The organism is Micromonospora radicis (assembly GCF_003583405.1).
Classification (GTDB): Bacteria; Actinomycetota; Actinomycetes; order Mycobacteriales; family Micromonosporaceae; genus Micromonospora; species Micromonospora radicis.
This window is the reverse complement of sequence record NZ_QXEC01000002.1, coordinates 1-114,491: the sequence shown is the minus strand read 5'-3', so window position 1 is coordinate 114,491 and position 114,491 is coordinate 1. Positions and strand designations below refer to the sequence as shown.

Here is a 114,491-nt window from a genome sequence, read left to right as displayed (position 1 = left end):
ATTTCGAGGTGTCTGGAACATGGTGAAGAAGCACCGCGAGAGGAAGCGATCTGATGAGCAGCCCTGAGATGGTCGACTACATCCGGACGATGGTCAGGGGCGACCACGAGGCCAATGACCGGATCGAAGCCCGCCTCGACGAGATCGGCTGGGACGGCTTCCCGACCCTACTCGGCGCGGTCTTCTACTTCGCGGTCAATCGACGCTTCGATGAGCGGACATCACCGGGCGAAATCATGCGGTTCGTGGCCGACATTCGAGCGGCGGCCCCGCCCGGCACTCCGGAAATCGACGCCAACGCAGCCGAGACGCTGATCCGAGCCGCCGTGGATCCCGATGTCGAGACCGCCATAGATCCCCAGATGGCCGGACGGATCCAGGGACTGGTGATCCTGAGCATCCTGGGCGATGGCAGTGTCGGCGACGAAGAACTGGACGAACTTCTCACCGAGGCAGCAGCGCTGGCCAGCCGAGTATGAGCTGAATCAAGGGATTGCGACGACGAGGTACACCCCTCTACCAAGCCTGAGCTGCCCGAATACATCCGCACGGTGGTTCGTGACGATTACGCCGCCACCGACGCGGTCGAGGCCGAGCTTGACGCTGAAAGCTGGGATGGTCTTCCGCGCTACCTCGCGGCAGTGTTCTTCCTCGCCGTCGATCGCCGCTTCGGCGAGACCACCGGTCGCGCAGAGGTCATCGCCTTCGTCGGCGACCTACGCGCCCGGCTCGCTGACGAGAGCCCAGACCCAGAACTGCAGACCGTCCGCAAAGGCCCACCGGCACGACCGCCCACCGAGCCGACCGCACACCGGCACCGCGCCACGTCTCCTGTCCCACCCACACTCTCTGGCCCTCGTACTGCGAGGCCCCCGGCGTGGCCGGGGGCCTCCCATTCCCACTGGGCATCTTGACGGCCCTGCAGCGGCGCGATCCGCGCTGCCGCCGGGAACCCCGGTCACAAGACGACGACGGCGTCCTCAGCGAAGGTGAACAAGCCCGCGTCGAGCGTGATCGACTTGAGTTTGGTGCCCTTCGGCACGTCGAAGAAGTCGGCATCGACGACCAGCGTCGGCTATAAGGGCCATTCTAGGAAACTACTGTCGCGCCAGGTATGCCTCGCCGCTCGGTCAAGACTGTCCGGTCGGCGCTGAGTTGGGACAGTTCGGTGTCGATTAGGTCGGCGAAGAACTGATCGGGTGAGCCGGCCCGGCGTCCAGGCCGCCTGGAGTTTGCGGTCCAGGTAGCCCGCCTTCGGGTACGAGATGAAGCGTTCCTTTGGCACGTCGAGCTTGCCGCGCACCCGCCAGTACGACGGCTTAGCGAAGTCGGCCGAGGTGCACTTCGGTGGCACCTTGATGTCCACGTCCTCGCCCGCGTTCTCCAGCCGCTGCTGCGCCCAGACCCGCTCCCACTGCGCCCGCTTGCGCAGCCCGGATGGCTTGTAGCGATGTGCCGGCAGGTAGGGCACGTGCTCGGCCGGGGCGTAGTAGGCGATGACACTACGCAGCCGCTTCGCCTTGCGGTTGGCGAGAGTCAGCGGACTGTCGACGGTGGATCGTCTGCCGTTCGGCGGCCGGCGCCGCTGCCAACGGTGGCCGTCTCCCGAAAGTCGGCCGGGCCAGTGCTTCAACCCGAGTACGTTGGCCCACACGTGGTACGGCTCGGCATCAGGCAGGTACGACGACAACTCACGTAGCCCGTCCTGCTCGTGCAGGTAGGCACTGGGATTGATCTGCTCCCAGCGCGGCGAATCCTCACGCACTCCGCATCATGCATTCCTGCGCGGTCATGACTGGCGCTCCCCACAAAACCCTGCCCCTGAGTTCCGTGGACGGTACCGTCGCACCTGGACGGGATTAAGATCCGCACCTTCGGTGAGGTTTTATAGCCGCCCGCCCCATCGACATCCTTCACCTGCGAATAGGTGAAATATTTCGGGCCGGGTTCCAATTGTTGGAACCGGTCCGGAATCCGACAGATCCATCGCACCGGCGACAGACCGGTTCGGGCCGTCTGCGGTCAGGTGTGGCTGGCGTCGGGGGCTGGTGGGGCGAGAGTGCGGGCGTACGCGATGGCGGCCGGTGTGTCGGGGAAGACCAGACCGTCACGGCGCAACCGGTCGGCCACGCCGAGGGCGTCGAGCACCTCGTCGTGGCCGGGCACGATGCCGGAGAGCAGCACGGTGATGCCGCGCCCCTGGAGGCGGTGGATGGCGTCGCCGAGGACCTGCGCGCCGGTGGCGTCGATGGTGCTGACCCGGGACATCCGCAGGATGACCACCCGTACGTCGGTGACGTCGGAGAGGCGGAGCAGGAAGGTGTGCGCGGCGGCGAAGAAGAGTGGCCCGTCGAGCCGGTACGCGACGATGTGTTCGGCGAGCAGGGCCTGTTCCTCGGCGGTGTGGTCACCGGTGTCGAGGGGGACCTGTTCCAGTCGGGCGCTGCGGGCGACGGCACGCAGGGCCACCACCACGGCGACGCCGACGCCGACGGCCACTGCGGTGACCAGGTCCCAGACGACGGTGACGGCGAAGGTGAGCACCAGCACCAACGCGTCGCCCCGGGTGGAGCGGGCCAGCGCCCACAGCGATGCCGCCTCGACCATCCGTACCGTGGTGGCCAGCAGGACCCCGGCGAGCGCCGCGAGTGGGATGCGGCCGACCAGCGGCGCGGCCACCAAGACGATGCCGGCCAGGGCCATCGCGTGGGTGAGCGCGGCCAGCTTGGAGACGGCGCCGGCCCGGACGTTCACGGCGGTACGCGCGATCGCCGCGGTCGCCGGGATGCCGCCGAACAGCGGGGCGGCCAGGTTGGCCAGGCCCTGTCCGAAGAGTTCCCGATCGGGATCGTGCCGCTGACCGACGGTCATACCGTCGGCGACGGTGGCCGAGAGCAGGCTCTCCAGCGCGGCCAGCGCCGCCACCGCCAGCGCGGCGGGCAGCAGGACACCCACCGCACCGAGGTCGAGGAAGTCCAGCGAGGGCGCCGGCAGCGTCTGCGGCAGGGCACCGATGCGGCTCAACTCGATCGGCGCCAGTTCGGCGAGCAGGGTGGCGGCGGCCACCGCCAACAGCGAGAACGGCACCCCGGGGCGCCAGCGGGCGCCGAGCAGCAGCACCGCCGCGACACCGAGCGCCACCGCGACGGGTCCGGGTTGCGGGTGTCCGACGAACCGGACGATCGCGTCTGCGGCGATCGCCCAGACCCGTTCGCCCTGCGCGTCGGTGACGCCGAGCGCGGCCGGCACCTGTTGCAGGGCGATCACCACGGCGATGCCGGCGGTGAAGCCCTCGATCACCGGCACCGGCAGGTATCGGACGTAGCGGCCGAGTCGGGCGCCGGCCAGGGCGATGAGGATCACCCCGGCCAGCGCGCCGACCATCAGCACCCCGGCCGCCCCGAACTGGGCCACGATCGGCACCAGCACCACCGTCATCGCACCGGTGGGGCCGGAGACCTGGAGATTCGAGCCACCGAAGACGGCGGCCACGGCCCCGGCGACCACGGCGGTGATCAGTCCGGCCTCCGCGCCCAACCCCGAGGTGGCCCCGAAGGCCAGCGCCAGCGGCAGCGCGACGACGGCGACGGTGAGCCCGGCGACCAGGTCACGACGGGGCGCCCGCCGCACCGCGTGCCAGTCGGCGCGGTTCGGCAGCAGGTCGAGCAGCCGACGGCCGACGTCGGCCAGGGCCGGCCGGGCGTCGGCGGCGGCCCGGCCGCCGCTCACCGGGCCGGTCCGCCGGCCCGCAACTCGTCCAGCAGGGCGTCCCGATCGGTGAGCACCGCGCCGAGGATCCGTCGCCCGGCCGCCAGCAGGTCCGCGACGTCGGAGGTGCTCAGCGCGTACATCACCAGCGGACCGTCGCGGTGCGAGGTGACCAGACCGGCGCGACGCAGCACGGCGAGCTGCTGGGACAGGTTCGACGCCTCGACCTCGACGACGGCGAGCAGGTCCCGTACCGGTTTGGGGCCGTCCTGGAGCAACTCCAGCACCCGGATGCGGACGGGATGCCCGAGGGTGCGGAACAGCTCGGCCTTCGCCTGGTAGAGCGGCACGGACATGCGTCAGCCTCCTCGCGCGACAGCCACGCTGAAGACTTTAGCACTTGCAGGATTGTTCAACTCAACATGTCGCGGCCCTCAGCCGCGCTCGAACATCTGCCCGATCCGGATCCGGTTGCCGAACGGGTCACGGATGCCGAAGTCGATGCCGTACGGCCGTTCCATCGGTTCGTCGGTGACCTCGACGCCCTTGGCGACCAGCTCTTCGTACGTCTTGTGGGCGTCGTCGGTGGTCATGAAGAGCAAGCCCCCTGCGGCGCCCTTGGTGAGCAGTTCGCGGACCTGCTCGGCGGTGGCCGGGTCGAGGTTCGGCGGGCCCGGCTTCTCCAGCAGGATCTCGCGCGTCGGGTCGCCGGGCAGGTGGACCGTCAGCCAGCGCATGAAGCCGAGATCCTGATCCGTGTTCAACTCCAGACCGAGCTTGCCGATGTAGAAGTCGAGCGCCTCGTCCTGGTCGAGGACGTATATCTGGGAGCGGCTGATCGCGTTCATCGTCATGGTCAGAAACGCTAGCGCAGGCCCCTGACCTGCTGCTTATCCAAAACTGCTGGGCCGGTTCCAGGCCTTGGTGAAGCATCCCGGCACCGGCGCGGCGGGCGCCGTGCGCCGCTTGCGGTACTCGGTGGGCGGTTCGCCGACGATCTGCCGGAACGTACGACTGAACGTCCCGAGGCTGCTGAACCCGACCGCGTGGCAGATCTCGGTCACGTCCTGGCCGGTGTGCAGCAGCAGGTACATGGCCCGTTCCACCCGCCGCCGCTGCAGGTAGCGGTGCGGCGTCTCGCCGAAGGTCGCGCGGAACGTCCGGATGAAGTGCGCGGCGGAGACGTGCGCGATCCGCGCCAGCGCCGGTATGTCGAGGGGCTCGGCGTACGACCGGTCCATCGTGTCCCGCGCACGCAGCATCGCCCGGTTCATCTCCTCAACCGCCCTACCCACCCCGCCCCCTCCCACCCCAAACCCCCCACCACCCCCAACCCCACCCCCACCCCCCCACCCCCCGTTGATCATGAGGTTGACGGCAGTTGAAGAGATCAACTTCGCCGCCAACCTCATGATCAACCAGGTTGGGGGTGGGGGGTTGGTGGGTGGGGTTGGGATTCGGGCGAGCGGCTTGTACTTTATGACGCTTCTCCGACGTTGGCCGGGGGCCGCCGGTGGTAGTCGTTCACGCAGCGGAGCGCGGGTCGGGTGGTGAGCGCTTCGGGGTCGAGCGGCGCGGGCGACCGCACCGTGAGGGTGACCGACTCGCCGGGGAGCAGGGTCACCAGGGCGTCGTCTACCTCGGCGGCGGGGTCGAGCCGGTCGGGGAAGAGGGTGAGATCGCGCAGGATGGTGCGGGCGGTCACCCGCAGGAGCTGTCCACCGTCGCCCGGTTCGACCGTGGCGTCGTACTCGGCCGGCGGGTAGTCGATCTCGCGGTCCGGAGCGAAGAACCAGAGCGCCCGGCCGGCGGGGTCACCCGCGTCGGCGACCAGCAGTTCCCCGTGGGCCTCGTCGGGCCGGACCAGCTCCGCCGGCAGCGGCACGGTGACCGTGGCGTACGCGGGGATGTCCAACGCCAGGGTGGACTTCGCCCGGGGATCCCCGGCGACCGTCAGCCGGGTGATCGTGGCCGACGCCCGCCACGGCCGGGCACTGTCGTTCACCGCAACGAGAGCGAGGCCACCGTCGAGAGCCAGGCCGTCGTCGCGGGCCGAGCCACCGTCAGGAGCCAGGCCGCCGTCGTGAGGTTGGCCGCCGTCGCGTCCCGAACCACCGTCAGGAGCGAGGCCACCATCGAGAGGTTGGCCGCCGTCGAGAGGTTGGCCACCGTCGCGGGCCGCGCTGGCCCCGCGGGGTTGGATGGTGAGCAGCCGGTCGGCGTACGCGCGGCGCAGCGCGTACCAGAGGGGTTTACGGCGGCCGTCGCCGTCGATCGCCGCCCAGGAGGTGACCGGCCAGCAGTCGTTCAGCTGCCAGACGATGGTGCCCATGCAGAGCCCCCGGTGGGAGCGGAAGTGTTCCACCCCGAGTTGGATGGCCCGGGCCTGGTTGAGCTGGGTCAGGTAGTGCCAGTCGTCGAAGTCGCGCGGCTCGGGCAGGTGCGCGGCCAGTCCGCGGCGCAGTTTCCGGTCGCCGTCGGCGGCCTTCTGGTGGTGCGCCATGCCGGGCGAGTCGGGCGCCAGGGGCTCGTCGGAGATGGCCCGGCGCAGCGTCGCGTACGCGGGTGGCCCCTGGTAGCCGAACTCGGCGACGAACCGGGGCAGGTACTCGCGGTACTTCAGGTAGTCGTCGGTGTTCCAGACGTCCCAGATGTGGGTGGTGCCGTACGCCGGGTCGTTGGGGTGGATCTCCTCCCGGCCCGACCAGGGGCTGCCCGGCCAGTACGGCCGGGTCGGGTCGAGTTCGGCCACGATCCGGGGCAGCAGCTCCAGGTAGTAGCCGCGCCCCCAACTGCGCCCGGCCAACGACTCCTGCCAGTCCCAGTCGTGCCAGCCCCAGATGTTCTCGTTGTTGCCGGTCCACAGCACCAGCGACGGGTGGGGCGCGAGTCGGGTCACCTGCTCCGCGGCCTCGGCGGCGACCTCGCCGGCGAACGGTTCCTCCTCGGGGTACGCGGCGCAGGCGAAGAGGAAGTCCTGCTGGACCAGCAGGCCACGTTCGTCGGCCAGGTCGTAGAAGTCGTCGGACTCGTACCGGCCGCCGCCCCAGACCCGCAGCAGGTTGATGTTGGCGTCGGCGGCCTGGTCGAAGCGGTGCGCCAGACGGTCCCGGGTGACCCGGGTCGGGAAGGTGTCGTCCGGGATCCAGTTCACCCCGCGGACGAAGATCGGCACCTCGTTGACGTGCAGGGTGAACGGTGCGCCGTGCGCGTCGGGGGTGGTGTCCAGGCGTACCGACCGGAAACCGATCCGGCGCTGCCAGCTGTCGAGGAGTTCGCCGTCGCCGCCGAGCAGGGTCACCGCCAGCGGGTAGCGGGCCGGATCGCCGTGACCGCGCGGCCACCACAGCTCGGGGTCGTCGACGGTCAGGGTGAGTACGCCGGACCGCTCCCCCGCCGCGATCTCCACCTCGGCAGTCACCCCGGCCACCTCGGCTCGTACGGTGAGCGCCACGTCGGCGGCGCCTCCCGCCACGCCCGGGTGGTCCGCGTCGGCGGTCACCGTGGGCGGCCGGTCCGTGGCGCGCTCCACCTCGACCCGCAACTCCACCCGACCGGTACGTCCCGCCACGGTGACCTGTGGGCGGACCGCCGCGAGCCGGGCGCCCGACCAGCCGTGCAGGCCGATCTCCTGCCAGATGCCGGCGGTGACCAGGGTCGGGCCCCAGTCCCAGCCGAAGTTGCAGGCCATCTTGCGGATGAACTGGAACGGCTCCGGGTACGCGTTGGGCCGGTCACCGAGCCGGTCGCGGTGCGCCTGGGCGTACCGGTAGGCGGAGTCGAAGCGTACGGCGAGGGTGTTGCCCTCGGCGCGCAGCAGCGATCCGACGTCGAACCGGTAGCCGCGGTGCATGTTCTCGGTGCGGCCGACCTCGACGCCGTTGAGCGTGACCGTGGCGACGGTGTCCAACCCGGCGCAGACCAGGTCGATCCGCGGGTGCTCGCCGGACGGCCGGTCGAAGGTGGTCTCGTAGACCCAGTCGGTGTGCCCGATCCAGGCCAGCCGGGTCTCGTTGTCGTCGAGGTACGGATCGGGGATCAGCCCCGCCGTCAGCAGGTCGGTGTGCACGCAGCCGGGCACGGCGGCCGGTACCTGCCGGCCGTCGACCTCGGCCGGTACCTGTGGGCCGGAGACCGCCCGCAACGTCCAGCCGTCGTGCAGTGCCTGCCGGAGCGGACCGGTCCCCCGCGCGTCGCTCAAGACTTCACCGCGCCTTCCATGATTCCGCGGACGATCTGCCGACCGCCGACGACCAACATGATCAATAGTGGCACCGTGGCCACGAACGCGCCGGCCAGCACCCGCCGGTAGATGACGTAGTTGCCGCTGGCCAGGTCGGAGATGGCCACCATCGAGGTGGGGTAGTCGGTGCCGTTGAGCGTGATCAGGGGCCACTGGAAGTCGTTCCAGGTGGCCACGAAGGTGAGCAGGCCGAGTACCGCGAGGGCCGGGCGTACCGCCGGCAGGGCGATGCTCCAGTAGATCCGCATCGTGGTGGCGCCGTCGATCCGCGCCGACTCGACCAACTCGTCGGGCACCGTGTTGACGATGAACTGTCGCATGTAGAACACCCCGAACGCGGTGACCATGCCGGGCACGATCACCGCCAGCAGGGTGCCGTTCCAGCCCAGCTTGCCCATCACGATGTAGAGCGCGACGACGCCGAGCTGATTGGGCACGGTCAGGGTGAGGACGACGAAGAGCATCAGCGCCCGGCTGCCCCGGAAACGCAACTTGGCGAAGGCGAAGCCGGCCAGCGAGCAGAAGAACAGCACCGAGGCGGTCACCACGGTGGCGACGATGACGCTGTTCACCAGGGAGGCGGCGAAGTAGACGTCCTGCATCGAGAAGACCTCGTCCAGGTTCGCCAGGAACCGGTCGCCCGGGATCACCACCGGCGGCAGCTGCGCGGTCGCCTCGTCGCTGCTGGTGGCGATGACGAACATCCAGTACAGCGGGAACGCCGCGAACAGCGCGGTGACCGACAGGAGCAGGTACGTCCCGATCCCGGCCGGGGTGTCCTGCGGTGCCCGGCCCAGCAGCACGGCCCGCCGACGCCCACCGGACGGCGTTGCCGGCCCCTGCCCGCCGGCCGGTACGGCGGCGCGGCGCCGCTGCAGAAGGCTCACTTGCGTCCTCCCGAGATGCGGTTGGTCAGCAGGGTGTTCAGCGCGGCGACCACCAGGATGACGAGGAACAGCGCCCAGGACATCGCGGCGGCGTAGCCGAGGTTCAGGTCCTTCCAGCCCACCTTGTAGATCAGCTGGGCGACGGTCTGCCACTCCCCACCGGCACCGCCGGTGGCGGCCTGGGCGTTGAGGTCGAACAGCATCGGCTCGGTGAACAGTTGCAGCCCGCCGATGGTGGAGAGCACCACGGTGAAGATGACCACCGGCCGGATCATCGGCACGGTGATCCGCCAGAGCTGTCGCCACGGACCGGCGCCGTCGAGCGCCGAGGCCTCGTACACGTCCCGCGGGATGGACTGCATGGCGGCCAGGTAGAGCAGCGCGTTGTAGCCGATCCACTTCCAGTTGACCATGGTGGCGATGGCGATCCAGGAGTGCAGTTTGTCGGCCCGCCAGTCGATCGGGTTCTCCGCGCCGATGCCGACCAGGCCGAGCGCCCAGTTCGCCATCCCGTGGTCGCGGGCGAAGAAGACGTTGAACACCAGCGTGGAGGCGGTGATCGGGGTGATGTACGGCAGCAGCGCGCTGACCCGCCACCAGGTCTGCGCCCGCAGCCGACGGTTCAGCATCGACGCGACGACCAGCGCCAGCAGCAACTGCGGGACGGTGGAGAGCAGGAAGATGCCGAAGGTGTTGTAGAGCGCGTTGCCGAAGTCCCCGTCGGTGAACAGCCGGCGGAAGTTCTCGGTACCGGCCCAGCCGGTCAGTTCCGGCTGGTCGAGGCGCCAGTGACGGAGTGCCACCACCCCGTTGAAGACCATCGGGAACAGCCCGAAGACGAAGAAGAGCAGGAAGAACGGCGCGATCAACAGGTACGGCACGTACCGCGCGTCGAAGCGGTGCAGCCGGTCACGCCAGGTCGACTGCCGGCCGGCGGTCGGCCGGGGGCGGGTGGCCGGGTCGGGGGCCGCGCGCGTGGTGGGCATCGGACACTCCAGGTACGGGGGCGACGGGGACCTGCCGGTGCCGGGGCGGGCCGGGACACCCGGCCCGGCACCGGTCGCGTTACTTGCTGGCCTTCTCGGCTTCCTTGATCGCCTCGGCCCAGGCCGCGTCCGGCTTGAGCGTGCCGTTCTGCACCCGGTTGATGACGTTCTCCACCGCCACCCGGGTCGGGCCGTGCTTGCGGCCCTGGTACTGCGGGGTGAGGCCCTCGGCCATCTTCGGGAAGATCTGCCCGACCGGTGCGGAGCCGAAGAACTCGTTCTTGAAGTCCGCGATCGCCGGGTCGGTGTACAGCCCCGGCTGCGACGGCAGGTTGCCGACCTTCTTGAAGACCTCGATCTGCTGTTCCGGCTGGATCAGCCACTCCAGGAACTTGTACGCCTCCTCGACGTTCTTGCCCTGCTTGGGGATGGTCAGGAAGGAGCCGCCCCAGTTGCCGCCGCCACCGGGCACCGCGGCGATGTCCCACTTGCCGCTGGTGCCGGGCGCGGTGTTCTGGATGTGCCCGAGCATCCAGGCCGGGCAGGTCAGCACCGCGAACGACCCGCTGGTGAAACCCTTGTCCCAGTCGGCCTGGAAGCTGGTCAGGTTCGCCGACAGGCCGGCCTCGGCCGCCCGGACCGCGTAGTCGAAGGCGACCTTGGGGCCACCGTCCATGCGCAGTTGCTCGTTCTCGTCGTAGAAGCCGACCTGCTGCTGGCCGAGGATCGGGTTGAACAGGTTGGTCGCGTTGTCGACGAACTTCTTGTTCGTCTTGGCGGTGTACTGCCGGCCGACCTCCAGGAAGCTGTCCCAGGTGGGCCAGAGCGCGGAGACCTGGTCGCGTTCGGTGGGCAGGCCGGCGGCCTCGAACAGGTCGGTGCGGTAGCACATCGCCAGGCCGCCGACGTCGGTGCCGAGACCGATCTGGGTGGTGCCGTCGGCCGACAGCGACTGCTTCCACTTCCACGGCAGGTAGTTGCTCTCGTACTTACCGGCGCCGGAGTCGAGCAGGTTGACGAACTGGTCCGCCTGGCTGCGGAACTGGACGATGAAGCCCTCGTCGATGGCGGCGATGTCGGGCGCGCCGGAGCCGGCGATCAGCTTCTTCTGCAGGTCCTCGTGCTGGGCGTTGTACTCGCCCGAGTTGAGGGCGATCTTGACGTGCTGGTTCTCCGCCTCGTACCGGGCCTTGAGATCCTGCAGACCGAAGTCGCCCCAGAAGTTGATCTTAAGCGTGACCGCACCGTCCCCACCCGAGTCGCCGGTGGTGCTGCGCCCACTGCACGCCACGACCAGCGACCCGACCGTCAGACCTACGACTGCGACCCGCAGCCAGCGAGGCGTAGACCGTTTCATGACCCATCCTCCGACCATCTGGGAACGCTCCCGATATCGAGATGCGTTGACTGAACCGGATAAGTGACGCCACCGTACGGGCGCACCAGCACAGTGTCAACGGCGGGTTAACTTCTCAGCCGTCCGGTAACCCAAAGCCGCCTTAGCTGTCCGAGAAGACCTGTAAAGCCACTCTTTCCGGCATCCACCCGGACCGCCCAGCCATCGACTACCGCCGACGCCAGGCTGCGGCACCATACGTACTTAACCGAGAAAGTTCACCGATCCCGCCGTACGCGTCGCACCGGCCGGCGTCAACCACCGGCCCACGGCGGGTAGCGTGTCCAGCGCCGCCGGTTGCCGTGCGGCCAGCGGACAACACAGCGGCCCAGGAGGACGTACGCCGGTGAAGCGGCCCACGATCGCGGACGTCGCCCGGCGGGCGGGGGTCTCCAAGGGCGCGGTGTCGTACGCGCTCAACGGCCAGCCGGGCGTCTCCGAGGCGACCCGGCAACGCATCCTCGCCATCGCCGCCGAGATCGGCTTCAGCCCCAGCAGCGCGGCCCGCGCGCTCTCCGGCGCGACCGCCCGGGCGATCGGGCTGATCCTGGCCCGACCGGCCCAGACCCTCGGCATCGAACCGTTCTTCATGGAGCTGATCAGCGGCGTCGAGGCGGAACTCTCCGCCCGGTCGTACGCGCTGACCCTGCAGGTGGTCGCCGACACCAGCGCCGAGATCGCCGTCTACCGCCGCTGGTGGGGCGAGCGGCGGGTCGACGGGGTGCTGGTCTGCGACCTGCGGGTGGCCGACCAGCGGGTGCCGGTGCTGGAGGAACTCGGCCTGCCCGCCGTGGTCATCGGCGGACCGGCGGACACCGGACGGCTGGCCAGCGTCTGGTCCAACGACGCGGCGGCGCTCGACGAGACCGTGGAGTACCTGTACGCCCTGGGCCACCGCCGGATCGCCCGGGTCGGCGGCCTGCCCGACCTGCTGCACACCGCGATCCGGACCCGGGCGTTCACCGAGGTCTGCCAGCGGCTCGGTCTCGCCGAGTCGATCGTCACCTCCTCCGACTACACCGGCGAGGAGGGGGCGCGGGCGACCCGTCGGCTGCTCAGCTCCCGGCTGCGCCCCACCGCGGTGATCTACGACAACGACGTGATGGCGATCGCCGGGCTGTCGGTCGCCCAGGAGATGGGTCTCGCCGTCCCCGCCGACCTGTCCATCGTGGCCTGGGACGACTCGCCGCTGTGCCGGCTGGTGCACCCGCCGCTGACCGCCGTCGGCCGGGACATCCCGGCCTACGGCGGGCACGCCGCCCGGCAGCTACTCCAGGCGATCGAGGGTGGTGCTGCGCCGACCGGCCTGCAGGACGAGACGGCGCACCTGACGCCACGCGGCAGTACCGGTCCGCCACCGGCGGGCGAGCAGCGAAGCGGTTGACCGGCTCCGGTGGTCAGCGCGACGCGGACGGAAACTCCTCGAAGTACGCCTCGACCCGTTCCGCGGTCGCCGGCCGGGCCAGCTCGTACCCCTGGCCGTAGCGGCACCCGGCCCGGTACGCGCCGTCGACCTGGTGGGCCGACTCCAACTCCTCGGCCACCACCTCCAGACCGAGCCGGTCGGCGACCGTCACCACCACGTCGAGCAGCGGACCGTTCCGGCCCGCGCCGGCCGCCTCCGGCCCGACCTTGAGCAGGTCGATCGGGAGTCGCCGCAGCTGGGCGAGGGATGCGTGCTCGGCTCGGAAGTCGTCCAGCGCCGTGCGGATGCCCATCGACCGCAGCCCGGCCAGGCGGGCCACCACGGTCGACAGCTCACCGCCCAACCGGGGCTCGGCCACCTCGACCACCAGCTGGTCCGGCCCCACGCCGTACGCGTCGAGCACCGCCGCGGTCCGCGGTACGAAGTCCGCGGAGACCAGCTCGCGGGTGCTGACGTTCACCGCCATCCACAGTCGCCGGCCGCCGACGGACCACTCGGCCACCTGCCGGCAGGCCCGGTCCAGCACCCAGGCGCCCAGCTCGCCGACGATGTCGAGATCCTCGGCCACCGGCAGCAACTCCGCCGGGAACACCGTGCCGAGCACCGGGCTGCGCCAGCGCAGCAACGCCTCGGTGCCCACCGGCGAGCGGTCGGCGAGGGCGAGCACCGGCTGGTACACCAGGTCCAGCTCGCCGCGGGCGACCGCGCCCGGAAGTTCCCGTTCCAGGTCCAGCCGACGGACCAGCTGCTCCTCCAGGTAGGCGTCGTACCACTCGACCCGCTCCCGGCCCAGTTGGGCGGCGCGCCGCCGGGCCAGGTCCGCCTGACGCAACACGTCCTCCGGCCGGCCGTGGGCCAGTTCCGCCAGCCCGACGCTGGCCCGCGAGCGCAGCACCGCCCCGGACACCTCGTACGGCTGGTCCAGGGCCGCCAGCAGGCGGGTGCCCAGCGCGTACGCCAGCAGCGGCCCGGCCGTGGTGACCACCGCCAGGCCCCCTCCGGTGAGGTCGACCACCGCGTCGCCGTCGGCGGTCACCACCCGGGCCCGACGGACCGCCTCGGCCGCGACGTCGTCGCGCACGGCCACCCCGGGCAACTCGGCGAGGTGCAGATCCACCACCAGCAGCGCACCGGTCGCCGGCTCGGGACGGGTGGCCAGCACCCGCAGCAACGCGGCACGACCGGCGGGCACCGCGCCGTCGACGCCGACCGGCACAGCCACCGGCACGGCCGGCGCCGGTTCGCGCCGGACGCCCCCGCCGACGGCCCCACCCGCGCCCGCGTCCCCGCCTGGGCCCGCGTCCCCGCTGCCGTCCGCGTCCCCTCCTGCGCCCGCGCCCCCGCCTGCGCCGAGCAGTTCCCGCGCCACCAGCGGGGGGACCGCGGCGAGGGCCAGCAGGACGGTGGTGCGGTCGGGCAGCAGACCGGCCTGCAGCTGGTGGACGGTGGCCAGCACCACCGCGGCCCCGGGCAGGACCACCCGCGGCCAGACCAGGGTGGCCCGCGGTGGCGGCCCGGTCTCCGCCTGCACCGCCCGGCGCACCCCGGCGGCGGTCAGCAGCACGCCGACCACCAGCGGAGGAACCGCCAACAGCGCCGCCCGGCCGGCGCCGGGACCGGCCGGCAGCGCGGCCAACAGCGTCAGCGCGAGCAGCGACAACCCCGCCCCGGCCCGGCACCGGCTCACGCCGGTGTCCCGGTGCGGCCCGGTCAACACGGCCAACACGGCCACCGCCGACACCCCGACGGCCAACGCGGCCGCCAGTCGGGTCGCGGCCGGCACCCCGGCGTACGGCAGCAGCAGCCAGGCGGCGAGGACCAGACCGACGGCGGCCGCGGCACCGTCGAGGAGCCGGCGCCACAGCGGAGACACCGTCGGCGCCGGCCGGGGCAGGCTGAACAGACCGGCGCCGAAGAGCAGGGCGGTACCGGCGAGCCCGGTCACGGCCGCCGCCGGGCGGTATCCGGGAGACGCCAGCGGCAGCACCGCCGCGGTCAGGCCGGCGGTCACCACGGCCGCGTGCAGCAGGGCGGCGGCCCGCCGCGGCCGGGCCGCCCGACGGCGGGCCAACCGCCCGCCGGCGAGGCCGGTGTTCGCGGTGTCGGGGCCGGCGGCCAGCCGGGAGAGCCGTACGCCGGCCAGCGTCGAGCCGGCCGCACCGGCGAGCGCCACCACGGCCAGGGCCGGCACCGGTCCGGTCGCGCCGACGGCGACCAGCCCGGCGACGACCGTCAGGACGCAGGTCTCCGGCAGGGTGGGGCGGCGGACAGCGGCGCGGAACACGGACGCGACAAGCACGACGTTCGCCTTCGTGAGGGGGCACGGGGGCGGTGCGGCGGTGCGCGGGCGACGGACGGACGGTCCGCCCCCCATCGTCGGGGAAACGATTCATCACGGGATCGGTGACGACCGCAATCAAGTGAGGCAGGTCACTTTCCTGGCTGCCCGAGGTGGTTCCGGTGGCCCCGTTCCGGCCACCGCAGCGCTGGTGGGATCATCGGAGGGTGACCCGCTCCGACACCACCCGATTCCGGCACCACCAGGCCATTCTGGTCGCGGCGATCGTCGGCACCATCGGCGCGCTGCCGCTGGCCAGCGCCCGCGCCTACCTGCTGCCGGTGTTGCTGGTGCCCCTGGCGCTGGCCGCCTGGGCCTGGCGTGCCGGCACCGACGCGGACGCCCGGGGGCTGCGCCTGCGGGCGCTGGCCGGTGCCCGGCGGATCAGCTGGGAGCAGGTCGTGGAGCTGGGTGCCGATCCGCGTGGCCGAGCGGTCGCCCGCCTCGACGACGGCCAGCGGCTGCTGCTGCCGGCGGTCCGCGGCGAGGATCTGCCCCGGTTGGTGGCGGCGGCCGGTCGCGGCAGCGTCGAGCCGGCTCAGTAGCCGTCCGTCACGACGTTCTCCGGCGGTTCACCGGCGGCGAAGCGGCGGATCTGCCGGCCGACCAACCGGTACGCCCGCGGCAGCAGGCCCCGCACCGATCCGGCCACGTGCGGGGTGAGCAGTACGTTCGGCATCGTCCAGAGCGGGTGGTCACCGGGCAGCGGCTCCGGGTCGGTGACGTCCAGGGCGGCGGAGATCCGGCCGGTGGCCAGCTCGGCGGTCAGCGCCTCGGTCCGGACCACCGGCCCGCGGGCGGCGTTCACCAGCAACGCGCCGTCGCGCATCGCGGCCAGGAACGACGCGTCGACCAGGCCGGCGGTCTGCTCGGTCAACGGCACCAGCAGCACCACGACGTCGGCCCGGGGCAGCAAGCGCGGTAGCTGCTCGACCGCGTGCACCCCCTGCTCGGGACGAGCGGTGCGGGCCACCAGTTCGAACTCCACCCCGAAGGGCGCGAGCCGGTCGCGCACCGCGGCACCGATCGAGCCGGCACCGACGATCAGCACCCGCTTGCCGGCCAGCTCGTCGGTCGGCGCCACCTCGTCGTACGCCCAGCGGCGCTGCGCCTGCGCCCGGACCAGCGCCGGGAAGTCGCGCAACCGGGACAGGATCGCGGTGACCACCCACTCGGCGGTGGACGGATCGTGCACCCCCCGGGCGTCGCAGAGCGTCACACCGGCCGGGATCCGGCCGACCCAGGTCTCCGCCCCGGCCGAGAGCAACTGCACCACCGCCAGGTCGGGCAGCTCGCCCAGCAGCGAGGTGGCCGTGGCCGGGGCGAGGAAGGGTGGCACCCAGAAGCGCACCCCGGCGGTCGGCGAGGGCAGCCGTGCCGGGTCGGCCATCGTCTCGACGGTGACCTCCGGCGGCAGCTCACCCAACAGGTCGTGGCCGGCCTCGTGCGGGATCCATACCTTCACGCCCGCTGACGATAGGCGGTGGCGTCGGCTACCGCCGTCGGGGGTGGCGGGCAGCAGCCATCCGCGCCGCCGCCCGCCGCCGGTTACCCTGGGCCGGATGAGCGCCCGTCCCCCGTACCCCCGGTCCCGTCGGCTCCGCACGGCCCTCGCGGCGTCCTGCGCGGCGATACTGCTCGCCGCGACCGGTTGCAGCCTCGGCGAACCGGAGCCGGATCCCGCCGGCGAGCCACCGAACCTACCCACCCCCTCGGCCACCCCCGGCGGCGGTCAGGAGATCGTCGCCACCGTCCTGGCCGAAGGGCTGCGGGTGCCGTGGGGCATCGCCTTCCTGCCCGACGGCGGCGCTCTCGTCACCGAACGTGACAGCGGCCGGATCCTGCAGGTCGGGCCGGAGTCGACCACGGACGGGCTGAAGGTCACCGAGGTGCAGACCGTCGACGGTGTGGTGGCCACGGGCGAAGGCGGCCTGCTCGGGATCGCGGTCTCGCCGGAGTTCGCCCAGAACCGCACGGTCTTCGTCTACTACACCGCCGAACGGGACAACCGGATCGCCCGGATGCGGCTCGGCGAGGAACCCACCCCGATCCTCACCGGCATCCCGAAGGCCGGCGTGCACAACGGCGGCGGGCTGGCGTTCGGCCCGGACGGGCAGCTCTACGCCAGCACCGGCGACGCCGGGGAGACCGCCCAGTCGCAGAACGTCGAGCAACTCGGCGGCAAGATCCTGCGGATCACCCCGGACGGGAAGCCGGCGCCGGGCAACCCGTTCCCGAACTCCCCGGTCTGGTCGCTGGGCCACCGCAACGTGCAGGGCATCGCCTGGGAGGGCGACCGGATGTACGCCGTGGAGTTCGGCCAGAACACCTGGGACGAGATCAACCAGATCCGCAAGGGCGAGAACTACGGCTGGCCCGAGGTGGAAGGGCGCGGCGGGGACGAGAAGTACGTCGACCCGATCGTGCAGTGGTCGACCGACGAGGCCTCCTGCTCCGGGCTGGCCGCGGTGGAACGGATGCTGGCCACCGCGTGCCTGCGCGGCCAGCGCCTCTGGCTGGTCGAGCTGACCGACACCGGGGCGGTGCTCGGGCAGCCCCAGTCGCTGCTGACCGAGCAGTACGGGCGGCTGCGGGCCGTCGCCGCCGCGCCGGACGGCTCGATCTGGGTGAGCACCTCCAACCACGACGGGCGAGGTCGACCGGCACCGGAGGACGACCGGCTGCTACGACTTGTCTTCGCAGGTGGCGGCGCCGGCCGAAGCTGAGGCACCCTCGTAACGGAACACCTCAGGTTTGCCAAGATCCTTCGGCGGGCAGGTCAGAATCTCAGCATGGACGGTCAGGACAACGAGCAGCCGCGCAACGGCCGGGACGGCGACATCCCGGCCGGTCGCGCCTGGCGCCCACCCGCGTTGCGGCGCTCCGGCAGGACGCGCCCCGGCGCACGGCGCGGCGTCCGCCGGGCCGTCGTCGGCCTGGCCGTGCTGGTCGTCACACTGGCCGGGGTGCTGCTCGGCGTACTCGCGGGCGGTCAGGTCGGCACCGACATCGGTCCGTTCCACGCCCGGCTGTCCGTTTCGCCGTCGACCGGCGGCGGCACCACCATCGACATCCCACCACTCGGCGCGCTCAAGCTGGACAGCCACGACGGGCCGACCCACCTGACCGTCGAACTGGGCGCCCTGGACCAGGGCCGGGTCGAGGCGCTGATCGACGATCCGGCGAGTCTCAACCGGGCCACCCAGTCGGCGGTCGAGGAGGTCCAGGACGGCGTGCTGCGGCTCGGGCTGCGCACGATCGGTGCCGCGGTACTGGCCACCCTGGTGCTGGCGCTGCTGGTCTTCCGGGACACCCGCCGGGCCGCCTGGGCCGGCGGGCTGGCCCTGCTGATCACCGCGGGCAGTCTGGGTACCGCCGCGGCGACCATCCGCCCCCAGGCGATCGAAGAACCCACGTACGAGGGGTTGCTGGTCAACGCACCGGCGATCGTCGGCGACGTACGCCAGATCGCCAACGACTACACCCGGTACGCCGAGCAACTCCAGCGGCTCATCGGCAACGTCACGCAGCTCTACACCACGGTGTCGGCGCTGCCGGTGTACGAGCAGGAGCCCGGCACCACCCGCGTTCTGCACATCTCGGACATGCACCTCAACCCGGCCGCCTGGCAGCTGATCCGAACCGTGGTGGAGCAGTTCGGCATCGACGTGGTGATCGACACCGGCGACATCACCGACTGGGGCAGCGAGCCGGAGGCCTCCTACGTCGGCTCGATCAGCCTGCTGCAGAAGCCGTACGTCTACATCCGGGGCAACCACGACTCCCCGCGTACCGCGGCGGCGGTGGCCCGGCAGCCGAACGCGATCGTGCTGGACAACGCGACCACCACCGTCGCCGGGCTGACCATCGCCGGCATCGGCGACCCCCGGTTCACCCCGGACAAGAGCACCTCCCCGGCCGCCGGTGGACTCAACCCGCCCACCGCGGACGAGCTGATCACCACCGGCGAGACCCTCGCCGCGACGGTACGCAGCTCACCCCAGCCGGTGAACATCGCACTGGTGCACGACCCGGCCGCCGCCGGCCCGCTCTCCGGCACCTGCCCGCTGGTGCTCTCCGGCCACACCCACCGGCGCCAGATCGAGAAGCTGCCGGAGGTGCCCGGCCAGCAGCCCACCACGCTCATGGTGCAGGGCTCCACCGGTGGCGCCGGGCTGCGCGGCCTGGAGGGCGAGGAACCGACCCCGCTGACCATGACGGTGCTCTACTTCGACCAGCAGAAGCTGCTCCAGGCGTACGACAACATCACCGTCGGCGGCACCGGCCAGGCCCAGGTCAACCTCGAACGTACCGTGGTGGAACCTCCCGCGACCGGCCTCCCCGCCTCGATCACCCCCACCCCCACCCCCACCCGCTAGCCCCCGCGCCGCGCCCCGCCCTCCGCGCGCTCACGCCCCCGCACTCGCCCCCCGTGATGGGGCCGGCACGGGGCACGCGGGGTGGCGGGCACGGGGGCGCGCGGGGTGGGGGCGGGAGTGTCAGCGGAGGGTCAGGGCGGCCAGGGCGGCGTTGACGATGCTGCCGGGGAGCAGGTCGTGCAGCTCGTACAGCTCGGTGACGGTGCCGGACTGGCCGAACTCGTCCACTCCGAGGGGGACGGCGGGCGCGCCGACGGCCGAGCCGAGCCAGGCCATCGCGTGCGAGGCGGCGTCGTGCACGGAGACCACGGGGACCCGGTCGGTGAAGGCGGCCCGCAGCGCGCCGGGCACGCTGGGCACGGTGGCGGTGCGTACGCCCTGCCGTAGCGTGCGCTGCCAGGAGCGGTACAGGCGGTCGAGGCTGGTCACCTCCACCACGTGCGCGGCGACGCCCTCGTCGGCCAGTTCCGCCGCGGCGGCCAGCACCTCGGGCAGCACCGCGCCGGAGGCGGCCAGCTGCACCGTCGGCGCCTGCGCCAGGTGCGGGTACGCCTGGTGGGCGTCGACCAGCCGGTACGCCCCGGCGAGCACCTGCCGACGCAGCACCGCGTCGCCGAGACGGGTCCGGGCCGCCTCGAACGGCGCCTGGTCCACCGGTCGGGTGCTGAGCCGGAAGTAGTAGGCGCCGTCCTCGGCCGGTGCCGCTGTCGCGGCGGGCTGGGTCGCGCCGGCGATCTGCCCGAACGCGTCGCACAGCAACCAGTCCAGCCCGGTCGCGTACGCCGGCTCGACGAAGGTGACGCCGGGCAGTTCCAGGCCCACGCTCGCGGTGATCGTGGACTGGTGGGCGCCGCCCTCCGGGGCGAGGGTGATGCCCGACGGGGTGCCCGCGACGACGAACCGGGAGCCCGAGTAGGTGCCGTAGAGGAAGGCGTCCAACCCGCGCAGCACGAACGGGTCGTAGACGGTGCCGACCGGCAGCAGCGGTTGCCCGGACAGGTCCCACGCCAGGCCGAGCTGGCCGAGCAGCAGGAACAGGTTCATCTCGGAGATGCCCAGTTCGATGTGCTGCCCGTCGGGGCTCTCCGTCCAGCGCAGCATGCGGTCGGACGACCAGGAGCGCTGCGCGGTCGGGGCGAACACCCCGGTCTTGTTGATGAAGCCGGCCAGGTTGGTCGAGGTGGCCACGTCCGGCGCGGTGGTGACCAGATACCGGCCTACCTGCGGGTCCCGGGCCAGGTCCACCAGCACCCGGCCGAAGGCCTCCTGCGTGGAGATCGGCTTGTTGGCGCGTACGTTGGTGGTCGGTGGGACGGTGACCCCGAGCGCCCGCTGGCGTGGCGCGCGGGACAGCGCCTCCCGACGCTGCCCGGCCCTGATCCCGGCCGGCGAGGCCGGGTCGAGGCGGTCCCACTCGGTATCGCGGGTCAGCCCGTGCGCGGACCGTAGCGCGTCGACCTGCTCGCCGGAGAGCAGCGCCGAGTGGTTGCGCGGATTGCCGGCGATGGGCAGACCCCAACCCTTCACCGTGTACGCGAACACCACGCTCGGCCGGTCGGTCACCGCGTCGCACTGGGCGTACGCGTCGAGCATCGCCGCCAGGTCGTGCCCACCCAGGTCGGTGACGAGCGGCCCCAGTTCCTCGTCGGTGACGTCGGCGATGAACGCGCCGACGCCCTCCGGTGCCCCGTCCAGGAACTGCTCGCGCAGCTCCGGGCCGGTCAGCCCGAACAGCGACTGGTACTGCTCGTTCGGCATCGCGTCGATCCAGTCCCGCAGCGCCGCGCCACCGGGCCGGGCGTACGCCTCGGCCAGCCGGTGCCCGTACTTGACCTCGACCACGTGCCAGCCGGCCGCCTCGAACTGGCCGCGCCACTGGTCGATCCGCACCCCGGGGACGACCCGGTCGAGCGACTGCCGGTTGAAGTCGACCACCCACATGACGTTGCCCAGGCCGGTGGTGGCCGGGTCGGCGACCGCCTCCCAGATGTTGCCCTCGTCCAGTTCGGCGTCGCCGATCAGGGCGACGAAGCGGGAGTCGGGACGCGCGCCGAAGTGCGCGTCGACGTAGCGTCGGGTCACCGCGGCGAACAGCGGCGCGGCGGCACCCAGGCCGACGGAACCGGTGGAGAAGTCCACCTCGTCCGGATCCTTGGTGCGCGACGGGTACGACTGCAGGCCGCCCCGGGCGCGCAGCCGGGTCAGGTAGGACCGGTCCAGGTTGCCCAGCAGGTACTGGATGGCGTGGAACACCGGCGACGCGTGCGGTTTCACCGCCACCCGGTCCTCGGCGCGCAGGTGCGCGAACCACAGCGCGGTCATCGCGGTGACCAGGGATGCGCTGGACGCCTGGTGCCCACCGACCTTCACCCCGTCGCCGGTGGCGCGGTCCCGGTTGGCCGTGTCCACGATCCGGGTGGCGAGCCACAACACCCGCCGCTGGATCTCGTCGAGGACGTCGATGTCGTGCTGGTTCACGGTGCGCTCCAGGGGTCCGGCGCGTCGTCGTTGACGCCCGGTCGGGGACGGGGATGGTGGGTGCGTCGGCCGTTCACCGACGCGCCGCGTCGGTCACGCGGCGCACGGCACGGAGGTCAGGAAGGGCCTCCTCCTCGGACACCAGGCGTCAAGAAGGGGCCCTTCCTCGCACCTCAGGCGCCGAGGCGCGCCAGGATCAGCTCGCGGACGGTCTTGGCGTCGGCCTGGCCGCGGGTGGTCTTCATGACCGCGCCGACCAGGGCACCGGCGGCGGCGACCTTGCCGCTGCGAATCTTGTCGGCGATGCCCGGGTTGGCGGCGATCGCCTCGTCCACGGCGGCGGTCAACGCACCGGTGTCGGAGACGACCTCCAGATTCCGGTTGGTCATGATCTCGGTGGGCGTACCCTCGCCCGCGACCACGCCCTCCAGCACCGTACGGGCCAGCTTGTCGTTGAGCTTGCCCGCGTCGACCAGGCCCTGCAACTCGGCGACCTGGGCCGGGGTGGCCCCCACGTCGGCCAGCTCGACACCCGTCTCGTTGGCCCGCCGGGACAGCTCACCCAGCCACCACTTGCGGGCGGCGGCCGGGGTGGCACCGGCGGCGACGGTCGCCTCGATCAGCTCGACCGCGCCGGCGTTGAGCACCGACTGCATGTCCAGGTCGGAGAGCCCCCACGCCTCCTGGAGCCGACGCCGGTGCAGCCGGGGCAGCTCCGGCAGGGCGGCCTTCAGCTCGGCCACCCAGGCCGGGTCCGGCGCGATCGGCACCAGGTCCGGCTCCGGGAAGTAGCGGTAGTCGGTGGCGGTCTCCTTGGACCGGCCCGGGGTGGTGTCCCCGGTGTCCTCGTGGAAGTGCCGGGTCTCCTGGGTGATCCGGCCCCCCGCGTCCAGCACCGACGCCTGGCGCAGCATCTCCGAACGCACCGCCCGCTCGACCGACCGCAGGGAGTTGACGTTCTTCGTCTCGGTGCGGGTGCCCCACTCCGCCCCCGGCAGGTTCAGCGAGGTGTTGACGTCACACCGCAGCGAACCCTCCTCCATGCGTACGTCGGAGACGCCGAGCGAACGGAGCACGTCCCGCAGCTCGGTGACGTAGGCGCGGGCCACCTCGGGAGCGAGCGCTCCGGTGCCGGGGATCGGCTTGGTGACGATCTCGACCAGCGGGATGCCGGCCCGGTTGTAGTCGACCAGGGACTCCGTCGCGCCGTGGATGCGGCCGGTGGCACCGCCGACGTGCAGCGTCTTGCCGGTGTCCTCCTCCAGGTGCACCCGCTCGATGCCGATGCGCACGGTCTCGCCGTTCACCTCGACGTCCAGGTAGCCCTCGAAGCAGAGCGGCTCGTCGTACTGGCTGATCTGGAAGTTCTTCGGCATGTCCGGATAGAAGTAGTTCTTCCGGGCGAACCGGCACCACTGCGCGATCGAACAGTTCAGCGCCAGCCCGATCCGGATGGTCGCCTCGATGGCGGCCTTGTTCGCCACCGGCAGCGAGCCGGGCAGGCCCAGGCAGACCGGGCAGACGCGGGTGTTCGGCTCACCACCGAAGTCGGTCGGACAGCCGCACCACATCTTGGTGTTCGTGCCCAGCTCGACGTGGGTCTCCAGGCCGATCACCGGCTCGTAGCGCGCGACGACCTCGTCGTACGCGGGCAGCGTCGTGGTCATGAGAACTCCAGCTTTGCAGGCGGTAGCCGGCCCACGGCGGCATCCGGACACAACGCCGCCAAGCCTAACCGTTGCGCCCACCTGACCTCGGTCGGGCGTCACCCCGCGCTGAACCCCTGCCGACGGCGGTACGCCACCACCAGCAGGATGCCGCCGATGCTGAACGCCACGACACCGAGGAGCATCAGCACCAGGGCCGAGTTCTCGCCGGTGACCGGCAACCAGGCCCCGGTGGTCCGGGACGGCGACGGCGCGGCGGTGGTCGGCGTCGGGCTCTCTGACGGCGCGGTCGGGTACGCGGTCGGCTGCGCGGTGGGGGTCGGCGAGACCGACGGGGTGGCCGTCGGGTCCGGGTAGACGACCAGCGACACCTCCGCGGTGTCACTCGTGGCGGTGCCGGTGGCCCGGACGGTGAAGTCGAAGGTGCCGGCGACGGTCGGGGTGCCGCTGAGCACGCCGTCCGGGTCGAGCACGAGCCCGTCCGGCAGCGCCCCGGCGGCCAGCCCGAACCGGATGTCGGAGTCCCCCTCGGCGGTGAACCGGAACGAGTACGCCTGCCCAGCCGTGCCGCGCGGCGGCTCGCCCGAGGTGACGATGGCAGCCGCCGTGGCGATCACCAGCGTGACGTCCTGCTGCCCCTGGAAGCCGTTCGCGTCGGTCACCAGCAACGCGAAGCGGTAACGCCCGGCCTGATTCGGGGAACCCGCGAGGACACCGACCGGGGAGATCGACAGCCCCGGCGGCAATGCACCCGACCCCAGCGCGACGGTGTGCGGCGCGGTGCCGCCGGACACGGTTAACCGGTGCGTCGGATAGACCTGCCCGACGTACCAGGGCGAGACCGGCTCCGGCGACGTCACCGTGACGACCGGCGGCACCACCACCACGGTCACCTGGTGGTCGGCGGACTCCCCGCTCGGCGATCCGGTGGCCCGGACGGTGAAGGCGAAACGGGCGGCCACGGTGGGCGTACCGGTCAGGGTGCCGGACGAGGAGAGCGCCAGACCGGGTGGGATCGCACCCGCGATCAGGGAGAACCGGATCTCGTCGTCGCCGGTGGCGGTGAAGGTGTGTCCCGGGTACGGCTCGTAGGCGGTCACCTCCGACGGCGGCGGGTCGGAGGTGACAGAGATGGTGACGACCGCCGGATCCACGATCACCGGATCCGGGATCACCGGATCGACGGCGGCCGGTTCTGCGGCGACGGGCGCAGCGGTGCCGAGAAGCAGCATCGTGAGCACCGAGACGATCGTGATCGGCCGCAGCGTCTTCATCGCAGTTCCAGTCGGCTAGAAGCCCATGCTTGCGTTTCGCCAGCGGCTCGGACTCTATCCAACCCGCGCACGTGACCATGCGTTACGAGTCCGAACGGTGACCTCGTGTCACCGAAGTCACGCGGTCGCGGCCAGGTCGGGACAGTTCCGACGCTCGATCACGCTCGGCGGTAGTTGAGCCGGACCAGCGCCTCGCGGGTTTCGATCCACCAACGGCGGTAAGCGGGAACGGCACGGAGTCGATCCAGCGAGACAATCTCGCCGAGTTGCGTAAAGTGATCTGTCCGTGACCGGCTGACACGCTGCATAACGTCGCTCAGCACCCGCTTGGGATCGGGCAACCGCTCCACCTGTGCCGGTTGCGCCGGCAGCCCCATCGACGCGTCGCTCCAGTTCGGCACGCCGAGGGCACTGCGCAGGGCGTCACCGTCGGCGAGCAGCCAGGCCTCCGTCTCGCGTACCGGAACCAGCGCCACCAACTGTTCAGCGCGGCTTCCCCACATCTCCCGGATGGGCTGGATCCATTCTGTGGCTACTCGGTCCGCGTTCGTTCCCTGATCGCGATGGAAGAAGATCATAGAAAAACTCGCTCGATGCTGATCGACGAGTCGGATCACGTCCGCGACAGACGATGGGCCGCTTCGGTCCCGTATCGGCTGTACGTCCGCCACATCGACCGCATCCTCGAACTCGGTGTTGCAGAGTTCAGTCAACGCTCGACCGAGCAACCTCGGTAGGAACTGGTCGTCGGAACTTCCCTCCGACACCAGCGCTGAGGTGAGATACCGCATCAGGTACCCAACTCCGCCTGGACTTCGAACTCCGCGATCTCACTCGGGCTGACCATGGTTGCCACATCGAGCGCGTCGTCGAGCGTGAGCTGCTGGGCGCCCGCAATGGCCCGCCACCGACTTACTCGACTCGGCGCATGCCCGCGCTGGACACGGCTTACCACGTCCATGAACACAGCGTCAGGACGCTTCTTCGCCTGGGCCGGATCCAACGCCCGCAGGATCGCTGGCGAATGACTGCTCAGGATCAGCTGGGTAAGCGCTGCACCGTCAGACGGCGTGTTCAACGCGCGATCGACAAGGTTCCGCAGGTACCGAACGAACTGGGCCAAACGCTGCGGAAAGATGCCGTTCTCGGGCTCCTCGAAGCAGATCAGCCCCGCACCTCGTGGGTCGTAGAGCGCGGCGAGTAGCGCGATCGCCCGAAGCGTCCCGTCCGAGGCGACGCGCGCCGAGAACGGTGCCTCGTCCCGGGTCAGGACCATGATCTGTCGCTGCCGGCGAGCCTCGTCCTCGCTCAGTCGAACCCGGATCACCCCAGGTATGACGGCCGCCAGGTCAGCCGAGAGGTCGTTCAGGAATCCCTCGGGCCGATCAGACGTGGCAGTCTCGTCCACCAGGCGGCGAAGGGTGTTGGCGAGGTGCCCGCCGTTGGCCGACAGGCTGTCCGGGTCGTCGTAGGAGTCTGGGGCGCGAAGTGCGCTCGGATCCAGATGCAGGAGCCGCCACGACTGCAACTCCCGCTTGAGCGCGTACAGAAGGGGAAAATCTGTCGCGGTGGTGAGGCTGGAGAGCACGGTTGCGGTGGCCGATGTCGCCGGAAGCCGCCGCTTGCGGCCCTGGTTGCCCTGTTGCCGAATGCTGAAAACCGGACGACCGGCGTCGTCCTCCTCGGTCTCCAACGGGTCAGCCCCGGAACGGTAGGTGGCCAGCCGCTTCCGCTGGTCGGGGGTGCGGGACTGCATCCACGTGTCATCCGCTCGCCGGATTCTGCGAACAGCCTCCTGAACAACGTACGGCCGCTGCGTTCCACCATGACCGGTGGCGCGCAGCTGGATCGTCAGTTCGTAGCGAAGTCGGGAATGGTTGACCTCGGCCGTGTCCCCGAACGCGTCGGTGACCGACCGCCCAAGGAGCACCTCGGCCGCGAAGGACATCTCATCGACCGGAGGCCCCTCGGTGGGACGATGAAAGAGATCGGCCACATCGCCACGCATGTGCTGAGCGGCTTCCAGAACGGGATCGCCGGCCAGACGGCTCAAAAACTGCACCGCGTCGAACAGGTTCGACTTGCCTGCCGCGTTACGACCGATGATGACCAGGAAAGGCGGGATATCCAGCGAGAACCTACGAAACGATTTGAAGCCGTCGATCTCGATTCGCGTCAGCATCCCGCCTACCTCACAGCACCGGGGGGGTAAGCGTGCCGACGGCGCTCTCCAGCGCGGCGGCGACCCGGTACATCCGGTCGTCGGCCATCGTCGGCGCCATCACCTGCAGGCCGACCGGCAGCCCGTCGGCCAGACCGCACGGCACCGAGATGCCCGGCCCGCCGTACAGGTTCGTCGGGATGGTGAACAGGTCGGCCAGGTACATCTGGTACGGGTCGGAGGTCCGCGCCCCCAGCGGGAAGGCCACGAACGGGGTGGTCGGCGAGATCAGCGCGTCGACCCGCTCGAACGCGGCGGTGAAGTCGCGGGTGATCAGCGTACGGACCTTCTGCGCCTGACCGTAGTAGGCGTCGTAGTAGCCCGAGGAGAGCGCGTACGTGCCGATCATGATCCGCCGCTTGACCTCGGGACCGAAGCCGGCCTCCCGGGTCAACGACATGACCTCCTCCAGCGACCGGTTGCCGTCGTCGCCGACCCGCAGGCCGAACCGGACGCCGTCGAACCGGGCCAGGTTGGAGGAGCACTCGCTCGGCGCGATCAGGTAGTACGCCGGCAGCGCGTATCCGAAGTTCGGGCAGGAGATCTCGACGATCTCGGCGCCGAGCTTGGTCAACGTGTCGACGGCCTCGTTGAAGGCGGCCATCACACCCGGCTCGGCGCCCTCGCCACCGAACTCGGTGACGATGCCGAGCCGCACCCCGGTCAGGTCGCCGGTGGCACCGAGCTTCGCCGCGGCCACCACGTCCGGCACCGGCGCCGCGATCGAGGTCGAGTCGCGCGGGTCGTGCCCGCCGATCGCCTCGTGCAGCAGCGCCGCGTCCAGCACGGTACGCGCGCACGGGCCGGGCGTGTCCAGCGAGGAGGAGAAGGCCACCAGGCCGTAGCGGGAGGTGCCGCCGTACGTCGGCTTGGCGCCGACCGTACCAGTGACCGCGCCCGGCTGGCGGATCGAGCCGCCGGTGTCCGAACCGATCGCCAGCGGCGCCTCGTAGGCGGCGAGTGCGGCGGCGCTGCCGCCGCCGGAGCCGCCCGGGATCCGGTCGGTGTCCCACGGGTTGCGGCTCGGGCCGTACGCCGAGTACTCGGTCGAGGAGCCCATCGCGAACTCGTCCATGTTGGTCTTGCCGAGCATCACCGTGCCGGCGGCCCGTAGCCGCTGCACGATCGTCGAGTCGTACGGCGGGCGCCAGCCCTCCAGGATCTTCGACCCGACGGTGGTCGGCACACCCTTGGTGGTCAGTACGTCCTTGACCGCCACCGGCACCCCGGCCAGCGGGCCCAGTTCCGCACCCGCGGCGCGCCGGGTGTCGACCTCCCGGGCGGCGGCCAGCGCGCCCTCCGTGTCGACGTGCAGGAAGGCGTTGACCCGGCCGTCGACGGCGGCGATGCGGTCCAGGTGCGCCTGGGTGACCTCGACGGCCGAGGTCTCGCCCGAGGCGACCAGACCGGCGATCTCGACGGCGGTCAACTTCGTCAGGTCAGTCATGAGGCCACATCCTCGTCCAGGATCCGCGGTACGCGGAACCGCTGCTCCTGCGCGTCGGGTGCACCCGACAGCGCCTCCTGCGGGGTCAGGCACGGCGTCACGACGTCGTCCCGGAACACGTTCGTCAGCGGCACCGAGTGCGAGGTCGGCGGGATGTCCGCGGCGGCGACCTCGCCCACCTGGGCTACCGCCTGGAGGATCACGTCGAGCTGGCCGGCGAAGGTGTCCAACTCCTCCTCCGTCACGGCGAGCCGCGACAGTCGCGCCAGGTGCGCGACCTCCTCGCGGGAGATGGCGGCCATCGGTGCCCCCTTCGTGGCTGTCCTGCGTCTGCCTGCGCCCACCCGGTCGATCCGAGACGACCCGAGGTGACGGCTGCGAGTCTATTGTTCCGTGCCCGGGCGGCCGCTCGCGGCTCCCCGGACAGCGGGTGCGCGGGCCGGATCGGCCCGCCGGGTCACCGGGCGTGCCGGCGCGGCAGGTGGGCCTCGTCGGGACCGCCGAGCGGGCGCAGCGGCCGGTACCGGGCCAGCCAGGCGACGAGTTCCTCGGCCGGCATCGGCCGGGCGTAGAACCAGCCCTGGGCGACGTCGCAGCCGGCCGCGTGCAGCATCCGCCAGGTGCGCTCGTCCTCCACCCCCTCGGCCACCACCCGCAGGCCCAACGCCTTGCCCAGTTCGATGGTCGACCGCACGATCGCCGCGTCGTCGGTGTCCTCGGCCATCCCGAGCACGAAGGAGCGGTCGACCTTCACCTCCGACAGCGGCAACCGGCGCAGGTGTTGCAGGGACGAGTAGCCGGTACCGAAGTCGTCCAGCGCGATACCCACGCCGACCCCGTGCAGCCGGGTGATGGTGGTCAGCACCCGACGCGGGTCGGCCATCAACGCTCCCTCGGTGATCTCCAGTTGCAGCCGTTGTGGCGCCACCCCGTACCGGGGCAGCCGGTCGGCGATCTGCTCGGCGATCTCGCCGGTGTGCAGGTCCCGCACGCTGACGTTGACCGCGGCGCGCAGGTCGAGCCCGGCCGCCGTCCACTTGGCGAGCTGTTCCACCACGTCGTCCACGACCCGGCGGGTGAGCAGCCGCATCACCGCGCTCTGCTCGGCGACCCGGATCAGCTCCTCCGGGTCGACCATCCCCCGGGTGGGGTGTCGCCACCGCAGCAGCGCCTCCACCCCGACCACCTCGCCGGTGGCGATCGCGATCTGCGGTTGGTAGTAGAGCATGATCTCGCCCGCGTCCCCGGCCGTCTCGACGGCCCGCGCCGGATCCGTCGGGTCGGGTCGTACCGGCCGGGCCCAGGTCTCCTCGGTCGGGGCCGGTGGGTCGGGTAGGGCGGCCCGGCGGAGGATCGGGTCGGCGGCGGTGACGATCCGGTTGATCAGTTCGTCGTCTTGGGTCGGTACCGGCGGGCGGCGGCGCCGTCGGCTCCACCGGCGTGGGCCGGTGGGCTCGTCCAGCGGCGGATCCGCCGGCAGCGTCGCACCGTCGCCGCCGCGCACCCTGGGCCGGGGCGGCGGGTCGCCGTCACCGGGCCGGCTCGCCGAACCCGCCTCCAACACCCGACGCAGGTCGGCCAGCAGGCCCAGCCGCTCGGCGGAGTTGTGGTCGGACTCGGCCGTGTAGACGGCGACCGTGTCGTTGCGGTGCTTCGCGTCGTACATCGCCACGTCGGCGTGGCGCATCAGGGTGGCGAAGTCCTCGCCGTGTTGCGGGTACAGGGCGACTCCGATGGAGCCGCCCACGTCCAGCGGCAACCCGTCCAGCGGCACCGGCTCGGCCAGCGCCTGCACCACCCGTTCGGCCAGTGCCCGGGCCTGCGCGACGTCGGCCAGCCCGGTCGCCACGATGGCGAACTCGTCGCCGCCGAGCCGGGCGAGGAGATCCGGTGGCTCGACCACCTCGGTCAGCCGGGCACTCACCTCGACCAGCAGCCGGTCGCCGACGGCGTGACCGAGCGCGTCGTTGACGTGCTTGAACCGGTCCAGGTCGATCAGCAGCAGGGCCAGGTGGGCGGCGGGCTCGCCGCGGGCGGCGCGTTCGGCGTGCCGGTGCACCTGCTCGTTGACCTCGGCCAGCAGCGCCTTGCGGTTCGGTAACCCGGTGAGCGGGTCGAGCGAGGCGAGTTGGTGCTGCTCGACGGTGAGCCGGGCCATCCGGTAGACCGCGAACAGCGGCACCAGCACCAGCGGGACCAGCGCCGCGCTGGCCCGGGCGGCGGTGACGAGGATCGGCGCGAGCAGCAGCAGCGAGCCGGTGGAGAGCAGCTCGAAGGGCAGCCCACGCCAGGCGTTGGGCCACCACCGCTCGCCGAACCGGAGCCGGACGGCGGCGGTGACCAGGCCGTAGTTGACCACGAACCAGGCGACTCCGGCGCCGCCGATCGCCGCGATGTCGGTCCAGCCGAGCGGACCGCCGTCGAAGACGCCGCCGGGGCCGAGCCGGGTGACCGCGTACGCGGCGGCCAGGGAGCAGGCGTACTGGGCGGCGTTGAAGGCCGTCCGCCACGGTGCGTGTCCCATCCGGATCCCCGAGACCAGCACGGCGACCGCCTGCACGGCGACCGCCGGGCCGAGCCCCCAGCCGAGGAGGATCGCGAAGGTGAAGCAGCTCGACGGGTAGACCGCCGAGGACTGTCGTCGGCCGGGCGGGACGAACGGACGTGCGTCGCAGGCCACCGCGAGCACCGCCATCGTCCAGAACGCCACCGGCAGGTCGGGCAGGGTCGAGGCGAGCGACACCAGGGGGCCCGCCGAGACCAGCACCGCCACCGCCAGCACGCCGCCGCCGAAGGCGGCGAACGGCGCCGTCCGCCCGGGCGGGATCTGGTTACGCGGGTCCGACGGCTCCATCACACCTCCCGGTACGTGACCCGGCGGGTGGGTTCACCCGCCGTGCCCCAATGAAACGCCCCCGGAGCCGGATTTCCCGTCGCGACAGTCACGAATCGGTAGTAGTCGTAATTAAGTTGGTATCCGGACGAGTCCCCTCAAGATCGGCAGTCGGGCTCACTCCTCGACGCGGGCCACCGCCCGGGCCGCGTCGGCGCCCTCGTCGAGCAACACCCGGAAGCCCTCCTCGTCGAGCACCGGCACCTTCAGGGCGGCGGCCTTGTCCGCCTTGGACCCTGGGTTGTCACCGACCACCACGAAGCCGGTCTTCTTCGACACCGAGCCGCTGACCTTGCCGCCGCGCGACTGGATCGCCTCGGCGGCCTGGTCCCGGGAGAAGCCGCCCAGCGTGCCGGTCACCACCACGGTCAGGCCCTCCAGCGGGCGCGGCCCCTCCTCGACCTCCGCCTCGGCCATCCGTACGCCCGCCTCGGCCCACTTGCGGATCACCTCGCGGTGCCAGTCGACGGCGAGCCACTCCCGGATGCTCGCCGCGATCGTCGGCCCGACACCGTCGACGGCCGACAGTTCCTCCTCGGACGCGGCGTCGATCGCCTCGATCGACCGGAAGTGCCGGGCGAGCGCCTGCGCGGCGGTTGGCCCGACATGCCGGATGGACAGGGCCACCAGCACCCGCCACAGCTCGCGTTCCTTGGCGACGGCGAGGTTGTCGAGCAGCTTGACCGCGTTGCTGCCGAGGCTGCCGTCCTTGTTGACGAAGAACGGCGAACGGGCCAACTGCTCGGCGTCGAGCGAGAACAGGTCACCCTCGTCGGTGATCACCTGCGCGTCGAGCAACGCGGCGGCGCCCTTGTAGCCGAGCGCCTCGATGTCGAACACCTTGCGCCCGGCCAGGTGGTAGACCCGCTCCCGCAACTGCGCAGGGCAGCTGCGCGAGTTCGGGCAGCGGATGTCGACGTCGCCCTCCTTGGCCGGCGCCAGCGGGGTGCCGCAGGCCGGGCAGGTGGTGGGCATGACGAACGCCCGGGCGTCCGGTGGGCGCAGCTCGACCACCGGGCCGAGCACCTCGGGAATCACGTCACCGGCCTTGCGGATCACCACCGTGTCGCCGATCAGCACCCCCTTGCGCTCCACCTCACGGGCGTTGTGCAGGGTCGCGTAAGCCACCGTGGAGCCGGCCACCTTGACCGGTTCGAGCAGCGCCCGCGGGGTGACCCGCCCAGTCCGCCCGACCTCGACCTCGATGTCGAGCAGCCTGGTGTTGACCTCCTCTGGTGGGTACTTGAAGGCGATCGCCCAACGGGGTGCCCGGCTGGTCGAACCGAGCCGCCCCTGGATGGGCACCGGGTCGACCTTCACCACCACCCCGTCGATCTCGTGCTCGACGTCGTGCCGATGCTCGGCGTAGTGCGCCACGTAGTCGCGCACCCCGGCCAGGTCGGGCACCACCCGCCAGCGGTCGCTGGTGGGCAGCCCCCAGGCCCGCAACGCGGCGTACGACTCGGACTGGGTGGCCGGCTGGAAACCACGCCGGGCGCCGATGCCGTGCACCACCAGGCGCAGCGGGCGGGCGGCGGTGATCCGGGGATCCTTCTGCCGCAGACTGCCCGCGGCGGCGTTGCGCGGGTTGGCGAACGGCGCCTTGCCCTGCTCGACCAGTCCGGCGTTGAGATCGGCGAACGCCTCGACCGGGAAGTAGATCTCCCCACGCACCTCGATGAACTCGGGGGCCGGGCCGAACTCGGCGGACTCGGTCAGCCGGCTCGGCACGTCCCGGATGCTGCGGACGTTGGCGGTGACGTCCTCGCCGGTGCGCCCGTCGCCCCGGGTGGCGGCGCGGACCAGCCGGCCACCCTCGTAGGTCAGGTTGATCGCCAGCCCGTCGACCTTCAGCTCGCAGAGGTAGGACACCGGCCCACCGGCGTCCCGCTCGACCCGCTCGGCCCAGGCGCCCAGTTCCTCGTCGGTGAAGGCGTTGTCCAGCGACATCATCCGGTCCGCGTGGGCGACCGGGGTGAAGTCGGTGGAGAAGGCGCCACCCACCCGCTGGGTCGGCGAGTCGGGCGTACGCAGCGCGGGGAACTCCTGCTCCAGCGCCTCCAACTCGCGTAGCCGCCGATCGAACTCGGCGTCGGAGACGACGGGTGCGTCGAGCACGTAGTAGCGATACTGGTGCTCGGTCAGCTCCTGGCTCAGCGTGGCGTGCCGCTCCCGTGCCTGCGGCGTGGGATCGGCCCCCGCCGCCGCCTCCTGTGCCGCACTGACCTGCTGGCCGATGGCTTCCTCGGACACCCCGCGACCTCCTGTGACTGGGTACCCCGGCACGGTATCGGGCGGGTGGGACAGTCGGCCCGCTCCCCCGCCGCTGCGGCCTGGTTACCGGTCCCCGGCGGCGGCGAGGGCGGCGAGCTGGTCGGCGTACTCGATCCGCCCGGCCCAGCCCGCCGGCCAGGCGGCCATCCCCTGTTCGGCGCCGACGAACGCCCCGGCCAGCGCGGCGATCGAGTCCGAGTCGCCGGCCGTGCGGGCTCCCCGGGCCAGAGCACCGACCGGGTCGTCGGCGTGCCGGATGGCGCAGTAGAGCGCGGTGACCAGGGCCTCCTCGGCGATCCAGCCCTCGCCGGTGAGCCGGCACGGGTCGCCGCCGTCGTCCGGGGCGGCGAGCGCCGCGTCGAGCCCGCGCAGCGCCTGCCCGCACTCGTCCCAGCCGACCGCGATGAACTCCTCGGGCGTCGGAGCGTCCGAGCGTTGCCACAGCTCGCCGAGCCAGTCGGCCCGGTAGACGGTGCGCTGGGTACGGGCCCGCTCGGCGAGCAGGCCGGGCAGTTCGCCCAGCGCGGCGCCGTCGCACAGCAGCCGGACGGCGTACGCGGCCAGCTCGGCGGCGGCCAGCCCGGTGGGGTGACCGTGGGTCAGCCCGGCCTGGAGCTGGGCCAGCCCGGCGAGGGTGTCCAGGTCGACGTCGAGCAGCCCGACCGGAGTGACCCGCATGTTGGCCCCGCAGCCCTTCGAGTCGGCCACCGTGGCCTGCTGCCAGGGCACTCCCCGGGACAGCTCGGCACAGGCCCGCAGGCAGGTCATGCCCGGTGCGCGGTTGTTGTCCGGGCTGACCGCCCAGTCGAGGAAGCGTCGCCGCAGCAGGGGTTCGACCGTCGGGGCGGCGTACTCCGGCGCGTCGTGCAGCGCCCAGGCCACCGCGAGAGCCAGCTGGGTGTCGTCGGTGACCAGCGCCGGGTCGCCGACCAGTTCGCGGGGGCCGGCGGGGCCGTAGCGGCGCTCGATCTCGGCGACGCTGAGGAACTCGGTGGGCTTGCCCAGCGCGTCACCGTAGGCAAGCCCGAACAGCGAACCGGCAGCTCGCCGGCGGGCGGGACTGATCATGAAGGCGATGATGCCCTGCGCCGGCAAGGGCGCCCACCGACCGATCGGCCCACCGGCGCCGGGTACGGCAGGCGGTGCCGCCCGCCGTCGGCGGTGCCGCCCGCCGTCCGGGTGTGCCGCCCCTCGCCGGTAGTCCGAGCAGCGCCGGTCAGTCCCAGCAGAGGCAGAACGGGTGCCCGGCCGGGTCGGCGTAGACCCGGAAACCCGGCCCCTCACCGGGCAGTCGCCGGGCCCCGAGCGCCAGCGCCGCCTGCTCCGCCGCCTCGATGTCGTCGACCGTGACGTCGAGGTGGAACTGCTGGGGCCGCTCCGGATCCGGCCAGTCCGGCGGGCGCAGGTCGGCGGCCCGCTGGAAGGCGAGCCGGGGCTGGTGGCCGGGCGGGCCACCGAGGACCACCCAGTCGCCGTCGTCGTCGGCCACCTGCGGCAGGCCCAGCAACTCGGCGTAGAAGCCGGCCAGCGCGCGCGGATCCGGGCAGTCGATCACGGTTGAGCGCAGTCGTCCGATCATGCCGGCCATCATGCCCGCCGGGTACGACAGGGAAACCTCACGCCTCGGCGAGCCGACGGCCGGCGTCGCGGCAGGCCGCCAGCACCGCCCGGGCGTACGCCGGGCTCGCCCCGGCCAACCCGCAGGCCGGCGTGACCACCACCTGCTCGGCGAGCCGGCCGCGCGGGAACCCGAGGCGGTCCCAGAGCCCGCGTACCCGGTCGGCGACCTGTGCGGAGGTCGGCGCGCGGCCGGTCGACGGACTGGTCGGCGCAGCAGTCGACGGGCCGGTCGACCGGCCGGTCGACGGGCTGGTCGGCGCGGCACCGGCGAACAGCCCGAGCCCGGCGTCGAGCGCCTCGCCCAGCGGGTCCAGCTCGGTGACCAGACTCAGGTCGAGCGCCACGCCGACCGCGCCAGCGGACCGGACCAGTTCCAACGGCACGTCCGGGGCGCAGCAGTGCACCACCGTCGGCACCCCGGCCGCCTCGATCACCCCGCGCAGCAGCGCGCCGGCCACCTCCGACTCGACCGCCCGGTACGTGCCGAGGCCGCTCTCGGTCGGCACCCGACCGGACAACGCCGCCGGCAGCGACGGCTCGTCCAGCTGGAGCAGTACCGAAGCCCGGGGCAGCCGGCGGGACACCGCCTCGACGTGACCACGCAGCCCTTCGCCGAGCGAGCCGGCCAGGTCGCGTACGGCACCCGGGTCGCGCAACAACCGGCCGCCGATCGGCAGTTCCACCGCGGCGGCCAGGGTCAGCGGACCGGCCGCCTGGATCTTGAGCGGTCCGGCGTACTCCTCGGCCTGCTCGGCGAGCTGGTCGAGATCCCGCTCCATCAGATCCCGGGCGCGGCGCACGTCCCTGCCGGGGCGGGGGGCGACCCGCCAACGCGCGGCGTACAACTCCACCGGCAGTTCGACCAGCAGCCCGGCGCCGCGGCCGATCAGGTCGGCCCCCGGCCCCCGGGCCGGCAGTTCCGGCAGGTGCGGCAGCTCGGGCAGCTCGCCGAGCACCACCCGCTGCGCCTCGGCGATGTCGGTACCGGGCAACGACCCGATCCCGGTCGCCGCGCCCGCCGCCCAGGGCCACTTCCGATCACTCACCGGCGCAGCCTACCCGCCGCCGCCCGCCGCCTGAGTTGACCGACAAGTTCTGGTCGGAACCCGACGCCGCCAGCTACTGGATCAACTCGACGAGGGCTGGTCAGTCGGTGATGGTGGCGGAGCCGAGTACGACGTCACCGGCCGGGTCGGGGCGGTAGGCCACGATCGCCTGACCGGCCGCCACCCCACGAACCGGGCGGCGCAGGTCGGCGTGCAGCCGGTCGGCGTCGACGGTGACCGCCGCCGGCACGACGACGCCGTGGGCGCGCAGCTGCACCTCGCACTCGATCGGCCCGTCGGGGCGCGGGCCGCCGATCCAGACCGGGCGGGCGGCGTGCACCGTGGCGACCTCCAGCGCCTCGGCCGGGCCGACGGTCACCGTGTTGGTCTTCGGGGTGATGGAGAGCACGTACCTCGGTCGGCCGTCCGGGGCGGGACGGTCCAGGTGCAGGCCACGCCGCTGGCCGACGGTGTAGGCGTAGGCACCCGAGTGCTGGCCCACCACCGCGCCGGTGGTCGCGTCCACCACGTCGCCGGGCGTCTCGCCGAGCCGCTGGGCGAGGAAACCCCGGGTGTCGCCGTCGGCGATGAAGCAGATGTCGTGCGAGTCCGGCTTGTCGGCCACCGCCAGGCCCCGACGGGCGGCCTCCTGCCGTACCTGTGCCTTGGTCGAGTCACCGAGCGGGAAGATCGACCGGTCCAGCTGCTCGCGGGTCAGCACGGCCAGCACGTACGACTGGTCCTTCGCCTCGTCGACGCTGCGGCGCAGCAGGCCGTCCGGGCCGAGCCGGGCGTGGTGCCCGGTGACCACCGCGTCGAAGCCGAGGGCCACCGCCCGGTCCAGCACCGCGGCGAACTTGATCTTCTCGTTGCAGCGCAGGCACGGATTCGGGGTACGCCCGGCCGCGTACTCGGCGACGAAGTCGTCGACCACGTCGGCGTGGAACCGGTCGGCCATGTCCCAGACGTAGAACGGGATGCCGAGCACGTCGGCCGCGCGTCGGGCGTCCCGTGAGTCCTCCAGGGTGCAGCAGCCGCGCGCCCCGGTGCGGTAGGTCTGCGGGTTACGGGCCAGGGCCAGGTGCACCCCGGTGACATCGTGCCCGGCCTCCACCGCCCGCGCCGCCGCCACGGCCGAGTCCACGCCGCCGGACATCGCCGCCAACACCCTCACCCGGACCACTCTCCCTTCACCAGTCGAGCCTATCCCCGCCCGGACCTCCCCCACCCAAACCCTCCCCGCCACTCCCCCGCACCCCGCCACCCACCCTCGTCGATCTTGCACTTACCGTCGCCATCCCCGTCGATCTTGCACTTACGGTCGACGATTCGCACCGTTCGCAGCCTTTGTCACGACCTAAGGTGCAAGATCTGCCGCGCGGGGCGGGGGGGCGCGAGGGGGTCGGGGGCGCGAGGGGGTGGGGGTGGGTTAGCTGTTAGCGGGGGGTGCGGGGGGTGGCGGCTCGGCGGGCTCGGTCGACGGCGGCGGGCAGGGCGGCGATCAGTGCGTCGACGTCCTGCGCGGTGCTGGTGTGGCCGAGGGAGAAGCGCAGCGAGGAGCGTGCCCGGTCGTCGTCGGCGCCCATCGCCAGCAACACGTGCGAGGGTTGGGCCACCCCCGCCGAGCAGGCCGAACCGGTCGAGCAGTAGATGCCCTGGGCGTCCAGCAGCAACAGCAGGGCATCACCCTCGCAGCCGGGAAAGGAGAAGTGCGCGTTGCCGGGCAGCCGGTCCTCCGGGTCGCCGTTGTAGACCACCTCCGGCACCGCGTGGCGGACCCGGCGGACCAGGTCGTCGCGGAGCGCCGCGACCCGGGTGGCGTACTCCTGCTGGCCCTTGACGGCGGTCTCGACCGCGACCGCGAAGGCGACCACGCCGGCGGTGTCCAGGGTGCCGGAGCGTACGTCCCGCTCCTGCCCGCCGCCGTGCAGCAGCGGTACGGCGGCCACGTCGCGGGCCAGCACCAGCGCGCCGACCCCGACCGGGCCGCCGAGCTTGTGCCCGGTCACGGTGAGGGCGGCCACGCCGCTGGCGGCGAAGTCGACCGGTACCTGCCCGACCGCCTGGATGGCGTCGGTGTGGAACGGTACGCGGTACTCGGCGGCCACGGCCGCCAGCTCCGCGATCCGCTGCACCGTGCCGACCTCGTTGTTCGCCCACATGGCGGTGACCAGCGCAACCCGGTCACCGTGCTCGGCCAGTTCGGCACGCAGCGCGTCGGGGTGCAGTCGACCCACCTCGTCGACCGGCAACAGGCCCACCTCGGCGCCCTCGTGCTGCGCCAGCCAGTCCACCGCGTCGAGTACGGCGTGGTGCTCGACCGCGCTGGAGACCACCCGGATCCGCCGCGCCTCGGCGTCGCGCCGGGCCCAGTAGACGCCCTTGACCGCGAGGTTGTCGCTCTCCGTACCGCCGCCGGTGAAGATCACCTCGGACGGCCGGGCACCCAGCGCGGCGGCCACCCGCTCCCGCGACTCCTCCACCCGGCGGCGGGCACGTCGACCGGACGCGTGCAGGGAGGACGCGTTGCCGACCTCGCGGGCGGTCGCGACGTACGCCTCGAGTGCCTCGTCGAGCACCGGGGTGGTCGCGGCATGATCCAGGTAAGCCATCACGGTTCAGCCTAACGACCGCTACCCGTACGCCCGCAGGCCGGAGTGCACGTGCGGACGGGGGAGGCAGCACGCCACGGGCGGGCACTTGCCATACTCTTGGTGACGTCCCTGCCCGGCAGGACGACAGACGGCTCTTCCGCAGGCGACACCCCGCCGCCGAAGGGCGCCTGACGGGCTGATCGGCGGGCCGGTTCAGCTCCCCGGCCCGCCGATCAGCTCCCTTCCCGCTCCCTCGCCGGCCACACCGCGAACACGCGACAGGCGCACTGCCAACCCGCGACAGGCGCACTGCGAACACGCGACAGCCGCCGTCCGGGTCCGGGCGGCGGCTGTCGGGTACGGCTCACTTGCGCTTGCGGATCTCCTCGGCGGCCTGCGGAACGATCTTGAACAGGTCACCGACCACACCGAAGTCGGCCAGCTCGAAGATCGGCGCCTCGCCGTCCTTGTTCACCGCGACGATGGTCTTCGAGGTCTGCATGCCGGCCCGGTGCTGGATCGCGCCGGAGATGCCGAGCGCGACGTACAGCTGCGGGGAGACCGTCTTGCCGGTCTGGCCGACCTGGAACTGGTGCGGGTAGAAGCCGGAGTCGACCGCGGCGCGGGACGCTCCGACGGCGCCGCCGAGCAGGTCGGCCAGTTCCTCGACCAGCTTGAAGTTGTCCGCGTTGCCGACCCCGCGGCCACCGGAGACGACCACGCCGGCCTCGGTGAGCTCGGGGCGGGAGCCCTTCTGCTCGGCCACCCGGTCGACCACCCTGGCCAGCTTGTCGGCGTCGGTGAGGCTGACCTCCAACCGCTCGACCGTCGGAGTCACCGCGGCCGGGGTCGGGGTGACCGAGTTCGGCCGGACGGTGACCAGCGGCAGGCCCCGGGTCACCCTGGACTTGACGACGGTCGAGCCGGCGAAGGCCACCTGGGTGGCGGTGCCGTCGGCGGCCAGGGCGACCACGTCGGTCAGGATGCCGTTGTCCAGCTTCACCGCCAGTCGGGCGGCGATCTCCTTGCCCTCCTGCGAGGAGGCGAGCAGCACGGCGGCCGGCTGTACCCGCCGGACCAGGTCGGCGACCACGGTGGCCTTCGGCGCCACCAGGTAGCCGTCGATCTCCTCGCCCTCGGCGGCGTAGATCTTCTCCGCGCCGTACTCGCCCAGCCTGGCCGAGAGCGCCTCGGCGGCGCCGGCTCCGCCGAGCACCACCGCCGACGGCGTGCCCAGTTCGCGGGCCAGGGTGAGCATCTCGCACGTGACCTTCTTGACGCCGAACTCACGGGTGGCTTCGACGACGACCAGAACCTCAGACATGTCCCGCACCCCTCAGACGAACTTCTCGGTGGCGAGGAACTCGACCAGCTGCGTACCGCCGGAGCCCTCATCGGTGACCTTGACGCCGGCCGAACGTGGCGGGCGCTTGCTGTGCTCCAGCACGGTGCTGGTCGCGCCGTCGAGGCCGACCTCGCCCGCGGCCACGCCCAGGTCGGCGAGGGAGAGCGTCTGCACCGGCTTCTTCTTTGCGGCCATGATGCCCTTGAACGACGGGTACCGCGGCTCGTTGATGGTGTCCCACACGGACACGACGGCCGGCGTCGAGGCGGTGACCACCTCGTAGCCCTCCTCGGTCTGCCGCTCGACGGTCAGCGTGCTGCCGTCGACGGTGAGCTTGCGGGCACCGGTCAGCGCGGCGATGCCGAGCCGCTCGGCCAGCATGTGCGGCAGTACCTGCACCCGGCCGTCGGTCGACTCCGAGCCGCAGAGCACCAGGTCGGCGTTCAGTTGACCGAGCGCGGCGGCGAGCACCTTCGAGGTGGCCACGGCACACGACCCGTGCAGGGCGTCGTCCACCACGTGCACCGCCTTGTCCGGGCCCATCGACAGCGCCTTGCGGATCGACTCGGTGGCCCGGTCCGGACCCATGGTCAGGATCGTCACCTCGCCGCCGTGCGCCTCCTTGATCTTCAACGCCTCCTCGATGGCGTACTCGTCCATCTCGTTGATGACGTTGTTCGCCGAACCGCGGTCGACTGTGTTGTCGTCAGTGCGCAGGTTGCGGTCCGCGCCCGAATCGGGCACCTGCTTGACGAGTACGACGATGTTCATCGCGCTTCGACGACCCTCCTGCTGTGGTGGTGTGATCATTCACCCGGCCTGTGGGCCGCAGCCTCGCTCCTTAGCGACCGTTAGGTCAACCGTGAGCGGCTGTGCGGTTGCCCACGACCAGAATGTTACCTGCCAGTAGCTTTGCCTTCCGAAGCACTCGGAGTGACACAGCTCACCGAAGGTGATTCTCCCGCCATCCCCGCCCGCCGCCCAATCGGCGCGCCCCACGCCCGGCCGGCCCAGACCAACGCGCACTACCGGCTCAGGCCGACCCGCCCAGCGCCGCCGAGATCCGCTCGATCACCGCCGCCTCGGCGGGACTGACCCCGTTGTGGGCCTGGGCCGTACGGTCGGCGGCGGCCAGCACCACCGAGCGGTAGACCGCGACGTCCTCCGGCGCCTTGGCGACGAGGATCTCCACCGCCCGGCGCAGCGCCGGCAGCACCACCGACTCGACCTCCAACGCCGAATCACGCGGCAGCTCCGGCAGCGGACCGCCGCTCAGCGCCTCCTTCACCACGCCACTGGCCTCGGCGATCGCCCCGGCGGCGGCGAAGCTCTCCCGGAACATCGCGAGCACGCCAGGGTCGGCGTTCGAAACCATGAACACCGCGCCGAAGGCCCCCGTCTTGAGGGTCGACAGCTCCTCGTCCGTCAGCCGCTGCCCCATGATCACGGAGTGTAGACGTACGGAGTGGTGGTGGTGACCGGGACGAGACCGAGGCGCCCCAGCAGTGGACGACTCTCGTCGGAGGCGTCGACCTGCAACAGGGTCCGGCCCCGCTGGCCGGCGAGCCGGGCCCGGTAGGTGACCAGCGCCCGGTAGATGCCCTGGCGGCGCCACTGCGGCCGGGTCGACCCGCCCCACAGCGTGGCGAAGGTCGTCCCGGCCGGGTAGCGCACCCAACCGGCGCTCACCACCGTCTCGTCCGCCTCGGCCACCACCACGGTGATCGACTGCGGGTCGGCGGCGATCTCCCGGGCCAACCCGGTGGCCAGGCCGGACAGGTCCCGGCCCCACAGCTCCGACTCCAGCGCCGCGATCCGGTCCAGGTCCGCGCCGCTGGTGACCTCCCGCAGCCGTACGCCGTCGGGCACCACCGGCAGCGCGGAGGCCAGCGGAGCGACCGGACCGACCACGACGCTCTCCTCGTCCTCCGGCACGAACCCGGCCGCCCGCAGCCGCTGCGCCAGGTCCGCCGGTTCGTCGTGGCCGTGCAGTTTCCACTCCACCGGTACGCCCCGCTCACGGGCGACCGCCACCTGCCGGGCGATCAGCGCGTCGAGCGCGTCGCCGCCGAGCCCGTCGAGGTCACGGTAGGTCACCAGCCCCCGGTCACCGAGCCCCAGCAACCGGGACAACGGACCGTCCCGTTCCACCTCGGCACCCTCGGGCAGCGGATCCGGCAGGCCCGGCCGCAGCTGGGCGTCGTACGCCGTCCGCAACGTGGTCACGTCAAGATCCGTCATGCTGCCAAGGTATGCCCTGTCGGAGGCAGATAATCACCAGCGTGTGGCAACGGATCCGGAACTGGTTCGACCCGCAGGAACTGCGGTCGGTGGGCAGCACGCCCGACTACCGCTTCTCGTTGGCCAACGAACGCACCTTCCTGGCCTGGCTACGCACCGGGCTGGCGCTGGTCGCGGGTGGCCTGGCCGCCGCGCAGTTCCTGCCGGTCATGTCGCTGCGGCACCTGCGCGAGGCGATCTCTGTGGCGTTGCTGCTGCTCGGCGGTGCGGTCGCGATCCGGGCCATCGACCACTGGGCCCGCACCGAGCGGGCCATCAGACTCGGCGCGGAGCTGCCCGCGTCCCGCTTCCCCGCCGTACTCGCCGTCATCGTCGGCCTCGGCACCCTGCTGCTGGTGGCGGCGGTGCTGGTCGGCGCGATCGACGGATGACCGGGTTCCGGCCGCCGGCCCGCGACCCCGGGCTACCGGCCGAGCGGACCCGGCTGGCGTGGCGGCGTACCGGGTTGACGGCGACCGTGGTGGCCGTGCTGACCGTCCGGCTGGCGCTCACCGGCGGGCGGGTCGGCGCGCTGCTGGCCGCGCTCACCGTCCTCTGCTGGGGCGCCACGGTCACGCTCTGTCAGCGACGGGCCGCGGCCACCGATCTCCCCGGTTCCGGTGGTCGTACGCTGGCCGCGGTGAGCCTGTGCGCGGTCGGATTGGCGCTGATCGGCACATTGCTGGTCGTGCACGGGGTGTGACCGCTGTGGCGAGTAGGACATGATGGGTGCATGGCCCGGCTGTACATCCTCCTCTTCCTGGTGCAGATCGTCCTCGCCGTCTGCGCCCTGATCAGCTGCCTCTCGGCCGAGGACGACGACGTCCGTCACCTGCCTCGGATCGCCTGGGTGCTGATCATCCTGTTCTTCCCGCTGGTCGGCTCCATCGCCTGGTTCCTCGCCGGCCGGGCACCCACGCCCGGCGGCATCCGGTCGCAGTGGGGGTCCTCCGGCGGGCGCCCCGCCGAGCGCCCCCGACCGGCCGCCCCCGACGACGACCCGGAGTTCCTCCGTTCGATCGAGGAACGCTCGCGCCAGGAGGACCAGGAACTCTTCCGCCGCTGGGAGGAGGACCTGCGTCGCCGCGAGGACGACCTGCGTCGCCGGGACAGCGACCCGCCGCGCGAGGAGCCCCGCCCCGAGGTGTGACCCGGGGCGGGCCGCCTCCGGGTCAGGCCAGGTTCGAGGAGCGGGGGTACGCGTCGGTCGGGTCGGTGATGACGTTGACCAGGTACGGCACCCCGGCGTCGAACGCCCGGTGCAGGGCCGGGCCCAGGTCGGCGGCCTTGGTGACCGTCTCGCCCGCCCCGCCCAGCGCGGAGACCACCTGGTCGTAGCGGAGTTCGGGTTGCAGGTCGGCGGCGACGTCGTAGCCGTACATGGCCCGCATCGGGTGCTTCTCCAGCCCCCAGATGCCGTTGTTGCCGACCACCATCACCACCGGCAGCTTCTGCCGGACCAGGGACTCCACGTCCATCAGCGAGAAACCGGCCGCCCCGTCGCCCATCAGCACACAGATCTGCCGGTCCGGGTGGGTGACCCGGGCGCCCATCGCGTAGCCCATGCCGGTGCCGAGGCAGCCGTACGGGCCGGGGTCGAGCCAGGTGCCCGGCTGGGCCGGCTCCAGGTAGCGGCCGGCGTACGAGACGAAGTCACCGCCGTCGCCGATGGTGATCGCGTCGCGGGCGAGGACCCGGCGCAGCTCGCCGTAGATGCGGGCGGGCCGGATCGGGTCCGTCTCGGCGGCCATCTCCGCGGCGTCGCGGGCCTTCGCGGCGTCCTCGGCGGTACGCAGCTGCGCGATCCAGTCGCCGTGGTCGGCCCGGTCACCGGTGTACTCGGCCAGCGCGCCGAGGATGGCGCGCAGGTCACCGGCGGGCGCGACGGCGGGCTGCACGTGCGTGGCCCGCTGGCTGGGCGCGTCGACGATGTGCACCACCTTGGCGTCGCCGAAGTCGCCGAAGGAGAGCCGGAAGTCCAGCGGGGTGCCCACCACCACGACCACGTCGGCGCCGGAGAGGGCCACCCGGCGCGCCTTGGCGAAGGCCAGCGGGTGCTCCGGCGGCAGCGCTCCCCGGCCCATCCCGTTGGTGAAGACCGGCACGTCGAGGGCCTCGGCGGCGGCCCGCAGGGCGGCCACGGCGTCACCGGCGTAGACGTCGGAACCGGCGATGACGACCGGCCGCTGGGCGGCGGCGATCAGGCCGGCGGCGGTGGCCACCTCGTCCGGGTCGGCCTCGATCGGGGTGAGGGCCGGGCCGGCCGGCGCCTCGCCGTCGCCGACGGAGAAGATCGCTTCGAGCGGGAAGTCGAGGAAGACCGGGCCACGGTGCGGGGTGAGCGCGGTGGTCAGCGCGGCGGCGACGGCCCGTGGGATGTCGTCGGCGCTGAACACGGTCTCGGCGTGCTTGGTGACCGGGGCGACCAGCGGCAGGTGGTCCATCTCCTGCAGGCTGCCCGAGCCCCAGCGGAACTGCGGGGCCCGACCGCCCAGCACCAGCACCGGTGAGGCGTTGAAGTAGGCGCTGGTCAGGCCGGAGATGCCGTTGGTGACGCCGGGGCCGGCGGTGAGCACGGCGAGACCGGGGCGGCGCTGCAACTTCGCCACCGCCTCGGCGGCGAAGACGGCGGACTGCTCGTGCCGCACGTCGTACAACGGGAACCCGGCCTTGTGCGCGGCGTCGTAGAGCGGGAAGACGTGCCCGCCGGAGAGGGTGAACATCTCCCGCACCCCGTACGCGCGCAGCGCCGCGAGGGCGAGTTCTCCGCCGTGGCCTTCGATCCGCTCCGTCATGCCCGCTCCCTCTCGTCGCCCGACCGGAGTCACACGCTACTGGCCGGTAGGAAGAATGTGAACCATCTTCATCGACCGGTGAAGTCCGGCTTGCGCTTCTCGACGAACGCGACCATTCCCTCGCGCCGGTCGTCGGTGGCGAACAGCGCCGCGAAGAGCTGACTCTCCCACGCCAGGCCCGAGTTGAGGTCCATGTCCAGGCCGCCGTCGACCGCGAGCTTCGCCGCCCGCAGCGCCTGCACCGGGCCCCGCAGGTACGGCTGCACCAGCGCCACTGCGGTCTCGTAGACCTCGCCGGCCGGGGCGATCCGGTCGGCCAGCCCGATCCGCAGCGCCTCCTGCGCGTCCACCATCCGGCCGGACATGATCAGATCCTTGGCCCGGGCGGGGCCGACCAGCCGGGCCAGCCGCTGGGTGCCACCGGCACCGGGGATGATGCCGAGCTTGATCTCCGGCTGACCGAGCTTGGCGTCCTCGGCCACCACCCGCCAGTCGCAGGCCAGCGCCAGCTCGCAGCCGCCGCCGAGGGCGTAACCGGTGATCGCGGCGACCACCGGCTTGGGGATCCGGGCGATCGCGCCGAGCGCACTGGACAGGTCCGCCGCCCGCTCGGCCATGTCCACGTAGGACATGTCGGCCATCTCCTTGATGTCCGCCCCGGCGGCGAAGACCCGCTCCCCGCCGTACACGATGACCGCGCGGACCTCGGGGTCGGCGGTGGCCGCCGCGGCGGCGGCCCGCAACTCCTCCTGGACCTGCGTGTTGAGCGCGTTCATCGGTGGCCGCTCCAGCCGGATGGTGCCGATGCCGTCCCTGGTCTCCAGCCGCACGAACTCGCTCACGCTGCCCTCACTTCCTCGTCGAAGTCGCCCGCCAACCTTACGACCAGCCGACCCGGGCACGTAGTCTGGCTGCCAGTCCCGCGACCCGGAGTTCCCGCCATGGTCACGTACTACGACGACAGGTCCGTACAGGTCACCTCCAACGCCGTCACCGTCAACGGCGACGCCTACCCGATCGCCGAGATCAGCGAGGTCTGGCACCACCGGGGCAGCCTGTCCTGGCGGGTGCTGGCCGGCCGGGGCGCACTCGGCGCGGCGATGATCGGCCCGCTGGTCTTCGCCGCCCTCGGCATCGCACTGGCGTTCTGGCTCGACGGTTCGGCGACCGTCACCGTCGCCGTCGTCGGGATCTCCATCCTGATCGGGCTGGCCGCCGGGCCGATCGCCGACCAGCTCTTCGAGTACTTCGACCGCTCCTACGCCCGGGGCTCCCGCCAGCGGGAGGTCTGGATCCGCTGGCGGGGCCACCCGGTACGACTGCTGCGCACGCCGGACGCGCTGCGCTTCGGGCAGATCTACCGCGCCGTGCAACGGGCCGTGGAGGCCACCAACCCGGCCCCGCCCCGCCGCCGCTGACACCCGTACGGGCGGATCGGTTCCGGACCGATCTCGGCGCGGGCAGGCACACGACAGCCACCGGTTGCCCGAAGATGGTTAGGCTTAGTGATGGCGCTCTATTACCGGGACGACACGGTGCAGGTGACCTCCGAGTCGATCCGGGCCGGCGGACAGGTCATCCCGATCGCGGAGGTCAGCTACGTCTGGCACCAGAAGGGCCGCACCACCCTGGCCGTACGCGGCCGGGTGCTCGGCCGGGGCGTACTGGTGCTGTTGTTGTCCCTGCCACCACTGGTCGGGCTGATCTGCGTACTCTCGCTGGCCTGGTCCGCCCAGGACCGGGGCGACTGGATACCCGCGCTGGTCGTCCTCGCGGCCTGCGTGATCATCCCGCTCGCCCTGGTGCCGTTCCTGGAGATTCCGCTCGGCTGGCTGGACCGCTCCTACGAACGCGGCAACCGGGTGCACGAGCTGTGGGTGCAGTACCGCGGCCACGAGGCGATGGTGCTACGCACCCCGGACGCGCTGCGGTTCGGCCAGATCTACCGGGCGGTGCAGCGGGCCGTGGAACAGCAGGGTGACCACTGGTGACCGCCCGTCCGGCGGGCCACCGGCCCACGACGCACACTTGAGCCCATGGCGATCCCCCTTCCCCGGCCGACCGCGGTCGTCGGTCTCACCCGCTCCGCCCTCGACTCGGCCGCGTCCTTCGCCGCGATCCCCGCCCGCGCCTTCGCGGTGCTCGACGGGGTCGAAGCGCTGCTGACCAGGATCAACGGGGTGGTGGACCGGGTCGAGCAGACCCTCGACCGGACCGACCGCTTGCTCGCCGACGCCGACGTCGCGGTCCGCGAGGTGGCGGTGATCAGCGCCGCCGCCACCACCGCCGTGGAGAACGCCGGCACGGTCACCGCCGCGGCGACCGGCGTGGTGGCGTCGGCCGACACCGTGGCCGGCCGGGCGGCCGACGCGGTACGGGTGGCGACCGAGGCGGCGGCCACCGCCGCGGAACTGCTGGCCGCGTACGAGCCGGCGTTGCGCCGGGCCGCGCCGATGGCCAACCACTTCGTCGAGCAGCTCAGCCACGAGGAGGTCACCGCGGCGATCCGGCTCGTCGACGAGTTGCCGAAACTGCGGGAACACCTCACCGCCGACGTGCTGCCGATCCTGGCCACCCTGGACCGGGTCGGGCCCGACCTGCACGACCTGCTCGACGTCACCCGGGACCTCAAGCTCGCCGTGGCCGGCATCCCCGGCCTGGGCATGCTGCGCCGCCGAGGTGAGAAGCTCGCCGACGACGCCACCTGAGGCGCAGCCGGACCCGGTACTCGTAACCGCCGCGCGTCTCCTTGACCGGCAAGCCGAGCCGGGCGATGCGTACCTCGCCGTCGGCGTACCGGCGGGCGTTCCGCAGCGACACCGGCGCCCGGGGCGTCGGCCGCACCGTCCGGCGGCTGACCGGGTCACGGGGCCGGGGCGTACAGCTGGTCGATCTCCACCCGGTGCGGCAGTGACACGCTCGCCCCGAGCCGGCGTACGCAGGCCGCGCCGGCCGCCGTCGCCCAGCGCACCGCGTCGACCAGGTCACGGCCCTCGCCCCAGGCCACCGCGAGCGCGCCGGTGAACGCGTCCCCGGCGGCGGTCGAGTCGACCGTGTCCACCCTGACCCCGGGCACGTACACGTCGGTGCCGTCCCGGTCGCCGTACCAGGCGCCCTGCGCGCCGAGCGTCAACACCGCGCGAGGCACCAGGTCGAGCAGGGCCCGTGGCTCGTCGCGGCCCCGGCCGGTGTACGTCTGCGCCTCGTTCTCGTTGACCACCAGCAGGTCGACCGCGGCCAGCAGCTCCGGCGGCAGCGGGACGGCCGGTGCGGCGTTGAGCACCACCCGGGTGCCGGCGGCGCGGGCCGCCGTCGCCGCCTCGGTCACCGTGTCGACCGGAATCTCCAGCTGCGCCACCAGCACGTCGGCGTCGCGTACGGCGGCGAGTTCGTCCTCGGTGAGCGCGGTCAGCGAACCGTTCGCCCCCGGCGTCACCAGGATCGCGTTCTCGCCCTCGGCGTTGACCATCACCAGCGCCACGCCGGAGGCGCCGTAGGTGGTGCGCAGCCGGCTGGTGTCCACTCCGGCCGCGGTGATCCGGGCCCGCAGGGTCACCCCGAACGAGTCGGAGCCGATCGCGCCGAGGAAGGCGCTGGCGGCGCCCGCCCGGGCGGCGGCGATGGCCTGGTTGGCCCCCTTGCCACCGGGCACCGTGACGAAGTCGGTGCCGAGGGTGGTCTCCCCCGGTCGCGGCAGAGCCGGCGCGGTGGCGACCAGGTCCATGTTCGCGCTGCCCACCACGACGACTCGGGTCTGCCGCACGAGGGCCTCCTGCCTTGTCAACCAGGGGCCCCGGCACTACCGGAGACGTCGAGCAGGGGCCCTTCCGTACACCTCAGGTGGCGCGGGCGGTGTACCGGTCGCCGCGGCGTTCGACCAGCAGCGGCACGCCGAAGGTCTTGGTCAGGTTGTCGGCGGTGAGGGTGTCCGCCAGCAGCCCCTGGGCCATCACGGCACCGTCTCGCAGCAGCAGCGCGTGGGTGAAGCCGGGCGGGATCTCCTCCACGTGGTGGGTCACCAGGACCAACGCCGGGGCGTCCGGATCCTGCGCCAGCTCGGCCAGGCGGGCCACCAGATCCTCCCGGCCGCCCAGGTCGAGCCCGGCCGCCGGCTCGTCGAGCAGCAGCAGCTCGGGGTCGGTCATCAACGCCCGGGCGATCTGCACCCGCTTGCGTTCCCCCTCCGACAGGGTGCCGTACGTCCGGTCGGCCAGCACGCCGACGCCGAGCTGATCGAGCAGCGCGCGGGCCCGGGCCTCGTCGGTCGGGTCGTAGCCCTCCCGCCAACGGCCCACCACCGACCAGGCCGCGGTCATCACCACGTCGGCGACCCGCTCGTCGGCGGGCACCCGCTCGGCCAGCGCCGCGGTGGACAACCCGATGCGGGTACGCAGCTCGTTGAGGTCGGTACGGCCGATCCGCTCGCCGAGCACGTGGGTGGTCCCGGTGGTCGGGTGCAGCCGTCCGGCGGCGAGGTTGAGCAGCGTGGTCTTGCCGGCGCCGTTGGGCCCCAGCACCACCCAGCGTTCGTCCAGTTCCACCCGCCAGTTCACGTCGTGCAGCAGGGCGGTGCCGGACCGGCGTACTCCGACGCCGTCGAGGCTGACCACCAGATCCGCGTCCACGGGCGAGGGGGCGGGTGCGGCGCCGGCTGCGCCGGGGATCAGGTCACCAGTCACCCGCCCATCCAACCACGCACGCCCGCACCGCCCCCACGGGCGGGCGCCACGGCCGTAGGGTGAGGCGCCGTGTCGTTGCTCACCTGCGTTCGGAGGACGGCCCAATGCCCAATCGTCGTCGAGGGCCGTCCGCGTGAGCGGGGTCATCGAGATCGAGGGTCTGCGCAAGACCTTCCACAGCCTGCGGCACGGTCGACGGATCGCCGTCGACGGGTTCGACCTGCTGGTCGAGGCCGGTCAGGTGCACGGCTTCCTCGGGCCCAACGGGTCGGGCAAGACGACCACGCTACGGGCGCTGCTCGGGCTGGTACGCGCCGACGCGGGGCGGATGCGGGTACTCGGTGCCGACGCGCCGGAACACCTGCCCCGGGTGGCCGGCCGGGTCGGCGCGATCGTGGAGAGCCCGCAGTTCTTCGGGAACTTCACCGCGTACCGGACGCTGCGGCTGCTCGCGGTGGCGGGCGGCGTACCGGTGCGCCGGGTGGACGAGGTGCTGGAGCAGGTCGGGCTGGGCGATCGGGGCCACGAGCGGGTCAAGGGTTACTCGCTGGGCATGAAGCAACGGCTGGCGGTGGCCTCGGCCCTGCTCAAGCGGCCCGAGCTGCTGATCCTGGACGAGCCGGCGAACGGGCTGGACCCGGCCGGCATCCGGGAGATGCGGGATCTGACCCGGGCGCTGGCCGGGAACGGGGTGACGGTGCTGGTGTCCAGTCACATCCTGGCCGAGATCGAGCTGATCTGCGACCACGTGACCATCATCTCGCGCGGGCGGCGGGTGGCGGCCGGCCGGGTCAGCGAGGTGTTGGCCGGATACGACCGCGACGAGTGCCTGGTCCGCGCCGACGACCTGCCCCGGGCCGAGGAACTGCTGCGGGCCGCCGGGCTGGCGGTGACCGTGGCCGCGGACCACCTGCTGGTCGGCGGCGTCCCGGATCCGGCCCTGGTCAGCCGGACCCTGGGCGAGCAGGGCGTGTGGGTACGCGAACTGGCCCCGGTACGGCCGGATCTGGAGAGCGTCTTCCTGGAGTTGACCGGTGCCGGGCCGCATCCGGCGCTGCCCCGTCAGGTCGACCACGCCCCGGCCGACCCGGCCGCCGCCCCGGTGATCGACCTCGACGTCCGGGGGGTGGAGGCGTGAACCTCGTCCGCGCCGAGGCGCAGCGGCTGGCCGCCCGCCGGTTCGTCCAACTGATGGTCCTCCTGCTGCTGGCGGCCTTCGCGGTGACGGCGGCGACCACGCTGGCCGGCTCGCACCGGCCGACCGGCGCCGAACTGGCCGCAGCCCAGCGGGAGGCGGCGGCCGAGCGACGCGACATGGAGCTGGAGCACGACCGTTGCCTGGCCCGGGACCGGGGTGAGGCGTGGGCCCACGAGAGCAGCTACTACCTGCCCGCCGACTGCAGCGAGATCGATCCGGCGTTGCGGAATCGGCTACCGGTGGCGGCCGACTACCTCAGCGGCGTGTTCACCTTCACCCAGCAGGCCGAGCCACTGCTGTACTTCCTGGTGGCCTTCCTGATGTTGTTCGGCTTCCTGGTCGGCGCCTCCTACATCGGCGCCGACCTGAACTCCGGCGGGGTGGTCAACCTGCTGCTGTGGCGGCCACGGCGGCTGACCGTGCTCGGCGCCAAGCTGGGCACCCTGCTCGGCGCGGTCCTGGTGCTGTCGGTGCTCGCCTCGCTGGCGTACCTGGTCACCTTCTGGGTCATCGCCCGGGTCGGCGGCTACCCCGGGCCGACCGACGCGGCCTTCTGGGCCGGGTTGGCGGAGCGGTGGGGCAGGGGTGTCGGGTTGGTGTTGCTCGCCACCGCGATCGGCTTCGCCATCGCCACCATGGGTCGGCACACCGCGGCGGCGCTCGGTGCGGTGGCGGCGTACCTGGTGGTGTGGGAGCTGGGTGGGCGGATCGTGCTGCAGATCCTGGAGGTGACCCGGCCGGACCAGTTGCTGCTCAGCAGTTACGTGGCCGCGTGGATCTCCAAGGAGGTCCGCTTCTACGACAGCAGCGCCTGCACGGACGTCTACTACAGCTACTGCGACGGCACCTATCTGCTCACCTGGCAACCGGCGCTTGCGGTCCTGCTGCTGCTCACCGCCGGTCTCACCGCCACCGCGTTCGCCCTGTTCCGGCGCCGCGACCTGATCTGACCGGTGACCCGACGGACCCTGGTCGGACGACCCGCACCCCCGTCGGCGGTGCGGGTACGGGCGCGCTCAGCCGACCGTGGAGCCGAACACCTCGTCGCGGACGGCGTCCAGGGCGGTACGCAGTGCCCCGTGCAGGATCGGTTCCTCGGTCAGGCCGGTGGGCACCACCCGGGGCCGCACCAGCGTGATGGCGGCGACCTCGTGCTGCACCCGCTCGGCGAGCGCGGCCCCGCCGGCCTGGCCGACCTCGCCGGCGAGGACCACCAGGGGCGGGTCCAGCACCACGCAGGTACTCGCCACGCCCAGGGCGAGCCGGCGTGCCACCTCGTCGAGCATCGGTCCGCCGGCCGTGCCGTCGGCGATCGCGGCCCGCACCGCCTCGGCAGCGGCCGCGTCCGGGTAGCCGTGCTCGCGGGCCAGCGTGCGGATCGAATCCGCGCCGGCCACCTGCTGGAACGCCGGCTTGGCCCGCCGGGAGACGTCGCGCGGGATGGGTGCGCCGGGCACCGGCAGGTAGCCGATCTCACCGGCGGCGCCGCTGCTGCCGTGGTGCAGCCGCCCACCCAGCATGATCGCCAGGCCGACACCGGCGCCGATCCAGACGAGTACGAAGTCCGCCAGGCCCTGCGCCGCACCGGACTGCGCCTCGGCCACCGCGGCGAGGTTGACGTCGTTCTCGAACACGACCGGGGTGTCCAGGTCGTCGCGGAGCGCGGCGAGCAGGCCGCGGTGCCAGCGGGGCAGGTTGAAGGCGAAGGTGATGTCGCCGGTGCCCGGGTCGACCAGGCCGGGGGTGCCGAGCACGATCCGGCGTACGTCGGCCAGCGGCGCCCCGGCGCTGCTGGCGGCCTGGACCACGGCGTTGTGCACCACGCCCACCGGGTCGTCGGTGTCCCGGGTGGACTGTTCGACCCGACCGGCCACCGTGCCGGTGATGTCGGCGCACGCGGCCACCACCCGCTCCGGCCCGACGTCCACGCCGACCACGTACGCGCTGGTCGGCCGCACCGCGTAGAGCTGGGCGTTGGGCCCGCGCCCGCCGGCCTGCTCACCGACCCGGGCGACCAGGCCGCGTTCCTCCAGGCGCTCCACCAGTTGGGACGCGGTGACCTTGGACAGACCGGTCAGCTCACCGATCCGGGCCCGGGTCAACGGCCCCTGCTCCAGCAGCAGCTCCAGCGCCGCGCGGTCGTTGAGGGCCCGCAACAGACGTGGGGTGCCGGGGAGCCGGGTCGCACTCATGCCATGTCCTCGAGTATTAGTAAGCCTTGTTAACTGTAAATCGGGCCGCGAACGGGTAGCCCGTAGCGTATCGGCCGGCTGGCAGCGCGGTGCTCCGCCGACCCGGCACGACATCCACACCGGCCGGCGCGGGAGGCGGCGACCACGCCGGCCGCGCCGAGAGGAGAAGCACGTGGGGCTGGATCCGGGACTACGGCGGCTCGCCCTGGGCACCCTGCTGGCCGCGTACCCGGGGCCGGTCCCGCCGGACTGGGCGGTCGAACTGGTCGCCGACGGGCTGGCCGGACACACCCTGTTCGGCGGCAACGTCGACACACCGGCGCAGGTGGCGGCGAGCACCGCCGCGCTACGCGCCGGCCGACCCGACGTCCTCGTCGCCATCGACGAGGAGGGCGGCGACGTGACCCGGCTGGCGCACGCCACCGGCAGCCCGTACCCGGGCAACGCGGCACTCGGCGTGGTCGGCGACGTGGCCCTCACCCGCCGGGTCTACCGGGCCATCGGCACGGAACTGGCGGCCGTCGGGATCACCGTCGACCTGGCGCCCACGGTCGACGTCAACAGCGCCGACGACAACCCGGTCATCGGCACCCGGTCGTTCGGCGCCGATCCGGTGCGGGTCGCCGCGCACTCCGCCGCCGCGGCCGCCGGCCTCCAGTCGGCCGGGGTCGCGGCCTGCGCCAAGCACTTCCCCGGGCACGGCGCCGCCATCACCGACTCGCACCACGAACTGCCCACCGTGGACGCCGCGCCCGGGGTGCTGCGGGAACGGGATCTGCCCCCGTTCGCCGCGGTGATCGCCGCCGGAGCCAGGGCGGTGATGACCGCCCACATCCGGGTGCCCGCGCTGACCGGCGACGGGCCCGCGACGTTCAGCCGCGCCGTCCTGGTGGACCTGTTGCGGGCCGAGTACGGCTTCACCGGCGCTGTGATCACCGACGCGCTGGAGATGAAGGGCGCCACGCTCGCCGCCGGCGGGATCGCCCCCGGCGCCGTACGCGCCCTGGCCGCGGGCGCGGACCTGCTCTGCATCGGCGCCCGGGTCCACGCCGAACTGGTCGAACGGGTGGCCGCCGAGATCGTCGCGGCGCTGCACGACGGTCGGCTGGCGCGCGAGCGGGTCGAGCAGGCCGCCGGCCGGGTCGCCGAGTTGGCGGCCTGGACCCGCACCGCCGCCGACCCGGCGGCCTGGACCCGCACCACCCCCGCAGACCTGGGGTACGCGGCCGCCCGCCGGGCCGTACGGGTGGAGGGGGTACTGGCCGGCTTCGACCACCCGTTGGTGGTGCAGCTGCACGCCACCTCGACCATGGCCGAGGGTCGGGTGCCGTGGGGTCTCGGTCCACACCTCGACGGCGTCGAGCAGATCCGGGTGGCGGCCCTCGGTGCCGACCCGGCGGCGCTGCGCCGACACGCGGGAGCGCGGCCGATCGTGCTGGTCGGCCGGCGCCTGCACCGGCTGCCCGGTGGCCCGGAGTTGGTCGACGCGCTGGCCGCCACCCACCCGGTGGCCGTGGTGGAGATGGGTTGGCCGGGCAGTTGGCGACCGACGGGTGCCCGCGCCTTCGTCACCACCCACGGCGCGAGCCACGCCAACGGGCGGGCCGCCGCCGAGACGCTGGGCCTGGCCGGCTGAGGCGGACGTCACCGGAGCCCGCCCGAACCCCTTCTTGAACTCGCCACCCAGCCGCCGATACCTCCGATCGGGCAACTGCCGATGCAGCACGCGTACCCGGCCACCCCACCGGGGTCGCCCCACGGTCCGGCGAACCCGATGGCACCACCTCGATGAGCACCCACCGCCCACCCGGGCCGGTGGGCCGCCGGATGCCACCGCGCACGGGGGTGGTGGCATCCGGCACTTCACCGTCCTCTTCGACGCGCACTGCCCCTTGTGCCGCGCCGCACCGGTGACCCGACAGGTCGTCGACCTGATTCGCACTCTGCGTCACTGACCGGCTCTTGGGCATCGGGAACGTCGGCCCAGTTCAAGTCCGCTATTCGACACCGCGGAGGCGGCCTTGGGAGCTTGCCGACCGACCACTGGATACGTAGCGTGATCAGCATCGAGCCGTACGCGGGCCTGGGGGGAGGCTGCGGACCGTGGATCCGGCCCGGGATCCACGGTCCGCGCCCGGCGGCCACGGTTCGACCGCCCGCCACGGTTCAGCTCGGATAGACCCCGAACGACCGCCAGCCCCGGTCGGCGAAGCCGGCCGCCTCCGCCACCCGGGCCGAGGCCGTGTTGCCCCGGTCGTGCAGGTAGGTCGGCACGGCACCGTCGTCGAGCACCCGACGGGCCGCCTGGGCGACCAGTCGACGCGCCAGGCCGCGCCCCCGGGCCGCCGGGACCGTGCCCACCGCCAGCTCGTGACCGAACCGGTCGTGCATCTTGATTCCGACACCGGCCTGGTAGCGGCCCCGGTCGTCGCGGACCACCAGCACCGGCCGGTCGAACAGGCGCAGCCAGGCCGGCAGGCCGACGGTGGTGGGCGGCACCCACTCGCCGACGTCGGGCAGCGGCGCGGGCGCCACGCTCCACCGGAACACGTCGTCGTGCACGGCCCAGCCGGCCAGGCCGACCGCCGCCGGCAGGGCGGGCAGCAACCGATCCGGCCGCCGTGCCAACTCGCGGACCGCCGCAACCCGGTCGGGCGGTACGGACAGCACGGTGCTCGCGCCGGCGGTGACCGCGATCGCCGGACGGAGCCGGCCGTCCCAGGCCGGGCGGGAGCGTCGCCACGATCCCACCACGTGCAGTCCGGCCGCCGCCGGCCACTGCCCCAGCCAGGTGGCCAGGTGCAGATGGAGTCGCCGGTCGCGCATGAGCCACCTCCCGCGCCGTCGCTGCCGCCCGCTCACGGTACGACGCCGGACGGCGGGCGGTTGACGATTGTCCCCCTGTCGAGCTGCGAGCGCGAACGGAGCGCGCGGCGAACGCTACGTACGGTTCGGCGTGCGGGCTGGTTGAGGCGCGGGGTGGACGGGTAGGGATCGCCGAGATCACGGACGACTGCCGGTTCGTGATCCGTCCGGCGCCGGCCGGAACCTGATCAAGCGACCGACCGTCATACCCAATTCCATACATGTACAACTTTCTTTGGAACGGTGGGCTCATGCCGATTCAGCCGCACGACCGTTACCAGCAGGACACCGCAGGGCTATGGCCGGGCGGTAAGGCGCCGGCACGCTTCCCCGGCCAGCCGCCGCACCACGGCCGGCGCACCGGTCCGCTCTCCTGGGACGAGCTGAACCGGCTGCCGGCGGGCACCTGCACCCGGCACCCGAACACCCGCTGACGGAGGGGTCGCGCCCGCGTGCGGCCATGGCGGACGCACGGCGAGCCAGCGCCGCCGTTCGCACACCTGTCGGGTAACGTCTGCTGGTCCTCCGACCGGGTTACGACAGGAGTTACCGCACAAATGGGCAAGAAGACGATCCGCGTCTCCGACTTCAGCGGCACGGTGCTGGGCCCCGACGACGAGGCGGTCCGCGTCGTCGTCCTCGAGCACCCTGACCTGGTGGCCGGGCCCGTGCAGCTGGACGCGACCCCGACCGAGGTGGAGAGCCTCGACGACGCGGCGCTGGACGTGGCGGTGGTCGAGATCCACGACCGGCACGGCCACGGCGAACCACGCCGGGTGGTGCTGACCGCGAGCGAGTTCGACTCGATGGCCACCGACATGCCCATGGCACAGCTGCTCAAGACCGCCGAGCGGGTACGCCCACCCAAGGCGCGGCGGGCCGCCGAGAAGGTCGACTACGGCACCATCGAGCACGCCGGCAAGCCGCACCGGGGACGGGTCACCGAGGAGGAGGCCCGGCTGGTACGCGAGCACCTGGACGAGGTCAACAAGCGCCTCGCCGACGCCGGGCTGCGCCAGATCGAGCCCACCGACCCGGAGCACGCCGCCCGGTACGGCTTCCCCACCGAATCCTGATCGCCTATTCGAACACCCGGAGCTTGGCCAGGGCCGCCACGATGTTCGCCTCCGTGGCGGCCTTGTCCACGCCGAGCCCGCTGAGCACGCCGTCGCCGTTCTCCTGCTCCAGCAGGGCCAACAGGATGTGCTCGGTGCCGATGTAGTTGTGCCCCAGCCGCAGCGCCTCGCGGAAGGTCAACTCCAACGCCTTCTTGCCGGCGGCGTCGTACGGGATCAACTCGGGAGCGTCGGCCGACGACGGCGGCAGCGCGGCCGTGGCCGCCCCGCGCACCGCCTCGGCCGCCACGCCACCGGCGGCCAGCACCTTGACGGCCAGCGCGTCCGGCTCGGCGAGCAGGCCGAGCACCAGGTGCGCCGGACCGATCTCGGCGTTGCCGGCGGCCTTCGCCTCGTTGTGCGAGGCCGCCACCACGTTGCGGGCCCGCGGGGTGAAGCGCTGGAAGCCCTCCTGCGGGTCCATCGCCGCACCGACGAAACGCTTCTGCGCGGCCTGCTTGCTCACCCCCATGCTGCGGCCGATCTCGGTCCAGGACGCTCCGGAGCGCCGGGCCTGGTCCACGAAGTGGCCGATCAGGTGATCGGCGACCTCGCCGATGTGGTCGGCGGCCAGCACCGCGCCGGTGAGCTGGTCGAGCGCGTCGGTGTGGGTCTTCTTGATGGCCTGGATCAGGTCGTCGAGCCGGACGGGATTGGCCATCTGGACAGGATTCGTCATGCGTCAACCATAGGTTGACGCACCGGTGTCGTCAACCATCGGTTGACGATCACCGAGGGCAACCTCGCGCCATGATCGCTGTTAACAACCTTGACTAAATCTGTCCAGATCGACAGACTGCAATACGCCAGAGCGCTCTCCCCCTCGCCGGGGGCGCCAGCCTCCTCCGTCCACCTCAAGGAGACCCATCGTGTCCCTCATCTCCCGCAGGCTCCGACGGGGAGCCCAAGTCCTCGCCGCGGCCCTCGTCGCCGGCGTGCTCGTCGTACCCGTGCAGGCCGCGCCGGCCACCGCCGCCATCGGCGGACTCACCTGGCAGGACGAGTTCAACGCACCGGCCGGAACACCGGTCGACCAGTCCAAGTGGCGCTTCGACGTCGGCGGCCACGGCTGGGGCAACAACGAACGGCAGTACTACACCAACAGCACCAGCAACGCGGTGCACGACGGACAGGGCAACCTGGTCATCACCGCCCGCCGGGAGAACCCGAACAACTACCAGTGCCACTACGGCCGGTGCGAGTACACCTCGGCCCGGCTGCTGACCGCGGCCACCTTCACCCAGGCGTACGGCCGGTTCGAGGCACGTATCAAGATCCCCCGCGGGCAGGGCATCTGGCCGGCGTTCTGGATGCTCGGCAACAACTTCAACAGCGTCGGCTGGCCGGCCTCCGGCGAGATCGACATCATGGAGAACGTCGGCCGCGAGCCCAACACCGTGCACGGCACCATCCACGGACCGGGCTACTCCGGCGGCGGCGGGATCGGCGGCAGCCGGACCATCGGGCAACCGCTGGCCGACGCCTTCCACACCTACCGGGTGGACTGGGAGCCGAACATCATCCGGTGGTACCTCGACGGGGTCGAGTTCTTCCGGGTCGACCCGGGCCGGCTCGGCGGCAACCGCTGGGTCTTCGACCACCCGTTCTTCATGATCATGAACGTCGCGGTCGGCGGCAACTGGCCCGGCTACCCCGACGGCAGCACCCAGTTCCCGCAGCAGATGCTGGTCGACTACGTCCGGGTCTACAGCTACGTGCCGGACGGCAACACCGGCACCACCCGGATCCGGGGCCAGCAGAGTGGCCGGTGCATCGACATCCCCAGCTCCAACCCGTACGACGGCGCGCCGCTGCAGATCTGGGACTGCAACACCACCGCCGCCCAGGCGTGGACCTTCGCCGCCGACGGAACCGTCCGCGCGATGGGCAAGTGCATGGACCCGGCCTGGGCCGGCACCGCCAACGGCACCGAGGTCAACCTGGTCACCTGCAACGGCAACCCGGCCCAACGGTTCACCCTCAACGCCGCCGGTGACCTGGTCAACCTGAACGCGAACCGGTGCGTCGACGTACGGGAGAACAACCCGAACAACGGCGGCCGGTTGCAGCTGTGGGACTGCGCCGGCACCCCCAACCAGAAGTGGTCGCGGGCCTGACGGCAGGCCCCTCGCGCCGATCGTGGGCTCATCGCCGGCTCCGGCGGTGAGCCCACCGGTCCTGCCGTCCGTAAGAGTCGGTGACGGACTCGCTGGGTAGTAGCCCGAGCAGTCACCGAGGTGCGGGAGGCGACAATGGACGACGCGCAGACGGTCGGCGGGCGGCGGCTGTGGTGGTGGCTGCTCGGCGCGGCACTTCTGGCCCTGGTGGTGGTGCTGGTCGCCAGCTGGACCTGGGTGACGGTACGCGGTGACGGCCGGGCCGGACACGTCGTCACCGGCGCCGCCGGTGACCTCGACGAGGCCACCTTCGTGCTGCTCGACGGCGCCGACGTGGTCCGGTTGCGCACCGGCGACCTCGGCGAGAACACCTACCGGGTGTCCACGCCACGCGACGCCAGTGTCCGGCCCGCCGTCTCGGTCACCGACGGGGAGCTGCTGACCAGCCTGCGCGGCACCGGGCGGGACGGTCCGGCGATCGTCGACGTGGTGCTGCGCGACTCGGTGCGCTGGCACATCCGGCTCAGCGGCGGCGCCAAGGAACAGCACCTGGACCTCGGCAACGCCCGGGTGGGTGGGATCGAGTTCACCGCCGGCGCCAACCGGATCGAGCTGACCCTGCCCACGCCCACCGGCACGCAGCGCACCGTCCTCAGTGGCGGTGCGAGCCAGGTCGTCGTCCGCCTGGCCGGTGACGCACCGGTGCAGGTACGCGCGGGTGGCGGCGCCGGCTCGGTGACCGTCGACGGCACCACCCACTCCGGCGTGGCCGGCGGCAGCACCTTCACCCCGCCGGAGTGGACGGCGGCGCCGGACCGCTACGACATCGACGCGACCTCCGGGGTGTCCACGCTCACCGTCGAGCGCACCGACGGCGGCCGCTGAACAGCGGTGTCCCCGCCGCCGGGCTGGCGGTCGGGGTGGGTCGGGGGCGAGGGTAGGATCGAGCGGAGCGTGGGGTGAGGGGGCGCGAAGATGCGTCTGCACGTCGGATGTGCGATGTGGACGCATCGGGCGTGGCAGGCACGGTTGCTGGCGCACCCGCTGCCCGCCGAGGAACGGCTCCGCCACTACGCCGGCTGGTGCGACGCCGTCGAGGGCAACACCACCTTCTATGCCACGCCGGCCCGGGAGACGGTGGCGTCCTGGGCACGGCAGACCGACCCCGACTTCCGGTTCGTGGTGAAGCTGCCGAAGGTCGTGACGCACGACCGGCGGCTCACCGACGTCACCGAACCCATGCGGGCGTTCCTGGACGCGATCGAGCCGCTCGGTCCCCGGGCCCACGCCCTCTGGGTGCAGCTTCCCGGCTCCTTCGCACCGACGGACGTACCCACGCTCGCCCGGTTCCTCCGCCGGTTGCCCGCCGCCCACCGGTCGGCCGTGGAGGTCCGCCACCCCGGCTTCTTCACCGACACCCGGGCGGCCCGGTCGCTGGAGGCGGTGCTCGCCGAGGTCGGTGCCGAGTGGGTTCCGTTCGACACCACCGCCTTCTTCGCCAGCCCACCGACCAGCGACGCGGAGCGGGACGCCTGGACCAAGAAGCCTCGCACCCCGCTGCGTACCGCGGCCCTGACCGACCGGCCGATCGTCCGGTACCTCGGCCGCGACGACCCGGCTCGGACGGTCGACGGGTGGCGGCGTTGGCTCGACGTCGTCGCCGGCTGGCTGCGTGAGGGCCGCTCCCCCACCGTCTTCATCCACACCCCGGACAACGCCGACGCGCCGACCCTGGCCCGCCGCTTCCACGACGAGGTACGCGACCGGGTGCCGGAGCTGGAACCGCTACCGCGGCCGATCCCGGTCGAGCCCACGACCCTCTTCTGAGGGCCCCGCCCGCCCGGCGGCGGCCGGACGCTCCCCGGTGGCGCCGCGCGGAGCTTCGGGCAGCCGCCCGCTCCCGGCCCGCCGAGGAGTTCGATCGCCGGCCACCCGGGTCACCCGGTAGGCCCGGGTCAGCTGGGTCGGCCAGCCCAGAAAACGGTCGAACATGTCGGCGGCGCTGCCGGTCAGGCTCGGGCTGAGCTGGTGCAGGTCGTCGATCGCGTCGCACAGGCAGCCGGCCAGGTAGAGGTGCAGGCCGACCTGGTTGTTCACGTAGTCGGCGAGCAGGGCGAGCTTCGCCCGGGTGCACGGCCAGGGCTGGCCGCAGCGGCGGCACAACCACAGCGGTCGCATCGGCGGGTGCTCCGCCGGCTCCGCCGCGAGCAGGTGCGGTCGCGCCGGTGGTGGCTGCTGCTCGTCCGTGCTCACGGTCGCGCCCACCGGCCGGTGCGGGGCATGCGGTGGGCCCGCCCGTCAAGAGGCGAGCCCACCGCCGCCCGGCGGCGGCCGACAGCACGCCGCCGATCACCCGTCCACGCAGCTCGCGCGGCAGTACGCGGACGGGGAGTCCGGGTGCCGGACACCGCCGGGCGGGCGGCGGTCACGCCGCGTCCACCCCACCGGTACGCACCCGCCGGTACCACTGCCGGGTCATCGCGGCCGCGAGCGGGTCCGCCCCGGCCGCCCGGTACAGCAACGCCAGCCGTCGATGATGCGGTGGCCGGGTGGCCAGCACGTGTCCGAGCGCGACACCCAGCAGGCGCGCGTCGGCACAGCCCTGCCGAACGGCGGCCACCGCGTCGGCGCACCACCCGTCGCGGCGTTCACCGGCCGTCCAGCGGTCGGCGATCACCGTCACCGAGTCGATCGTCGCGATCTGCTCGGCGGTCAGCCCTGCCCCGTACCGGTTGTGCAAGGTTCGACCTTTCCTGTGTGGGTGCTCGGGTCAGTCGTCGGTGGCCTGCCGGGCACCGGAGCGGTGCACGCCACCGCGCGGTCGCCGGAGCGTCCGGAGCGTGAACAGGGTCGCCGCCGCCGCGACGACGCCCGCTCCGGCCAGGGTGATCGGCAGGATCGGGCTGCCCGGTTCCGCCGCCGGCCCCTGCTCGGCCGCCGCCTCGACCGGCGGCAGTTGCGCCAGCGGTACGGCCGCCGTACCGGGCGATCCGGAGACCGACGGCGACGGCGACGGAGAACTCGGCGAGGGGCTCGGGCTGGCGGCGGCCACACCGGTCCGCTGTACCGCGCCGACGTCGCATCGGGACGTGTCCCGCTTCTCGCCACGCTGGTCCTGGCTCTCGCACTTGGCCCCGGCGCCGAGCAGCGGGCTGTTCTTCGCCGGCATCATGTTCGCGGTGGACCCGCCGTTGGCGGCGGGTGCGGCGAGCCGGGGGTTCGCCGCGACGGCCCCGGGGACGCACTTGTTCGAGTTGTCCCGCGAGGTGGTCAGCCACTGCACCACCTTCGCCCCGGTCCCGGTGGAGCTGCAGGTCATCGCCTGTCCCCACGGGTTGCCGGCGGAGTTGCCGACGAAGACGGTGTTGTTGAGCACGAACTTGCTGCCGAACAGCGCCCCGCCGTGGCCACCGGCGCGGTTCTTCGCGTACGTGACGTTGTTGCTGCGGTGGCCGTCACCGAAGATCGCGCCACCGAAGTCCTTGGCGTTGTTGCCGTGGATCGTGCTGTTGCTGATCGCGCAGGTGGGGAAGCAGTCGAGGTAGAGGGCACCGCCGTTGCCGTCACTGGTGTTGTCGAGCAGACTCGACTGCCTGACGATGATCGTGCCGTCTCGCCCGGTGTCCGGGCCCATGCTCAGCCGGGCGGCGCCACCGGCGCCGTTGCCGCCCCGGCCGTTGGACTTGACCCGGTTGCCGACGAAGGTGGTCCGCTCGATGACGATCTTGTCTGGCGCGTACGCCCAGAGGTAGGCGCCACCCCCGTTGCCGTGCCCGGTGTTGTTCTTGATGGTCGAACCGCAGATCTGGATCAGACCGCCCGACTGGCCGATCGGCTTGCCGCCGTCGGTGCCGATCGCACCACCGTCACCCAGTCCGCCGTCGGTGGTGGTGCGGTTGTCGGTGAAGGTCGAGTTGATCACGGACAGCGGCGACAGCAGGCTGTAGACGGCCCCGCCGTACCAGGACGAGTTTCCGGTGAAGGTGCTGCGGCTGATCGACAGCGAACTGTCGGTGTGCACGGCGACCGCGCCGCCGCCGATACCGGCGGAGTTGTTCCGGAAGGTGCTGCCGATGACCTCGACCCGGGACTGGAACCGGCCCGCGACCGCCCCGCCGGTACCGGTCACCCGCGAGTCCGACTGCTCGGCGGCGCCGTTGACGAAGGTCAGGTTCCGTACCGACAGGGTGGTGCGGTCCTCCGCCACCAGGATCCGGTTCTTGCCCCGGCCGTCGAGGGTGACCTTCCCGCCGCCGTCGATGACGGTCGTCTTGCGCACCGACAGCTCACGGGAGATCGAGATCTTGACCGTGTCGCCGCACTTGAAGGTGACGTGCCCACCCCGCGTCACAGCGGTACGCAGCGCACTCTCGGTGCAGCTCGCGGCGGTGCCACTGCCCACCACGGTGCCCGAGGACGGCACCTTCAGCGGCGCCGGCGGATCGCAACTGCCGGCGGCCCAGGCGGTCGACCCGGCTCCGAAGACGACGGCACAGACCGCCAGTACGGGCACCACCAGCTGCGCGAATGGTCTCAACTGCATGCGGACTCCAGCAGACACGACGACGTACGGTTGTCGATCGGACACGGTCGGCGCGGGGTCGACCGGTGTCTCACGCAGTAGGAGGCTGCGCGACGTGGCCGCGGATAACGGAAACTGCGCGGGGCGACGGGGATTCGGCCGGGATCTCTCCGGGCGGGGCGTCAGGCCCAGGGGTCACGGACGATGAAGGAACTCTCGACCGCGAAGTCACGGCTACCGTCCGGGAGATCCAGCCACAAGCCCCCGTCGCGGTGATGCAACACCAGCGCGGGATAGTTGTGCGACCGCAGGGTGACCGCACCGTCCACCGACGACCGGCGCGGGCAGAAGGTGGCGTCCGCGCGGAAGATCTCGGTCCCCTCGTTCGGGCTCAGCTGCAGTCGCAGCCCCCAGTGCCGCAGGTAGCGGCCGTCGGCGGCGCGCAGCGTGACGCAGCTCGAATCGGCCAGTCCCCGACCGACGGTGAAGGTCGCCCGCCGCCGGGCCGGCTCGGCGCTGGCTGCCGCGACTCGGCCCAACTCCACGAACTCGCCGTCGTGGCTGAGGTACCGGTCGGATCCCTCGGCCGACTCCAGCGACCAACTGCCCAGCGGGACGGTGCCCGCCGGAACGGGTGGCCTGGTCGGCGACGGTTCGGCCGACGGCCTCCGGGACGGTGGGGGCGGTGTGGGGCTCGACGTGGTCGGTGCGGCCGGGCTCGGTGCCACGACCACCACCGGCGGGCGGGGGTTCGGCTGGAGGGCCACGGTGGCCGCCGTCCCGCCGATCAGCGCCGCCCCGGCGGCGAGGCTGGCCACCGGGTGTGCGACCACCGCCTGGGCGAGCTTGCCGAACAGCGCACCGGGCCCCCCACCAGCCGTCGCGGCGGCGGGCGCCGTGGCGGCGGTGTACGTCGTCGCGGTGTGCGCCGCCGCCAGCACGGGCGTGGTCGCCGCCGTCGTGGTCAACAGGCCCTTCGCGGCGAGTGTGGCGGCGAGGCCGGCCGGCACCGCCAACGGGGCGATCCCCAGCAACAACCGTTCGGCCGGCACCTGCCCCTGCGCCGGTGTCGCACAGCTCCGGCAGTCCCGGACGTGCCGGGCGATCCGCTTGCGCCACACCGGGGTGGGCTGGCCGTCCCAGCGGTCGACCGTCGCCGCCAGCCCCGGGCAACGCGGTTCGGCGGCCAGCGCCGCGACGATGAGTCGGCCCAGTTCCAGCTGCTCGCGCAGGCGTTGCAGGCGTACCGCGACGTGGGCGACGCTGGCGTCGCAGGCGGCGGCGACCTCGCTGCGACTGAGTTGACCGACGCACTCCTGCCACCACAGCGACAGCATCGGGCGCTGTGCCGGGTCGAGCCAGCGGGTCGCCTCGACGACCTGCCGGCGCTGGTCGGCCAGGTGCAGCCGCAGGATCGCCTCGTCCTCCAGGTCACCAGCGGTGGGCAGCAGGTCCGCCGTGTCCACGACGGTGGCCCGGTCGACGGCGGTGCGTACCCGCTGCCGGTGGGTGGCGATCTGCCGTACCGCGATCGCCACCAGCCAGGAGCGGAAGCTCTCCGGGGCACGCAACGCCGGCAGGTCACGGATGACCCGGACCAGGGTCTCCTGCACCACGTCGTCGATGTCGGCGTGACCGTTCAGGGCCCGGCCGACGATGTTGTAGAGCAGCGGCAGGTGCGCGGCGATCAGCTGCTCGCGGGCCACCCGGTCGCCCGACTGCGCCCTGGCGACGAGTTCCACGTGATTCGCAGTGATGGTCATCCCGCACCGCCTAGGGGGAGTGTCCCGCCGAGCACGACGTCACCCTAGCGAGAACGGCCAGATCGGTCATCGGGGCGGCCGGAGCTTTCATCCAATGAAAGCTCCGGTCCCGGCCGGCGACGGGTCACGGGATGATCCGGCTCACATCGTTTCGCTCGGAAGGAGGTCCGGTCGCATGGCATTCGCACGTGACCAGTGGTACGTGGCGGCCTATGGCAGCGAGGTCGGGCGGGAGTTGCTCGCCCGCACGGTACTGGGCGAGCCGCTGGTGCTGTACCGCACCGAAGCCGGCGAGGCGGTGGCGCTCGCCGACCGGTGCGTACACCGGCGCTACCCACTGTCGGAGAGCCGGCTCGACGGCGACCGGATCGTCTGCGGCTACCACGGCTTCACCTACGACCAGAGCGGCGCCTGCGTCTTCGTACCGGGACAGCAGCGCATTCCGCGGACCGCCCGGGTGGCCTCGTACCCGGTGGTGGAGCAGGACTCCTTCGTCTGGGTCTTCGTCGGCGACCGGGATCGGGCCGACCCGACGACGATCCCCCGCGCGCCGTGGCTGGCGGATCCGCGCTACACGGTGGTCCGCGGCATGGCCCCGCTGAACGCCCGGTACGGCCTGCTGGTGGACAACCTCATGGACCTGTCCCACGAGACCTACCTGCACGGCGGTTACATCGGTACGCCCGAGGTGGCGAACACCCCGATCACCACCGAGGTGGACGAGGAGCGGGGCATCGTCTACGTCAGCCGACACATGGACGACGCCGAGTGCCCGCCGTTCTACGCGCGTTCGACCGGCATCCAGGGCCGGATCACCCGGTGGCAGGACATCGAGTACCACCCGCCCTGCCTCTACCTGCTGCACAGCCGGATCGCGCCGCAGGGCGTCTACCCGCCCGCCGAGGGCGAGGACAGCGCCGCGTTCCACGCCGAGATCGTGTACGCCATCACCCCGTCGACCGAGCACACCACGTACGACTTCTGGGCGGTGGCCCGGGACTTCGCGGTCGACGACGAGTCGGTCAGCGAGTACCTGCACCAGAGCAACCACACGGTGGTCATGCAGGACGTCACGGCGCTCAACATCCTGGAACGGGTGATCGCCGCCGAACCGGAGAAGTACCAGGAACTGAGCATCAACATCGACACGGGCGGGCTGGCCGCCCGGCGTCTGCTGGCCCGGATGGTCGGGTCGGGGACGGTGGGAGCGCCGCTGTGAACTCCCCCACCGGCATGCTCACCGGCGACCGGGTCTACCGGATCCACTGGTTGCCGGGCACCGACACGCTGCGCGGGGTCTGCCACTGCGGCGCCGAACGCGTCGCCGAGGAGCCGGTCGAGCTGTGGGAGTGGCTGCTCGCCCATCCGCAGGGCCACCGGGCGTCGACCGTGCCCACGCCGGCACCACAGCGGCTGGCGGTGCCGGCATGACCGGGCGCGAACCGGCCGCCGAGGAACTGGTGGTGACCGGCCGGGAGCAGGTGGCGGCGGAGGTCGTCACGATCACGCTGAGCCGTCCCGACGGCCGCGACGTCGCGCCGTGGACCCCCGGCGCGCACGTCGACCTGGAACTGGCCGACGGCCTGGTCCGCCAGTACTCCCTCTGCGGCGATCCGGCGGACCGCGGCGCGCTGCGGATCGCGGTGCAGCGGGAACCGGACGGGCGGGGCGGCTCCCGGTTCGTACACGACCGGCTGACGACCGGCGCCACCGTCCGGGTGCGCGGGCCACGGAACAACTTCGAGCTGGTCGCGGCCCCGCGTTACCTCTTCGTCGCCGGCGGCATCGGGATCACCCCGATCCGGCCGATGGTCGCCGCCGCCGACGCCGCGGGCGCCGACTGGCGACTGGTGTACGGCGGCCGCAGCCGCGCCACCATGGCGTTCGCCGAGGCGCTGCGGGAGAAGTACGGCGACCGGGTGAGCCTGTACCCGCAGGACGAGACCGGGTTGCTCGACCTGGCCGGGCTGCTGGGCCGACCGGACACCGCCCTGGTCTACTGCTGCGGCCCGGAGCCGCTGGTCAAGGCGGTGGAGGAGCACTGCCGCCGCTGGCAGCCGGGCTGTCTGCACGTGGAACGCTTCACGCCGGTGGCAACCGGGGGCGCTGCGGACACCACGATCGAGGTCGAACTCGCGCTCTCCGGGCGGACGGTGACCGTGCCGCCGGGTACCCCGATCCTGCGGGCGGTGGAGGAGGCCGGCGTGCCGGTGCTCTCCTCCTGCCGGGAGGGCACCTGCGGCACCTGCGAGACCACCGTGCTCGCCGGGGTGCCGGAGCACCGCGACAGCCTGCTGACCGAGGAGGAACGGGCCGCGGGCGACGCCATGATGATCTGCGTGTCCCGGGCCCGTACGCCCCGGCTGGTGCTGGAGCTGTGATCGACCGGCCCGGGTGTGGATGATGGCGGAATGCGCGCGCAACCGGGTCGGTCGGTCACCAGCAAGGTGCTGGCACTGCTCGACGCGTTCAGCCCGGCCAGCCCGGCGCTGAGCCTGAGCGAACTGGCCCGGCGCGCCGAGTTGCCGCTGCCCACCGCGTACCGGCGGGTGGCGGAGCTGGTGCGATGGGGGGCGCTGGAGCGCGGCGACGACGGGCGGTACCGGATCGGCCTGCGGCTCTGGGAGGTGGGCTCGCTCGCCCCGCGAGGGCTGGGGTTGCGGGAACTGGCCCTGCCGATCATGGAAGACCTGTACGAGGTGACCCACGAGAACGTCCAACTCGCGGTCCGGCAGGATCTCGAACTCGTCTTCATCGAGCGGATCGCCGGGCGGCACGCGGTGCCGGTGCTCACCCGGGTCGGGGGCCGCTTCGCGTTGCACGCCACCGGAGTCGGGCTCGTGCTGCTCGCCTACGCGCCGGCCGAGGTCCAGGAACAGGTGCTGGCCGCGCCGCTGGAGCGCTACACCGAGTTGACCGTCACCGACCCGGTGCGGTTGCGCCGCCGGCTCGCCGAGGTGCGCCGCGTCGGGTACGCGGTCAGCGACCGTCAGGTCACGATGGACGCGCTCTCGGTCGCCGCGCCGATCCGCGCGCCGGAGGGGGTGGTGGCGGCGATATCGCTGGTCGTGGCGCACGACCGGGCCGACCCGGTGGCGCTGGCGCCGCTGGTACAGGCGGCGGGTCGGGTGCTCTCCCGGGCGCTGGGCACGTCGTACCGGCAGGCACCGGGTCGGGTGCCGTTACGGTCCCGCCACGAGACGCAGTAATTTATCCGGGTGCCCGTTGTCCGTCATGCGCGTTTGCTGACTGGTCGCCCCTGGCTGCTCGCGATCGGCGCCGGGTCATGCTGCTGGTGAACGAGGACGAGCCGGCGGCCGCGTCGACCGAGCGAGCGGCGGCGGTCGGTCGGGCCCGTGCCCAGCGCCTGCTGGTGACCCTGCTCGGTGACTACTGGCACGCCGGGCGTACTCCGCTGCCCTCCGGTGGTCTGGTCGCGGTGCTGGCCGAGTTCGACATCGCGCCCGCCAACGCCCGTGCCACGCTGAGCCGGCTGACCCAGCGCGGGATGCTCGAGCGGACCAAGGAGGGCCGGCGGACCAGTTACCGGCTGACCGAGTCGGCCTCGCACGTCCTGCGGCGCGGCGCCCGACGCATCTTCGCCAGCACCGACGAGAACGCCTGGGACGGCAGCTGGACGCTGATCGCGTTCACGCTGCCGGTCGACGACGCCAACCAGCGTCGGCTGCTGCGGGCCCGGCTGCGCTGGTTGACGTTCTGGCCGCTGTACGACGCCACCTGGGTCACCCCGCACGACCGGTTCGACGAGGTCCGCGAGCAGCTCAGTGAGCTGGACATCAACGACGCGGTGGTGCTGCGCTCCACCGACCTCGACCTGCTGCCGGGCGGCCGGGCCCGACTCGAGGCGGCCTGGCGGATCGACGAGTTGGCCGCCGGCTACCAGGCGTTCCTGGAGCGGTACCACGATCTGGCCGGGCGGGCCGCCACCGGCGAGGTGGCCCCGGCGCAGGCGCTGGTGCGGCGTACCGAGATGGTCAACGACTGGCGCGCCCTGGTGGGCGACGATCCGGACCTGCCGGCCACCTTCCTGCCCGCCTCGTTCCCCCGGGCACAGGCGCGGGCGATGTTCCTGGAGACCTCCGCGGCGTTGGCCCAGTCGGCGCAGAGCCGCTTCGAAGAACTCGTCCAGACTCCCGACCGGGCCTGAGTCCCGCCCCGGCCACGCCGGCCGGGTGGTCCACCGCCGGACTCCCGGCGGCGCCGCTGCCCGCACGCCGCCGTGCTCCCGGCGGCGCCGCTGCCCGCACGCCGCCGGGCTTGCACGCGCCGGCCGGGATGTGTCCGATGTGGATTGTGCTAGCCGGGTAGCGCTCCCATGCCCCGACCGGTGTCGGCGGCCGATCTCGCGTCTGGAGTAGATACATTGCAAAATCGTTGACGCCCGATCAGATTTCGCATTATGTTCCCCGTGCAGCATGTGACCAGGAGGTCCAGCCGCCCGTTCCCGGCTGAAAGGGGCCCTGCTATGCACTCACATCGATCCCGAGAGCGAACAACCCGACGACCCTTGAAGATCGCCCTGACCGCGTTCGTCGCCACCGCACTGATCGGCGGCTCAGCAGCGGCGGGCATGGCCGCACCACCGGCCGGCGCGGGCGTCAACCGCACGTTCGACGTGGAGGTCGTCTCGACCCGCGCCGACATGATCAGCGGCGGCAACGCGCTGGTCCGCGTCGACGTCCCCCGCAACGTGCCGCCGCACCAGGTGAAGGTCCACCTCGGCGGCCGCAACCTCACCGGCCAGTTCCGCCCGGTCGGCGACGGCCGGACGCTGCTCGGCCTGGTCGACGACCTGAAGCTGGGCAGGAACAAGCTGGAGGTCCGCGCCAACGGGCTCGGCCACGGCCGCCCCAAGGCCGACGTGACGCTGGTGAACCACCCCGCCGAGGGTCCGGTCTTCTCCGGGCCGCACATCCCGATGTTCTGCACGGCCTCGGGCAACCCGTGGAACCTCGGGCCGGTCGACGAGAACTGTCACGTGGCGGCACCGCGCGTGACGTACCAGTACCGCACCACCACCGGTAGCTTCGCCGCCCTGCCCGACGGCCCCCTGCCCGCCAACCTGGCCACCACCACCACCAGCGACGGCCGGACCGTCCCGTACATCGTGCGGGTCGAGCGGGGCACCATCAACCGGGCGGTCTACGAGATCGCGCTGCTGCACGAGCCGGGCACCGCGCTCCCCGACCCGTGGACGGCCACGGACGGCTGGAACGACCGGCTGGTCTACACCTTCGGCGGCGCCTGCGGCATCGGCTACACCCAGGCCACCAGCACCGGTGGGGTCATGAACCACACCCTGCTCGCCCGCGGCTACGCGGTGGCCAGTTCGACCTTCAACGTCTACGCCAACAACTGCAACGACGTCACCTCCGCCGAGACCGCGATGATGGTCAAGGAGCACTTCATCGAGACGTACGGCGCCCCCGACTTCACGATGGGCTGGGGCGGTTCGGCCGGCACGATGCAGCAGCTGCTGATCTCCAACGCGTACCCCGGCATCCTCAACGGCGTCATCGGCCAGATCGGCTACCCCGACGAGCGCTCGGTGACGATGACCGGGCACGAGTGCCGGTTCATCACCCAGGCGGCCCCGGCGGCCGGGCTCTCCACCGCCCAGCGCACCGCGGTGACCGGCTTCGCCAGCCCGAACACCTGCGGCGGCTACCAGAACTTCGACAGCGTCGACTGGCCCGCCACCTGCCCGAACCACGTCCCCGCCGCCCAGCGGTACCACCCGGTCAACAACCCGACCGGCATCCGCTGCGCGATGGCGGACTTCATCTCCAACGTGTACGGCGTCGACCCGGCCACCGGCTTCGGTCGGCCGATCATCCCGGACACCGTCGGTGTGCAGTACGGCCTGCAGACCCTCGAATCGGGAGTGCTCACCCCCGAGCAGTTCGTCCGGCTCAACGAGGGCATCGGTGGCCTCGACGTCGAGGGCAACCGGACGCCGCAGCGCACCTCGGCGAACGTGGACGCGATCAAGGTGGCGTACGAGACCGGCCGGGTCAACCAGTTCGACGGCGGCCTGCGGTGGATCCCGATCATCGAGACCCGCGGCTACACCGACCCCTCCGGCGACTTCCACGACCGGGTCCGGTCCTGGAACATGCGGGAGCGGATCCTCGCGTCCAACGGCAACGCCGACAACCACATCAGCATCACCGCCGCGTCCGGTGCGGCCGCCGGCACCGCCGGGACCGTGGCGCTCGACGGCATGGAGGCGTGGCTGACCGCCCGGACCGCGCTGGCGGCGGCCCGTCCGGAACTCGACGACGTGGCGCTGACCCGGCTGAGCCGGCCGGAGGGGTTGGCCGACGGCTGCATCACGGCCACCGGTGACCGGATCGTGGAGGAGCTGACCCTGGATCCGGCCGCGCAGTGCAACCAGCTGTTCCCGTTCCACCGCAACCCGCGCATCATCGCCGGCGGGCCGACCAGCTCAGCGGTGCTCAAGTGCCAGCTCCAGCCGCTGAACCGGGCGGCGTACGGGGTGAGCTTCACCGACGAGCAGTGGCAGCGCCTGCAGGCGGTCTTCCCCGGCGGCGTCTGTGACTGGTCGAAGCCCGGTGTCGGACAGGTGCCGCTGAAGAGCACCTGGATCCGCTTCTAACCAGCTCGACCCACCACCAGGTCCGCAGACCGGGTGGCGCCACGACGGCGCCGCCCGGTCTCGGCGTCACTCGGGAAACGCCAGCAGCCGCAGCAGCTCGGCCAGTCGCTCGTGGTCCTCCGGAGTCACCGCGGCCAGCAGGCCCAGCTCCACCGCACGGGCGGAGGACTGGGCACGGGCGAACAGGGCCCGCCCGGCGTCGGTGGCGACGAGGACGTTGGCCCGACGGTCGGCGGGGTCGGTACGCCGCTCGACCAGCTGGCGCTTCTCCAGCCCGTCGATGAGGGCGACGACCTGACTCGGGTCGAGTCGGAGGAACTCGGCGAGTTCCCGCTGGGTGGGGCGGACGTCGTCGGCGGCCAGGGCGAGCACGGAGTAGGAGCGTGCTTTCAGCCCGTGCTCGGCGAGGGCGGCGTTCGCCGCCGCCAGGGTGAGGGCGTTGGCGCGGGCCAGCAGGAAGCTCAGGTCCCCGGCGAGCACGCTGTCCCGCAGCCGGTCGCGTCCGGTCGGCCGGGTCTTTCCGATAGGGGACATGTCGACGATGGTAGCAAGCTTCACAAATAATTGACATTTTCAACGGTCCGTGTTCAGATCGGCATTGACACAAAGGAGCACCCATGTCACTGGACGGCAAAGTCGCCATCGTCACCGGATCCGGACGGGGTCTCGGCCTCGCCTACGCCCAGGAGTTGGCCCGGCGAGGGGCATCCGTCGTGGTCAACGACGTCGATGCCGACGCCACCGCCGACGCCGTGGCGGCGATCCAGGCGTCCGGTGGCCGCGCCGTCGCGGTGGTGGCCCCGGTCGGCCCCACCGAGACCGCGAAGCAGCTGGTCGGTGCGGCGGTCGAACACTTCGGGCGGCTCGACATCCTGGTCACCAACGCCGGTGTCCTGCGCGACACGGTGCTGTGGAAGATGACCGACGACGACTTCGACACCGTCGTCAACGTGCACCTGCGCGGCACCTTCACCACGGTGCGCGAGGCGGTGCTGCACATGCGGCAGGCCGGCGAGGGTGGCCGGATCATCTGCATCGGCTCGCCCACCGGCCAACGCGGCACCTTCGGCCAGACCAACTACGCCGCCGCCAAGGCCGGCATCGTCGGCATGGTCCGCACCTGGGCGCTCGAACTCAAGCGGGCCGGCATCACCGCCAACACCGTCGTCCCGGTGGCCGCGACCGCGATGACCGCCACCGTGCCCTACTTCGCGGCGGCGGTGCAGGCCGAGGCGAACGGCGAGCCGATGCCCGCCTTCTTCCGGCACGACCTCGGGTTCGGCACGGCCGACGACGTGGCCGGGCTGATCGCGTTCCTCGGCTCCGACGCGGCGGCCTCCGTCACCGGCCAGGTGATCGGCATCGGCGGCGACCGGATGCAGATCTGGACCCACCCGGAGGCGGCCCTGACCGCCTACCACGAGGGCGGCTGGAGCTACGACGCGCTGGTACGGGCATGGCCGACGCAGTTCGCCGGTGCCCTGCAGAGCGTCGGCGAACGCTTCCCGGAACTGCCCGCGGAGTTCAAGCCCGCGGCCTCCTGACCCGCCTGACGCAACCGCCGGACGAAGGTTCACCGCCATGTACCAGCCAGCGATCGACCTCGACGCCGTCACGGCGATCGACATGCACGTGCACATCGAGGTCGACGACCACGGCCACGCCTCGCTGCCCGAACCGCTCGTCGCGGCGGTCTCGAAGTACTTCAAGACCGACGGGCCACGGCCCGCCGTCGACGCGGTGGCGCAGTACTACCGCGAACGGAACATGGCCGCCGTCGTCTTCACCGTGGACGCGGGCACCCAGTTGAAGCACCCGCCGCTGTCCAGTACGGAGATCGCCCGCGCGGCGGCCGAGCACGCCGACGTGCTCATCCCCTTCGGTTCGGTCGACCCGCGCACCGGCGAGGCCGCCCTCGAACTGGCCACCCGGCTGATCGAGGTCGAGGGCGTACGCGGCTTCAAGTTCCACCCCACCGTGCAGGGCTTCGACCCGAGCCACGACGAGTACGCCCCACTGTGGGGGCTGCTCGAACGGGCCGGCGTACCGGCGCTGTTCCACACCGGGCAGACCGGCATCGGGGCGGGTACTCCGGGCGGCTACGGTCTGCGGCTCGGCCTGTCGAATCCGATCCTGCTCGACCCGATCGCCGCGGACTTCCCGGACCTGCAGATCATCATGGCCCACCCGTCGGTGCCCTGGCAGGACGAGGCGCTGTCGGTGGCCACGCACAAGCACAACACCTGGATCGACCTGTCCGGCTGGAGCCCGAAGTACTTCCCGGCCGAGCTGGTGCGCTACGCCAACTCGCTGCTCAAGCGCCGGGTGCTCTTCGGCACCGACTTCCCACTGCTCACCCCCGATCGGTGGCTGCGCGACGTGGCAGCCACCGACCTCAAACCCGACGTGCTCCCGGGCATCCTGAAGGACAACGCGGCCCGCCTGCTGCGGCTTGCCCGGTGACGACGAGAGGAAGCACGATGACGACCACGATCGCCTACGACCAGCTCGCCGACCTGGCTGGCACCGATCTCGGCTACACCGAGTACCGGACGGTCACCCAGGACCAGGTGAACCTGTTCGCCGACGCCACCGACGACCACCAGTGGATCCACGTCGACGCCGAGCGGGCGAAGTCCGGGCCGTTCGGCGCACCCATCGCGCACGGGTTCCTGACCCTGTCGCTGGCCGTCCCGTTCTGGACCGAACTGCTCGAGGTCAAGGGCGTGTCGACCAAGGTGAACTACGGCCTGGACAAGGTGCGCTTCACCGCGCCCGTCGTGGTCGGCTCGCGGGTCCGGATGCGGGCCACCATCGTCGAGGTGACCGAAGTACGGGGCGGCTACCAGCTCGCCGTCGACCAGACCATCGAGATCGAGGGCGGGCCGAAGCCCGCGGTCGTCGCCCGGGGGCTGTACCGCTTCTACGCCTGAACCCGGGGGCGTCCGCCGAGCCGGGTGAGCACACCACCTCCACCACCAGGAGACTGATGATGCACCAGCACGGAATCGGCGCCTGGATAGCCAAGCGCCGGCTCAAGTCCGCGGAGAAGGTCGCCCTGATCCACGGCGAGGGGGCGACCCTGACGTACGGGCAGTTCGCCGACGCCGTGGACCGGATCTCGGCGGTGCTGCGGGAGCAGGGCGTCGGCAAGGGCGACGCCGTCGCCTACCTGGGCGAGAACAGTCCGGAGTTCCTCCAGGTGATGTTCGGGGCGGCGCAGCTCGGCGCCGTCTTCGTGCCGGTCAACACCCGGCTCGCTCCGCGCGAGATCGCCCACGTGCTCACCGACTGCGGCGCCCGGGTGCTGATCCACGATCCCGAGTTCGCGGACCGGGTGGCCGACGCCGCGTCGGCCGCGCAGACCCCACACCTCGTCGTCACCGGCGAGGGCAGCTCGCAACGACCGGGGCTCACCCGGCTGGCCGGCGAGGCCGCGCCGTTCGCCGGCCCGGTCGCCACCGACCACCGGGATCCGGCGGCGATCGTCTACACCTCCGGCACCACCGGCAAGGCCAAGGGCGCCGTGCTGACCCACGGCAACCTCACCTGGGTGGCGCTCAACTGCGTGGTCGACTACGACGTCGTCTCCACCGACGTCGCCCTGATGATCTCGCCGCTGTTCCACGTGGCCTCACTCGGCATGGGTGCCCTGCCCGTCGTGCTCAAGGGCGCCACGATGGTGCTGGAGAAGGGCTTCGAGCCGGGCCGCGCGCTGGCCCAGATCGAGCGGCACGGGGTCACCATGCTCAGCGGCGTGCCCACCACCTACCAGCTGATGGCCGACCACCCGCACTGGTCCTCGACCGACCTGTCCACGCTGGCGAAGCTCACCTGCGGCGGCTCGGCGGTCCCGCCGCGCATCCTGAACGCGTACGAGGCACGGGGGTTGTCGTTCTCCCAGGGTTACGGCATGACCGAGGCATCGCCGGGGGCCACCTCGCTGCCGCCGTCGATGACCCGCGCCAAGCAGGGCAGCGTCGGCCTGCCGCACTTCTTCACCGACGTACGGATCACCGACGTCACCGGGGAACCGGCGCCCACCGGCGGCGTCGGCGAGATCGAGATCGCCGGGCCCAACGTCTTCCCCGGCTACCACGGGTTGCCGGAGGCGACCGCCGAGGCGTTCACCGCGGACGGCTGGTTCCGCTCGGGTGACCTGGGCTACCTGGACGACGACGGCTACCTCTACATCTCCGGCCGGCTCAAGGACATGATCATCTCCGGTGGCGAGAACATCTACCCGCCCGAGCTGGAGCAGCTGCTCGGTGAGATCGACGGGGTGACCTCGGCGGCGGTGATCGGCGTGCCGGACGAGCGCTGGGGCGAGGTGCCGTGGGCGGTGGTGACCGTCCGGGAGGGCGCGGCGGTGGACACCGACACCGTCCGGGCGTACCTGGACGGCAAGCTCGCGCGCTACAAACTGCCGAAGAACGTCGTCATCGTGGACGAGCTGCCCCGGACCGCGTCAGGGAAGGTGCGGAAGGGGGATCTGCGGGCCCGCTTCGGCGCCTAGCCACCGGCCGGGCCGGCGCGACGAGTTCGGCGAACTCGGCGGCGGAGGCCTCGGCCAGCTTCTCGTGCATCCGGCGGTACGTCTCCGCCGAGCGGGTCGCCGGCCACTGCGCGTCCATGAACTCGGCCGGCAGTCGTGGGTCGGCACGCAGCAGCGCGAGCCAGTCCGCCACCAGCATCGTCCGTACGGTCAACGCGCTCGGCGCCAACTCCACCGCGGCCGGGTCGTCCCAGACCTCGATGAAGGCCAGGTGTTCGCGCCGGATCGCCTCGATGTCCCAGGCCGCGCGGACGCTCTCCCCGATCGGGAACCCGTCCAGGGCACGGGCGTGGAAGGCGATCACCGCGTTGGGCGGCAGATCCTGCCGCAGCGGCTCCAGCGACCCGGCGAGGTCGACCTCGCCGGGTGCCAGCCACAGCCCGTCCCGGATGGGCGCGAAGCCCTCCCAGGTGAGCGTCGAGCGCAGCCGGTGTCGCAGCATCCGCTGCCCCTCGGGGATCGAGAAGGTGACCAGGGTCCACCCGGTGCCCTGCGGGTCGAACGGCCGCGGACCCCGGACCCGGTACGTCGCCTCCCGCAGCACCGCCGCGCCGTGCTCGGTGAGGGAGAACAACGTCTCCCGACCGCTCCTGCTGCGGGTCAGGATCCCGCTGTGCACGAGGCGGTCGAGGGTGGCGCGGGTCGCCGGCCCGGCGATGCCGGCGCCTTCCAGCACGTTGATCAGGGCGCTGGCCCGGATCGGCCCGGTGGCACCGTCGACGACATGCTCGCCGAAGAACGCGAGCAACAGTTGCTTCGGCTGACGACTACGCACAGCCCTCCCCTTCGGCGGATCCGTCGTCGCTGCTGGCGATCACCGCGCCGCTTGCGGGGCAGCAGCCTGCCCACGCTTGGCCCGCTGGATCTGGTCGTAGACGTGCGTCCGCAACTCCGTGAAACGGGGCAGCGCGCGGGTGGTGATCTGATCGCGCTCCGGCGGCAGGTCGACCACGAGATCCTCTTGGACCCAGGTCGGCGACTTGGACAATACTAGAACCCGTTGTCCCAGATAAACCGACTCGTCGATGTCGTGGGTGACGAAGAGGACGGAGATTCCGCGGCTGCGGTGCAGCTCGCGTACCAGGTCCTCCAGGTCCGCCCGGGTCTGCGCGTCGACCGCCGCGAACGGCTCGTCCATGATCAGAACCTCGGGCTGGTACGCGACGGCCCGCGCGATCGCCACCCGCTGCTGCATGCCGCCGGAGAGCTGCCACGGGTGGCTGCGCGCCGCGTGTCCCAGGCCCACCGCCTCCAGGGCGTCGGTGACCAGTTTGTCCCGCTCGGCGCGGGACAGCTTCTTGTGCCGCAGCGGCAGTTCGACGTTGCCCCGCACGGTCAGCCACGGGTACAGGCTGCGCCCGTACTCCTGGAACACCACGGCCATGGCGGGGCTCGGCCCGGTCACCGGCGAGCCGTCCATCTCGACCACGCCGCTGGTCGGCCGCAGCAGGCCGGCGAGGCACTTCAGCAGGGTGGTCTTGCCGCAGCCGGACGGCCCGACGATGCACACCAGCTCGCCGGCGTTCATCGTGAAGCTGACGTCCCCGATCGCCTCGACGTTGCCGGTCGCGGACTCGTAGACCTTCCGCAGCTTCTCCACCCGTAGCAGAACGCTCCGGTCAGGCACGATTGACCTCCCTGATTCCGTGGTACCAGCGCAGCACGCGCCGTTCGACAAGACCGAAGACGACGGCGAGGAAGACGCCGACCAGACCGAGCAGGAGGATGCCGCTCCACATCTCGGCGATGAGGTAGTTGCGCTGGAAGTAGGCGATCCGGTAGCCGAGCCCGGCGGAGGAGGCGAACATCTCCGAGATGACCATCAGGATGAGCGCGACCGAGAGGCCCTGCCGGACGCCGGCCATGATGCGCGGGCTGGCGGCCGGGAGCACGAGGAACCAGAGCCGCTCCCACCAGGTGATCTGGAACGAGTCCGCGGTCTCCTTCATCACGCTGTCGGTCGCCCGGACGCCCTCGATCGTGTTCAGCAGGATCGGCCAGATCGCACCGGAGACGATGACGACCACCTTCATGGTGTCGGTGATGCCGAGCAGCAGCATCACCACCGGGATCAGCACCGGCGGCGGGATCGCCCGGAAGAACTCCAGCAGCGGTTCGAGCAGTTCCCGCAGCCACTGGACCAGGCCGATCACGGTACCGGCGGCGATGCCGACCACGATCGACGCGGTGATGCCGAGGCCGAGACGGTACAGGCTCGGCAGCACGTCCTCGACGAACGCGGGGCCGACCCAGGTCTGCACGAAGGCGTCGAAGATGGTCAGCGGGCCGGGGAAGAACCGGCTCGTCGACCGGGTCGCCACCAGGCCCCAGACGACCAGCAGCAGCATCGGCAGCCCGAGCGTGTAGAGGAAACTCGCCGCGATGCGGGATCCGATCCCCCGGGCGCGCGGGCCGGCGGCGAGTCGCTCGGTGTACGCGGTCACAGCGCCTCCTCCCCTCGTACCGACTGGTGCCAGGACAACGTGCGCCGCTCGACGAACCGGAAGACGAGGTTCACCGCGAGCCCGAGCAGGCCGGTGACGACCACGAAGGCGTACAGGCCGACGGAGTCGCCGGCGGACCGGGACAGCTCGATCGAGCGGCCGAGGCCCGGATTGCCGATCACCATCTCCGCGGTGATGGCGAGGATGAGCGCGACCGCCGCGGCCAGCCGCAGGCCCGTCATCAGGTACGGCAGGGCCGTCGGCAGGACGAGGTGCGTCAACTGTTCGCGGCGGGTGAGACCGAAGCTGCGCGCGGTGTCGCGGGCCACCGCGTCGACGTCGGCGACGCCGTAGATGACCTGCACGAACACCTGCCAGAACGACGCGTAGATGATGATGACCAGGGCGGCCTGCATCTGGATGCCGAACATCAGCACGGCGAGTGGGATGAGGGCGACCGACGGGATCGGCCGCAGGAACTCGACCATCGTGTGGGTCGCGCGCCGCAGGAACGGCACCAGACCGACGATCGTGCCGAGGACGACGGCCGCGATCGTGGCCACCGTCAGGCCGATCGCCCAGGACGTCATGGTGGAGCCCAGCCGCCGCCAGAACGCGAGGTCCAGGGACTCCTCGAACAGTCGCGCCGACACGTCGGTCACGTACGGCAGGTACTGCGAGTTGATCAGGCCGAGGGTCGGGATCAACTGCCAGACGACGAGGAATCCGGCCAGACCGGCGACGCCCAGCAACGCCTTGCGTAACGCGCGTAGGCGTCGGGTGGATGGCACGCGCATGTCACTCCCGTGGTCGCGCGGCGGCGACGCCCTCCCCGGTCGCCGGGAAGGGCGTGGCCGCGCCTGCTACTGCTGCTGGATGAGACGGTCGAAGTTCGGCTGCTGGTCGAGCACGCGGTACTTCTGGGCGAGTTCCGCGAGCGTCTGCAGGCTCGTCCTGTCCAGGTCCCAGCCGAACGCCGGGAGCTTCACCGAATCCGCCACCGGCTCCGGCAGCTGCAGGTTGTCCTTGATGGCCTGCCGGACGGCCGCCTCGTTGGCGGGGTCCTGGGCCCACTGGAGCGTCTCCTTCATCGCCGCCGAGAAGTCCTCGACGAGCTTCGCGTCGGACTCCGTCCGCTCCTTGGTGGTGATCGTGGTGAGCGTGGCGAGGCCCGGCACGACCGCCTGGTAGGGCGCCACGATGAAGGTGTCACCACGGCTGCGCAGCTGGGTGACGAACGGCTCCGGCACCCAGGCGGCGTCGATGTTGCCGGCCTCCAGCTGGGCCGGGGCGTCCGGGAAGGCGACCTCGACGAACTTGATGGTGGACGGGTCGCCGCCGTCCTTCTCCACCGCCGCCATGATCGTCACGTCGCCGGCCGCGCCCAGGCTGTTCACCGCGACCCGGCGGCCCGCCAGCTCGGCGGGCCGGGTGATGCCGGACTTCGCCGAGGCCACCACGGCGTTGATGTCGTCGCCGTCGGCGTAGGAGGAGGCGTAGTTACCGATCATGATGACGCCGAGATCCTGCAGGTCGGCCCGGAACGGACCGAACGGCTGGCCGATCGCGAAGTCGATGTCACCGTTGAGCAGCGCCGGAATGGCCTGCGCGCCGCCCTGGGCGGGCAGCACCTCTACGCTGAGTCCACGCTCGGCGAAGATGCCCGCCTTGATGCCGCCCCACAGCGCGGCGGTCTCGGTGATGGGCAGGGCTGCGACCCGGACCTGGCGCAGGTCGCCGTCGTTCGCGTCGGACGGGGACGCATCGGAGTCAGTACATCCAGTGAGAGCGATCGCGGTAGCGGCGATCAACCCGAGGGCGATGACCTTCTTCATTGACGAGGCCCTTCCTGGGCGGGGGTGGTGGGTGCGTCAGAAACCGGCGGATGCCTCGAACATGCAGGTGAACTACTGCTGCGTGGGGGGGCACGCCGCTGTGTTGGCCATGGTTAGCCACCCAGCACCGGATGTCAAGAAATTCTGACGCCCGTCATGAATAAGTTGAACAACGGGCATCCCGGCCGACGCTCCCCGCTCCGCCCACGGGCTGCCGACCCCAGGTCCAGGTCACCGAGGTCGCAGGAGCGCAGCACGGCACCGGTGAACCGGAATCCCGTGACTGTGCACCGTTCGATGCTGAGCCCGGCGAGGTTTGCACCGGAGAGGTACGCCATCGGGACGCCTTCCCGTCCGGCGTGCACCTCTGGGGTTGGACGGCCGACGACGCGCCGACCACCGCGCTGACCGTCAACATCAGCATCGACGGCGTCCTGGCCCGGACGATGGTCGCCAACGGCCATCGTCCCTGCAGCAACTGGACCGGGTCACGAACCGGAACGACACCACGCTGGCGCAGACCACCGAGATCAGCGGTTCGAGGACCGTCACGGACACCGAGGGCTGGTCGGACACCAGCGGCGTCAAGGTCTCGGTCTCCACCAACATCAGCACCGGAATTCCGATCTTCGTCGAGGGCAAGGTGACGGTCTCGGCCGAGGGCTCGTTCAGCTACACCCAGAACGGCTCCACCGCCCGGGCCCGTACCGTCTCCTGGCGGCAGCCCGTGGTCGTACCGGCCAGGTCGGTCGTCGAGGCGACCGTCGCGGTCACCCACGCGAACATCCGGGTGCCGTACACGCTGATCGGCGAGTTCGTCTACCGCAGCGGCGCCCGGTACGGCGGCACCGTCGGCGGCACGTTCGCCGGCGGCAACAGCGAGAACGTCCAGGTCAGCCTCAAGGAGTACAACCTGGACGGCACCCCCGCCGCCGCGCCGGTCAGGCAACCGGCGGTGACGCTGCTCAAGATCTCGCCCGCCGGGTAGGACCCACGCCCGGATCGGCTGCCGTGGCCCCTCCCAGGGTCACGGCAGCCGACTCGGTGCGGTGCCGCTGCGCCGACGTCCACCCCCGCCGCGACCCGCGTCGGCCGTGCGTCGGTCACCACCCGGACCGGTTCAGCGTGGCGGCATCCGGAGCGCCCCGTCGAGACGGATGACGTCGCCGTTGAGGTAGTCGTTGCCGAGGATGGACAGCACCAACGCCGCGTACTCGCCCGGGGCGCCGAGCCGACTCGGGAACGGCACGCCGGCCGCCAGATTGGCGTGGAACTCCGCGGAGACGGTCTCCATCATCGGGGTGAGCATGACGCCGGGCGCGATCGCCATCACCCGGATGCCGTGCTGGGCCAGGTCGCGGGCGGCCGGCAGGGTGAGCGCCACCACACCGCCCTTGGCCGAGGCGTATGCCGCCTGACCGATCTGCCCCTCGTAGGCGGCGACCGAGGCGGTGTTGACGACGACGCCACGCTGACCGTGGGCATCCGGTTCGGTCTCCGCGATGCGTTCGGCGGCGAGCGCCATGACGGTGAAGGTGCCGATCAGGTTGACCCGCACGACCGAGGCGTACCGGTCGAGGTCGTGCACACCCCGCCGGCCGAGGATCCGCTCCGATGGGGCGATCCCGGCGCAGTTTACGACGGTACGCAGGGGTTCGGGTCCGCCGGCCGCGCGGGCCATCGCGGCACGGACCGCCGCCGGGTCGGTCACGTCGACGGCGAGGTAGCGCACCCCGTCCGCCGCCGCGGGTACGGCGTCGATGGCGGGCTGGAGATCGAAGCCGTACACGGTGACGCCCTGACCGGCCAGCACGGCGGCCGTAGCCGCGCCGAGGCCGGACGCGGCACCGGTGACCACGGCGGCGGTTCGGGAGAGTTCCATCGATGTGCTCCTCGTACCGGCTCAGATGTCGGTGACGCGCAGGCCCGCGTGGGCCTTGTAGCGCCGGTTGACCGAGATGAGGTTGGCGGTCAGTGCCTCCACCTGAGGTGCGTTGCGCAGCCGACCGCCGTAGATGCCACGCACCCCGGGGATCGCCGAGGCAAGGTCTTGGACGAGTTGCGTCGCCGGGCGGTCGTCGCCCAGGACCAGCACGTCGGTGTCGACCTGCTCGACGCTCGGATCCTCCAGCAGCACCGCCGAGACATGGTGGAACGCGGCGACGACGGTCGAGTCGGTCAGGATCCGCGCCGCCTGCTGGGCGGCCGACCCCTCCTCGACGACGAGGGCGTACGCCCCCTGCCGGTCGAAGCCCAACGGGTTCACGCAGTCGACCACGATCTTCCCGGCCAGCGCCGGGGCCAGCTCGGTGAGCAGGTCGGCGTGCCCCTCCCACGGTACGACCACCAGGACGATGTCGGCGGCGCGGGCGGCATCGGCGTTCGACATGCCGCGTACCTGGCCGGGCAGCGCGGCGGCCGTCGCCTCGGCCCGGTCGGGGGCGCGTGAGCCCAGCACGACGTCGATTCCGGCGGCGGCGAACCGGGCCGCCAGCCCGCGCCCCTGCGGACCGGTCCCGCCGAGCACGGCGACGGTCTTGTCGGCCAGCGTGTCGCTGACTGCCATGTTGCTCTCCTTGTCCCGCGGCCACCGCGGATGGGTCAGGCCAGCCGTTCGTAGAGCACGACCGGGTTGCCGGCAGGGTCGACGATCACCGCGCGTCGCTCGTGCGGGCCGACCACGGCCGGCGTCGCCGTCGCGCCGGCCTCGACCGAGCGCTGTACGGCGGCGTCGAGGTCGTCGACCTCGACACTGAGCAGGACGCGACCCGCCACCGGCTGCTGCGTGGCGTCGGCCAGGCCGATCGTCACCCTGCCGTCGGTGAGCGCGGCGTACCGGTCGCCGTCCCGGAACTTCACCGTCAGCCCGAGGCCGGCATAGAAGTCGATCTGCGCGTCGAGGTCGTCGGCGGGGACGATCAGGTGCCCGATCCTCATGTCCGGAACCTCGGCATGACCTCGCGGGCGAACCGTTCGACGATCTGCATCGACCGCTCGATCGGCAGGCCGAGCCACTGGGCACGGAACACGAAGTGGTTGAAGCCGGCGTCGGCGAAGTCCTGGACCTTCGCGGCGATCTCGTCGGGGGAGCCGAAGAACAACGCCCGCTCCTTGATGGCCTCCCACTGCGACTCGAAGAAGTCCATCCCGTACTGCACGTACTCGCCGTACGAGCGGCGGACCGCCTCCCCCGCCATCGCGTACGCGGCGTCGAACGAGTCGGCGACGCACAGGTCACGGTGGACCGGGAAGACCGCGTCCCGCTCGTCGAAGCCGGCCGCGGCGCGGATCTCGCGGTAGTCGGTCAGGTTGCCGACCGCCCAGTTGCGCCGAACGTTGGACGGGGCCAGCCACGGCAGCCCCTGGCGGGCGATCCGGGCGATGCCGGTCGGGCCGTTGGCACCCACCCAGACCGGCGGATGCGGCTGTTGCACGGGCAGTACGCTGCACCGCACCCCGTCGAGCGTGAAGTGGCGACCCTCGTGGCGCACGGTCTCGCCGGTCCACAGCCGCTGCATCACCGCGAGCGCCTCGTTCATCCGGGACACCCGGGTACGCCGCTCGATGCCGAACGAGGCGAACTCCACGTCGCGGTAGCCCGAGCCGATGCCGAGCACGAACCGGCCGCCGGACATCTGGTCGATGGTGGCGATCTCCTCGGCCCAGTGCACCGGATGCCCCAGCGGCAGGATGAGGATCCCGGTGCCCAGCTGCATGGTGCCCGAGTGGTCGATGAGCCGGCTCAGCAGTGGCAGTGGTTGCGGCGTACGCAGCGACGACAGGTAGTGGTGGATGCCGAAGACCGAGTCGTAGCCCAGGTCGCGGATGTGCTGGACGTACTCGACGGTCTCACCGAGCCGCCGGCCCAGGTCGTCGCCGTCGGCGTACTGGTGGTCGAGCAGGATCCCGAACTTCACGGCCGCGCCTACTGCTCGCGCGACCGGGTGTCGCTGAGCCGGAAGTACGGGGCGACCAACCGGTCCCGGTCGGCCAGCGCCTGGCGGATGCCCTTCTCCCGGCGTTCCTTGAGGAAGTTCCAGTCACCGTCCTCGAAACTGACGTTGGTGGCCCAGCCGTGGCCGACCCACCCGGTCATCGCGCCGAGCCCCTTGCCCCGGGCCTCCATCACCAGCTGCATCATCGACTTGCCCATCATCAGGGAGTCCAGCGGCATGACCGCGATGGCGTCGGCGTAGTCGTCGACCCAGCGCGACAACTCCTCGCGCTCGACGACCTTGGTGACCAGGCCCTTGCGCTCACCCTCCTCGGCGCCGATGGCCCGCATGGTGAGCATGACGTCCTTCATGGTGGTCAGGCCGACCTTCTCGATCCAGTGGTACATGTCCTGCGGCGCCGGACCGAGGTACCGGAAGGCCGGATGGGTGAACCGGGCGTCGGGGCTGGCGATCACGATGTCGGCCGAGAGCGCGATCTGGAAGTGACCGCCGTAGCAGTACCCCTGGACCTGGCAGATGGTCGCCTTCAGCGACTCGATGATCGGTCGGGTGAAGCCGGAGCTGAGGACGTTGCGGTCGGGCAGGATCCGCTGCCGCTGCGCCGGCCGGCGCCGCGACGCCTTGTCCGTACCGGAGCGGTAGCCGATGTAGTGGCCGAGTTCGGCGGCGTCGGCGCCGGTACCGAAGTGCTCGCCCTCCCCCTTGAAGACGATGACCTTGACCCGGTCGTCGGTCTCGGCCTCGCGGACCAGGTCACCGACGCGCTCGAAGGCCGCCACCGGGATGGCGTTGAGTCGCTCGGGACGGTCGAAGGTGATGGTCGCGACGGACCGCTGCTCGTCGACGTCGTACCGGACGTACTTCGCGAGGACCTCGGGGTCGACCTCCATGTTGTCGACGTCCCACTGGTCGGCCAGCAACTCGGCTTCGGTCTTCTTCACGGCGGTTCCTTAGGGTCAGGTGGTACGGAAGGCGGGGAACACCTCGGTGGCGAACAGCCGCAGTGAGGCGCGCAGTCGATCGGTCGGCATGCCGAGCCAGCCGGGACGGAAGATCAGGTGGTCGAACCCCAGGTCACGCAGGGCGGTGATGCGCTCGACGAGGAACTCGGGCGAGCCCAGCAGCAGCGTGTTGCGGACCAGTTCGTCGAAGCGGTCCCGCTGCCAGCGCAACGCCGGATACTCGGCGTAGGTGGCGTACTCGGCGCGGGCGTGTGGCAACGCCTCCTCGACGGCCTGCTCGGTGCTCGGCGCGCAGTACAGCTCGACGCCGACGGGCCGTTGCACCGAGGCCGGGTCGCGGCCGTACTCGGCCAACGCCTCGTCGTAGACGGCGAGATGCTCCGGCAGGAATCTGCGGCTCGGCGAGTTGCCGGGCGCATACCAGGCGTCGCCGAGCCGGGCGGCGCGGCGGACGGCCTTCTTGCCGCCCGCGCCGATCCAGATCGGTGGGCCGCCCGGGGTCAGCGGCCGTACGCCGATGGTCGCCCCGGTCTGGGGATAGAACTCGCCGTCGCGGGTGACGGACTCGCCGCTCCAGAGCGCCCGGATCAGCCGCAGGCTCTCGTCGAAGCGGCGGAAGCGGCTCTGCGGGTCGATGCCGAACGCGGCGAACTCGTTGTCCCGGTAGCCGGCACCGACGCCGAGCACCACCCGCCCGCCGGAGAGGTGGTCCAGGGTGGCGAACTCCTCGGCGATGTGCACCGGATGGAACATCGGCAGCAGCAGGATGCCGGTGCCCAGCAACATGTCACCCGAGCGTGGGATCAGGCTCGCCAGCATCGAGATCGGCTGAGGGGTGGCCAGGTTGGACTGGAAGTGGTTGATCGTCCAGACCGAGTCGTAGCCCAGCTCGGCGGCGAGTTCGACGGTGCCGAACAGATCGCTGAGGTGCCGCCCGAGATCGTCGCCGTGCGGGTACTGGTGCGACGCCATGATGCCGAACTTCATCAGCTCCGACCCTCCCGCGACGGTGCGGCGGCTGCCCGGCTGGTCTTGCCGGTGGTGCTGCGTTCCAGCGCGGGCACGAACTCGACGCGCCGGGGTGCCTTGAAGTGCGCCAGCCGGTCGCGGGCGAAGGCGACGATGTCGTCGGCGAGGACCGGGTCGGGGGTCGAGTCGTCGCTCTCGCGGACCACCAGGGCCACCGGGATCTCGCCCAGCCGGTCGTCGGGACGGCCGAGCACCCGGACGTCGCGGACCAGGGGATGCTCGCGCAGTTCGTCCTCGATCTCCTCGGGCCAGACCTGGAAGCCGCCGCACTTGATCATGTCGCGTTTACGGCCGACGAGAAACAGCACGCCGTCGTCGTCCACGTAACCGATGTCACCGGTGTGCACCCAGCCATCGCGGACCAGCTCCCGGGATGCCTCGGCGTCGTCGACGTACCCCCTGGTCAGCGCCGAGCGGACCACCACCTCGCCCTCGGCACCGGCGGGCAGCGCGGTGCCGGCGGCGTCGCGGATCTCCAGCTCGACGCCCGGGTAGACCCGGCCGGCGGAGCCGGGTTTCCACCGGCCGAGCTTCATGTCCCGGCCGGTCCAGCCGGCGATGTGCCCGGCCTCCGTCGACCCGTAGTTGACCAGGATGGGCACCCGGTACCGCTGCTCGAACGCGCGTCGCACCGGCCAGGAGATGGCCTGGCCGGCGACCAGGACGGACTTCACGCCCTCGAACGGGAGGTCGCGGTCGGCGTGCACGATGTCGAAGACCATGGTGGGCAGGAGGAAGAGGTTGTCGAACGCGAAGCGCGCCATGAGGTCGGCGAGCCGGTCGACGCCGAACCGTTCCCAGACCACCGCCGAGCGCCCGACGAAGTACGCGAACAGCAGCGAGTGCTGACCACCGCTGTGGAACAGCGGCAACGCGATCAGGTTCGGCCGGGCATCGGACGCGGCGCTGTTCTCGGCGTCGGTGCCGGTGGTCACCCGAGCCAGCCGGCCGAGCGAGTCGCGGGTGCCGCCGTGGGTGACGCTGACCGCCTTCGGCCGCCCGGTGGTCCCCCCGGTGAACAGGATGCAGGCCTCCGCCTCCGGTGCGACGTCGACGGCCGGCACCCGCAGCCGGCGCCGCCAGGGCAGCTCCGGTATCTCCCCCAGCGGTGCGGCGACACAGCGGACCGGTACGCCCACCTCGGCGCCGAGTCCGGCGACGACCTCCGGACGCCGGTCGTCGACCAGCAGCAGCCGCGGTGCGGTCTTCGCCACGGATTCGGCCAGCTCGGCGGAGTTGTAGAGGCTGCTGACCGTCACCGGCACCGCGCCGATCTTCCACGCGCCGAAGAGGAAGAACACGATGTCCGGTCCGTTGGTCAGGTAGCAGGCGACCCGGTCGCCGGCACCGACCCCCTCGGCACGCAGTGCGGCGGCGACACCGCCGGCCAGCAGGTCGATCTCGTCGAACGTCCAGGAACGGCCGTCCTCGCCGTACAGGCCCGGCACGTCGCCTCGGTCGACGCGGCGCCCCTGAAGGATCAGGGCGAGGTTGCTGCTGCTCACGGGGTCGCCTCCCCGGTCACGACCGGCGTGCCGACCCGGGGAAGGATCTCGGCGCCGAAGCGGGCGAGCTGCTCCATCGCCTCCTCCTGGCCGGCGCCGACGAACTGGTGTCGCAGCGAGACCTCGGTGATGCCGAGGTCGCTCTCCCACCGGCGCAGCTTGTCGACGATCTCGTCCGCCGACCCGACCAGGCAGTCCTCGGCCAGGTACCGGTCCAGGTCCAGCGCCTGGGCGTCGTCCCAGGACTTGTATCCGGCGTACTGGCGGCGCAGGTGCGGACGGACACCGGCGACGGCCGCGGGGTAGCTGTCGCCGACGAACGCCTCACGACTCATCGGGTACTCCCGCGTCAGGCTGAACCCGCGCGCGGCCAGTTCGCCGCGGTACACCCCGAGCAGCCGGGCGAGTTCGGCGTCGTTGCCCTTGGGGCCGATCAGCCAGGGAGCGTCCAGACGCGCGGCACGACGGATCGCCGGTTCGGCGAAGGCGCCGATCCAGAGCGGCGGGCCGCCGGGCTGCACCGGGCGCAGTGCCAGCGCGGCACCGCTCACCTCGCCCCAACTGCCGGAGGCGTCGAGCGTCTCGCCCCGCCACAGGGCGCGCAGGGTCGGCACGTACTCGCGGAGCCGGCGCAACCGGTCGTCCCAGGCGACCCCGAAGGCCGTGGTCTCGCGCTTGCGGTACCCGGCGCCGAGGCCCACGGTCAGCCGTCCCCGACTGAGTACGTCGAGCGAGGCGAGGTCCTCGGCGAGCGCGATCGGGTTCAGCAAGGGTGCCAGCAGGACGCCGAAGCCGATGCGGATCCGGCTGGTGGCGTGCGCGAGGTGGCCGGCCAGCGGGATCGGCTGCACGAACGCCGACCGGGCCAGGTAGTGGTGTCCGAGGTAGACGGCGTGGAAGCCGGCCGCCTCCGCAGCGGCTGCCTGGGCCAGTACGTCGTCGATGCCCGCCGTGGCGGAGGCCGACGGGTCGAACTGTGCGCTGAGGAAGCAGCTGATCTTCACCCGACGACCGCCTCGGTCACCTGGCTGTCGGCGGCGGCCCGGTCGGCGGCGCGGAAGTGTGGGATCACCTTCGTGGCGAACTCCTCCATCGCCCTCAGCGCGGTGCCCCGGTCCAGCGACGGGATCCGCAGCCAGCCGATGTAGTGGTTGATGCCCAGTTGCTCGCGCAGCATCTCGATGGTCTCGATGACCCGCTGCGCCGAGCCGAAGTTGCCGCCGTGGGTGAGGGTCTGTTCGAGCGTCAGTAGCTCGATGTTCTTCGCCACCGCCGCGTAGTAGGCCCGTTCCTTCTCGATCGCCTCCTCGGAACCCGGGATGACCTTGCCGACGGACTTGTAGTAGTTGAGCGCGGCCTGGGCGGCGGCCCGCAGACCTTCCGGGCTGTCGCCGCACCAGACCTGCTGCATGAACGGCAACTCGTAGTCGGCGATGTCGTACCCGTTCGCCTGCATGCTCTGCCGGTAGAGGGCGAAGTTGCGCTGCATCACCCCCAGCGGGGTGAAGTTCGGCGAGGTGATGATGGCTTCGCCGACGGCACCGCGGTCCCGGAAGCTGTCCGGGGAGACGGTGCCCTGGAGGATCGCCGGACCGCCGGGGGTGAACGGCCGTGGGTAGGTGGTCACGTTGTCGTAGTGGAAGATCTCGCCGTGGTAGGAGAAGTTCTCCTGCGACAACGCCAGCCGCAGCACTTCCAGCGTCTCCTGGTAGCGCTGCTTCGACTCGGCCAGCGGGATGCCGAAGCCGGCGAACTCGGCGGGCTGGTAACCCCGGCCGACGCCGATCGAGACCCGGCCGCCGCTGAGCACGTCGAGTGCGGCGATGTCCTCGGCCAGGCGCAGCGGGTGGTGCAGCGGCAACACGAGCACGGCGGTGCCGATGGTGATCCGTCTGGTCCGTTCGGCGACCGCCATGCCGAAGTTCAACGGGCTGCCGAGGATGCCGTACTTCGAGAAGTGGTGCTCGGCCAGCCAGATCGAGTCGAATCCGAGCTCGTCGGCCAACTGGATCTCGTCGAGCGTCTCGCGCAGCACCTGGTGGTCCGATGAGCCCTCGCTCACCGGGAACAGGTTCATGATTCCGAACTTCACAGCGTCACCTCGTTTATTCCGACCAGCCGGTATGTTACTGGCGTGTTACCTGGACTGCAAGGGTTTCGCAGGTCAACGCGGTGCGGTCGGGCGGCGGGCGGCGATCCGCAACGCGCCGACCCGACGCCGGTGCCACGACCCGCGCCCGAACCGGGCGTCGAGGACGAACGCCCGACGCAGGAACAGGTGCGGGTCGGCCTCCATGGTGATGCCCATCCCGCCGTGCACCTGGATGCACCGCTCGGCGGCGAAGATCGCCGCCCGGCCGGCGGCGGCCTTGGCCGCATGCACCTGGATCTCCGCGTCGGGACGGGCGTTGTCCACCGCCCACGCGGCGTACAGGGTCAGGTCCCAGGCCGCCTTCCGGGCCGTCGCCGCCTCGGCGAGCGGGAAGGCGACGCCCTGGAACGAGCCGATCACCCGGCCGAACTGCCGCCGGGTCCGGGCCTGCTCGGCGGCCAGCTCGACGGCACCCTGGGCGACACCGCACAACTCCGCGGCCACCACGAGCGCGGCCCGGTGGACACCGGCACCGGGCTGGGTCACCTGCTCGGCAGCGGACAGGGCCACGTCCGACAGCGGCACCGACGGGTCGACGGACTCCCGTGCCGTGACGCCGATCGGATCGGCGAGCCAGACACCGGCGGGCCCGAGGGCGACCACCGCGTCCGCCTGCGTCGCGTACGGCACCAGGGTCCGCACCAACGGATCGACCGGTACCCGGTCCGCCCAGCCGGCGGCACCTGGCGCGTCGACCGCCGCCGTCAGCACCCGACGCCCGTCCAGCACGTCCGCGGGCAGCGGGACGCTGCGTGCCCGGTCGCCGCACATCAGTTGGACGGCTGCCGCGTGCGCCGGGAAGCGGCTCGCGACGAGGTGCTCGCCGAGTGCCTCGACGGCCACCAGCAGGTCGATCAGGCTCGACCCGATCCCACCGACCGCCTCGGGCACCCCGAGCAGCCCGAAGTCGCGCAGCAGGGCGGCATCACCAGCGGGCGCCTGCCACGGGCCCGACAGCGCGGCCCGCGCGGTGCCCTTCCCCGACTCCGCCAGCGACCCGACGGCCTCGGCGATCTCCTGCTGTTCCTGGGTGAACGTTGCGCGCACGCGACCCCTCCGCTCAGCGTGACCGGGGCAGGTCGAGTACCCGCTCCGCCAGAATCGACTTCTGCACTTCCTCCGTGCCGCCCTCGATGGTGTGGGCGCGGGCACGCAGGTAGCGGCGCATCCGGGCAGCCGCGCCGTCGCCGTCGAGCAGCACCCCGCCGGCCTCGTCCAGTTGCACGGCGAGGCGGTTGGCGTTCTGCACCACCCCGGCCCACAGGCTCTTCAGCGCCGAGGTCTCCGGCCCCGGCACGCCACCGGCGCGGGTCTCGCCGACCATCCGCATCGACCCGATCCGCACCGCCTCGGCGTCACACTGCAACGCACCCACGGCGTCGACGAACGCGCTGTCGTCGGCCACCCCCCGCTCGACGGCGAGGTCGACGACCCGGTCCACCGCCTGGCGGGCCCACACCCACAGGTTCAACGCCATGCTGCCGCGCTCGAAGGCGAGCGTGGTCAGCGCCACCCGCCAGCCGTTGCCGACCCCGCCCAGCACGTCGTCGTCGGAGACGAAGACGTCGTCGAGGAACATCTCGTTGAACTCCGTGTCCCCGTTGATCATCTCCAGCGGCCGGATGGTGAACCCGTCCATCGGCGCCAGGAAGTAGGTGATGCCCCGGTGCTTCGGCGCCTCGGCGTCGGTGCGGGCCAGCAGCAGACAACGGGAGGCGTTGTGCGCGTTGGACGTCCAGATCTTGGCACCGTTGATCCGCCATCCGCCGTCCACCCGGGTCGCGGTCGTCCGCAGGCTGGCCAGGTCGGAGCCGGAGCCCGGCTCGCTGAAGCCCTGGCACCAGTACTCCTCGCCGTGCAGGATCCCGGGCAGGTGCCGGGCCTGCTGCTCGTCGGTGCCGTGCGCGATGATCGTCGGCCCGGCCAGCATCATGCCGACCCCGTTCAGTGGGTACGGCGCACCGCGTACCGCGGCCTCCTCGTTGAAGACGGCCTGCGCCAGGGCGTCCAGCCCCCGGCCACCGTGCTCGACCGGCCAGGACAGGCCGGCCCAGCCACCGGCGCAGAGCCGGTCCTGCCACACCCGGGACCAGTGCTCGCGTTCGTCCTGCGAGAGTTCCTCCTGGTCGGGCACGTCACGCAACGCCTCGTCGAGCCAGCCACCGACCGTACGCCGGAACGCCAGGTCGACGTCGCTGTCAGCGAAGTCCATTCCGCTCCCCCTCCTGTTCGGGCCGGTCGGGCACGGCGGGCACCGGCGCGGGCTGGCGCAGCCGCGCCTTGTAGAGCTTGCCGTTGGGATCCCGGGGCAGCCCGTCGCGGACCACGTAGGTCACCGGCTGCTTCGGCCTGGCCAGCCGGTCGGCGAGGTAGCGGCGGATCCCGGCGACCGCCGGACCGGCCTCGGGCGCGCCGGTACGCAGGACGACGTGCGCCTGTGGCACCTCGCCGAACTCGGCATCGGGTACGCCGATGACACCGACGTCCGCGACCCACTCGTGCTCCAGCAGCGCCGCCTCGATCTCGGCCGGGTAGACGTTGACCCCGCCGACCAGGATCAGCTCGGACGCCCGACCGGTGATGTAGAGGAAACCGTCGGCGTCGACATGGCCGACGTCCCAGACGGTCAGCAGCCCGTCCCGGCGGGCGCCCTCGGTCTTGGTCGGGTCGTTGTGGTACTCGACCCGGTCGTTGCCCTGCCGCATGTAGACGATGCCGGTCTGCCCCACCGGCACCTCGTCGCCCTGCTCGTCGAGGATGCGCAGGGTCGAGATCGAGGCCGGCCGACCGACCGTGCCCGGGTGGGCGAGCCACTCGTGCGGCCGGGCGATCGTCGTGCCGACCTCGGTGGAGCCGTAGTACTCGTAGACCACCGGGCCGAACCAGTCCAGGATCCGCTGCTTGATCTCGCGCGGGCAGGGCGCGGCGCCGTGCAGCACGTAACGCAGCGACGAGACGTCGTAGCCCGCCCGCACCTCGTGGGGTAGTTGCAGCAGCCGGTAGAAGTGCGTGGGCACCATGCTCGTACCGGTGACCCGCTGCTCCTGGACGCGGCGCAGGAAGCCTTCCGGCGTCCAGCCGTCCATCAGCACCATCGTGCCGCCGGCGTGCAGCGCGCCCATCGCCGGGGTGATGTTCGCGGAGTGGTACATCGGTGCGGCGACGAGCCAGGAGGCGAAGGCCGCCCGCGTCATCCCGAACTCCTGGAACAACCAGACGTAGGTCAGCGCGCCCGCGTCGGCGTCAACGCCGCTCAACGGTCGTTTGACGCCCTTCGGGCGGCCGGTGGTGCCCGAGGTGTACATCATCAACGAGCCGGCCGGCGTCTGCTGCGGGCTCTCGTCGGGCATGCCCTCGGTCAGCGCGGACAGCGGCCGGGCACCGCCGGCGCTGGACCCGCCGTCGACGTAGACCTGGATGCCGGGAGCCGCCTCGGCCGCAGCGAGCACGGTCGCCTCGACCCGGGCCGAGGCGACCACCGCCCTGGCGCCGCTGTCGCCCAGGATGTAGCCGATCTCGTGCTCGGTGAGGTGGTAGTTGAGGGTCACCAGGTACAGCCCCGACTGCATCGCGGCGAGGTACAGCGCGACCATGCCGGCGCTGTTCGTCATCACCGCCGCAACCGTGTCGCCGGCCTCGAGTCCGGCCCGGGTACGCAGGCCGTGCGAGAGCCGGTTCACCTCGGCGAACAGTTCGCCGTAGGAGATCCGCCGGTCGTCGGCGGTCACGATCGCACAGAGGTCCGGCTCTGCGGCGGCCCACAGCCGAAATCCGGTCCGCTCCTCGCCCATCGGACTCCCTTGAGTTAAATTCCGACCATCCGGTATGTTGATTTCTCACCGTAGGGGAGCCGACCGACGATGTCCATACCCGTGCACGAGCTCCACGCAGCCAGCTACCACGCCCGGCAGGTGCCGGAGTACACCGAGGTCGTCGAGGGTGTCTGGGCCATCCCGGTACCGCTTTCCGGCAGCGCCCTGCGGTACGTCACCGTCTTCCTCATCGACACCGCCGACGGACTGGTCCTCGTCGACGCCGGCTACGACCACCCGAGTTGCTGGCAGTCGTTCCACCGCAGCGTCGAGTCCATCGGTCACCGGGTCGAGGCGATTACCACCGTGTTCCTGACCCACAACCATCCCGACCACGTCGGCTTCGCCGACCACCTGCGGACCGTCTCCCGCGCCCAGATCGTCATGGGCCGGGCCGACGACTTCGCCACCATGCGCCGGGAACGCGGTGGCTTCCTCCAGCAGCTACGCGCCGCGCTCGACCTCACCGGCGCCCCGCCCGACGTCGCCGACGCGATGTACGCCGACGCCGTCGCGGTCGCCGTGCACGCCGAGAGCCTGCGACTGGACCACGCGCCGGCCGACGAGACCGCGTTCCGCTTCGGCGACGTGACCCTGCTCGCCGTGCCCACCCCCGGACACACCTACGGCCACACGGTCTACTTCGACACCCGAGGGCTGGTCTTCACCGGCGACACGATGATGGCCGAGGGCCCCACCCAGCTCGCCATCGTCAGCCGTCCCGACGACGACCCCGCCGCCGACCTGTTCCGCAGCCTGGCGCGTATCCGTGCGCTCGGGGCCACCATCGCCTGCCCCGCCCACCAGTACCCCTACCGGGAGGTCGCCGCCCGCGTCGACGAGCTGACCGCGTTCCATCGGGGCGAGGTCGAGGCCGTCCGCGAACTGGTCGACGACGGCGACACCGCCTGGCCGCTGGCCCAGCGGATGAAGTGGCCGAGGCCCTGGGCCGAGCTGGGTCGGGGCAGCCGGCGCTTCCATCTCGTGCACGCCCTCGCACTGCTGCGTGCCGTGCGGCGGTAGTCAGCCGCGACGCGCCTCGTCGTACGCCCAGTCCGGCCGCAGGGACGGCCGCAGCTCCCGCAGGCGGCGCTTGAGCACCTTCCCCGACGGGTTCGTCGGCAGCTCCGTGACCAGGTAGATCTCCTTCGGCACCTTGAACCGGGCGAGTCGCTGCCGGGCGTGCGCGACGAGCGACCCGACCGCCAGGCCCGGACGACCGACCACGAACGCCACCGGCACCTCCAGCCACACCGGATGGGGCGCCGCCACCACCGAGACGGCCAACACCAGCGGATGGTCGGCGAGCACGTTCTCGATCTCGGCGCTGGACATGTTCTCCCCGCCGCTGCGGATCATGTCCTTGAGCCGGTCCCGGATGTAGAGGTAGCCGTCGTCGTCGAAACAGCCCACGTCACCGGTGTGGAACCAACCGTCGCGGTACGCCGCCCGGGTCGCCTCGGGATCGTCGAGGTAGCCGGGGCTCACCTTCGGCCCCCGCGCGATCACCTCGCCGCTCTCCCCCACCGGCACGTCCGCGCCGTCGGCGTCGACCACCCGTACCCGGACCCAGGGCACCGCGAGCCCGACCGAGCCCTGTTTGGTCTGCGCGTGCGCGGCATCGAGATAGGTGAGTGCGCTACACGTCTCGGTAAGTCCGTAGCCCTCGATCAGGCGGGCGTTCGGGAACAGCTCCCGGGCCACCGCGAACAACGCCGAGGTCACCTGCGAGTAGATCACCCAGCGCACCGACGACAGGTCGGCCGTCGTACCCGGCTCACGGCGGATCATGTCGAGCATGGTGGCCGCCATCACCATCCCGGTGACCCGTTCGGTCTCGATCGCCCGCAACACGGCCGGCGGGTCGAAGCGCCGTTGCAGGACCATGCAGCCGCCCACGTGCCAGACGGCGTAGCCGGGCAGGTCGGTGCCGCCGACGTGGTAGAGCGGCGCGAAGTTCAGGATCCGATCGCTCGGGCGCAACCCCAGCTCGACGATCTGGGCGTGCATGTTCATGTTGACGTTGCCGTGGGTGAGCAACACGCCCTTGGGCAGGCTGGTGGTGCCCGAGGTGTAGACGACGCGTTGCAGGGCCGCGTCGTCCAGCTCGGCGTCGGGTACCCGCGCGCCCCGCCGGGCCTCGATCAGCCCGCGCAGGTCGATCCAGCCGTCGCCGATCGGTTCCAGGGCGAACCGGCGTACCTGCGGCAGGCCACTGGTCGCCGACTCGGTGAGCCCGGCGAACTCGGGTACGGTCGCCACCGCCCGGACCCGGGCGTGCCGCAGCAGCCGGCGCAGCTCCGCCGGGGCGAGCCGGTAGTTCAGCGGCACGAAGACCGCGCCGAGCTTGGCCAGCGCCAACGACAGCAGGAGGAACTCCGGCACGTTGTTCGCCACGATGGCGACCCGGCCGTCACGGCCCACGCCCTCGTCGAGCAGGCCGGCGGCCAGGGCGTTGACGTCCTCGTCCAGTTGCCGGTGGGTCCACCGACGACCCTCGAAGACCAACGCGTCGGCGTCGCCGAAGCGTCGCGCGTTGCCGGCCAGCATCGCGGCGATGTTCGCGGTCATCCGGTCGCCGCCCACTCGCGCAGGCGCTTCTTCAACACCTTGCCGGAGTCGTTGCGCGGCAGCTCAGTGACGATCTGCACGTGCTTCGGCACCTTGTAGCGGGCCAGCTCGGCCCGGCAGTGTTCGCGCAGCTCCTCGGCGGTGGCGGCCGCGCCGGGACGGAGGATGACGTACGCCTTGGGCACCTCGTCCCAGGTCGGATCCGGTACGCCGACCACCGCGACCTCGGCGATGTCGGGATGCCGCGCGAGCACCCGTTCGATCTCGGCGCTGGCGATGTTCTCCCCACCGGACTTGATCAGGTCGGCGCGCCGGTCGACGAACCACAGGTAGCCGTCGGCGTCCAGGCGGCCGACGTCGCCGGTGAGGAACCAGCCGTCACGGCGGGTGCGCGCGGTGGTCTCGGGGTCGTTCCAGTAGCCGGGTGAGATCTTCTCGCCCCGCACGATGATCTCGCCCTCCACTCCGGGCGGCACCGGCCGGAAGTGCTCGTCGACGATCCGGATGTGCACACCGGGAAACGGTGTGCCGAGCGCGCCCAGCTTGCTCTGCTCGTGTGCGGCGTCCAGGTAGCAGACGCCGTTGCACAACTCGGTCATGCCGAACGTGTCGACCAGGCGCACGTGCGGCAGGCGCCGCTTCACCTCCTGCCGCACGTGCGGCGCGACTCCGGCGAAGAGCAGGTAGCGCAGCGCCGCCAGGTCCGGCGGGTCGTCGAGGTCGAGCAGGCCGAAGAGGATCTGTGCGGCGAGGACCATGCCGGTGACGCGTTCCTCGGTCGCCACCCGGGCGATGTCGGCCGGCTTGAACGTCGGCGTCAACACCATCGTCGCGCCCGCCACGAACGTGGCCAGTCCGGGCGCCTCCAGGCCGCTGACGTGGAACAGCGGTGCGGAGACGAGGATCCGGTCGTGCTCGGTCAGCTCCAGCTCCAGCACCTGGGCGAGGTGGTTGGCGGTGACGTTACCGCACGTGTGGATCACTCCCTTGGGCCGTGCCGTGGTGCCCGAGGTGTAGAGCAACCGGTGCACATCGCCGGGGGCCTTCTCCGCGTCCGGAACCCGCACGCCGACGGGTTGCCCGTCGAGCAGGTCGGCCAGTCGTCGGGCGGTGCCGACGGTCCGCGTACCGTTGGCGACCAGGGTCCGCAGGCCGGTGGTGTCGACCAGCCGGGCGGCGTCGTCGGCGAAGTCGTCGGCGTACAGCAACGCGGTGATCCCGGCCTGCTCGATGACGTACGCCTGCTCGGTGGGGTGCAACCGCCAGTTGAGCGGCACCGAGACCGCGCCGAGCCGGCTCAGCGCGAGCAGTTCCAGCACGTAGGTGGCGCTGTTGCGCCCCAGCACACCGACCAGTTCCCCGTCGCCGATGCCCGCGGCGAGCAGCGCCGCGGCATGCCGGTCCACGTCGGCGTCCAGTTCGGCGTACGTCCAGCGGGTCGCGCCGTCGACCAGTGCCTCCCGGTCGGCGCGACGCGACGCCTGCCGGCGCAGCGTCTCGCTGAAGTTGCTGGCGGCCATCAGCGGGCACTTCCCCGCCGCCGGGCCAGGATCTCCTCCCGCGACGGCAAGGACACGAACTCGAGCAGGTTGCCGTCGAGATCGCGGGCCGCGAACGCGGTGATGTACCCGTAGTTGTCGAGCAGCACCCGGTTCGGTGGCGTCAGGCACTGGGCGCCCAACGCGACCAACCGGTCGTGCAGCTCCGCAATCTCCTCCACCGGCACCGCGAAGCTGAGCAGGAAGGTGCCCAGTTCCAGGTGCCCGCCGGTGGCGGTACGCACCGGATCGCCGTTCCACTCGATGAGTTCCAGCTGACCGACCTGGCTCGGCCCCTGCAGGTACTGGACCCGGCCGGTGGTGCCGGCGGGCAGCCCCAGCGACACCTCGATCCCCGGCCCGCCCACGTCGGTACGCAGCGTCCGGCGGTAGCCCAGCGCCTGCTCGTAGAAGTCGGCGGCCCGGTCCACGTCCGAGACCGTCATCGCCACGTGGTGCACCTCGCTGACCGGCATGGTGACTCGCTTTCTGTGCGGTCCGCGTCCTCAGGCGGACGGAGTGGTGGGCGTGGCGAGCATCCGTTGGATCAGGGTGACCTCGTCCGCCCCGCTGTCGGGGACGATGAAGTCGTCCAGCCGGCAGATCTCGTCGATCGATTCGCAGATGTCGTCGGGGGTCGCCGGCTCGGCCCCGCCGTACCAGCCGGGCGTGACGCCCAGGAAGATCCGGCCGACCCGGCCACCGCCGACGGTGAGGATGTGCCGGTTGACCCGGCACTGCTCCGAGGCGAGGAAGGTCGCCACCGCCGCGACGTGCCGCGGGTCGAACCGCTCGGTCAGTTCGCCGAGCAGGTTCTCGGTCATCCGGGTCGCGGCGGTGGGCGCGATCGCGTTGACCAGGATGCCGTGCCGGGCGCCCTCCAGCGCGAGGACGTTCATCAGGCCGATCAGGCCGGTCTTGGCGGCTCCGTAGTTGGCCTGGCCGAAGTTGCCGAACAGCCCGGACGACGAGCTGGTCAGCACGATCCGGCCGTAGCCCCGCTCGACCAGGTGCGGCCAGGCCGGACGCAGTACGTGGAAGGCGCCGGCGAGGTGCACGTCGAGCACGTCCGTGACGTCCTCGTCGCGCATCTTCGCCAGGGTACGGTCCCGCAGGATGCCGGCGTTGTGGATGACCGCGTCGAGCCGGCCGTACTCGTCGATCGCCCGCCGGACGAGACTCGCGCCGCCCTCGGCGGTGGCGATCGAGTCGACGGAGGCGGTGGCCACCCCACCGGCGGCGCGGATCTCGTCGACGACCTGCTGGGCCGCGCCCGAGGAGCCGGCACCGTCGACGCTGCCGCCGAGGTCGTTGACCACCACCCGCGCACCACGTTCGGCCAGCGTGTGGGCGTGCGCCCGGCCGATGCCGTTGCCGGCACCGGTCACGATGACCACCCGAGCGTCGAGACTGACCCGCGCGCTCATCGCTCTGCCCCCAGCACCGCGACGAAGGCGACGCAGGAGCCTGGCTGCCCGCCGAGGTTCTGCGCGAGCGCCAGCCGGGCGCCGGGCACCTGGCGGTCACCGGCCGCACCGCGCAGTTGGGTGAAGCACTCGAACATCATCCGCAGCCCGGTGGCGCCGATCGGGTGGCCGAACGACTTGAGCCCGCCGTCGGTGTTCACCGGCAACGCCCCGCCCAGGTCGTAACGGCCGTCGAGGATGTCACGCCACGCCGTGCCCCGCGCGGAGAAACCCAGGTCTTCCATCAGCACCACCTCGGTCGGTGTGAAGCAGTCGTGTACCTCAGCCAGGGATATCTCGGTCGCCGGGTCGGTGACCCCGGCCTGTTCGTACGCCTGCCGGGCCGCCTCGACGACCTCGGGGAAGGTGGTGAAGTCGTAGCCGTCGGTGGCCAGTCCGGCGCCCGAACCGGCGACGAAACCCATGCCGCGCAGGAACACCGGCCGGTCGGTGTACCGGTAGGCGTCCTCGGCCCGGACCAGGATGGCCGCCGCCGCGCCGTCGGAGACACCCGAGCAGTCCAGCACGCCGAGTGGCCCGGCGATGCGGGGCGAGTTCTCGACCGCCTCGGCGGTGACCGCCCTACGGAACTGAGCCCGTTCGTTCAACGCGCCGTTCGCGTGGTTCTTCGTCGCGACCTTCGTCAACGCGCGACGCATGTCCCGCTCGTCCACCCCGTACGCCCGCTGGTAGGCGGGGGCGAGCAGGGAGAATCCGGCCGGCGCGGTCCAGTCGACATCGGTGCCGTCGGCCGGTGGGAGGACCGCGGACAGGCCGGAGTACGACGAGTCCTTCAGCTTCTCGACACCGGTGGCCATCACCATGTCGTACGCACCGGAGGCGACCGCGAACGCGGCGTTGCGGAACGCCTCCGAACCGGTGGCGCAGTAGTTCTCCACCCGGGTGACCGGCTTGCCGACCAGCCGCAACGGCCGGGCCAGGGTCTGCCCGGACAGGCCCGAGCCCTGGGTACCGACCCAGAACGCGTCGACGTCGTCGAGCGTCACGGTCGGCAGGGCGCCCACGCACTCCCGTACGGCGGCCACCAGCAGGTCGTCGGCGGAGGAGTGCCAGTGGTCCCGGAACGGGGTACAGCCCATCGCGACGATCGCGACGTCCTGACTCGTTCGCCTACTGCCCATCGGTGCCGTCCTTCCCGGGGCGGAGCTTCCAGAAGTAGTTGTGGATCGAGTCGGTGGTCCACAGCCGACGGAAGGTCGGCGTCATCGGCATCCCGACGACGACCTCGGCGGGCGCCACGTCGGTGGCGTACGCGCTGAGCCGACCACCGCCGTCGACGTCGGCGACGACGATCGCCACCTCCGGCTCGGGCAAAGTGGTCAGGTGATCGCGGGTCATCGACACGACCCGGGCGGTCCGGTCGCGCAACGAGACCTTCGGGTCACCGTCGCCGACGACGCCGCAGGCGGCGCAGACCCGACCCGGCGGCGTGGTGATCGCCCCACACGCGCCGCACCGGCTGCCCTCCAGCCGGTACTTCCAACCGGTCCGGCGGTACATCGGCGGGGCGGCCGGTGCCGGCGCGGCCGGCCGGGCCGGGCCCTGCACGTCCAGCAGCCCACGCCAGCGCAGGTAGCGGCCGTACCCGACGGACTGCCGGGCGGCGAGTTGGGCGCGCACGGACGGACCGCCACGCACCCCGCGTACGTCGTCGCCGACCCGCAGCACGAACGCGTCGGCGCCCTCGGTGGCCGACAGCAGCAGGATCGTCTGACCGGGCTGCGCCTCGTCGAGCGCGGCGGCGAGCAGCAGACCCGGATGGGCGGCACCGGTGAAGCCGGTGAGTCGTTCGATCTCCGCGTCCCGCCCCGCGCCACGCAACACCCGGCGCAGCGTCGCCGCGACCCGCGCGTTCGACGACGACACCACCACCTCGTCGACCGCGGCCAGGCCCGCCTCGCCGAGGGCACGGCGAGCCGTTCCCAGCCCGGCTTCGACGAGGACGTCGGCGGTGAACCGCTCGTCCCAGATCCGGTCGTGCCGCTCCCCCGGCAGCCGCCACCGCTCCAACACCTCGGTGGTGCGGCCGGCGCTGGCCAGCAGCAGCGCGGCACGGGCGCCGCCGCCGACGAAGGCCGCGGCGGCGTCGCCCTGGGCCAACTCGTCGGGGGCGCCGGGCCGGGTGGTACGCAGGTCGGCCAGGGCCACCACCGCACCGGAACGGGCGGCGGTGTCGAGAGCGGTCGCGCCGGAGCGGTGCCCACGCAGGTCGGCCGCGCCGACGGCGGGGTCCAGTCCGAGGGCCTCGTGCACCACGCCGGCCGAGGTCTTCGCCTCGTACGGTGCGGCGGTGGTCGCCAGGAAGAGGTGTCGGGCGGCCGGGGCGTCGGCGGCGATGTGCCGTAGTGCCTCGACGGCCATGGTGATGCTGTCCTCGTCGTACCCGGCGACGCTGCGGACCGGGCCGCCGGCGCGGGGCGGCCCGGTCGCGTCGAGGCGGTTGTCGTGCAGGGCGTACGCCGGTAGGTAGGCCGCGTAGGCGTCGAGGCCGGACTGCTCGGGCATGGGTCGCGGTTCTCCTTCAGCTCCACGAGGGGATGGCGGCGAGCAGCCGCCGGGTGTACTCCTGCTGCGGCTGCTCCAACACCTGGTCGGCATCGCCGTGTTCGACGACCCGGCCCCGGCTCATCACCGCGATCCGGTCGCACAGGTCGCTGGCGAGCATCAGGTCGTGGGTGACGAACAGCAGGCCGATGCCGAGTTCGTCGACCAGGGTGCGGAACAGCTCGACGACCTTCGTCTGGGTGGTGACGTCGAGCGCGGTGGTGCACTCGTCGGCGATCACCAGTGCGGGGCGGGTGACCACGGCCAGTCCGATGGCGGCCCGCTGCCGCAGGCCGCCGGAGAGCTGGTGGGGGTAGCTGTCCAGGACCCGGGTGGGATCGGTGATGCGCATCTGCGCCAGCACCTCCACCGAGCGCCGTTCGACCTCGGCCCGGGTGATGTCCCGGACGTGGCGGCGCAGCACCTCGGCGAGCTGGGTGCGTACCTTCATCAGTGGGTTCAGCGACCGTGACGCGTCCTGGAAGACCATGCCCACGGCGCTGCCACGGATCCGGTCGGTACGGTCGACGCCGGGTGCCACGACCGTCTGCCCCGCCAGCGTGATGGCACCCTGGTCGACGCGTACGTTGCGTTCCAGCAGCCCGACGACGGCACGGGCCAGGGTGGTCTTGCCGCTGCCCGACTCGCCGACCACCCCGATGATCTGGCCGGCGCGCAGTTCGAGGTCGACGGCGTCCAGCAGGCGCAGGTCGTCCGCGGCAAGCCGGGCGGTGACGGTCAGGCCGGAGACGGTCAGCAGCTCACTCATCGGCGCCTCTTCCGGGGATCGTGGTGGGTCAGCAGCGCGTCGCCGAGCAGGTTCACCAGCAGCACCAGCAGGGTGATGGCCAGGCCGGGGAAGAACGCGATCCACCACGCCTGGCTCAGCTCGTCCTGCCCGGAGGCGAGCATCGAGCCCCAGCTGGCCCTCGGCGGCACCACGCCCAGGCCGAGGAAGCTCAACGCGCTCTCCACCAGGATCGCGGTACCCACCTGGAGGGTGCCGAGCGCGACGATGGTGCCGGCGAGGTTGGGCAGGATGTGCCGCAGCACGATGCGGGTCTCGGAGGCACCGGCGGCGCGCAGCCCGAAGACGAACTGGCGCTCCCGGACGGCCAGGGTCGCGGAGCGGGTGACCCGGGCACAGACGGCCCAGCCGGTGAGGGCGAGTACCAGGAACAGCACCGGCAGCGAGCTGCCCCGGTTCGCGATGATGGCGAGGGCGACCAGGATGAACGGCAGGGCCAGCTGAGCGTTGATGAGGACCGAGATGACCCGGTCGACCCAGCCACGGAAGTAGCCGGCCAACACGCCGAGCAGTGTTCCCGGGACGATCGCGACGAGCGCACCGACCAGGCCGATCACGATGGTCAGCCGGCCGGCCGAGACGAACTGGGTGAGCACGTCCTGACCGAGCTTGTCGGTGCCGAGGGGATGTGCCCAGGCACCGCCGTCGAGGAAGCCGGGCGGCTGGCGGGTGGCGTCCAGGTTCTGCCCGGCGTCGGGCAGCAGCCCGGTCAGCGGCAGCAGGAACACCAGCCCGACGGTGACCGCCAGCGGCAGGGACAGCCAGAACACCGAGGTACGCGGGCGGCGGCTGGCCCGCCGCACCGACACCGGATCGAGTTGGAGATGACTCACGGCCCTCACCGCACCCTCGGGTCGACGATCGAGTGGACGAGGTCAACGAGCAGGTTCAGCAGCACGAAGACCAGCGCCCCGAAGACGACGATCGCCTGCACCAGCGGGAAGTCGCGGAACTGGATGGCCTGCAACGCGAGCTGCCCGAGGCCGGGCCAGGAGTAGACGTACTCGACCGCGACCGCGCCGGAGAGCAGGATGCCGGTCTGCAACACGACGATGGTCAGGATCGGCATCATGGCGTTCTTGAACGCGTGCCGCCACACGATCCGCCACCCCGCGATGCCCCGGGCCCGGGCGGAGTCGATGTAGGGCTCGGCCAGCGCCTCGCTCATCGAGGCCCGGGTGAGCCGGGCGATGTGCGCCATCGGGTAGACCGACATGGTCAGCGCGGGCAGCACGAGATGCTTCGGGGTGCCCGACTGCCCGGCGGGTAGCCAACCGAGCTTGACCGCGAACAGCACCACCAGCATCATGCCGAACCAGAAGACGGGCACCGACTGCCCGAGCAGCGCGAGGGTGGAGGCGGCCCGGTCCCACCGGGTGCCCTCGCGGGTGGCCGCGAGCACGCCGAGCGGGACGCCGACGAGCAGGGCGAGGCTCATGCCGGCGGCGACCAGTTGCAACGTGTACGGCAGCCGGTCGGCGATCATCGAGGTGTTCGACTGGTAGAACTGCAGGGACTGACCGAGGTCGCCGGTGAGGACGCCCTTGAGGTAGTCGAGGTACTGCACGACCAGGGGCAGGTCGAGCCCGAGTTCGTGGCGCAACGCCGCACGCTGTTCGGGTGGGGCCATCGGCCCGAGGATGGTCGTGGTCGGATCGCCGGAGAGCCGGCCCAGCACGAACGCCAGGCTCAGGGCGATGAGCAGCGACGCGAACAGCGACGCGAGTCGGCCGCCGACGCGGCGTACGGTGCTGGCCTTCATCGGCGGGACCTCCATCGGGCACCGGGCATCGCGGCGAGCAGTTCGCGGGTGTACTCGTGGACCGGCGCCACGAAGACCTGCTCGCAGGGGCCCGCCTCGACGACCTGACCCCGGTACATGACGTGCACCTCGGCGCAGAGCGAGCGGACCACGGCCAGGTCGTGACTGATCATCAGCAGCGCGGCCCCGGTGCTCGCCCGGATCTCCTGGAGCAGGGCCAGCACGTCGGCCTGGACGGAGACGTCGAGGCCGGAGGTGGGTTCGTCGGCCACGATCAGGCGGGGGCGCATCAGTAGCGCGCGGGCGATGCAGACCCGCTGTGCCTGGCCGCCGGAGAGCTGGTGCGGGTAGCGATCGAGAATCTCCGGGGCGAGCCGGACCCGGCCGAGCAACTCGGCGTCCTCGATCCAGGAGGTGCGCCGGGGTTGCAGTGCGCGTAGTTCCCGCAGCCCGGAGCGCACCGACTGGCGCGGGTCCAGGGAGCCGTGCGGATCCTGGAAGACCACCTGCACCTCGGGCCGCAACCGGCGAAGTTCCCGGCGGCCGATGGTGGACAGCGAGTGGCCGAGCAGCCGGATGTCACCGGTACCGCGCGCGCCCAGGCCGGTAGCGGCCATCGCGAGCGTCGTCTTGCCGGATCCGGACTCACCGACCACAGCGACGCTCGCGCCCGGCGCGATGCTCAGGGACACGTGGTCCACGGCCCGGAACACCTCGCCGGTGCTCCGGTTGCGGTGCTCGACCACGAGATCGCCGACCACCAGTACGGGGTTCTCCGGCTCCGAGGTGCGGGGATGCGGGGCGCCGGCGCCCCGCATCCCCGTCCGCACTGCGTCGGACATCGTCAGCGGGTCGTCTTCGTGAAGTCCACGGTGTTCAGAGGACCGAAGACCACACCACTGACACCGGGTGCGGTGGCGTAGTTGAAGACCTGCCGGTACAGCGGCACGTAGCAGTGCTTCTCCACCACCCCGATGGTGTTCAGCTGGTCGTAGATGGGTGCGGCCCGCTCGGCGTCGTCCTGTTGGAGCGCCTCCTGCGCCAGCGCGTCGAGGCGCGGATCGGGGCAGTTGCCGGTGAGGGACTGGGTCTTCATGAAGCCGCTGACGAAGTAGTCGGGCACGGCGACGTTCGGCACCCCGGCGAAGATCGAGATGCCCGGTACCTGGCGGCCGATGATCCGCTTGACCAGCGTGCCGTAGTCCAGCGACTCGTACTTCACCGTGAATCCGGCCTGCTCAAGGCTTCCGCCGACGGCCTGCGCCACCTCCTCGATGTTGGTGTACTGCGCGGCCGGATAGGTGATCTGCACGGTCGGACCGCCGCCGCCGACGAGTTCCTTGGCGCGAGCCGGATTCGCGGTCACCTGCTGCGCCGGCTGCTGGCCGGGTCGGACGTTGAGCAGGCCGGCGTCGGCGACGGCGTGACCGTCGAAGATGCCCTTGACGATCGCGTCGCGGTCGATGGCCAGGGCCGCCGCCTCACGCAGCTTCGGATCGTCGAACGGCGCCTTAGTCGAGTCGAGGAAGGCGATGATCTTCATGGCGGTCTCGGTACTCACCACCTCGACACCGGCCGATCTGGCGGCGGTGGCCTGGGCCGGCGGGAGGTCGAAGGAGATGTCGACGCTCTTGCTCTGGATCAGTGCCAGCCGCTGCGCCGCCTCGTTGGCCCAGGTGAAGGTGATGCCCTCGTTCGCCGGTGCGGCACCCCAGTAGTCGGGGTTGCGCTTGACCGAGATGTCGCGTCCGGCGTTGGCGCCCGCCCACACGTACGGGCCGGTGCCGACCGGCGCGGCGGCGAAGCCCTCCGACCCCTTCTCCTGGTAGTACTTCGGCGGCACCAGGTAGACCGTGGTGAGCAGGTCGGGGATGTTGTACTGCGGGGTCTTGGTCTGCACCACGACGGTGCCGGCGTCGGGTGCCTCGATCGAGGTGACGTTGCCGAAGTAGGACTTCAGCGGGGAGGCCGCCGTGTCGCGGGTGAGGGTGATGGTGTTCGCGACCGCCGCCGCGTCGGCCTTCTCGCCGTTGCTGAAGCTGATGTCGGGCCGGACCGTGAACGTCCAGGTCGTCGCATCGGTGCGGGTCCAGTTGGTGAGCAGGCCGGTGTCGGTGGGGGCGAGGTCGGCGTCGGTGTTGATCAGAGGTTCGAGCATGGTCGCCCAGACGATCTGGGCGGAGCGGGCGCCGACGATCGGATCGAGGGTCGCGGGCTGGGCCGCGAGCAGTGCGCGGATCGGCGCGGAGCTGGACGGGCCGGAGTCCGCCGGGTCCGGGCCACCGCAGGCGGTGACGCCGATGCTGGCGACCGCAAGGGCGGTGGCGAGTGCCAGGGTGCGCCGAGAGTGCGAGGATTTCATGATCATCATGGGTGTCCTTCACAGCGAATGGACCCGTCATGCCCCCGCGTGACGCGGCGGTGACGTTCGCCACAAAGTACCGACCAGCCGGTATCAAGTCAACGGGTCGCACGGGTATCTCGTTCATGACATTCGCGTTTCAATGCCTGGCCGACCAGCGGGATTGCCTTCATACCGACCGGTATGTATGATCACGTGGGTGATCATCACCCTCACCCATGAACGCGACAGGCGCGTGGCCCGGGTGCGCTACGACAACGCGACGCGGGGCAACTGCTTCGACCACGCCGCGCTGCACGATCTCGTCGAGACCCTGGAGTCCGCAGCGGCGGACGAGACCTGCGCGATCATCCACCTGGAAATGGCCGGTCGACACTTCTGCGGCGGCTGGGACACCTCGTCGTTCGGCCGACTCGCCCGCGCCAGTGTGCAGGAGATCGCCGCCGACCTGCGGGACAGCGACCTCGCCCTGCACCGGATCCGGCAACTGCCGGTCCCGGTGGTGGCCGCCGTCCGCGGCGAGGTCATCGGCTTCGGCGCCGGCCTGCTGCACGCCGTGCATCTTCCGGTGGCCGCGACGAGCGCCCGGATGTCCCTGCCGGAGGCCCGTTACGGCTTCGCGCCGGCCGGCGTCGGCCACACCATCGCCCAGTCGCTGCCCCGGGCGCACGCCTACCACCTGCTGACCGGCGCCGCAGCGGCCACGGCGGCACAGTTGCTCGCCTGGGGCCTGGTCGCCCGGGTCGTCGACGACGACCACGTGGACCACGAGGTGGACGCCCTCATCGACGCGCTGCTCGCCGTGCCGGGTCGGACCGTACGCGCGGTGGTCCAGGTCGTCGAGTCGAGCCTGACGACCGGCCGCCCCGAGCACGCCTACGACGTCTCCGCCGGCACCATCCGGGCGGGGCTGAACGCCGAGGAGTCGCGCGGATGAGCCAACGATTCCGGCCCGGCGAGGCCGTCTGGGTGGAGCTCTGCACGCCGCGGCCGGAGCAGGCCGAGGACTTCTACCGCGTGCTGTTCGGCTGGACGGTCCGTACCGAGCGGCTGGGCACCACGACGTACCGGATGTGCAGCCTGCAGGGCCGCGATGTCGCCGGCATCTCCGACGCGGCCGGCCTGCACGGCGGGCGCCCCCGAGGTTGGATCGCCTACTTCGCGGTCGAGGACATCCATCGGTCGGCCGCCCAGGCGGTCGCCCTCGGCGGCGAGTTGGTCACCCCGCCACGCTACCTGCCGGCCGCCGGCACCGGCGCCGTCGTCATCGACCCGTTCGGTGCCGCCTTCGGCCTCTACCAGGGCGAGTCGAGAGCCGGTGTGCAGGTGCTCAACTCGGACGGCGCACTGTGCTGGAACGAGCTCGACACCGGCGAGCCCGAACGGTCGGTGGCCTACTACCGCACACTGTTCGGCTACACCATCCGCGAGCGCGACGACGGGCCGACCGCACGCCCGTACACCCTGCTGATGCTCGGGGACGTGCCGGTCGCCGGTGTTCTCGAACTGGACAACGACTGGCCCAACCTCATCCCGGCGAAGTGGATCACGTACTTCGCGGTGGCCGACCTCGACGACGCCCTGGCCACGGTCTGCGCGCTCGGTGGCACGCCGACGATCGGCCCGGTCGGCAGCCCGTACGGACGTCTGCACCTGGTGAAGGACCCCGGCGGGCACACCCTCTGCCTCATCCAACTGGAAGGCGGACTCCGCCCCGAGCACCACTCCTGCGACCCGGCGGTGAACCGATGATGGCCCAGCCCCTGTTCGACTCCACCGAGTTCCGCCAGGTGTGCGGGCACTTCCCGACCGGCGTCACGGCGGTCACGGCGGTGACCGGCGACGGAGTCATGGCCGCGCTGACGGTCAACTCGTTCACCTCGGTGTCGCTGCGGCCGGCGAAGGTGCTGTTCTGTGTGATCAGCTCCTCGTCGAGTTTTCCGATCCTGATGGAGTCCGACCGCATCGCGATCCACATTCTCGGTCAGGACCAGGAGGACGTGGCGCGTCGGTTCGCCACCTCCGGACTGACCGGTGCGCAGAAGCTCGACGGCGTCTCCTGGGTGCCCGGCCCCGACCGGGTCCCGCTGTTGCCCGGCACCCCGGCGATCCTGGCCGGACGCCGGGACGAGGTGATCACCAGCGGTGACCACGTGATCGTCGTACTCGACATCGATCACGTACATCTGAAGCCGTCGAGCGTCCCCGCGCTGTCGTTCTATCGGGGCCGGTTCGTCGCTCCCGGCGCGCCGGCGGCCGAGTGACCGCCGGCCCGGCCGGCGCTCAGGGGTGGTACCGGAACAGGATCTCGGCGACACAGCAGGTCGTCGAGTCCCGGGCGAACTCCACCACCACGCTGGCCTTGGCCTGCACGCCGCCGTCGGTACCGGCGACCGGCGTCGCGGCGACCAGCGTCGCGGTGCCCTGGATCGGCACTCCGGGCGGCAGCGGCTTGACGAACCGGACCCGGTCCAGCCCGTAGTTGACCCCCATGCCGAAGGTCTCCACCTCGAGGATGTCGGCGAGCAGGCGCGGCACCAGCGCCAGGGTCAGGAAGCCGTGGACGATCGTGGTGCCGAACGGCCCGGAACGGGCCCGCTGCACGTCGACGTGGATCCACTGGTGGTCCCGGGTCACGTCGGCGAACTGGTCGACCTGCTGCTGGGTCACCACCTGCGGCTCGCTGACCCCCAGTTCCTGGCCGACCAGGTCCAGCAGATCACGCGGGGTGGGCACGACGGTTCGTACGGGCACTCGCATCTTCGGGTTCCTCCGTTCCGGACGGGTGTGGCGACGGCGGAGCGAGGACTTTAACATACCGACCGGATGGTATGGTCATCGTCCGTCGTCTGATCAGGAGGTTCCCGTGGGGTTCGAGGCATATCAGCTACCCGAGGAGCACACGGCCGTCCGAGAGGCGGTCCGCGCGGTGTGTGACGCCAAGGTCGCCCCGCACGCCGCCACCGCCGACGAGACGGCGACCTTCCCGCAGACCTCCTACGACGCGCTGCGCGCCGCCGACTTCCACGCCCCGCACATCCCGGTCGAGTACGGCGGTGCCGGCGCGGACGCCCTCGCCACCGCGATCGTCATCGAGGAGGTCGCCCGCGCCTGCGCCACTTCATCACTCGTCCCGGCCGGCAACAAGCTGGGCACCATGCCGTTGCTGCTCGCCGCCGGAGACCACCTCAAGCAGCGGTACCTTCCGCCGGTCGCCCGGGGCGAGGCGATGTTCTCGTACTGCCTCTCCGAGCCGGAGGCCGGCAGCGACGCGGCGGGGATGCGCACCCGGGCCGAACGCGACGGCGACCACTGGGTCCTTAACGGGGTCAAGCGCTGGATCACCAACGCCGGGCTGAGCGACTACTACACGGTGTTCGCGGTGACCGACCCGAACGCCCGGTCCCGTGGCATCTCCGCGTTCCTGGTGGAACGCTCCGACCCCGGCGTCAGCTTCGGCGCGCCGGAGAAGAAGCTCGGCATCAAGGGCTCGCCGACGCGCGAGGTCTACCTCGACAACACCCGGATTCCCGCCGACCGGATCATCGGAGCGCCGGGCACCGGGTTTGCCACCGCGATGCGCACCCTCGACCACACCCGGGTCACGATCGCCGCCCAGGCCATCGGCATCGCCCAGGGCGCCCTGGACTTCTCGCTCGGCTACGTCCGGGACCGCCAGCAGTTCGGCCGGCCCATCGCCGAGTTCCAGGGCATCCAGTTCATACTGGCCGACATGGGCATGTCGCTGGAGGCGGCGCGGCAGCTGACGTACGCGGCGGCCGGCAAGTCGGAGCGCGACGAGCCGGACCTGACGTACTTCGGCGCGGCGGCCAAGTGTTTCGCCTCCGACACGGCCATGCGGATCACCACCGACGCGGTGCAGCTGCTCGGCGGCTACGGCTACACCCGGGACTTCCCGCTGGAGCGGATGATGCGCGACGCGAAGATCACCCAGATCTACGAGGGCACCAACCAGGTCCAGCGTGTGGTCATGGCCCGCCGCCTCCTCGCTGGCTGAGGCGACCGGCGGATCAGGTGACCAGACCGTCCAGCACCATCGCGCTGAACTGGCGCGCCACCTCGTCGACGCTGAGCGGGCCGCCCACGTTGAGCCACTGGTACGCCCAGGCGCACATCCCGACCAGGCCGAAGGTGACGATCCGCGAATCCACGTCCGCCCGGAAGGCACCCTTGGCGAGACCATCCTGGATCATGCCGGCGAAGGCGGCCTCCACCAGATCCCGCTTCCGGGTCACCTCGGCGAACAGCTCACCGGTGAGATAGCGCCGCTCCTGATAGAAGATCGTCACGTGCGCCCGGTACTCGGCCACACTGGTGAGGCTGAAACGGATCAGCTCCGCGACCCGGACCCTCGGGTCGTCACTGCCGGCTTCGATCTGCTGGATCGCGGCCAACTGCGCGTCCAGGTACTCGTCCTGGATGTGCCGCAGCAGGTCGTCCTTGCTCTCGAAGTGGTGGTAGAAGGCACCCTTGGTGAGCCGGGCCTGGTCGGCGATCTCCTGCACCGACGTACGGTCGAAGCCACGCCGTTCGAAGAGTTCCAGCGCGCTCGTGATCAGGGACTTGCGGGTGTTCTCCGGGTCGTAGCCATCGGGCCAGCGTTGCCGGCGCCGGGTTCCCGCCGGCCGGCTGGACGTAGCACGAGCCATCTGCGGCCTCCGCCTCCCATTGGCACTGACAATCCAGGCATCCTACCGCCCGGTCGGAAGGTTCGCTGCCCGGCCGCCCCCGACCCTCCGTCGGCCGCGCCCCGCAACGGCATCTCGCCTCGGCCCGAGGCAGCCCGGGAAGACGGCCAGTCGAAACACCCGAGGCAAGTCCGTAGGGTCGACCGGGTGGCCGAGACAGACCGAACCCGATCTTTCCTACGTCGTCAACGCGACGCGCGTCCGCGCAGCCGCCGGCATGATCCTGCGTGACGAGGCCGGCCGGGTGTTACTGGTCCACCCGACCTACGCGATCTGCCGAGATGAGGATGTTTGCGCGGAGCGTTCGTCGCGCGTCGTGCTGGGTTGACGGTCGTGTGGGGCATGGTGGCCCGGACGGATCGCCATGCCCCACGATGAACGGTCTACCGGAAGTCGGTCGCGTGGTCGGTGGCCCATTGCGCGAATGTCCGCGCGGGTCGGCCGGTCAGGCGCGGGACGATGTCGGCCCACTCCTGGTTCGTCGGGGCGGGGGCACGCGCGGATTCCGCCCACATGGCGAAGATCCAGTCGACGAACGCCTCCGGATAGCCGTTGCTGATCCACTCGGCTCGGGCCTGGACCGGATCGAGTTCGTCGAATCGCACCGTGGCACCGATCGCAGTGCCGATCGCGTCGACCTGCGAGACGGTGGTGAATGCCTCGGGGCCGGCAAAGGTGTAGGTCCGGCCGGTGTGGCCGTCCTCGACGAGTACCTTTGCGGCGACCGCGGCGATGTCCGCCTCATGGGTGGGCTGGGTCACCGCAGCCCCGTACGGCCGGCGGACCACCCGACCTTCCTTGATGGTCGGGGCCCAGTCCAGCCAGTTCGCGGCGAACTCTCCAGGCCGAACATGCGTCCACTCCAGACCGGAGTCCTCGACCGCACGCTCGACCGCCAGGTATCCGTCCTGACTGTCGTCGGTGTCGGCCAGCGCCCCGGACAGCACGACGATGCGCCGCACGCTGGCCCGCTTCGCAGCAGCAACAACGTCACACGCTGTCCGTCCGACCGGGAACAGGTACATCCTCTCGACGCCGTTCAACGACGGCTCCAGGGACGAGTGGTCCGTCAGGTCGCCGCCGACGACCTCCACCCCGTCTGGAAGATTCGCCGCCGATGGCGTCCGCGTCAGTGCGCGGACCCGGTGGCCGGTCTTCACCAGTTCGGCGACGACGTGTCGGCCCACCATGCCGGTGGCACCCGTGACCAGAATCGTCATCGTGTCACCTCCGGCCGGAAGTCGGCGGCATGGTCGTTGGCCCACTGGGCGAACGTGCGCGGTGGTCGCTCCGTCACCTGCAGATAGGTGTCCGTCGGCGGCAACGCTCCCGTCCCGTCGACCGCGTCGGCGAGCAGCGCGATCATCCAGTCGGCGGTCTCCTCATCGAAGCCGTCGCGCAGCCATTTCCTGCGTGCCTCGGCCGGATCGAGTTCCTCGAATCGCACCTGCACGCCGATGGCGGCGCCGATCGCGGTGACCTGCTCCGCCTGTGAGACCTTCACCGGGCCGGTGACGGTGTACGCGGCACCGACATGGTCGTCGGTCAGCAACGCCGCGACTGCCACATCGGCGACGTCGGCCTCGTGGACCAGCGGATAGCCAGCGGACGCGTACGGCCCGCGCACCACCCGTCCGGCCCGGATCTGGTCGGCCCACTGCAGAGCGTTGGCGGCCAACAGGCCCGGCCGCACATGGGTCCATTCAGCGCCGGAGGCCTCCACCAGCAGTTCCAGCCCTCGGTGCGCTTCCTGCTCTTCGGTCAGGTGCCGCCCGAGGGCGCCGTTGCCTCCGGTTCCGGGTGGGAACCCGGCCGCCGCTGCGGAGTGCACGACGAACCGGGTGACGCCGGCCTTGACCGCCTCATCGACGAACCCATGGCCGGGCGCGGCGTGTACGAAGGGGAACAGGTACACCGACTGCACTCCGTCCAGCGCCGCTGGCCAGGTGCCGGGACGTTCGAAGTCTCCCTGGACTACCTCGGCGCTGTCCGGCAGCCGGCTTGTCTGCGGCCGGCGGGTCATCGCCCGCACCGGTTGCCCGGCCCGGACCAGTCGGGCCACCACCTGGCGC

The 114,491-nt window shown here is 71.8% G+C and carries 108 protein-coding genes and 1 pseudogene (1 of these 109 running past the window's edge); 36 read left to right on the top strand and 73 right to left on the bottom strand.

Translation table 11 applies throughout. The features are described 5' to 3' along the window. Positions 1-67, top strand: partial view of a hypothetical protein gene (locus tag D2L64_RS03165; protein WP_119572975.1) — the 3' end only. Its footprint begins 587 nt before the window's first position; 67 of the gene's 654 nt are visible here — the last part of the coding sequence; the start codon falls outside the window, past its left edge; the stop codon is at positions 65-67. After that, a complete protein-coding gene (locus D2L64_RS03160) occupies positions 54-479 on the top strand; it encodes a hypothetical protein (protein ID WP_233558733.1) in 426 nt (141 codons plus the stop codon). Before D2L64_RS03165 ends, D2L64_RS03160 begins: the two co-directional genes overlap by 14 nt. A 596-nt stretch (positions 480-1,075) precedes the next feature. Here D2L64_RS03160 and D2L64_RS27770 read toward each other — a convergent pair. From D2L64_RS27770 to D2L64_RS03105, 9 genes are all read right to left on the bottom strand, one after another. Beyond that, complete coding sequence (locus D2L64_RS27770) at positions 1,076-1,765, bottom strand: DUF7008 domain-containing protein (protein WP_233558732.1); 690 nt, start codon at positions 1,763-1,765, stop codon at positions 1,076-1,078. Positions 1,766-2,022: 257 nt separating this feature from the next. Further along, complete coding sequence (locus D2L64_RS03145) at positions 2,023-3,729, bottom strand: SulP family inorganic anion transporter (protein WP_119572971.1); 1,707 nt, start codon at positions 3,727-3,729, stop codon at positions 2,023-2,025. Then, the gene (locus D2L64_RS03140) at positions 3,726-4,064 is read right to left on the bottom strand and encodes an ArsR/SmtB family transcription factor (protein ID WP_119572969.1); all 339 of its coding nucleotides are present in this window, start codon (positions 4,062-4,064) and stop codon (positions 3,726-3,728) included. The genes D2L64_RS03145 and D2L64_RS03140 overlap by 4 nt, the downstream gene beginning before the upstream one ends. Positions 4,065-4,142: 78 nt before the next feature. Further along, positions 4,143-4,562 (bottom strand): VOC family protein, encoded by a 420-nt coding sequence (locus D2L64_RS03135; RefSeq protein ID WP_119572968.1) that lies wholly within the window; start codon positions 4,560-4,562, stop codon positions 4,143-4,145. Positions 4,563-4,598: 36 nt separating this feature from the next. Next, on the bottom strand, positions 4,599-5,003 hold the full coding sequence (locus tag D2L64_RS03130) for a helix-turn-helix domain-containing protein (protein ID WP_119572966.1): 405 nt from the start codon (positions 5,001-5,003) through the stop codon (positions 4,599-4,601). Positions 5,004-5,185: 182 nt separating this feature from the next. Next, positions 5,186-7,909: a glycoside hydrolase family 2 protein gene (locus D2L64_RS03120; RefSeq protein ID WP_119572964.1), complete on the bottom strand. Its 2,724-nt coding sequence runs from the start codon at positions 7,907-7,909 to the stop codon at positions 5,186-5,188. Then, the gene (locus D2L64_RS03115) at positions 7,906-8,754 is read right to left on the bottom strand and encodes a carbohydrate ABC transporter permease (RefSeq protein WP_119572962.1); all 849 of its coding nucleotides are present in this window, start codon (positions 8,752-8,754) and stop codon (positions 7,906-7,908) included. The genes D2L64_RS03120 and D2L64_RS03115 overlap by 4 nt, the downstream gene beginning before the upstream one ends. 80 nt (positions 8,755-8,834) lie before the next feature. Next, entirely contained in the window at positions 8,835-9,824 is a 990-nt protein-coding gene (locus D2L64_RS03110; RefSeq protein WP_119572960.1) for a carbohydrate ABC transporter permease, read from the bottom strand. Between the two features lie 79 nt (positions 9,825-9,903). Continuing rightward, positions 9,904-11,181, bottom strand: a complete 1,278-nt coding sequence (locus D2L64_RS03105; RefSeq protein WP_119572958.1) for an ABC transporter substrate-binding protein — start codon at positions 11,179-11,181, stop codon at positions 9,904-9,906. 385 nt (positions 11,182-11,566) lie between these two features. Here D2L64_RS03105 and D2L64_RS03100 point away from each other — a divergent pair, with 385 nt between their 5' ends. Continuing rightward, entirely contained in the window at positions 11,567-12,604 is a 1,038-nt protein-coding gene (locus D2L64_RS03100; protein WP_119572957.1) for a LacI family DNA-binding transcriptional regulator, read from the top strand. A gap of 13 nt (positions 12,605-12,617) precedes the next feature. On the opposite strand, the gene D2L64_RS03095 is transcribed toward D2L64_RS03100, so the two are convergent. Next, on the bottom strand, positions 12,618-14,945 hold the full coding sequence (locus D2L64_RS03095; protein WP_233558731.1) for a GGDEF domain-containing phosphodiesterase: 2,328 nt from the start codon (positions 14,943-14,945) through the stop codon (positions 12,618-12,620). 206 nt (positions 14,946-15,151) lie between these two features. Between D2L64_RS03095 and D2L64_RS03090 the strand changes: the two genes are divergently transcribed. Continuing rightward, positions 15,152-15,529 (top strand): PH domain-containing protein, encoded by a 378-nt coding sequence (locus tag D2L64_RS03090; RefSeq protein WP_119572953.1) that lies wholly within the window; start codon positions 15,152-15,154, stop codon positions 15,527-15,529. Here the strand turns inward: D2L64_RS03090 and D2L64_RS03085 are convergent. Then, positions 15,523-16,449, bottom strand: a complete 927-nt coding sequence (locus D2L64_RS03085; RefSeq protein ID WP_119572951.1) for a 2-hydroxyacid dehydrogenase — start codon at positions 16,447-16,449, stop codon at positions 15,523-15,525. The two genes, D2L64_RS03090 and D2L64_RS03085, sit on opposite strands and share 7 nt — an antisense overlap. A 97-nt stretch (positions 16,450-16,546) precedes the next feature. Here D2L64_RS03085 and D2L64_RS03080 point away from each other — a divergent pair, with 97 nt between their 5' ends. Together D2L64_RS03080 and D2L64_RS03075 are read left to right on the top strand one after the other, a co-directional pair. Beyond that, complete coding sequence (locus tag D2L64_RS03080) at positions 16,547-17,710, top strand: PQQ-dependent sugar dehydrogenase (RefSeq protein ID WP_119572949.1); 1,164 nt, start codon at positions 16,547-16,549, stop codon at positions 17,708-17,710. Between the two features lie 66 nt (positions 17,711-17,776). Continuing rightward, entirely contained in the window at positions 17,777-19,363 is a 1,587-nt protein-coding gene (locus D2L64_RS03075) for a metallophosphoesterase (RefSeq protein WP_119572948.1), read from the top strand. Between the two features lie 120 nt (positions 19,364-19,483). Here D2L64_RS03075 and D2L64_RS03070 read toward each other — a convergent pair whose 3' ends face one another. The 18 genes from D2L64_RS03070 to D2L64_RS02980 all read right to left on the bottom strand — a co-directional run bounded on the left by D2L64_RS03070 (position 19,484) and on the right by D2L64_RS02980 (position 42,463). Continuing rightward, the gene (locus tag D2L64_RS03070; RefSeq protein ID WP_119572947.1) at positions 19,484-21,841 is read right to left on the bottom strand and encodes a transketolase-like TK C-terminal-containing protein; all 2,358 of its coding nucleotides are present in this window, start codon (positions 21,839-21,841) and stop codon (positions 19,484-19,486) included. 173 nt (positions 21,842-22,014) lie between these two features. Further along, entirely contained in the window at positions 22,015-23,508 is a 1,494-nt protein-coding gene (gene gatB, locus D2L64_RS03065) for an Asp-tRNA(Asn)/Glu-tRNA(Gln) amidotransferase subunit GatB (RefSeq protein WP_119572946.1), read from the bottom strand. A gap of 98 nt (positions 23,509-23,606) precedes the next feature. After that, positions 23,607-24,782: a putative Ig domain-containing protein gene (locus tag D2L64_RS03060; protein WP_119572945.1), complete on the bottom strand. Its 1,176-nt coding sequence runs from the start codon at positions 24,780-24,782 to the stop codon at positions 23,607-23,609. A 158-nt stretch (positions 24,783-24,940) separates the two neighbouring features. Continuing rightward, positions 24,941-25,573 (bottom strand): DUF4276 family protein, encoded by a 633-nt coding sequence (locus D2L64_RS03055; protein ID WP_119572944.1) that lies wholly within the window; start codon positions 25,571-25,573, stop codon positions 24,941-24,943. Then, positions 25,573-26,964, bottom strand: coding sequence for an AAA family ATPase (locus D2L64_RS03050; protein ID WP_119572943.1), 1,392 nt, complete (start codon positions 26,962-26,964; stop codon positions 25,573-25,575). Before D2L64_RS03050 ends, D2L64_RS03055 begins: the two co-directional genes overlap by 1 nt. 10 nt (positions 26,965-26,974) lie before the next feature. Next, positions 26,975-28,450 (bottom strand): Asp-tRNA(Asn)/Glu-tRNA(Gln) amidotransferase subunit GatA, encoded by a 1,476-nt coding sequence (gene gatA / locus D2L64_RS03045; protein WP_119572942.1) that lies wholly within the window; start codon positions 28,448-28,450, stop codon positions 26,975-26,977. Continuing rightward, positions 28,447-28,752, bottom strand: a complete 306-nt coding sequence (gene gatC / locus D2L64_RS03040; protein ID WP_119572941.1) for an Asp-tRNA(Asn)/Glu-tRNA(Gln) amidotransferase subunit GatC — start codon at positions 28,750-28,752, stop codon at positions 28,447-28,449. The genes gatA and gatC overlap by 4 nt, the downstream gene beginning before the upstream one ends. Before the next feature lie 155 nt (positions 28,753-28,907). After that, positions 28,908-31,304, bottom strand: a complete 2,397-nt coding sequence (locus D2L64_RS03035; protein ID WP_119572940.1) for a putative bifunctional diguanylate cyclase/phosphodiesterase — start codon at positions 31,302-31,304, stop codon at positions 28,908-28,910. 156 nt (positions 31,305-31,460) lie between these two features. Continuing rightward, positions 31,461-33,596, bottom strand: a complete 2,136-nt coding sequence (gene ligA, locus D2L64_RS03030; protein WP_119572939.1) for an NAD-dependent DNA ligase LigA — start codon at positions 33,594-33,596, stop codon at positions 31,461-31,463. A gap of 84 nt (positions 33,597-33,680) precedes the next feature. Then, a complete protein-coding gene (locus tag D2L64_RS03025; protein WP_199714386.1) occupies positions 33,681-34,685 on the bottom strand; it encodes an ADP-ribosylglycohydrolase family protein in 1,005 nt (334 codons plus the stop codon). 148 nt (positions 34,686-34,833) lie between these two features. Next, positions 34,834-35,196 carry a VOC family protein gene (locus D2L64_RS03020; RefSeq protein WP_199714385.1) on the bottom strand — a complete coding sequence of 121 codons (363 nt, stop codon included), beginning with the start codon at positions 35,194-35,196 and terminating at the stop codon, positions 34,834-34,836. Positions 35,197-35,233: 37 nt separating this feature from the next. Beyond that, positions 35,234-36,283 carry a methionine synthase gene (locus D2L64_RS03015; protein ID WP_119572938.1) on the bottom strand — a complete coding sequence of 350 codons (1,050 nt, stop codon included), beginning with the start codon at positions 36,281-36,283 and terminating at the stop codon, positions 35,234-35,236. Positions 36,284-36,383: 100 nt separating this feature from the next. Then, positions 36,384-37,457 (bottom strand): tRNA 2-thiouridine(34) synthase MnmA, encoded by a 1,074-nt coding sequence (gene mnmA, locus D2L64_RS03010; protein WP_119573436.1) that lies wholly within the window; start codon positions 37,455-37,457, stop codon positions 36,384-36,386. A gap of 262 nt (positions 37,458-37,719) precedes the next feature. Further along, positions 37,720-38,895, bottom strand: a complete 1,176-nt coding sequence (locus D2L64_RS03000) for a cysteine desulfurase family protein (protein WP_119572937.1) — start codon at positions 38,893-38,895, stop codon at positions 37,720-37,722. A gap of 346 nt (positions 38,896-39,241) precedes the next feature. Further along, positions 39,242-40,201 carry an electron transfer flavoprotein subunit alpha/FixB family protein gene (locus D2L64_RS02995; RefSeq protein WP_119572936.1) on the bottom strand — a complete coding sequence of 320 codons (960 nt, stop codon included), beginning with the start codon at positions 40,199-40,201 and terminating at the stop codon, positions 39,242-39,244. A gap of 12 nt (positions 40,202-40,213) precedes the next feature. Beyond that, positions 40,214-40,993 (bottom strand): electron transfer flavoprotein subunit beta/FixA family protein, encoded by a 780-nt coding sequence (locus tag D2L64_RS02990; RefSeq protein ID WP_119572935.1) that lies wholly within the window; start codon positions 40,991-40,993, stop codon positions 40,214-40,216. A gap of 262 nt (positions 40,994-41,255) precedes the next feature. Continuing rightward, positions 41,256-41,669: a hypothetical protein gene (locus D2L64_RS02985; RefSeq protein ID WP_407663048.1), complete on the bottom strand. Its 414-nt coding sequence runs from the start codon at positions 41,667-41,669 to the stop codon at positions 41,256-41,258. Further along, entirely contained in the window at positions 41,666-42,463 is a 798-nt protein-coding gene (locus D2L64_RS02980; protein WP_119572933.1) for a GNAT family N-acetyltransferase, read from the bottom strand. The genes D2L64_RS02985 and D2L64_RS02980 overlap by 4 nt, the downstream gene beginning before the upstream one ends. Positions 42,464-42,504: 41 nt before the next feature. On the opposite strand from D2L64_RS02980, the gene D2L64_RS02975 reads away from it, so the two are divergent. Genes D2L64_RS02975 through D2L64_RS02965 form a run of 3 tightly spaced genes read left to right on the top strand, consistent with a single transcriptional unit; the run spans position 42,505 to position 43,652 of the window. Then, entirely contained in the window at positions 42,505-42,894 is a 390-nt protein-coding gene (locus tag D2L64_RS02975) for a YidH family protein (RefSeq protein WP_119572932.1), read from the top strand. Next, on the top strand, positions 42,891-43,205 hold the full coding sequence (locus tag D2L64_RS02970) for a DUF202 domain-containing protein (protein WP_119572931.1): 315 nt from the start codon (positions 42,891-42,893) through the stop codon (positions 43,203-43,205). Before D2L64_RS02975 ends, D2L64_RS02970 begins: the two co-directional genes overlap by 4 nt. 30 nt (positions 43,206-43,235) lie before the next feature. Further along, a complete protein-coding gene (locus D2L64_RS02965; protein ID WP_119572930.1) occupies positions 43,236-43,652 on the top strand; it encodes a PLD nuclease N-terminal domain-containing protein in 417 nt (138 codons plus the stop codon). Positions 43,653-43,674: 22 nt separating this feature from the next. Here the strand turns inward: D2L64_RS02965 and D2L64_RS02960 are convergent, their stop codons facing one another. Together D2L64_RS02960 and D2L64_RS02955 are read right to left on the bottom strand one after the other, a co-directional pair. After that, positions 43,675-45,297: an acetolactate synthase gene (locus D2L64_RS02960; protein WP_119572929.1), complete on the bottom strand. Its 1,623-nt coding sequence runs from the start codon at positions 45,295-45,297 to the stop codon at positions 43,675-43,677. A gap of 68 nt (positions 45,298-45,365) precedes the next feature. Beyond that, positions 45,366-46,139 carry an enoyl-CoA hydratase/isomerase family protein gene (locus tag D2L64_RS02955; protein WP_119572928.1) on the bottom strand — a complete coding sequence of 258 codons (774 nt, stop codon included), beginning with the start codon at positions 46,137-46,139 and terminating at the stop codon, positions 45,366-45,368. Between the two features lie 99 nt (positions 46,140-46,238). On the opposite strand from D2L64_RS02955, the gene D2L64_RS02950 reads away from it, so the two are divergent. The 3 genes from D2L64_RS02950 to D2L64_RS02940 all read left to right on the top strand — a co-directional run bounded on the left by D2L64_RS02950 (position 46,239) and on the right by D2L64_RS02940 (position 48,005). Next, positions 46,239-46,715 (top strand): DUF6232 family protein, encoded by a 477-nt coding sequence (locus D2L64_RS02950; RefSeq protein WP_119572927.1) that lies wholly within the window; start codon positions 46,239-46,241, stop codon positions 46,713-46,715. Positions 46,716-46,805: 90 nt separating this feature from the next. After that, entirely contained in the window at positions 46,806-47,288 is a 483-nt protein-coding gene (locus D2L64_RS02945; RefSeq protein WP_119573435.1) for a DUF6232 family protein, read from the top strand. 45 nt (positions 47,289-47,333) lie between these two features. Further along, positions 47,334-48,005, top strand: coding sequence for a hypothetical protein (locus D2L64_RS02940; RefSeq protein ID WP_119572926.1), 672 nt, complete (start codon positions 47,334-47,336; stop codon positions 48,003-48,005). Between the two features lie 155 nt (positions 48,006-48,160). On the opposite strand, the gene D2L64_RS02935 is transcribed toward D2L64_RS02940, so the two are convergent. Next, on the bottom strand, positions 48,161-49,060 hold the full coding sequence (locus tag D2L64_RS02935) for a ribokinase (RefSeq protein WP_119572925.1): 900 nt from the start codon (positions 49,058-49,060) through the stop codon (positions 48,161-48,163). 73 nt (positions 49,061-49,133) lie between these two features. Beyond that, on the bottom strand, positions 49,134-49,976 hold the full coding sequence (locus D2L64_RS02930) for an ABC transporter ATP-binding protein (protein ID WP_119572924.1): 843 nt from the start codon (positions 49,974-49,976) through the stop codon (positions 49,134-49,136). Between the two features lie 133 nt (positions 49,977-50,109). Between D2L64_RS02930 and D2L64_RS02925 the strand changes: the two genes are divergently transcribed. Both D2L64_RS02925 and D2L64_RS02920 read left to right on the top strand, forming a co-directional pair. Continuing rightward, a complete protein-coding gene (locus tag D2L64_RS02925; RefSeq protein WP_119572923.1) occupies positions 50,110-51,114 on the top strand; it encodes an ABC transporter ATP-binding protein in 1,005 nt (334 codons plus the stop codon). Beyond that, positions 51,111-52,124: an ABC transporter permease subunit gene (locus D2L64_RS02920; protein ID WP_119572922.1), complete on the top strand. Its 1,014-nt coding sequence runs from the start codon at positions 51,111-51,113 to the stop codon at positions 52,122-52,124. Before D2L64_RS02925 ends, D2L64_RS02920 begins: the two co-directional genes overlap by 4 nt. 66 nt (positions 52,125-52,190) lie before the next feature. Here the strand turns inward: D2L64_RS02920 and D2L64_RS02915 are convergent, their stop codons facing one another. Continuing rightward, positions 52,191-53,366 carry an ROK family transcriptional regulator gene (locus D2L64_RS02915; RefSeq protein WP_119572921.1) on the bottom strand — a complete coding sequence of 392 codons (1,176 nt, stop codon included), beginning with the start codon at positions 53,364-53,366 and terminating at the stop codon, positions 52,191-52,193. A 172-nt stretch (positions 53,367-53,538) separates the two neighbouring features. On the opposite strand from D2L64_RS02915, the gene D2L64_RS02910 reads away from it, so the two are divergent. After that, positions 53,539-55,002: a glycoside hydrolase family 3 protein gene (locus D2L64_RS02910; RefSeq protein WP_119572920.1), complete on the top strand. Its 1,464-nt coding sequence runs from the start codon at positions 53,539-53,541 to the stop codon at positions 55,000-55,002. A 530-nt stretch (positions 55,003-55,532) separates the two neighbouring features. Here D2L64_RS02910 and D2L64_RS02900 read toward each other — a convergent pair. Beyond that, complete coding sequence (locus D2L64_RS02900) at positions 55,533-56,192, bottom strand: GNAT family N-acetyltransferase (RefSeq protein ID WP_119572919.1); 660 nt, start codon at positions 56,190-56,192, stop codon at positions 55,533-55,535. A 290-nt stretch (positions 56,193-56,482) separates the two neighbouring features. On the opposite strand from D2L64_RS02900, the gene D2L64_RS02895 reads away from it, so the two are divergent. Together D2L64_RS02895 and D2L64_RS02890 are read left to right on the top strand one after the other, a co-directional pair. Continuing rightward, complete coding sequence (locus tag D2L64_RS02895) at positions 56,483-56,665, top strand: hypothetical protein (RefSeq protein WP_119572918.1); 183 nt, start codon at positions 56,483-56,485, stop codon at positions 56,663-56,665. Positions 56,666-56,788: 123 nt separating this feature from the next. After that, entirely contained in the window at positions 56,789-57,307 is a 519-nt protein-coding gene (locus tag D2L64_RS02890; RefSeq protein WP_119572917.1) for a hypothetical protein, read from the top strand. A 4-nt stretch (positions 57,308-57,311) separates the two neighbouring features. Here D2L64_RS02890 and D2L64_RS02885 read toward each other — a convergent pair whose 3' ends face one another. Then, a complete protein-coding gene (locus D2L64_RS02885; protein ID WP_119572916.1) occupies positions 57,312-58,025 on the bottom strand; it encodes a Clp protease N-terminal domain-containing protein in 714 nt (237 codons plus the stop codon). A gap of 190 nt (positions 58,026-58,215) precedes the next feature. On the opposite strand from D2L64_RS02885, the gene D2L64_RS02880 reads away from it, so the two are divergent. The 3 genes from D2L64_RS02880 (at position 58,216) to D2L64_RS02870 (ending at position 61,290) form a co-directional block, all read left to right on the top strand. Further along, entirely contained in the window at positions 58,216-59,463 is a 1,248-nt protein-coding gene (locus tag D2L64_RS02880) for a glycoside hydrolase family 16 protein (RefSeq protein WP_119572915.1), read from the top strand. A gap of 135 nt (positions 59,464-59,598) precedes the next feature. Continuing rightward, the gene (locus D2L64_RS02875; protein WP_119572914.1) at positions 59,599-60,348 is read left to right on the top strand and encodes a hypothetical protein; all 750 of its coding nucleotides are present in this window, start codon (positions 59,599-59,601) and stop codon (positions 60,346-60,348) included. A 114-nt stretch (positions 60,349-60,462) separates the two neighbouring features. Continuing rightward, positions 60,463-61,290: a DUF72 domain-containing protein gene (locus tag D2L64_RS02870; RefSeq protein WP_199714383.1), complete on the top strand. Its 828-nt coding sequence runs from the start codon at positions 60,463-60,465 to the stop codon at positions 61,288-61,290. Between the two features lie 108 nt (positions 61,291-61,398). On the opposite strand, the pseudogene D2L64_RS02865 reads toward D2L64_RS02870, so the two are convergent. The 4 genes and pseudogenes from D2L64_RS02865 to D2L64_RS02850 form a co-directional block, all read right to left on the bottom strand. Beyond that, positions 61,399-61,641, bottom strand: a pseudogene (locus D2L64_RS02865) (hypothetical protein); the annotation flags it as partial. A gap of 247 nt (positions 61,642-61,888) precedes the next feature. Then, a complete protein-coding gene (locus D2L64_RS02860; RefSeq protein ID WP_119572912.1) occupies positions 61,889-62,203 on the bottom strand; it encodes a hypothetical protein in 315 nt (104 codons plus the stop codon). A gap of 30 nt (positions 62,204-62,233) precedes the next feature. Next, positions 62,234-64,006 (bottom strand): choice-of-anchor Q domain-containing protein, encoded by a 1,773-nt coding sequence (locus D2L64_RS02855; RefSeq protein WP_199714382.1) that lies wholly within the window; start codon positions 64,004-64,006, stop codon positions 62,234-62,236. 161 nt (positions 64,007-64,167) lie between these two features. After that, positions 64,168-65,748 carry a sigma-70 family RNA polymerase sigma factor gene (locus tag D2L64_RS02850; RefSeq protein WP_233558730.1) on the bottom strand — a complete coding sequence of 527 codons (1,581 nt, stop codon included), beginning with the start codon at positions 65,746-65,748 and terminating at the stop codon, positions 64,168-64,170. Positions 65,749-65,923: 175 nt separating this feature from the next. Here D2L64_RS02850 and D2L64_RS02845 point away from each other — a divergent pair, with 175 nt between their 5' ends. From D2L64_RS02845 to D2L64_RS02820, 6 genes are all read left to right on the top strand, one after another. Beyond that, on the top strand, positions 65,924-66,967 hold the full coding sequence (locus D2L64_RS02845) for an aromatic ring-hydroxylating dioxygenase subunit alpha (protein WP_119572910.1): 1,044 nt from the start codon (positions 65,924-65,926) through the stop codon (positions 66,965-66,967). Beyond that, positions 66,964-67,179 carry a hypothetical protein gene (locus D2L64_RS02840; protein WP_119572909.1) on the top strand — a complete coding sequence of 72 codons (216 nt, stop codon included), beginning with the start codon at positions 66,964-66,966 and terminating at the stop codon, positions 67,177-67,179. The genes D2L64_RS02845 and D2L64_RS02840 overlap by 4 nt, the downstream gene beginning before the upstream one ends. Next, on the top strand, positions 67,176-68,129 hold the full coding sequence (locus tag D2L64_RS02835) for a PDR/VanB family oxidoreductase (protein WP_119572908.1): 954 nt from the start codon (positions 67,176-67,178) through the stop codon (positions 68,127-68,129). The genes D2L64_RS02840 and D2L64_RS02835 overlap by 4 nt, the downstream gene beginning before the upstream one ends. A 30-nt stretch (positions 68,130-68,159) precedes the next feature. After that, the gene (locus D2L64_RS02830) at positions 68,160-68,957 is read left to right on the top strand and encodes an IclR family transcriptional regulator (RefSeq protein ID WP_199714381.1); all 798 of its coding nucleotides are present in this window, start codon (positions 68,160-68,162) and stop codon (positions 68,955-68,957) included. A gap of 86 nt (positions 68,958-69,043) precedes the next feature. Then, positions 69,044-69,916 (top strand): PaaX family transcriptional regulator, encoded by an 873-nt coding sequence (locus D2L64_RS02825; RefSeq protein ID WP_233558729.1) that lies wholly within the window; start codon positions 69,044-69,046, stop codon positions 69,914-69,916. A 360-nt stretch (positions 69,917-70,276) separates the two neighbouring features. Next, positions 70,277-72,388 carry a DUF6351 family protein gene (locus tag D2L64_RS02820; protein ID WP_119572906.1) on the top strand — a complete coding sequence of 704 codons (2,112 nt, stop codon included), beginning with the start codon at positions 70,277-70,279 and terminating at the stop codon, positions 72,386-72,388. Between the two features lie 66 nt (positions 72,389-72,454). Here the strand turns inward: D2L64_RS02820 and D2L64_RS02815 are convergent, their stop codons facing one another. Beyond that, on the bottom strand, positions 72,455-72,922 hold the full coding sequence (locus D2L64_RS02815; protein WP_119572905.1) for a MarR family winged helix-turn-helix transcriptional regulator: 468 nt from the start codon (positions 72,920-72,922) through the stop codon (positions 72,455-72,457). A gap of 83 nt (positions 72,923-73,005) precedes the next feature. Between D2L64_RS02815 and D2L64_RS02810 the strand changes: the two genes are divergently transcribed. Genes D2L64_RS02810 through D2L64_RS02795 form a run of 4 tightly spaced genes read left to right on the top strand, consistent with a single transcriptional unit; the run spans position 73,006 to position 76,904 of the window. Continuing rightward, complete coding sequence (locus D2L64_RS02810; RefSeq protein WP_119572904.1) at positions 73,006-73,932, top strand: SDR family oxidoreductase; 927 nt, start codon at positions 73,006-73,008, stop codon at positions 73,930-73,932. Positions 73,933-73,969: 37 nt separating this feature from the next. Next, the gene (locus D2L64_RS02805; RefSeq protein ID WP_119572903.1) at positions 73,970-74,851 is read left to right on the top strand and encodes an amidohydrolase family protein; all 882 of its coding nucleotides are present in this window, start codon (positions 73,970-73,972) and stop codon (positions 74,849-74,851) included. A gap of 17 nt (positions 74,852-74,868) precedes the next feature. Next, positions 74,869-75,321, top strand: a complete 453-nt coding sequence (locus D2L64_RS02800; protein ID WP_119572902.1) for a MaoC family dehydratase — start codon at positions 74,869-74,871, stop codon at positions 75,319-75,321. Positions 75,322-75,380: 59 nt separating this feature from the next. After that, on the top strand, positions 75,381-76,904 hold the full coding sequence (locus D2L64_RS02795; RefSeq protein WP_233558728.1) for an acyl-CoA synthetase: 1,524 nt from the start codon (positions 75,381-75,383) through the stop codon (positions 76,902-76,904). On the opposite strand, the gene D2L64_RS02790 is transcribed toward D2L64_RS02795, so the two are convergent. From D2L64_RS02790 to D2L64_RS02770, 5 genes are all read right to left on the bottom strand, one after another. Next, on the bottom strand, positions 76,828-77,718 hold the full coding sequence (locus D2L64_RS02790) for a PaaX family transcriptional regulator (protein ID WP_119572900.1): 891 nt from the start codon (positions 77,716-77,718) through the stop codon (positions 76,828-76,830). The genes D2L64_RS02795 and D2L64_RS02790 overlap by 77 nt on opposite strands. A gap of 39 nt (positions 77,719-77,757) precedes the next feature. Further along, positions 77,758-78,570 (bottom strand): ABC transporter ATP-binding protein, encoded by an 813-nt coding sequence (locus tag D2L64_RS02785; protein WP_119572899.1) that lies wholly within the window; start codon positions 78,568-78,570, stop codon positions 77,758-77,760. Beyond that, positions 78,563-79,387, bottom strand: a complete 825-nt coding sequence (locus D2L64_RS02780) for an ABC transporter permease (protein ID WP_233558727.1) — start codon at positions 79,385-79,387, stop codon at positions 78,563-78,565. The genes D2L64_RS02785 and D2L64_RS02780 overlap by 8 nt, the downstream gene beginning before the upstream one ends. After that, positions 79,384-80,184 carry an ABC transporter permease gene (locus D2L64_RS02775; RefSeq protein ID WP_119572898.1) on the bottom strand — a complete coding sequence of 267 codons (801 nt, stop codon included), beginning with the start codon at positions 80,182-80,184 and terminating at the stop codon, positions 79,384-79,386. Before D2L64_RS02775 ends, D2L64_RS02780 begins: the two co-directional genes overlap by 4 nt. Positions 80,185-80,250: 66 nt before the next feature. Further along, on the bottom strand, positions 80,251-81,222 hold the full coding sequence (locus tag D2L64_RS02770) for an ABC transporter substrate-binding protein (RefSeq protein ID WP_119572897.1): 972 nt from the start codon (positions 81,220-81,222) through the stop codon (positions 80,251-80,253). A gap of 373 nt (positions 81,223-81,595) precedes the next feature. On the opposite strand from D2L64_RS02770, the gene D2L64_RS02765 reads away from it, so the two are divergent. Next, positions 81,596-82,210 carry an ETX/MTX2 family pore-forming toxin gene (locus D2L64_RS02765; protein ID WP_158603443.1) on the top strand — a complete coding sequence of 205 codons (615 nt, stop codon included), beginning with the start codon at positions 81,596-81,598 and terminating at the stop codon, positions 82,208-82,210. A gap of 132 nt (positions 82,211-82,342) precedes the next feature. Here the strand turns inward: D2L64_RS02765 and D2L64_RS02760 are convergent, their stop codons facing one another. From D2L64_RS02760 to D2L64_RS02705, 12 genes are all read right to left on the bottom strand, one after another. Next, a complete protein-coding gene (locus D2L64_RS02760) occupies positions 82,343-83,104 on the bottom strand; it encodes an SDR family NAD(P)-dependent oxidoreductase (protein ID WP_119572895.1) in 762 nt (253 codons plus the stop codon). Positions 83,105-83,125: 21 nt separating this feature from the next. Further along, positions 83,126-83,788, bottom strand: a complete 663-nt coding sequence (gene npdG, locus D2L64_RS02755; protein WP_119572894.1) for an NADPH-dependent F420 reductase — start codon at positions 83,786-83,788, stop codon at positions 83,126-83,128. A 35-nt stretch (positions 83,789-83,823) separates the two neighbouring features. After that, positions 83,824-84,159, bottom strand: a complete 336-nt coding sequence (locus D2L64_RS02750) for a VOC family protein (protein ID WP_119572893.1) — start codon at positions 84,157-84,159, stop codon at positions 83,824-83,826. After that, positions 84,156-85,139, bottom strand: a complete 984-nt coding sequence (locus D2L64_RS02745) for an LLM class flavin-dependent oxidoreductase (protein ID WP_158603442.1) — start codon at positions 85,137-85,139, stop codon at positions 84,156-84,158. Before D2L64_RS02745 ends, D2L64_RS02750 begins: the two co-directional genes overlap by 4 nt. Positions 85,140-85,147: 8 nt before the next feature. After that, a complete protein-coding gene (locus tag D2L64_RS02740) occupies positions 85,148-86,119 on the bottom strand; it encodes an enoyl-CoA hydratase/isomerase family protein (protein WP_119572891.1) in 972 nt (323 codons plus the stop codon). Between the two features lie 15 nt (positions 86,120-86,134). After that, positions 86,135-87,127, bottom strand: coding sequence for an LLM class flavin-dependent oxidoreductase (locus D2L64_RS02735; protein ID WP_119572890.1), 993 nt, complete (start codon positions 87,125-87,127; stop codon positions 86,135-86,137). After that, positions 87,127-88,674 carry a class I adenylate-forming enzyme family protein gene (locus D2L64_RS02730; protein WP_147376174.1) on the bottom strand — a complete coding sequence of 516 codons (1,548 nt, stop codon included), beginning with the start codon at positions 88,672-88,674 and terminating at the stop codon, positions 87,127-87,129. Before D2L64_RS02730 ends, D2L64_RS02735 begins: the two co-directional genes overlap by 1 nt. Next, positions 88,671-89,678: an LLM class flavin-dependent oxidoreductase gene (locus tag D2L64_RS02725; protein WP_158603441.1), complete on the bottom strand. Its 1,008-nt coding sequence runs from the start codon at positions 89,676-89,678 to the stop codon at positions 88,671-88,673. Before D2L64_RS02725 ends, D2L64_RS02730 begins: the two co-directional genes overlap by 4 nt. Then, positions 89,675-90,766, bottom strand: coding sequence for an LLM class flavin-dependent oxidoreductase (locus D2L64_RS02720; protein ID WP_119572888.1), 1,092 nt, complete (start codon positions 90,764-90,766; stop codon positions 89,675-89,677). The genes D2L64_RS02725 and D2L64_RS02720 overlap by 4 nt, the downstream gene beginning before the upstream one ends. A 72-nt stretch (positions 90,767-90,838) precedes the next feature. Next, the gene (locus D2L64_RS02715; RefSeq protein ID WP_119572887.1) at positions 90,839-91,873 is read right to left on the bottom strand and encodes an acyl-CoA dehydrogenase; all 1,035 of its coding nucleotides are present in this window, start codon (positions 91,871-91,873) and stop codon (positions 90,839-90,841) included. A 13-nt stretch (positions 91,874-91,886) separates the two neighbouring features. After that, entirely contained in the window at positions 91,887-93,038 is a 1,152-nt protein-coding gene (locus D2L64_RS02710; RefSeq protein WP_119572886.1) for an acyl-CoA dehydrogenase family protein, read from the bottom strand. Beyond that, positions 93,025-94,617 carry an AMP-binding protein gene (locus D2L64_RS02705; protein WP_119572885.1) on the bottom strand — a complete coding sequence of 531 codons (1,593 nt, stop codon included), beginning with the start codon at positions 94,615-94,617 and terminating at the stop codon, positions 93,025-93,027. The genes D2L64_RS02710 and D2L64_RS02705 overlap by 14 nt, the downstream gene beginning before the upstream one ends. A gap of 81 nt (positions 94,618-94,698) precedes the next feature. Between D2L64_RS02705 and D2L64_RS02700 the strand changes: the two genes are divergently transcribed. Next, the gene (locus D2L64_RS02700; protein WP_158603440.1) at positions 94,699-95,661 is read left to right on the top strand and encodes an MBL fold metallo-hydrolase; all 963 of its coding nucleotides are present in this window, start codon (positions 94,699-94,701) and stop codon (positions 95,659-95,661) included. Here the strand turns inward: D2L64_RS02700 and D2L64_RS02695 are convergent, their stop codons facing one another. From D2L64_RS02695 to D2L64_RS02645, 11 genes are read right to left on the bottom strand one after another with little or no spacing between them, the layout of a single operon-like run. Continuing rightward, the gene (locus tag D2L64_RS02695) at positions 95,662-97,209 is read right to left on the bottom strand and encodes a class I adenylate-forming enzyme family protein (protein ID WP_147376172.1); all 1,548 of its coding nucleotides are present in this window, start codon (positions 97,207-97,209) and stop codon (positions 95,662-95,664) included. Next, positions 97,206-98,729 (bottom strand): class I adenylate-forming enzyme family protein, encoded by a 1,524-nt coding sequence (locus D2L64_RS02690; RefSeq protein WP_119572882.1) that lies wholly within the window; start codon positions 98,727-98,729, stop codon positions 97,206-97,208. Before D2L64_RS02690 ends, D2L64_RS02695 begins: the two co-directional genes overlap by 4 nt. Next, positions 98,729-99,223: a VOC family protein gene (locus D2L64_RS02685; protein ID WP_119572881.1), complete on the bottom strand. Its 495-nt coding sequence runs from the start codon at positions 99,221-99,223 to the stop codon at positions 98,729-98,731. The genes D2L64_RS02690 and D2L64_RS02685 overlap by 1 nt, the downstream gene beginning before the upstream one ends. A gap of 30 nt (positions 99,224-99,253) precedes the next feature. Next, positions 99,254-100,174, bottom strand: a complete 921-nt coding sequence (locus D2L64_RS02680) for an SDR family NAD(P)-dependent oxidoreductase (protein ID WP_119572880.1) — start codon at positions 100,172-100,174, stop codon at positions 99,254-99,256. Beyond that, complete coding sequence (locus D2L64_RS02675) at positions 100,171-101,355, bottom strand: acetyl-CoA acetyltransferase (protein WP_119572879.1); 1,185 nt, start codon at positions 101,353-101,355, stop codon at positions 100,171-100,173. The genes D2L64_RS02680 and D2L64_RS02675 overlap by 4 nt, the downstream gene beginning before the upstream one ends. Continuing rightward, a complete protein-coding gene (locus tag D2L64_RS02670) occupies positions 101,345-102,739 on the bottom strand; it encodes a hydroxymethylglutaryl-CoA synthase (RefSeq protein ID WP_119572878.1) in 1,395 nt (464 codons plus the stop codon). The genes D2L64_RS02675 and D2L64_RS02670 overlap by 11 nt, the downstream gene beginning before the upstream one ends. Positions 102,740-102,755: 16 nt before the next feature. Then, a complete protein-coding gene (locus D2L64_RS02665; RefSeq protein ID WP_119572877.1) occupies positions 102,756-103,547 on the bottom strand; it encodes an ABC transporter ATP-binding protein in 792 nt (263 codons plus the stop codon). After that, positions 103,544-104,419: an ABC transporter permease gene (locus tag D2L64_RS02660; protein WP_158603439.1), complete on the bottom strand. Its 876-nt coding sequence runs from the start codon at positions 104,417-104,419 to the stop codon at positions 103,544-103,546. The genes D2L64_RS02665 and D2L64_RS02660 overlap by 4 nt, the downstream gene beginning before the upstream one ends. 5 nt (positions 104,420-104,424) lie before the next feature. Further along, complete coding sequence (locus D2L64_RS02655) at positions 104,425-105,348, bottom strand: ABC transporter permease (RefSeq protein ID WP_158603438.1); 924 nt, start codon at positions 105,346-105,348, stop codon at positions 104,425-104,427. Beyond that, positions 105,345-106,190 (bottom strand): ABC transporter ATP-binding protein, encoded by an 846-nt coding sequence (locus D2L64_RS02650; protein ID WP_199714380.1) that lies wholly within the window; start codon positions 106,188-106,190, stop codon positions 105,345-105,347. The genes D2L64_RS02655 and D2L64_RS02650 overlap by 4 nt, the downstream gene beginning before the upstream one ends. A gap of 2 nt (positions 106,191-106,192) precedes the next feature. Further along, positions 106,193-107,716 carry an ABC transporter substrate-binding protein gene (locus tag D2L64_RS02645; protein ID WP_158603437.1) on the bottom strand — a complete coding sequence of 508 codons (1,524 nt, stop codon included), beginning with the start codon at positions 107,714-107,716 and terminating at the stop codon, positions 106,193-106,195. A gap of 193 nt (positions 107,717-107,909) precedes the next feature. Between D2L64_RS02645 and D2L64_RS02640 the strand changes: the two genes are divergently transcribed. From D2L64_RS02640 to D2L64_RS02630, 3 genes are read left to right on the top strand one after another with little or no spacing between them, the layout of a single operon-like run. After that, positions 107,910-108,647, top strand: coding sequence for an enoyl-CoA hydratase/isomerase family protein (locus D2L64_RS02640; RefSeq protein ID WP_158603436.1), 738 nt, complete (start codon positions 107,910-107,912; stop codon positions 108,645-108,647). Then, on the top strand, positions 108,644-109,462 hold the full coding sequence (locus D2L64_RS02635; protein WP_119572871.1) for a VOC family protein: 819 nt from the start codon (positions 108,644-108,646) through the stop codon (positions 109,460-109,462). The genes D2L64_RS02640 and D2L64_RS02635 overlap by 4 nt, the downstream gene beginning before the upstream one ends. Further along, positions 109,462-109,974, top strand: a complete 513-nt coding sequence (locus D2L64_RS02630; protein ID WP_158603435.1) for a flavin reductase family protein — start codon at positions 109,462-109,464, stop codon at positions 109,972-109,974. The genes D2L64_RS02635 and D2L64_RS02630 overlap by 1 nt, the downstream gene beginning before the upstream one ends. A gap of 19 nt (positions 109,975-109,993) precedes the next feature. Here the strand turns inward: D2L64_RS02630 and D2L64_RS02625 are convergent, their stop codons facing one another. Beyond that, positions 109,994-110,470, bottom strand: coding sequence for a MaoC family dehydratase (locus D2L64_RS02625; protein WP_119572869.1), 477 nt, complete (start codon positions 110,468-110,470; stop codon positions 109,994-109,996). Positions 110,471-110,576: 106 nt separating this feature from the next. On the opposite strand from D2L64_RS02625, the gene D2L64_RS02620 reads away from it, so the two are divergent. Continuing rightward, the gene (locus D2L64_RS02620) at positions 110,577-111,728 is read left to right on the top strand and encodes an acyl-CoA dehydrogenase family protein (RefSeq protein WP_119572868.1); all 1,152 of its coding nucleotides are present in this window, start codon (positions 110,577-110,579) and stop codon (positions 111,726-111,728) included. Positions 111,729-111,741: 13 nt separating this feature from the next. Here D2L64_RS02620 and D2L64_RS02615 read toward each other — a convergent pair whose 3' ends face one another. The 3 genes from D2L64_RS02615 to D2L64_RS02605 all read right to left on the bottom strand — a co-directional run. Next, the gene (locus tag D2L64_RS02615) at positions 111,742-112,380 is read right to left on the bottom strand and encodes a TetR/AcrR family transcriptional regulator (RefSeq protein WP_119572867.1); all 639 of its coding nucleotides are present in this window, start codon (positions 112,378-112,380) and stop codon (positions 111,742-111,744) included. Between the two features lie 422 nt (positions 112,381-112,802). After that, on the bottom strand, positions 112,803-113,639 hold the full coding sequence (locus D2L64_RS02610) for an NAD(P)H-binding protein (RefSeq protein ID WP_119572866.1): 837 nt from the start codon (positions 113,637-113,639) through the stop codon (positions 112,803-112,805). Then, positions 113,636-114,491, bottom strand: an 856-nt coding sequence (locus D2L64_RS02605; RefSeq protein ID WP_199714379.1) for an NAD(P)H-binding protein, incomplete at its 5' end; no start/stop codon positions are given. The genes D2L64_RS02610 and D2L64_RS02605, both read right to left, overlap by 4 nt.

Coding starts and splice junctions, on each gene's coding strand:
- D2L64_RS02915 (WP_119572921.1), bottom strand. CDS start 53,366: ATGAGTGCGACCCGGCTCCCCGGCACCCCACGTCTGTTGCGGGCCCTC.
- D2L64_RS02655 (WP_158603438.1), bottom strand. CDS start 105,348: ATGAAGGCCAGCACCGTACGCCGCGTCGGCGGCCGACTCGCGTCGCTG.
- D2L64_RS02900 (WP_119572919.1), bottom strand. CDS start 56,192: ATGCGCGACCGGCGACTCCATCTGCACCTGGCCACCTGGCTGGGGCAG.
- D2L64_RS02635 (WP_119572871.1), top strand. CDS start 108,644: ATGAGCCAACGATTCCGGCCCGGCGAGGCCGTCTGGGTGGAGCTCTGC.
- D2L64_RS02950 (WP_119572927.1), top strand. CDS start 46,239: ATGGTCACGTACTACGACGACAGGTCCGTACAGGTCACCTCCAACGCC.
- D2L64_RS02680 (WP_119572880.1), bottom strand. CDS start 100,174: ATGAGCGCGCGGGTCAGTCTCGACGCTCGGGTGGTCATCGTGACCGGT.
- D2L64_RS02895 (WP_119572918.1), top strand. CDS start 56,483: ATGCCGATTCAGCCGCACGACCGTTACCAGCAGGACACCGCAGGGCTA.
- D2L64_RS02960 (WP_119572929.1), bottom strand. CDS start 45,297: ATGACGGAGCGGATCGAAGGCCACGGCGGAGAACTCGCCCTCGCGGCG.
- D2L64_RS02845 (WP_119572910.1), top strand. CDS start 65,924: ATGGCATTCGCACGTGACCAGTGGTACGTGGCGGCCTATGGCAGCGAG.
- D2L64_RS02770 (WP_119572897.1), bottom strand. CDS start 81,222: ATGAAGAAGGTCATCGCCCTCGGGTTGATCGCCGCTACCGCGATCGCT.
- D2L64_RS03075 (WP_119572948.1), top strand. CDS start 17,777: ATGGACGGTCAGGACAACGAGCAGCCGCGCAACGGCCGGGACGGCGAC.
- gatC (WP_119572941.1), bottom strand. CDS start 28,752: ATGGCCGCCATCTCCCGCGAGGAGGTCGCGCACCTGGCGCGACTGTCG.
- D2L64_RS02970 (WP_119572931.1), top strand. CDS start 42,891: ATGACCGGGTTCCGGCCGCCGGCCCGCGACCCCGGGCTACCGGCCGAG.
- D2L64_RS02810 (WP_119572904.1), top strand. CDS start 73,006: ATGTCACTGGACGGCAAAGTCGCCATCGTCACCGGATCCGGACGGGGT.
- D2L64_RS02850 (WP_233558730.1), bottom strand. CDS start 65,748: ATGACCATCACTGCGAATCACGTGGAACTCGTCGCCAGGGCGCAGTCG.
- D2L64_RS02830 (WP_199714381.1), top strand. CDS start 68,160: ATGCGCGCGCAACCGGGTCGGTCGGTCACCAGCAAGGTGCTGGCACTG.
- D2L64_RS02945 (WP_119573435.1), top strand. CDS start 46,806: ATGGCGCTCTATTACCGGGACGACACGGTGCAGGTGACCTCCGAGTCG.
- D2L64_RS02965 (WP_119572930.1), top strand. CDS start 43,236: ATGGCCCGGCTGTACATCCTCCTCTTCCTGGTGCAGATCGTCCTCGCC.
- D2L64_RS02805 (WP_119572903.1), top strand. CDS start 73,970: ATGTACCAGCCAGCGATCGACCTCGACGCCGTCACGGCGATCGACATG.
- D2L64_RS03110 (WP_119572960.1), bottom strand. CDS start 9,824: ATGCCCACCACGCGCGCGGCCCCCGACCCGGCCACCCGCCCCCGGCCG.
- D2L64_RS03160 (WP_233558733.1), top strand. CDS start 54: ATGAGCAGCCCTGAGATGGTCGACTACATCCGGACGATGGTCAGGGGC.
- D2L64_RS02800 (WP_119572902.1), top strand. CDS start 74,869: ATGACGACCACGATCGCCTACGACCAGCTCGCCGACCTGGCTGGCACC.
- D2L64_RS02795 (WP_233558728.1), top strand. CDS start 75,381: ATGCACCAGCACGGAATCGGCGCCTGGATAGCCAAGCGCCGGCTCAAG.
- D2L64_RS02630 (WP_158603435.1), top strand. CDS start 109,462: ATGGCCCAGCCCCTGTTCGACTCCACCGAGTTCCGCCAGGTGTGCGGG.
- D2L64_RS03135 (WP_119572968.1), bottom strand. CDS start 4,562: ATGACGATGAACGCGATCAGCCGCTCCCAGATATACGTCCTCGACCAG.
- D2L64_RS02625 (WP_119572869.1), bottom strand. CDS start 110,470: ATGCGAGTGCCCGTACGAACCGTCGTGCCCACCCCGCGTGATCTGCTG.
- D2L64_RS02645 (WP_158603437.1), bottom strand. CDS start 107,716: ATGATCATGAAATCCTCGCACTCTCGGCGCACCCTGGCACTCGCCACC.
- D2L64_RS02685 (WP_119572881.1), bottom strand. CDS start 99,223: ATGCCGGTCAGCGAGGTGCACCACGTGGCGATGACGGTCTCGGACGTG.
- D2L64_RS02610 (WP_119572866.1), bottom strand. CDS start 113,639: ATGACGATTCTGGTCACGGGTGCCACCGGCATGGTGGGCCGACACGTC.
- D2L64_RS02670 (WP_119572878.1), bottom strand. CDS start 102,739: ATGCCCGAGCAGTCCGGCCTCGACGCCTACGCGGCCTACCTACCGGCG.
- D2L64_RS02835 (WP_119572908.1), top strand. CDS start 67,176: ATGACCGGGCGCGAACCGGCCGCCGAGGAACTGGTGGTGACCGGCCGG.
- D2L64_RS02815 (WP_119572905.1), bottom strand. CDS start 72,922: ATGTCCCCTATCGGAAAGACCCGGCCGACCGGACGCGACCGGCTGCGG.
- D2L64_RS02885 (WP_119572916.1), bottom strand. CDS start 58,025: ATGACGAATCCTGTCCAGATGGCCAATCCCGTCCGGCTCGACGACCTG.
- D2L64_RS03055 (WP_119572944.1), bottom strand. CDS start 25,573: ATGCGGTATCTCACCTCAGCGCTGGTGTCGGAGGGAAGTTCCGACGAC.
- D2L64_RS02690 (WP_119572882.1), bottom strand. CDS start 98,729: ATGGCCGCCAGCAACTTCAGCGAGACGCTGCGCCGGCAGGCGTCGCGT.
- D2L64_RS02650 (WP_199714380.1), bottom strand. CDS start 106,190: ATGTCCGACGCAGTGCGGACGGGGATGCGGGGCGCCGGCGCCCCGCAT.
- D2L64_RS03035 (WP_119572940.1), bottom strand. CDS start 31,304: ATGGAGCCGTCGGACCCGCGTAACCAGATCCCGCCCGGGCGGACGGCG.
- D2L64_RS02890 (WP_119572917.1), top strand. CDS start 56,789: ATGGGCAAGAAGACGATCCGCGTCTCCGACTTCAGCGGCACGGTGCTG.
- D2L64_RS02615 (WP_119572867.1), bottom strand. CDS start 112,380: ATGGCTCGTGCTACGTCCAGCCGGCCGGCGGGAACCCGGCGCCGGCAA.
- D2L64_RS02665 (WP_119572877.1), bottom strand. CDS start 103,547: ATGAGTGAGCTGCTGACCGTCTCCGGCCTGACCGTCACCGCCCGGCTT.
- D2L64_RS02875 (WP_119572914.1), top strand. CDS start 59,599: ATGGACGACGCGCAGACGGTCGGCGGGCGGCGGCTGTGGTGGTGGCTG.
- D2L64_RS03060 (WP_119572945.1), bottom strand. CDS start 24,782: ATGAAGACGCTGCGGCCGATCACGATCGTCTCGGTGCTCACGATGCTG.
- D2L64_RS03025 (WP_199714386.1), bottom strand. CDS start 34,685: ATGATCAGTCCCGCCCGCCGGCGAGCTGCCGGTTCGCTGTTCGGGCTT.
- D2L64_RS02775 (WP_119572898.1), bottom strand. CDS start 80,184: ATGCGCGTGCCATCCACCCGACGCCTACGCGCGTTACGCAAGGCGTTG.
- D2L64_RS02870 (WP_199714383.1), top strand. CDS start 60,463: ATGTGGACGCATCGGGCGTGGCAGGCACGGTTGCTGGCGCACCCGCTG.
- D2L64_RS02855 (WP_199714382.1), bottom strand. CDS start 64,006: ATGCAGTTGAGACCATTCGCGCAGCTGGTGGTGCCCGTACTGGCGGTC.
- D2L64_RS02980 (WP_119572933.1), bottom strand. CDS start 42,463: ATGACGGATCTTGACGTGACCACGTTGCGGACGGCGTACGACGCCCAG.
- D2L64_RS02735 (WP_119572890.1), bottom strand. CDS start 87,127: ATGAAGTTCGGCATCATGGCGTCGCACCAGTACCCGCACGGCGACGAT.
- D2L64_RS02750 (WP_119572893.1), bottom strand. CDS start 84,159: ATGAGGATCGGGCACCTGATCGTCCCCGCCGACGACCTCGACGCGCAG.
- D2L64_RS03020 (WP_199714385.1), bottom strand. CDS start 35,196: ATGATCGGACGACTGCGCTCAACCGTGATCGACTGCCCGGATCCGCGC.
- D2L64_RS03050 (WP_119572943.1), bottom strand. CDS start 26,964: ATGCTGACGCGAATCGAGATCGACGGCTTCAAATCGTTTCGTAGGTTC.
- D2L64_RS02675 (WP_119572879.1), bottom strand. CDS start 101,355: ATGGGCAGTAGGCGAACGAGTCAGGACGTCGCGATCGTCGCGATGGGC.
- D2L64_RS02760 (WP_119572895.1), bottom strand. CDS start 83,104: ATGGAACTCTCCCGAACCGCCGCCGTGGTCACCGGTGCCGCGTCCGGC.
- D2L64_RS02695 (WP_147376172.1), bottom strand. CDS start 97,209: ATGACCGCGAACATCGCCGCGATGCTGGCCGGCAACGCGCGACGCTTC.
- npdG (WP_119572894.1), bottom strand. CDS start 83,788: ATGGCAGTCAGCGACACGCTGGCCGACAAGACCGTCGCCGTGCTCGGC.
- gatA (WP_119572942.1), bottom strand. CDS start 28,450: ATGACTGACCTGACGAAGTTGACCGCCGTCGAGATCGCCGGTCTGGTC.
- D2L64_RS03105 (WP_119572958.1), bottom strand. CDS start 11,181: ATGAAACGGTCTACGCCTCGCTGGCTGCGGGTCGCAGTCGTAGGTCTG.
- D2L64_RS03000 (WP_119572937.1), bottom strand. CDS start 38,895: ATGGCTTACCTGGATCATGCCGCGACCACCCCGGTGCTCGACGAGGCA.
- D2L64_RS02710 (WP_119572886.1), bottom strand. CDS start 93,038: ATGGACTTCGCTGACAGCGACGTCGACCTGGCGTTCCGGCGTACGGTC.
- D2L64_RS03080 (WP_119572949.1), top strand. CDS start 16,547: ATGAGCGCCCGTCCCCCGTACCCCCGGTCCCGTCGGCTCCGCACGGCC.
- gatB (WP_119572946.1), bottom strand. CDS start 23,508: ATGACCACGACGCTGCCCGCGTACGACGAGGTCGTCGCGCGCTACGAG.
- D2L64_RS02990 (WP_119572935.1), bottom strand. CDS start 40,993: ATGAACATCGTCGTACTCGTCAAGCAGGTGCCCGATTCGGGCGCGGAC.
- D2L64_RS02940 (WP_119572926.1), top strand. CDS start 47,334: ATGGCGATCCCCCTTCCCCGGCCGACCGCGGTCGTCGGTCTCACCCGC.
- D2L64_RS03140 (WP_119572969.1), bottom strand. CDS start 4,064: ATGTCCGTGCCGCTCTACCAGGCGAAGGCCGAGCTGTTCCGCACCCTC.
- D2L64_RS02995 (WP_119572936.1), bottom strand. CDS start 40,201: ATGTCTGAGGTTCTGGTCGTCGTCGAAGCCACCCGTGAGTTCGGCGTC.
- D2L64_RS02705 (WP_119572885.1), bottom strand. CDS start 94,617: ATGGGCGAGGAGCGGACCGGATTTCGGCTGTGGGCCGCCGCAGAGCCG.